Source organism: Jiangella endophytica (assembly GCF_003427025.1).
In the GTDB taxonomy this organism is placed as follows: domain Bacteria; phylum Actinomycetota; class Actinomycetes; order Jiangellales; family Jiangellaceae; genus Jiangella; species Jiangella endophytica.
On record NZ_QVAI01000015.1, the window covers coordinates 115,343 to 216,205 of the forward strand.

82 protein-coding genes, 2 pseudogenes and 3 riboswitches (1 of these 87 running past the window's edge) are annotated in these 100,863 nt (G+C 70.7%); of the genes and pseudogenes, 52 read left to right on the plus strand and 32 right to left on the minus strand.

From position 1 onward, the window contains the following. A protein-coding gene (locus DZA62_RS25895; RefSeq protein ID WP_116951837.1) for a sialidase family protein crosses the window boundary here: on the plus strand, positions 1-1,392 show its 3' portion. It extends 537 nt beyond the left edge of the window; the window shows 1,392 of its 1,929 coding nt (coding positions 538-1,929); its start codon lies off the left edge, out of view; the stop codon is at positions 1,390-1,392. A gap of 62 nt (positions 1,393-1,454) precedes the next feature. Here the strand turns inward: DZA62_RS25895 and DZA62_RS25900 are convergent, their stop codons facing one another. Further along, positions 1,455-3,749 carry a beta-galactosidase gene (locus DZA62_RS25900; RefSeq protein WP_116951838.1) on the minus strand — a complete coding sequence of 765 codons (2,295 nt, stop codon included), beginning with the start codon at positions 3,747-3,749 and terminating at the stop codon, positions 1,455-1,457. Positions 3,750-4,207: 458 nt separating this feature from the next. Here DZA62_RS25900 and DZA62_RS25905 point away from each other — a divergent pair, with 458 nt between their 5' ends. After that, positions 4,208-7,861 (plus strand): glycosyl hydrolase, encoded by a 3,654-nt coding sequence (locus DZA62_RS25905; protein ID WP_198664195.1) that lies wholly within the window; start codon positions 4,208-4,210, stop codon positions 7,859-7,861. Between the two features lie 76 nt (positions 7,862-7,937). Here the strand turns inward: DZA62_RS25905 and DZA62_RS25910 are convergent, their stop codons facing one another. Further along, positions 7,938-8,993: a sialidase family protein gene (locus DZA62_RS25910; RefSeq protein WP_116951840.1), complete on the minus strand. Its 1,056-nt coding sequence runs from the start codon at positions 8,991-8,993 to the stop codon at positions 7,938-7,940. Positions 8,994-9,191: 198 nt separating this feature from the next. Here DZA62_RS25910 and DZA62_RS25915 point away from each other — a divergent pair, with 198 nt between their 5' ends. From DZA62_RS25915 to DZA62_RS26010, 20 genes are all read left to right on the plus strand, one after another. Continuing rightward, positions 9,192-9,851: a FadR/GntR family transcriptional regulator gene (locus tag DZA62_RS25915; RefSeq protein ID WP_116951841.1), complete on the plus strand. Its 660-nt coding sequence runs from the start codon at positions 9,192-9,194 to the stop codon at positions 9,849-9,851. 74 nt (positions 9,852-9,925) lie between these two features. After that, the gene (locus DZA62_RS25920; RefSeq protein WP_157987915.1) at positions 9,926-11,161 is read left to right on the plus strand and encodes an ABC transporter substrate-binding protein; all 1,236 of its coding nucleotides are present in this window, start codon (positions 9,926-9,928) and stop codon (positions 11,159-11,161) included. Further along, entirely contained in the window at positions 11,158-12,051 is an 894-nt protein-coding gene (locus tag DZA62_RS25925) for a carbohydrate ABC transporter permease (protein ID WP_116951843.1), read from the plus strand. The genes DZA62_RS25920 and DZA62_RS25925 overlap by 4 nt, the downstream gene beginning before the upstream one ends. Continuing rightward, on the plus strand, positions 12,044-12,922 hold the full coding sequence (locus tag DZA62_RS25930) for a carbohydrate ABC transporter permease (protein ID WP_157987916.1): 879 nt from the start codon (positions 12,044-12,046) through the stop codon (positions 12,920-12,922). Before DZA62_RS25925 ends, DZA62_RS25930 begins: the two co-directional genes overlap by 8 nt. 19 nt (positions 12,923-12,941) lie before the next feature. Further along, complete coding sequence (locus DZA62_RS25935) at positions 12,942-13,844, plus strand: dihydrodipicolinate synthase family protein (protein ID WP_116951845.1); 903 nt, start codon at positions 12,942-12,944, stop codon at positions 13,842-13,844. Further along, the gene (locus DZA62_RS25940; RefSeq protein WP_116951846.1) at positions 13,841-15,478 is read left to right on the plus strand and encodes an FAD-dependent oxidoreductase; all 1,638 of its coding nucleotides are present in this window, start codon (positions 13,841-13,843) and stop codon (positions 15,476-15,478) included. The genes DZA62_RS25935 and DZA62_RS25940 overlap by 4 nt, the downstream gene beginning before the upstream one ends. A 14-nt stretch (positions 15,479-15,492) precedes the next feature. Further along, on the plus strand, positions 15,493-16,965 hold the full coding sequence (locus DZA62_RS25945) for an FAD-dependent oxidoreductase (RefSeq protein ID WP_116951847.1): 1,473 nt from the start codon (positions 15,493-15,495) through the stop codon (positions 16,963-16,965). 466 nt (positions 16,966-17,431) lie between these two features. Continuing rightward, positions 17,432-18,475, plus strand: coding sequence for a LacI family DNA-binding transcriptional regulator (locus tag DZA62_RS25950; RefSeq protein ID WP_198664196.1), 1,044 nt, complete (start codon positions 17,432-17,434; stop codon positions 18,473-18,475). Further along, on the plus strand, positions 18,472-20,106 hold the full coding sequence (locus DZA62_RS25955) for a sialidase family protein (RefSeq protein ID WP_116951849.1): 1,635 nt from the start codon (positions 18,472-18,474) through the stop codon (positions 20,104-20,106). Before DZA62_RS25950 ends, DZA62_RS25955 begins: the two co-directional genes overlap by 4 nt. A gap of 52 nt (positions 20,107-20,158) precedes the next feature. Further along, positions 20,159-21,091 (plus strand): DUF6772 family protein, encoded by a 933-nt coding sequence (locus DZA62_RS25960; protein ID WP_116951850.1) that lies wholly within the window; start codon positions 20,159-20,161, stop codon positions 21,089-21,091. Between the two features lie 36 nt (positions 21,092-21,127). After that, positions 21,128-21,454, plus strand: coding sequence for a DUF6385 domain-containing protein (locus tag DZA62_RS25965; protein WP_116951851.1), 327 nt, complete (start codon positions 21,128-21,130; stop codon positions 21,452-21,454). Between the two features lie 48 nt (positions 21,455-21,502). Continuing rightward, entirely contained in the window at positions 21,503-22,435 is a 933-nt protein-coding gene (locus DZA62_RS25970) for an ABC transporter permease (protein WP_116951852.1), read from the plus strand. 8 nt (positions 22,436-22,443) lie between these two features. Continuing rightward, entirely contained in the window at positions 22,444-23,319 is an 876-nt protein-coding gene (locus DZA62_RS25975) for an ABC transporter permease (RefSeq protein ID WP_408619654.1), read from the plus strand. Positions 23,320-23,380: 61 nt separating this feature from the next. After that, a complete protein-coding gene (locus DZA62_RS25980) occupies positions 23,381-24,892 on the plus strand; it encodes an ABC transporter substrate-binding protein (protein ID WP_116951854.1) in 1,512 nt (503 codons plus the stop codon). Next, positions 24,885-25,961, plus strand: coding sequence for an ABC transporter ATP-binding protein (locus DZA62_RS25985; protein WP_198664198.1), 1,077 nt, complete (start codon positions 24,885-24,887; stop codon positions 25,959-25,961). The genes DZA62_RS25980 and DZA62_RS25985 overlap by 8 nt, the downstream gene beginning before the upstream one ends. Continuing rightward, entirely contained in the window at positions 25,958-26,779 is an 822-nt protein-coding gene (locus tag DZA62_RS25990) for an ATP-binding cassette domain-containing protein (RefSeq protein WP_116951856.1), read from the plus strand. Before DZA62_RS25985 ends, DZA62_RS25990 begins: the two co-directional genes overlap by 4 nt. 53 nt (positions 26,780-26,832) lie before the next feature. Further along, the gene (locus DZA62_RS25995) at positions 26,833-28,683 is read left to right on the plus strand and encodes a right-handed parallel beta-helix repeat-containing protein (protein WP_116951857.1); all 1,851 of its coding nucleotides are present in this window, start codon (positions 26,833-26,835) and stop codon (positions 28,681-28,683) included. An 80-nt stretch (positions 28,684-28,763) separates the two neighbouring features. After that, on the plus strand, positions 28,764-30,614 hold the full coding sequence (locus DZA62_RS26000) for a glycosyl hydrolase family 28-related protein (RefSeq protein ID WP_116951858.1): 1,851 nt from the start codon (positions 28,764-28,766) through the stop codon (positions 30,612-30,614). Positions 30,615-30,705: 91 nt separating this feature from the next. Next, positions 30,706-32,373 carry a glycoside hydrolase family 13 protein gene (locus tag DZA62_RS26005; RefSeq protein WP_116951922.1) on the plus strand — a complete coding sequence of 556 codons (1,668 nt, stop codon included), beginning with the start codon at positions 30,706-30,708 and terminating at the stop codon, positions 32,371-32,373. After that, entirely contained in the window at positions 32,370-33,683 is a 1,314-nt protein-coding gene (locus tag DZA62_RS26010) for a sulfatase family protein (protein WP_116951859.1), read from the plus strand. The genes DZA62_RS26005 and DZA62_RS26010 overlap by 4 nt, the downstream gene beginning before the upstream one ends. 52 nt (positions 33,684-33,735) lie before the next feature. On the opposite strand, the gene DZA62_RS26015 is transcribed toward DZA62_RS26010, so the two are convergent. The 4 genes from DZA62_RS26015 to DZA62_RS26040 all read right to left on the minus strand — a co-directional run bounded on the left by DZA62_RS26015 (position 33,736) and on the right by DZA62_RS26040 (position 37,911). Then, positions 33,736-34,635 (minus strand): hypothetical protein, encoded by a 900-nt coding sequence (locus DZA62_RS26015; protein WP_198664199.1) that lies wholly within the window; start codon positions 34,633-34,635, stop codon positions 33,736-33,738. 426 nt (positions 34,636-35,061) lie between these two features. After that, a complete protein-coding gene (locus DZA62_RS35950) occupies positions 35,062-36,894 on the minus strand; it encodes a M91 family zinc metallopeptidase (protein ID WP_157987917.1) in 1,833 nt (610 codons plus the stop codon). Positions 36,895-36,910: 16 nt separating this feature from the next. Then, the gene (locus DZA62_RS26035) at positions 36,911-37,573 is read right to left on the minus strand and encodes a hypothetical protein (protein WP_157987918.1); all 663 of its coding nucleotides are present in this window, start codon (positions 37,571-37,573) and stop codon (positions 36,911-36,913) included. Positions 37,574-37,617: 44 nt separating this feature from the next. After that, positions 37,618-37,911 (minus strand): hypothetical protein, encoded by a 294-nt coding sequence (locus tag DZA62_RS26040; RefSeq protein WP_116951861.1) that lies wholly within the window; start codon positions 37,909-37,911, stop codon positions 37,618-37,620. Positions 37,912-38,115: 204 nt separating this feature from the next. Between DZA62_RS26040 and DZA62_RS26045 the strand changes: the two genes are divergently transcribed. Then, positions 38,116-39,000 carry an aldo/keto reductase gene (locus tag DZA62_RS26045; RefSeq protein WP_116951862.1) on the plus strand — a complete coding sequence of 295 codons (885 nt, stop codon included), beginning with the start codon at positions 38,116-38,118 and terminating at the stop codon, positions 38,998-39,000. Between the two features lie 10 nt (positions 39,001-39,010). Then, positions 39,011-39,409, plus strand: a complete 399-nt coding sequence (locus DZA62_RS26050; protein ID WP_116951924.1) for a (R)-mandelonitrile lyase — start codon at positions 39,011-39,013, stop codon at positions 39,407-39,409. 25 nt (positions 39,410-39,434) lie between these two features. Here the strand turns inward: DZA62_RS26050 and DZA62_RS26055 are convergent, their stop codons facing one another. Further along, complete coding sequence (locus tag DZA62_RS26055; protein WP_116951863.1) at positions 39,435-40,445, minus strand: LacI family DNA-binding transcriptional regulator; 1,011 nt, start codon at positions 40,443-40,445, stop codon at positions 39,435-39,437. A 162-nt stretch (positions 40,446-40,607) separates the two neighbouring features. On the opposite strand from DZA62_RS26055, the gene DZA62_RS26060 reads away from it, so the two are divergent. The 8 genes and pseudogenes from DZA62_RS26060 to DZA62_RS37690 all read left to right on the plus strand — a co-directional run. Continuing rightward, complete coding sequence (locus DZA62_RS26060) at positions 40,608-42,137, plus strand: sugar ABC transporter ATP-binding protein (protein WP_232827605.1); 1,530 nt, start codon at positions 40,608-40,610, stop codon at positions 42,135-42,137. After that, on the plus strand, positions 42,134-43,168 hold the full coding sequence (locus DZA62_RS26065; RefSeq protein WP_116951865.1) for an ABC transporter permease: 1,035 nt from the start codon (positions 42,134-42,136) through the stop codon (positions 43,166-43,168). Before DZA62_RS26060 ends, DZA62_RS26065 begins: the two co-directional genes overlap by 4 nt. Continuing rightward, positions 43,165-44,226: an ABC transporter permease gene (locus DZA62_RS26070; RefSeq protein WP_116951866.1), complete on the plus strand. Its 1,062-nt coding sequence runs from the start codon at positions 43,165-43,167 to the stop codon at positions 44,224-44,226. The genes DZA62_RS26065 and DZA62_RS26070 overlap by 4 nt, the downstream gene beginning before the upstream one ends. A gap of 32 nt (positions 44,227-44,258) precedes the next feature. Then, on the plus strand, positions 44,259-45,296 hold the full coding sequence (rhaS, locus tag DZA62_RS26075; protein ID WP_116951867.1) for a rhamnose ABC transporter substrate-binding protein: 1,038 nt from the start codon (positions 44,259-44,261) through the stop codon (positions 45,294-45,296). Between the two features lie 424 nt (positions 45,297-45,720). Then, positions 45,721-47,319, plus strand: a complete 1,599-nt coding sequence (locus DZA62_RS26080) for a BNR repeat-containing protein (RefSeq protein ID WP_116951868.1) — start codon at positions 45,721-45,723, stop codon at positions 47,317-47,319. A gap of 41 nt (positions 47,320-47,360) precedes the next feature. Beyond that, positions 47,361-47,495, plus strand: a complete 135-nt coding sequence (locus tag DZA62_RS37330) for a hypothetical protein (protein WP_269813930.1) — start codon at positions 47,361-47,363, stop codon at positions 47,493-47,495. A 209-nt stretch (positions 47,496-47,704) separates the two neighbouring features. Then, positions 47,705-48,172, plus strand: a complete 468-nt coding sequence (locus DZA62_RS26085) for an alpha-L-rhamnosidase-related protein (protein WP_157987919.1) — start codon at positions 47,705-47,707, stop codon at positions 48,170-48,172. After that, positions 48,099-48,341 (plus strand): annotated as a pseudogene (locus tag DZA62_RS37690) (alpha-L-rhamnosidase C-terminal domain-containing protein); the annotation flags it as partial. The gene DZA62_RS26085 and the pseudogene DZA62_RS37690, both read left to right, overlap by 74 nt. A 218-nt stretch (positions 48,342-48,559) precedes the next feature. Here DZA62_RS37690 and DZA62_RS26090 read toward each other — a convergent pair. From DZA62_RS26090 to DZA62_RS26110, 5 genes are read right to left on the minus strand one after another with little or no spacing between them, the layout of a single operon-like run. After that, positions 48,560-49,903: a glycoside hydrolase family 28 protein gene (locus DZA62_RS26090; protein WP_116951870.1), complete on the minus strand. Its 1,344-nt coding sequence runs from the start codon at positions 49,901-49,903 to the stop codon at positions 48,560-48,562. A 43-nt stretch (positions 49,904-49,946) separates the two neighbouring features. Further along, on the minus strand, positions 49,947-50,843 hold the full coding sequence (locus tag DZA62_RS26095) for a dihydrodipicolinate synthase family protein (RefSeq protein WP_116951871.1): 897 nt from the start codon (positions 50,841-50,843) through the stop codon (positions 49,947-49,949). Next, entirely contained in the window at positions 50,840-51,646 is an 807-nt protein-coding gene (locus DZA62_RS26100) for an SDR family NAD(P)-dependent oxidoreductase (RefSeq protein WP_116951872.1), read from the minus strand. Before DZA62_RS26100 ends, DZA62_RS26095 begins: the two co-directional genes overlap by 4 nt. Next, positions 51,643-52,821: a mandelate racemase/muconate lactonizing enzyme family protein gene (locus DZA62_RS26105; RefSeq protein ID WP_116951873.1), complete on the minus strand. Its 1,179-nt coding sequence runs from the start codon at positions 52,819-52,821 to the stop codon at positions 51,643-51,645. Before DZA62_RS26105 ends, DZA62_RS26100 begins: the two co-directional genes overlap by 4 nt. Before the next feature lie 6 nt (positions 52,822-52,827). Beyond that, positions 52,828-53,535, minus strand: coding sequence for a GntR family transcriptional regulator (locus tag DZA62_RS26110; RefSeq protein WP_116951874.1), 708 nt, complete (start codon positions 53,533-53,535; stop codon positions 52,828-52,830). Between the two features lie 232 nt (positions 53,536-53,767). On the opposite strand from DZA62_RS26110, the gene DZA62_RS26115 reads away from it, so the two are divergent. The 4 genes from DZA62_RS26115 to DZA62_RS26130 all read left to right on the plus strand — a co-directional run bounded on the left by DZA62_RS26115 (position 53,768) and on the right by DZA62_RS26130 (position 58,277). Continuing rightward, the gene (locus DZA62_RS26115) at positions 53,768-54,703 is read left to right on the plus strand and encodes a carbohydrate ABC transporter permease (RefSeq protein ID WP_198664200.1); all 936 of its coding nucleotides are present in this window, start codon (positions 53,768-53,770) and stop codon (positions 54,701-54,703) included. After that, positions 54,693-55,604, plus strand: a complete 912-nt coding sequence (locus DZA62_RS26120; RefSeq protein WP_116951875.1) for a carbohydrate ABC transporter permease — start codon at positions 54,693-54,695, stop codon at positions 55,602-55,604. The genes DZA62_RS26115 and DZA62_RS26120 overlap by 11 nt, the downstream gene beginning before the upstream one ends. 42 nt (positions 55,605-55,646) lie before the next feature. Continuing rightward, entirely contained in the window at positions 55,647-56,936 is a 1,290-nt protein-coding gene (locus DZA62_RS26125) for an ABC transporter substrate-binding protein (RefSeq protein ID WP_116951876.1), read from the plus strand. A gap of 123 nt (positions 56,937-57,059) precedes the next feature. Beyond that, a complete protein-coding gene (locus tag DZA62_RS26130) occupies positions 57,060-58,277 on the plus strand; it encodes an MFS transporter (RefSeq protein ID WP_198664202.1) in 1,218 nt (405 codons plus the stop codon). Here the strand turns inward: DZA62_RS26130 and DZA62_RS37695 are convergent. The 3 genes and pseudogenes from DZA62_RS37695 to DZA62_RS26145 form a co-directional block, all read right to left on the minus strand. Then, positions 58,216-58,804 (minus strand): annotated as a pseudogene (locus tag DZA62_RS37695) (NAD(P)-dependent oxidoreductase). The gene DZA62_RS26130 and the pseudogene DZA62_RS37695 overlap by 62 nt on opposite strands. Positions 58,805-58,835: 31 nt before the next feature. After that, positions 58,836-59,759, minus strand: a complete 924-nt coding sequence (locus tag DZA62_RS26140) for an RNA polymerase sigma-70 factor (RefSeq protein WP_116951878.1) — start codon at positions 59,757-59,759, stop codon at positions 58,836-58,838. Then, complete coding sequence (locus tag DZA62_RS26145; RefSeq protein WP_116951879.1) at positions 59,756-60,688, minus strand: NAD-dependent epimerase/dehydratase family protein; 933 nt, start codon at positions 60,686-60,688, stop codon at positions 59,756-59,758. Before DZA62_RS26145 ends, DZA62_RS26140 begins: the two co-directional genes overlap by 4 nt. Positions 60,689-61,252: 564 nt before the next feature. On the opposite strand from DZA62_RS26145, the gene DZA62_RS26150 reads away from it, so the two are divergent. Together DZA62_RS26150 and DZA62_RS26155 are read left to right on the plus strand one after the other, a co-directional pair. Continuing rightward, positions 61,253-61,546: a GYD domain-containing protein gene (locus DZA62_RS26150; RefSeq protein WP_116951880.1), complete on the plus strand. Its 294-nt coding sequence runs from the start codon at positions 61,253-61,255 to the stop codon at positions 61,544-61,546. A gap of 151 nt (positions 61,547-61,697) precedes the next feature. Further along, entirely contained in the window at positions 61,698-62,438 is a 741-nt protein-coding gene (locus DZA62_RS26155) for a cobalt-precorrin-6A reductase (RefSeq protein WP_116951881.1), read from the plus strand. A 2-nt stretch (positions 62,439-62,440) separates the two neighbouring features. On the opposite strand, the gene cobA is transcribed toward DZA62_RS26155, so the two are convergent. Genes cobA through DZA62_RS26175 form a run of 4 tightly spaced genes read right to left on the minus strand, consistent with a single transcriptional unit; the run spans position 62,441 to position 68,464 of the window. Beyond that, a complete protein-coding gene (gene cobA / locus DZA62_RS26160; RefSeq protein ID WP_116951882.1) occupies positions 62,441-63,418 on the minus strand; it encodes a uroporphyrinogen-III C-methyltransferase in 978 nt (325 codons plus the stop codon). Further along, positions 63,409-65,826 (minus strand): cobyrinate a,c-diamide synthase, encoded by a 2,418-nt coding sequence (locus tag DZA62_RS26165; RefSeq protein ID WP_198664204.1) that lies wholly within the window; start codon positions 65,824-65,826, stop codon positions 63,409-63,411. Before DZA62_RS26165 ends, cobA begins: the two co-directional genes overlap by 10 nt. After that, positions 65,820-66,434, minus strand: a complete 615-nt coding sequence (gene cobO, locus DZA62_RS26170) for a cob(I)yrinic acid a,c-diamide adenosyltransferase (RefSeq protein ID WP_116951883.1) — start codon at positions 66,432-66,434, stop codon at positions 65,820-65,822. Before cobO ends, DZA62_RS26165 begins: the two co-directional genes overlap by 7 nt. Continuing rightward, the gene (locus DZA62_RS26175; RefSeq protein WP_116951927.1) at positions 66,434-68,464 is read right to left on the minus strand and encodes a magnesium chelatase subunit D family protein; all 2,031 of its coding nucleotides are present in this window, start codon (positions 68,462-68,464) and stop codon (positions 66,434-66,436) included. The genes cobO and DZA62_RS26175 overlap by 1 nt, the downstream gene beginning before the upstream one ends. A gap of 46 nt (positions 68,465-68,510) precedes the next feature. Further along, a riboswitch (cobalamin riboswitch) is annotated at positions 68,511-68,642 on the minus strand. Positions 68,643-69,126: 484 nt separating this feature from the next. Between DZA62_RS26175 and cbiE the strand changes: the two genes are divergently transcribed. Both cbiE and DZA62_RS26185 read left to right on the plus strand, forming a co-directional pair. Then, complete coding sequence (gene cbiE / locus DZA62_RS26180; RefSeq protein ID WP_116951884.1) at positions 69,127-70,341, plus strand: precorrin-6y C5,15-methyltransferase (decarboxylating) subunit CbiE; 1,215 nt, start codon at positions 69,127-69,129, stop codon at positions 70,339-70,341. After that, positions 70,338-71,105, plus strand: a complete 768-nt coding sequence (locus DZA62_RS26185; RefSeq protein WP_116951885.1) for a cobalt-precorrin-4/precorrin-4 C(11)-methyltransferase — start codon at positions 70,338-70,340, stop codon at positions 71,103-71,105. Before cbiE ends, DZA62_RS26185 begins: the two co-directional genes overlap by 4 nt. Here DZA62_RS26185 and DZA62_RS26190 read toward each other — a convergent pair. From DZA62_RS26190 to DZA62_RS26200, 3 genes are read right to left on the minus strand one after another with little or no spacing between them, the layout of a single operon-like run. Beyond that, the gene (locus DZA62_RS26190; RefSeq protein ID WP_116951886.1) at positions 71,057-72,565 is read right to left on the minus strand and encodes a precorrin-2 C(20)-methyltransferase; all 1,509 of its coding nucleotides are present in this window, start codon (positions 72,563-72,565) and stop codon (positions 71,057-71,059) included. The two genes, DZA62_RS26185 and DZA62_RS26190, sit on opposite strands and share 49 nt — an antisense overlap. Further along, on the minus strand, positions 72,562-73,212 hold the full coding sequence (locus DZA62_RS26195) for a precorrin-8X methylmutase (RefSeq protein WP_116951887.1): 651 nt from the start codon (positions 73,210-73,212) through the stop codon (positions 72,562-72,564). Before DZA62_RS26195 ends, DZA62_RS26190 begins: the two co-directional genes overlap by 4 nt. Continuing rightward, positions 73,209-74,087 carry a sulfite reductase subunit beta gene (locus tag DZA62_RS26200; protein WP_116951888.1) on the minus strand — a complete coding sequence of 293 codons (879 nt, stop codon included), beginning with the start codon at positions 74,085-74,087 and terminating at the stop codon, positions 73,209-73,211. Before DZA62_RS26200 ends, DZA62_RS26195 begins: the two co-directional genes overlap by 4 nt. A 77-nt stretch (positions 74,088-74,164) precedes the next feature. Next, positions 74,165-74,343, plus strand: a riboswitch (cobalamin riboswitch). A gap of 56 nt (positions 74,344-74,399) precedes the next feature. On the opposite strand from DZA62_RS26200, the gene DZA62_RS26205 reads away from it, so the two are divergent. The 7 genes from DZA62_RS26205 to DZA62_RS26235 all read left to right on the plus strand — a co-directional run bounded on the left by DZA62_RS26205 (position 74,400) and on the right by DZA62_RS26235 (position 83,982). Next, positions 74,400-75,395: an ABC transporter substrate-binding protein gene (locus tag DZA62_RS26205; protein WP_116951889.1), complete on the plus strand. Its 996-nt coding sequence runs from the start codon at positions 74,400-74,402 to the stop codon at positions 75,393-75,395. Between the two features lie 62 nt (positions 75,396-75,457). Beyond that, the gene (locus DZA62_RS26210; protein WP_116951928.1) at positions 75,458-76,456 is read left to right on the plus strand and encodes a FecCD family ABC transporter permease; all 999 of its coding nucleotides are present in this window, start codon (positions 75,458-75,460) and stop codon (positions 76,454-76,456) included. Further along, the gene (locus tag DZA62_RS26215; protein WP_116951890.1) at positions 76,453-77,214 is read left to right on the plus strand and encodes an ABC transporter ATP-binding protein; all 762 of its coding nucleotides are present in this window, start codon (positions 76,453-76,455) and stop codon (positions 77,212-77,214) included. The genes DZA62_RS26210 and DZA62_RS26215 overlap by 4 nt, the downstream gene beginning before the upstream one ends. Continuing rightward, positions 77,211-77,936 carry a (2Fe-2S) ferredoxin domain-containing protein gene (locus tag DZA62_RS26220; protein ID WP_116951891.1) on the plus strand — a complete coding sequence of 242 codons (726 nt, stop codon included), beginning with the start codon at positions 77,211-77,213 and terminating at the stop codon, positions 77,934-77,936. Before DZA62_RS26215 ends, DZA62_RS26220 begins: the two co-directional genes overlap by 4 nt. Beyond that, positions 77,933-81,517, plus strand: coding sequence for a cobaltochelatase subunit CobN (locus DZA62_RS26225; RefSeq protein ID WP_116951892.1), 3,585 nt, complete (start codon positions 77,933-77,935; stop codon positions 81,515-81,517). The genes DZA62_RS26220 and DZA62_RS26225 overlap by 4 nt, the downstream gene beginning before the upstream one ends. Beyond that, positions 81,517-82,284 carry a precorrin-6A synthase (deacetylating) gene (cobF, locus tag DZA62_RS26230; protein ID WP_116951893.1) on the plus strand — a complete coding sequence of 256 codons (768 nt, stop codon included), beginning with the start codon at positions 81,517-81,519 and terminating at the stop codon, positions 82,282-82,284. Before DZA62_RS26225 ends, cobF begins: the two co-directional genes overlap by 1 nt. Positions 82,285-82,370: 86 nt before the next feature. Further along, positions 82,371-82,579: riboswitch (cobalamin riboswitch) on the plus strand. A gap of 431 nt (positions 82,580-83,010) precedes the next feature. Further along, positions 83,011-83,982, plus strand: coding sequence for a GntR family transcriptional regulator (locus tag DZA62_RS26235; RefSeq protein ID WP_116951894.1), 972 nt, complete (start codon positions 83,011-83,013; stop codon positions 83,980-83,982). A 76-nt stretch (positions 83,983-84,058) separates the two neighbouring features. On the opposite strand, the gene DZA62_RS26240 is transcribed toward DZA62_RS26235, so the two are convergent. From DZA62_RS26240 to DZA62_RS26265, 6 genes are all read right to left on the minus strand, one after another. Continuing rightward, complete coding sequence (locus DZA62_RS26240; RefSeq protein ID WP_116951895.1) at positions 84,059-85,069, minus strand: dipeptidase; 1,011 nt, start codon at positions 85,067-85,069, stop codon at positions 84,059-84,061. 40 nt (positions 85,070-85,109) lie between these two features. After that, positions 85,110-86,594: a S10 family peptidase gene (locus DZA62_RS26245; protein ID WP_116951896.1), complete on the minus strand. Its 1,485-nt coding sequence runs from the start codon at positions 86,592-86,594 to the stop codon at positions 85,110-85,112. Next, on the minus strand, positions 86,591-88,513 hold the full coding sequence (locus tag DZA62_RS26250; RefSeq protein WP_116951897.1) for a S9 family peptidase: 1,923 nt from the start codon (positions 88,511-88,513) through the stop codon (positions 86,591-86,593). Before DZA62_RS26250 ends, DZA62_RS26245 begins: the two co-directional genes overlap by 4 nt. Positions 88,514-88,576: 63 nt before the next feature. Continuing rightward, a complete protein-coding gene (locus DZA62_RS26255; RefSeq protein WP_116951898.1) occupies positions 88,577-89,317 on the minus strand; it encodes a helix-turn-helix domain-containing protein in 741 nt (246 codons plus the stop codon). A 26-nt stretch (positions 89,318-89,343) separates the two neighbouring features. Further along, positions 89,344-91,626: a S9 family peptidase gene (locus DZA62_RS26260; RefSeq protein WP_116951899.1), complete on the minus strand. Its 2,283-nt coding sequence runs from the start codon at positions 91,624-91,626 to the stop codon at positions 89,344-89,346. Positions 91,627-91,736: 110 nt separating this feature from the next. Beyond that, positions 91,737-93,047: a metal-dependent hydrolase family protein gene (locus tag DZA62_RS26265; RefSeq protein WP_157987920.1), complete on the minus strand. Its 1,311-nt coding sequence runs from the start codon at positions 93,045-93,047 to the stop codon at positions 91,737-91,739. Between the two features lie 136 nt (positions 93,048-93,183). Between DZA62_RS26265 and DZA62_RS26270 the strand changes: the two genes are divergently transcribed. Next, entirely contained in the window at positions 93,184-94,050 is an 867-nt protein-coding gene (locus DZA62_RS26270; protein ID WP_116951901.1) for a MurR/RpiR family transcriptional regulator, read from the plus strand. Here DZA62_RS26270 and DZA62_RS26275 read toward each other — a convergent pair. After that, complete coding sequence (locus DZA62_RS26275) at positions 94,045-95,172, minus strand: winged helix DNA-binding domain-containing protein (protein ID WP_408619656.1); 1,128 nt, start codon at positions 95,170-95,172, stop codon at positions 94,045-94,047. The genes DZA62_RS26270 and DZA62_RS26275 overlap by 6 nt on opposite strands. Before the next feature lie 235 nt (positions 95,173-95,407). On the opposite strand from DZA62_RS26275, the gene DZA62_RS26280 reads away from it, so the two are divergent. Genes DZA62_RS26280 through DZA62_RS26290 form a run of 3 tightly spaced genes read left to right on the plus strand, consistent with a single transcriptional unit; the run spans position 95,408 to position 97,988 of the window. Further along, positions 95,408-96,064, plus strand: coding sequence for a cytidylate kinase family protein (locus DZA62_RS26280; protein WP_198664207.1), 657 nt, complete (start codon positions 95,408-95,410; stop codon positions 96,062-96,064). Positions 96,065-96,107: 43 nt separating this feature from the next. Then, complete coding sequence (locus DZA62_RS26285) at positions 96,108-97,019, plus strand: sigma-70 family RNA polymerase sigma factor (protein WP_198664208.1); 912 nt, start codon at positions 96,108-96,110, stop codon at positions 97,017-97,019. A 57-nt stretch (positions 97,020-97,076) separates the two neighbouring features. After that, entirely contained in the window at positions 97,077-97,988 is a 912-nt protein-coding gene (locus DZA62_RS26290) for an NADP-dependent oxidoreductase (protein WP_116951904.1), read from the plus strand. Positions 97,989-98,050: 62 nt separating this feature from the next. Here the strand turns inward: DZA62_RS26290 and DZA62_RS26295 are convergent, their stop codons facing one another. Then, positions 98,051-98,554, minus strand: a complete 504-nt coding sequence (locus tag DZA62_RS26295; RefSeq protein WP_157987921.1) for an Lrp/AsnC family transcriptional regulator — start codon at positions 98,552-98,554, stop codon at positions 98,051-98,053. Positions 98,555-98,712: 158 nt separating this feature from the next. Here DZA62_RS26295 and DZA62_RS26300 point away from each other — a divergent pair, with 158 nt between their 5' ends. After that, positions 98,713-98,961, plus strand: coding sequence for a hypothetical protein (locus DZA62_RS26300; RefSeq protein WP_116951906.1), 249 nt, complete (start codon positions 98,713-98,715; stop codon positions 98,959-98,961). A 166-nt stretch (positions 98,962-99,127) separates the two neighbouring features. Here DZA62_RS26300 and DZA62_RS26305 read toward each other — a convergent pair whose 3' ends face one another. Together DZA62_RS26305 and DZA62_RS26310 are read right to left on the minus strand one after the other, a co-directional pair. Further along, on the minus strand, positions 99,128-100,294 hold the full coding sequence (locus tag DZA62_RS26305) for a serine hydrolase domain-containing protein (protein WP_116951907.1): 1,167 nt from the start codon (positions 100,292-100,294) through the stop codon (positions 99,128-99,130). Positions 100,295-100,409: 115 nt separating this feature from the next. Then, a partial coding sequence (locus DZA62_RS26310) for an alpha-L-fucosidase (RefSeq protein ID WP_198664209.1) occupies positions 100,410-100,863 on the minus strand: 454 nt, incomplete at its 5' end.

Sequence of the window (100,863 nt, forward strand, 5' to 3'; positions counted from 1 at the left end):
GAGATCACCGCCGACGTCAAGCCGGCCGACTGGCGGCACTTCGTCGGCGGCCCGGGGCACGGGATCCAGATCACCCAGGGCGAGCACGCCGGCCGGCTCGTCATACCGGGCAACCACTCGGTCGCGCCGCCGCCGGGCTCCAGCCTGTCGTGCACGGACGACCGGCTGTTCGGCGCGCACTCGCTGTACAGCGACGACGGCGGAACCACCTGGCACCTCGGCGGGGTCGACTCCGTCCCCGACGGGGTGGTGAACCCGAACGAGAACACCGTCGTGGAACTGAGCGACGGAACCGTGTACTTCAACGCCCGCGACCAGAACGGGACCAGCGTCGGCGCCCGGGCCGGCACCAGCAGCGTCGATGGCGGGGCCAGCTTCGACGGGCCGTACGAGGAGATCCCGGACCTCGTCGCGCCGGTCGTCCAGGGTTCGATCCTGGGCCTGTCGCGCGAGGCCGACCGGCGCGAGCGGCTCGTGTTCGCCGCGCCCGGGCATCGGACGGCGCGCGAGAACCTGACGCTGTGGTCCAGCTTCGACGACGCCGGCAGCTGGGTCCGCGGCCCGGTCGTCAGTGAGGGGCCGGCGGGCTACTCCGACCTCGTGCAGATCGACGGCCACGGCCGTGCGCGCATGCTCGGCGTGCTCTACGAGACCGGCGACCGGCTGCACGAGCGCCCGGAGCAGACCTATCACCAGCGGATCACCTTCGCCCGGGTGATCGTGCCGACGCTGGACACTCCCGAGCCGCCGCCCGCGACCACCCCGGACGTGTCCGGCAGCGGGCTCGACGCCATGGTCAGCGGCGCACCCCGGCGGGTCGGCGGCGTCGTCGGCTCGGGTCTGGAGCTGGCCGGCGACTACCTCGAGACCCCGGTCGACCCGGCCCTCGAGTTCGGCGACGGCCCGTTCACGGCCGCGGCCTGGTTCCGTACCGGCAGCACCGCCCTGCAGACGATCGCGTGGGCGTACTCCAACCGCGACGTCGACCCGAAGTGGTGGATCCGGCTGGAGCCGGACCTCGGCCGGATCCGGGCCCACGTCAACACGGGCACGGAGAACACGTTCGTGGCCGCGGCGGGCGACTACACCGACGGCCGGTGGCACCATGTCGCCCTCACCCGCAGCGACGAAGCCGTGACGATCTACGTCGACGGCGTGCCGCAGGCGTCGTCCGCGCCGGTCGCCGGGCCGGTGTCGGCCGGCCCGCTCACCGGCATCAGGATCGGTGCCCGCGTCGACGGCATCAACAACCCGCTGGACGGCGCCGTCGACGACGTGTGGATGTTCGACCAGGCACTCGGCGCCGCCGAGATCGCGGCGCTGGCCGCCGGCAACGCGCCGGCCGGCGCCGAGCCCGTGCTCCACCTCCCGCTGGACCGGATCACGCGGTGACACCCGCCGCCGTGGCGGCCCGGCGCCGGTTCACCGGGCCGCCACGGCGGATCGACTGCCGGCTACGACTCGAGACGCAGCAGGTAGGTCTCGTGTTGCCGGCACTGGAGCGTGACCGTGTCGGTGTGGCGTGCGATCGGTTCGTGGCTGCCGCCGAAGGCGTCGGTGACGGTCGTGGCCCTCGTGGGCAGGTGGATGGTGCGCGGACCGTCAGAGATCGCGTGCAGGGCGACGAATCGGCGGTTGGCGTAGACGACGTCGTCGTTGTCGACGTAGACATGCGCGCCGGCCTCCTTCGCCGCATTGCGAAGGAATCGGGCCGGGATCCTGGGCGCCACCGAGTACGTCGAGTGACCGCCGCGCCTGTGCTCGACCCGCACGACGCCCGGTGTCGGCGTTCCCTCGACAGTGGCCAGCAGTTCGCCGTTGCCACCGGTCGGATGGACCAGCGGAGCACCAACGGCGCTCGTCGTGCCGAACGTCGTCCCCGGCGCGATGCCGGCGAGAGCCGCTGACGCACTCTCGACGGTCGTCACCCGCAGGTGTGCCTGCTGCTCGGTGGTCGTCATCTCGACGCCGGTGAGGTCGGTCACGCCCGCGGCACCGGGCGTGTTGCCGTCGCCGAACCAGCCCGCCCCGTGACCCCACACGAAGCTCTTGCCACGATCTCGCAGCCGGCGGATCACCCGGCGCAGCTCGCGGTCGACCTTGATCGCGTTGGGGAGGACGTAGAGCGAGTAGTGGTGCGTTCGCTCGTCGAGCAGATCCCGGAACTGGAAGATGTCGTACGGCGTGCCCATGGCGCCGAGTTCGAGCCGTTGACCGTAGAGGAACTGCTGGTTGTGGTTCCGGCTGTAGCCGAAGTGGGCCATGCTGGCCTCGTCGACGAACACCGCCACGTCGGCCGTCGAGCGACGGTCGCCCCGGAGCGACTCGTCGACGAGCGTGCGGGCGACGGCCATGAACTCCATGACGGCGGGGTCGTCGTACCAGCCGCCCCACATGTCGAACCACCACAACCCGGCGTTGTTGGTGATCGCGCGGGCGAGGTTGTTCCTCAGCAGTGACATCGTGATGCGCGGGTCGTCCGGGCCGAGCCAGAGCGAGGTGTCGTAAGGGCCGGGTTCCGAGCCGGTGGGGTTGATCTCCGGCGCGACGACCGAGAGGCCCTCCGTCAGGTGGGTCCTGGTATCGGCCTCGTTCATCCACAGCTTGCCGTGCAGGGCCACGGAGTCGGTGAGGCCGAAGTAGGGCCAGTCGTGGCCCGCCTGACGGCGCAGGTAGCTGCTCGGGCTGGCGAGGAACTCGACGTGGGGCGACGTGAGGACGTGGTAGAGCGCATGCTGCCCTACATCGACGTGGGTGGTCTCGAGGACGTACCCGTAGAACGCGCCGGCGAGCGCGGAGTCGCCGACCTCCTCCTTGACCGTCCGGCAGAAGTGGACCACCGCGTCGGCGGCCGCGTACGAGTGGAACCGGTAGTAGTCGATGACCTGCTGCTCGGTGTCCGGGTCGCGGAAGAGTCTCGCCGGATCGCCGGTGCGTGCGGCCGCGTCCGGAACGGCGGCGGTGTCGAGCGACACGGCGGCGTCGTTCCAGGCGGCCCGCAACGTCGCGTCTGACGTGTAGGTCCGGCGGAGCCAGGCGCGAAAGGCGCGCTGGTGCGGCTCGCTGTAGTCGGGCAGCCGGTCCCGGTTGCCGTGGTACATCCACTCCTCGGTCTGCCCCGCCCCCAGGTGGTAAGCGATGAGGTTGTCGGCGTACGGCGACGCGGCGATGTGCCGGATGAGCGCCAGGAGGGTCTGCCCGGCCTGGTCCTTCCAGACGTTCGAGCTGAACGACTGCCGCAGTGTGCCGCCGTCCGCGGACACGCTGAGCTCGCCCGGGTGGAGCGATTCCCACCATGCGGGCACATCGAGGTTGACCCTCAGCAGAACGAGTGCGTCCGGCCGCGCCTCGACCACGCGCGCGAGGTCGGCATCCACCGCGGAGAAGTCGTACTCGCCCGGCCCCACCCAGATGCCGGGCCGGAACGGCCTGATCCCGCTGGTGGAGTTGATCCCCCGATCGCCGAGGTAGCAGGCCACGCTGTAGACGCCATATCCGGCGCCGGCGAAGTCGTCGTACCGGCCCCGGTGCGGGAGATAGGTCATGTACGCGATCGCCGGAAGCGGCTGATCACCGAGCATGATCGCCGGGGCGCCATGGTGCACACCGACGCTGACGCGAGTGCGGCGGGCCGGCTGCCCGGGTCGGCCGGCGGACGCGAGGCTCGCGTGACCGAGGAGTGCGGCGGCCGCGGCGGATGCCGCCGTCGCGCCGATGAAGGCCCGTCGGGTCGGGTTCGTGTCGTCCATCGCGGCGGCTGTCCCTTCTCGAACGTCCAGGCGGCCGGATGACCACCGGTCGATGATGCGTCGGCCACGAGTCAAGTCATCAGAGTTCTAGACCAATGGCATCCGAAGTCTTGAAGATTCATCAGATGTCCGAGACAGTAGAAGCCGGTGCCTCAACGGTCAAGACCTGGAGTGAAGCCCGTCCCCGAGCAGGTCACGGGGCATCGCGGTGCCCGGAACGAGGGGCGCTCGTCGATGCACGCGGCACCAGGACGCCGCCCGGCCGAGCTGGACCACTCACCTCGGCGGCCTTCGCCAGAGGGGTGAGTGGTCAGCGCCATGCCCAGTTCCAGCGATGTGATTGGAGCGAACCGATGCCTCCCGCCCACCCGCGCTCGAGACGGCGCCTACGCGCCGTCGCCTGCCTGTTGGCAGTGATCACGGTGATCACCGCGATGCAGGTCTTCGGAGACCGTCGTGTGACCGCCACGCCCGCGGTGTCGCCTGAGGGCTCGCCGGCCGCTGCGCCGCTGCTCACTCAGGACACCTTCGCCGATCCGCCGAACGAGGTCCGGCCGAAGTACCGCTGGTGGCAGCCGCTGGCGTTCACCGACGACCAGCAGCTCATCGCCGAGCTGGAGCAGCTGAAGGAGATCGGCGCGGGCGGGGCAGAGGTCAGTCTGCAGCGCTCGAACGGTCCGGGCCACTACGACAACCCGCACCTCAGCACGTACGGCTGGGGAACGGAACTCTGGGCGGACAAGGTCGAGACGATGCTCTCGGCGGCCCAGGCGAACGGATTGAGCCTCGACCTCTCCATCGGCCCGCGCTGGCCGACGACCGTGCCGACCGTCTCGGACGTGAACGATCCGCGCGCGGCTCAGAAACTGGTCTTCTCGCACGAGTTCCTCGTCGGCGGTGCGTCACGATCCGGGCCGTTGCCCACCAACTACGACACCGCACCGCCGGACGGTGGGCACACGACGCTCGTCGCGGCGCTGGTGGCGAGGTGCGAGGATCCCGACTGCGCGAGTCAGCCGTCGCGCCGGTTGCTCGATCGGTCCAGCGTCGTCGATGTCACCGCGCAGGTGGACGCGGCCGGCAACCTGAGCATCGACGTCGCGGGCGACACCGAGAGCACCTTCGTGCTGATGGCCTTCTACCAGACCCCGAACGGACACCTGCTGTCCGGCTATACCGCCACGGTCGACAACTACTCGCTCGACACGTTGAGCGAGGCGGGCGCCAGGGCGAGTACCGACTTCTACGACGACGCCATCCTGACCCCGGACGTGCGATCGCTGCTGGACGAGATGGGCACCACCGAGCTCTTCGAGGACTCGTTGGAGCTGGGCGGCCAGAAGTGGACCACGGACTTCGTCGAGGAATGGACCACGCGCCGAGGCTATGCGCCGATCGGCCTGCTGCCGGCGCTCGCCGGAGCCGGTGCACAGGGCGGCCTGCCGGGACGATTCCCGGGCGAGCCGTTCTTCGACTTCGCCGGCGGTGTGGGTGACCGCGTGCGCCACGACTACCGGCAGACCTTGAGCGACCTGTACATCGACCACCGGCTCGACGTGCTGCGCGAATGGGCGCACGGGCACCAGATGAAGACCCGCGTCCAGCCCTACGGGGAAGCCATCGACACCTCCGAGGCGGCCGGTCACGTCGACGTTCCCGAAGGGGAGTCGCTGGCCTTCGGCCGGAACGACAGCGCCCACAGCAACGTGCAGAACTACAAGGTCATCGCCTCCGGCGCGCACCTCTCGGGCGCGCCGGTCGTCTCCGACGAGTGCTGCGCGTTCCGGGGGCACATCTGGGGGGCCACCGTGGGCGAGGCGACCGACCAGTCGAACCTGCAGGCCGTGTACCGGGGCTTCGCCGGAGGCGTCAATCAGATCGTCTGGCACGGCTTCCCCTATCTCAGCCGCGGTGTGGCGGGCCATGGCCCGCAAACGCTGTGGCCGGGCATGAGCTACGGCGGCAACGCGTCCTATTCCGCGGCGTTCGGTGCCAAGGGCGATCCGAGCTGGGCCGACTATCGGCAGGTGAACGACCACCTGGCCCGCATGCACCTGGTGCTGCGCCAGGGCAAACCGGCGTTCGACCTGGCCGTCTACCGTCATGACCTGGGCCTCGGCCTGACCGGCATGTCGGGAACCACGCTGATCCCCAGCTCGTCCGCGCTCGCCGCCGCCGGCTACACCTACGAGTACGTGAGCCCGGCGCAGTTGCGGGACGAGGGCGCGAAGGTCCGCAATGGCGTGCTCTTCCCCGACGCCTCGGCCTACCACGCCCTGTTGCTCAACGACCAGACGACCATGCCGCTCGACACCGCCCACGACCTCCTGCGATACGTCCGGCGTGGACTGCCGGTGGTGATCCTGGGCGACCTGCCCAGGACCACGCCCGGCTACCGGCCCGACCAGGACGTCCGCCTGCGCGCCGTCATCGCCGAGCTGGTCCGGCAGCCCGGCGTCATTCGCGTCGACGACGAGAGCGCCGTGCCCGCGGCCCTGGAGCGCGCCGGCGTCTCGGCGGCCGCCGCGCACACGACGCCGTCCGATGCGATCCTCGACGTGCGCCGCCGCGCCGAAGGCGTCGACTACTACTACCTGTTCAACCAGCACTCCACCGCCACGGCGCAGACCGTGACCCTGACCGGCGAGGGCACGCCGTACCGGCTGGACACCTGGACCGGCGAGATCACCCCGATCTCGGACTACCGCAGGGGCCAGGGCACCGTCACCGTCGACGTGCGGCTGGCCGGCCATGACGCCGAGATCATCGCCGTCACGCCGCGTCGCGACGCCACCTTCCGCGGCGTCACGCCGCGCGACGAGGCGCCCGCGGCAGCGTCCGGCCCCGCGCCGCAGCCGTTGCGGCTCACGGACTGGTCGCTCAGTGTCGACAGCTGGACCCCGGGCCCGAGCGGCCTGCCCGGCGACACGGCACACACGGCGATCGGGCCGGTGGACGTCACGGCCGCCGAGGACGGTGCGCTGCCGCCCTGGTCCGACCTCGGCCCGGACCTGGCCGATGTCGCGGGCATCGGCACCTACACCGCCGAGTTCCGGCTCGACCCGGACTGGGAGAGCGTCACCGGCGCCTACCTCGATCTCGGCACCGCCGTCGACACGGTCCGCGTGAGCGTCAACGGCCGGGAGCTGCCGCCGGTCAACCAGATGGACCCGGGCCACGTCGACATCGGCGACCGGCTACGTCCCGGCGACAACACGATCACGGTGCGGGTCGCGTCGACCCTGCTCAACGCGGTCAGAGTCGCGCCCGGCACCGAGACCGGGGACCGGGAACGCATGGACTACGGACTGCTCGGCCCGGTGATCATCACGCCGTACGCCGCCACCGCCCCGGTGCTGACGGTCGAGGCGCAGCAGCGCTCGCTGCCCGTCGCCGACGGCGGCTACAACGAGGCGGAGATGCTGGTGACCAATGCGTCCGGCCGTCCGGTCAGCGCCACGCTCACCGCCACCGGCGCGGACGGTGTCACCGCGACGGCTCCGGGGGTCGCCACGTCCATTCCGGCCGGCGGCTCCGTGACGGTTCCCGTCGCCGTGCGCAACGCCGGCCTCGAGTCCGGCACGAGCACTCTCGCGGTGACCGCGCGTGCCGACGACGGCCTGGAGGCGACGGCGAACCTGACACTGACCCACTCGACGAACCTCGCGCTCAACACCCAGCTGACGCGATACCCGAGGATCATGCCCGAGACCACCACGGCCCAGGACCGCTTCCCGGAGCACCTGGCCGTGGACGGCTCGCCGACGTCGTACTACGCGTCGTGGGGGAAGACCGCGGGACTCGGGCCGACTCCCGAGAGCCCGTCCACCTTCGGGCTCGACTTCGGCGCGCCGGTGACGTTCAGTACGGTGACCGTCGCCGGGCGAGCCGACGGCGCGTCGCAGCTCGGGCCTCGCGACTACACCATCGAGGTCTCGGGCGACGGTGTGTCCTGGCAGTCCGTCGCCGTCGCCGATCACCCCGCCGCCGGTGGCACCACCACGTTCGCTCCGGTCGCCGCCCGGTATCTGCGACTGCGGATCACAGATACCTGGGATCCGGTGCGGCCGGCGCGCAATGTGCAGATCAGCGAGCTCGTGGTCACCGAGTGAGCTGATCGCGGCGAACCGTCCGCGCCACACGGGTGACCCCACGCACGGCGGGGTCACCCGTGCACCGCGGCTGGGGTCAGCCCGTCAGCCAGTCGAGCGTGAAGCGGACGACGTGCAGCGGGGCGGCGTTCGCGACGTCGCGCTTGTTGCTCATGTAGGCGATGACGATGGTGCCGTCGTCGGTCACGGCGATGTCGGAGTAGCGGGCGCTCGGTGCGCTGGCGGTGATGAGCTTCTCGTCGGTCCAGGTCCGGCCCTCGTCGACGCTTCGCCGGACGTAGAGCTGGTTGGACCTGGTGACCGACATCAGCAGGGTGCGGTGGTCGTAGCGGACGAAGCCGAGGTTGGTGTCGGCGCCGAACTCGTGCACGACCGTGCCGCGGTACTTGTACTGATTCGTGACGCGCACCCGCCCCATGCGGCCGACCCGGTCACGTGTTCGCCAGGGGACGAGGGCGGTCATGCCCTCCCTGGCGGGCTGGGCCTTCGTCTCGACGGTCTCGGCGAATTCGGGTGTCGCCGTCCAGCTGTCCCCGCCGTCGTCGCTGTAGAGCAGGCACATCCGTCCGGGGACGACGACCCGGCCGTTCGGCAACGTGAAACCCTTGCCGCCGTTGGTGGGCAGGCCGTTGGCGTGATCGCTCGCGACCGACGGGTACGACACCTCGGACCAGGTCTGCCCGCCGTCGTCGCTCGTGCGGCGGTGCAGGGCGAGGTCGGCCGGCTCCCAGTTCTGCGGGCCGGCCGTGTAGAGAGCGGTGAGGCGGCCGTCGATCATCGTCACGACACTCGCGTACCCGCAGTCTCCCGTGGCCCCGCCGGCCTCGTGGAGGGTCCCCGCCGGGGCCCAGGTGCGGCCGCCGTCCACGCTCCTGAAGGTGACGATGTCGGCGGCGCCCTTGTCGACGTTCACGCCCGGCGTCACCGGGTAGCGGTGCTGCGCCACCATCGTCAGCGCGTTGCCCCCGGTCGCGATGACGGTGGGGAGCTGGTGGTTGCCGGCCGAGATCTGGCCGATGTCCTGGAACGTCCCACCCGTCTGGGCCTGGGCACGCACCGGACGCGTGACGTCCGGGAGGAATGCGGCGCCGAGGCCGGCCGCCGCTCCGGTGAGGAAGATCCGTCGTTTCATGGGGGATCCCTTCTGAGCCCGCCGTGCGCCGGCACGGGTGCCGCGCCTCGGCGCCGCTCGTCGTCGAGTCGTGCGCTCGCAGGATGACAGCACGTCATCATATGAGGGAGAGATTCATCAGAGCAATAACGACTAGATCCTTGAGTCATCTGATTTCTTGTTCTAGTCTTCTGTTGTCCGACGAGATCGAGGGGCCTCATGTCCGCACTGCCCAAGTACCGCGAAGCGCAGGTGAAGCTGCGCGCCTACATCGCCGAGCGCGGGTTGCGCGCCGGCGACCAGTTGCCTCCCGAGGCGGATCTGGCTGAGGTGTTCGGCATCGGCCGCCTGTCGTTGCGGGAGGCGATCAAGGGACTCGAGACGGTCGGCGTCCTGCGCACGCTCCACGGTGGCGGCACCTTCGTCGAACCGTTCTCGTTCGCGCCGATCCTCGAGAACCTGCCGTACGCCTTCCAGCTCGAGGGGCGCGATCTGATGAACCTCCTCGAGCTGCGCGCCGGTCTCGAGGAGGGGCTGATCTCTCGCGCGTCGGAATGGATCCGGCGGCGAGACCTCGAGGAGCTGCGGGGCATCGCGACCGCGATGGCCGCAGCTGACAGCACGCCGGACGACCGCGCGGCACTCGATCGGCAGTTCCATCGCCGGCTGTACGAGCCGCTGGACAATCCGCTGGTCACCCAGATGATCGATCTCTTCTGGGACATCTTCCACCGGCTGCACAGCGCGACGGTCGCCGAGCCTTCGACGCCGGCCGAACTCGCTCAGATGCATCTGGACATCGTCGACGCCCTCACCGCGCAGGACGGCGAGGTCGCGGCGATGACCCGGCACTTCGAGAACATTCGCACGCGCCTCTGACCGCTGGCCTCGACGCGGACACGGCGCCAGCTCAAGGAGGAGCAATGAATCGCGGTTGGACACGCAGGGCTCTGATGTGTGGTGCTGTCGCCGCCGTCGTGGCGGCAGCCGCCTGTGGCTCCGATGACGCCGGATCGACCGGCGACGAGGGGAACGTCGACGACCTGGAGATCTGGGTCTTCTCCAGCTCCGCTCCGCCGGTCATCGAGGACGACTTCGCCACCGCGTTCCCGCAGTACGACGTCGAGATCGTGGAGATCCCGATCGCGGACGTGACCCAGCGCCTCGTCGTCGCCCTCCAAGGCGGGGACGACCTGCCGGACGTCGTCCAGCTCCCGTTGCGCGAGTCCGGCGGACTGTTCTCCACCGGTCAGTTCCTGGACCTCTCCGAGGAACTCGGTCCGATGGAGGACGACTTCGCCGAGGGGATCCTCGTCGGCGGGAACGGCGAGATCAACTCGTTCACCATGGGGCCGGGCAACATGGGCCTCTGGGTGAACCAGGCCGCCCTCGCCGAGCACGGTCTCGCGGTCCCGGAGAACCCGACCTGGGACGACGTCGTCGCGATCGCTCGCGACCTCGACGCGGCGTCCGGCGGGACGCAGTACCTGTTCGTGCAGCCGCCGGGCACCAACGGCGCCAACATGTTCAACGCGTTCTTCAACTCGCGTGGCGGCACCTGGTGGAACGAGGACGGCGAGCTCTCCGTCGACGAGGACCTCGCGACGGAGACGCTGGAGTTCATGGTCGATCTCGACCAGGAGGGCCTCGTTTATCACGGGGTCTGGACCGACGCGACCTATTGGGACGCGATCCGCAGCGAGGAGATCGTCGGCTGGACGATGAACTTCGGGGTCGGGAGCACCAGCCTGCAGGAGAACGTGCCGGAGCAGTCCGGCCAGTGGCGACTGGTGACCTGGCCGACGTGGTCCGAGGGCGACGAGCAGCGCACCGGTGTCTTCGGCGGCAGCCTCTACGCCGGGCTCGACGGCGCCGACAATCCCCAGGGGGCGCGCGACTTCATCATGTGGTGGCTCGAGCCCGAGGGCCTTCAGGCGCAGTCCGACACCCTGGGCCTCGTCTCGTACCAGCCTGCCGCCGAGGAGATCGACCTCGACATCGAGGACCCCTACTTCGGCGGGCAGAACGTTCGCCAGGAGCTGGCGAGCGTGCCCTACCCGGAGTTCCACTTCTTCCACTGGCCGGAGACCGAGGCGGCCATCACGGCCGCGGTCGACCAGGCCTACGCGGGTGACCTCACCCCCGACGAGGCCGTCGCGCAGATCGTCGCGGAGCTCAGCGGGCTGTGACGACGATCGCCCGTCGTGCGAGCCGGAAGTACCCCGCCTCGACGCCCTACCTGTTCATCGCGCCGTTCTTCCTGTTGTTCATCCCGTTCGGCGCCGGGTCGGTACTGCTGGCGCTGGGCATCGCCTTCGTGGACTGGCCGCTCGGGCAGTCGCCCGAGTTCGTCGGGTTCGACAAGTTCGCGACGGTGTTGGGCGACCCGCTGTTCGGCCAGGCGATGGGCAACACGCTCTACATGCTCGTCGGGTTCCTCCTGGCGCTGCTCCCGTTGTGCCTGTTCGTCGCCGTGCTCCTCAAACAACTGCGGCGACGGACGGCCAACGTCGTGCAGGTGGTGATCTTCGTCCCGATCACCATGTCGTTGATCGCCGTCGCGCTCGTCTTCGACCTGCTCTACAACGAACGCGTCGGATTCGTGAACGGCGTCCTCGACCTGATCGGGCTCGGCCCGGTTCCGTTCCTCACCGACGCCGACCTGGCGCCCTGGTCGATCATCGCGTTGCGGATCTGGCGGGTGCTGGGCTACTACGCGGTGATCCTCTTCGCCGGACTCCAATCGATCCCGGACGAGTTCTACGAGGCCGCGCAGCTCGACGGCGCCGGGGCCTGGCAACGCTTCCGGCATGTGACGTTTCCGCTGCTGAAGCCGGTCACCCTGTTCGTGCTCGTCGCGTCGAGCATCGCGGCCTGGGAGTTGTTCGCGGAGGTCCAGGTGCTGACCGACGGCGGGCCGGCCCGGTCGACGCTCACGGCCGTCATGTACATCTTCGGGGCGTCGTTCGAGCAGTTCGACCTCGGCAAGGGCGCGGCCGCCTCCGTGGTCCTGGCGTTCGCGATCATCGTCAGCACCGTCGTCGCTAGCCGCCTGCTGAGGAGTGATGACCGTGCTTAGGCCGGTAGCCGGCCGCGAGGTCACGCGCAGCGGGGGGCAACAGGGGTCGATCGCCGAGCGGCTGGGACGAGGCACCGTCGTCGGGCTGATCGTGGTGGTGGCGGCCTTCCCGCTGTACTGGCTGCTCATCTCCTCGCTCAAGCCGAGCACGCGTCTCGGCGAGGTCGCGCTGATCCCGTCCAGCGTGACCGTGGAGAACTTCGTCGCCGCGTTCGACACGCAGATCCCGCGATGGATGGCCAACACGTTCGGCATCGCGCTGCTCACGACGCTGCTCGGCGTGACCGTCGCCGCGCTGGCCGGGTTCGGGTTCGCCCGCTACCGATTCCGCGGGCGCTCGGTCTTGTTCGCCATGGTCCTGGCGAGCCTGGCGATACCCGAGTACGCCCTGGTGCTGCCGCAGTTCACGATCATGCGGCAGTTCGGCCTGCTCAACACCTGGGCCGCGGTCATCCTGCCGCTCGCGGCGAACGCGCTCGTCCTCTTCCTCCTGCGGCAGTACTTCTCCCAGCTCCCCGAGGAGTTGTTCGACGCGGCACGGCTGGACGGGAGCGGCGAGTTCCGGCTGTTCTGGACGGTCGCCCTGCCCCTGGTCCGCCCGGGCCTCGGCGCGGCCGGGCTGCTGCTGTTCCTGAACGCGTGGAACGCCTACCTGCTGCCACTGGTCATGCTCACGAACTCGGACCAGTTCACCATGCCGATCGGACTCGCGTTCCTGCACTCGCAGCTGAACTTCGGCATCGTCCAGCAGTCGCCGTGGGGCGCCATCACGGCCGGCACCGTCATCTCGATCGTGCCGCTCATCCTCTGCCTCCTCGTCATGCAGCGTCAGTTCATCGGAAGTCTCACCGCCGGTGCGGTGAAGGCGTGATTCGATCAGAAGGGCATTCATGAATCCGCAGCTGTCGGGGATGATCCCCCCGGTCGTCTCGCCGCTCACCCCGGATCGTCGTCCGGACATCGACGCCGTCGAGGGGCTCACCGCTCACGTCCGTGCCGGAGGTGCGTCGGGGCTGTTCGTGCTCGGGTCCTGCGGCGAGGGCCCCACTCTCGCGCCCGACGTCGCCAGGGCGATCACCCAGGCCTACGTCCACGCGGTCGCCGGGTCCGTTCCGGTGCTCGCGGGTGTCGGCGAGACGAGCACCGAGCGAGCCGTTCGCGCCGGCGAGGAGTTCGAAGACCTCGGTGTCGACGCACTGGTCGTGATGGCGCCCATGTACTTCGACGCCGAGACCGACGGCGCCGTGATTCGTCATGTCACCGCGATCGCCGAGGCCACGAGCCTGCCGCTCGTGGTCTACAACATCCCGCACCTGACGCACCACCCGATCACCCCCCGGGCACTTCGCGAGATCGCCGCGATCGATTCGGTCGTGGCGCTGAAGGAGTCGTCCGGAGACTGGGCCACCTACGCCGCCTTGGCCGAGACGGCCCGCGCCGCGGGACTCCGGGTGTTCCAGGGCGCCGAGGCGCTCATCGGCCGCAGCCTCCTCGCGGGGGCCGACGGGGCCGTGCCGGGTATCGCCAACGTCGTCCCGGAGCTGGCCACCCGGCTCGTCCAGGCCGGCGCGAGCGGCGACGCCGAACTCGTGGACGTCCTCCAGGCGCAGCTGGACGAGGTGTGCGCGCTGTATCGGTCGGGGTTCTGGCTGAGCTCGCTCAAGTCGGCCCTGGCCGAGCTCGGCATCGCCGGCGGCACCGCGGGGACGGCTCTTCCTCCGCTGGACACCGACGGGTCGAACGAGGTCCGCCGGGTCCTGACGGCGCTCGGCCTGCTCGCGGAATCGGCATGACGCCGGTCGACGCCGACGTGCTGGTCGTGGGCGCGGGGGTGGGCGGTGTCGCCGCCGCGCTCGCTGCCGCCGACGCCGGGGCGACGGTCGTCCTCACCGAGGCGACCCGATGGATCGGCGGCCAGTTCACCTCGCAGGCGGTGCCGCCGGACGAGCATCCATGGATCGAGCAGTTCGGCGCGACCGCGAGTTACCGGCGCTTTCGCGACGAGGTCCGCAAGCACTACCGCACCTGGTATCCGCTCGCCGAGTCCGCTCGATCGGCGCTGCACCTCAACCCGGGGAACGGCTCGGTGAGCGTGCTCTGCCACGAGCCCCGGGTCGCGCTCGCCGTCCTCCATGCGATGCTCGCGCCGCATCAGCGCTCGAGCAGGCTGGCCATCCGCACCGAACTCACGCCACAGCAGGTCCGCCGCGACGGGAGCAAGGTCACCGCGGTCGGCTTCCGCACCGCCGACGGATCGGAGGAATGGCTCACCGGGCGGTACGTGCTCGACGCGACCGAGACGGGGGAGTTGCTCCCCATGGCGGGGATCGCCTACGTCACCGGCACCGAGTCCGCCGCGCAGACCGGCGAGCCCGATGCGCCGGAGATCGGCGACCCCCAGATGATGCAGGGGTTCACCGTCTGCTTCGCCATGGATCACGTCGCGGGCGAGAACCACGTGATCGACCGACCTCGCCAGTACGACCGGTGGACGGCCGCGGGCGCACCCGTCCGTGCGGCGCCGCAGATCGGCTGGCCGACGCCGTCCGCGGACCCGGCGGAGCGTGCGCGCCGCGTGCTGCGCCCGAACCCCGATCCGGCCACGGATCCAGCGGTCATCGTCTCGGCGAGTCAGCAGGGAAGGTTCGGCGACAACGGTGACTACAGCCCGATCGAGGACATCTGGCGATTCCGGCGGCTCGTGGCCCGCGGGAACTTCGACCCACCGCCACCCAGCGACATCACGTTGATCAACTGTTCGGCGAACGACTACGTCGCCGGCTCGATCGTCGACGTGGAACCCGAGACCGCGGCCGCCCACCTGGACGGAGCGCGACAGCTCAGCCTCAGCTTCCTCTACTGGCTGCAGACCGAGGCGCCGCGGGCGGACGGCGGAACGGGCTTTCCGGGGCTACGCCTGCGCGGCGATGTCATGGGCACGTCGGACGGCCTGGCCATGGCCCCCTACATCCGCGAGGGCCGCCGCCTGCGCGCACTCGTGACCATCACACAGAACGACATCGCGGCATCGGTTCGGGGTGCGGCCGGCGCACGGGAGTACGAGGACAGTGTCGGCGTCGGAAGCTACAAGATCGATCTGCACCCGTCGACGCACGGCGGCGAGCGGAAGTACGACGCGGCCTGGCCGTTCCAGATCCCCTTGGGCGCGCTTCTGTCGCCCGACGCCGACAATCTCATCGCCGCCGCCAAGAACATCGGGACGACGCACATCACGAACGGCTGCTATCGCGTGCACCCGGTGGAGTGGAACATCGGGGAAGCCGCCGGCGCGCTGGCCGCGTTCTGCCTCGCCAGCGGTGCCGAACCGGCCGGCGTCCGGCAGTCCGCGGCACGCCGCACCGATTTCCAGCGAGCACTCGTCGCACGCGGGGTGGACCTTGCCTGGCCCCGTGTCGCCCCCTACTGACGCGAGGTCGACTGATGCGCAGCGATGAATGGGACGTCGTCGTCGTCGGGGGCGGGGCGGCCGGGATCGCCGCCGCACTCGCGGCCGGCCGAACGGGGGCACGGACGCTCCTCGTGGAGCGGTCGGGTTTCGTCGGCGGAGTGTCGGCGACGCTGCCCTGGCTGGGATTCCACGATCAGAGCTACCAGCGGGTCGTCCGGGGCCTGGCCGGCGAGTTCGTCGAGACGCTCGGCCGCTCCGGCCACGCCTCGCCGATCACCCTCGACCCGAAATGCGGCTCGCTCGCCGCCGTGCACTCGCACTACTGGAAGATCCTCGCACTCCGGCTGCTGCGCGAGGCCGGCGTCATGGTCCTCATGCACGCGGTGTTCGTCGACACCGTCAGATCCCATGACCAGATCACCGGCGTCGTCGTCGAGTCCAAGTCCGGACGGGAGACGATCACGGGACGGGTGGTGATCGACTGCTCGGGCGACGGCGACGTCGCGGCGTGCGGCGGAGTCGCGTGGGAGAAGGGCCGGACGGGCGACGGGCTCGTCCAGTCGCCGACTCTGGTGTTCCGGCTCGGCGGCATCGACGACGACGCCTTCCGCAAGGCCTGCCAGGACCCCGCCTTCAACTATCGCGAGTGGCTCGCCCCCTACCCGCACCTGTTCGCCCAGATGGCGGAGAAGCTCGAGACGGTCGACACGTACGTTCTCGGTGGCTTCGCCGGCCTGGTGGAGCAGGCTCGTCGGGCCGGCGACCTGAACGTGCCCCAGACCCGGATCGTCGGCGTCAAGCTCCACACGCGCGAGACACCGAACGAACTGAGCGTGGTGATGACACGAGTCCTCGGCCTCGATCCCACCGACGTCGACTCGCTCAGCGAAGCGTACGCGCGGGTCTACGAGCAGGTTCCCGAACTCATCCGGTTCTTCCGGACCTACGTCCCCGGGTGCGCGAGCGCGCATCTCGTCGAGATCGCGCCGATGCTCGGGATACGTGAGTCGCGTCGGATCATGGGCGACTACGTCCTCACGGCCGACGACCTCATCGCCGGCGCACGACACGACGACGACGTCGCCATGGGCGGCTACCACATCGACATCCACCGGCCGAGCGGAAGCTGGGTCAGCTCGACGAACGTCCGGGCGTACGGCATCCCGCTGGGGTCGCTCATCGCGCGTGACGTCGACGGACTCCTGATGGCCGGCAAGTGCATCTCGGCCACGCACGAGGCGATCGCGTCGGCCCGGGTCATCCCGATCTGCATCGCCGAGGGGCAGGCCGCGGGCACGGTCGCTGCCATGGCGTCGCTGTCCGGCCGCGATGTCCGTTCCGTCCCGGTGGCCGAGCTCCAGGCGGTCCTCGTCGATGCCGGTGCAGAACTCGGACTGGACCAGCTCGAGCGTCATCCCGACGCCGGTTCCTGGCCCGAGCTGCCGTTCGAGGAGACCAAGGTCGCGCCCGATTCGGTGATCGCGGACTGCGCCTGGCTCACCTGAACGGACTCGGAATATCGATCGGCGTTCGTACTCCCGACTCCGGTCGCGGAAACGTCCCGTATTCTCCGGCCGAATTCGGAGCCGGCATTTTCAGCGCTGCCCATCACCCCGGGAGACACGGCGCCTGCTCTGCGTGGAGACGGTGACGACGGCCTTCTCCGGTGACGACCGGGACATTGAGCCGGGTCCGTCCATCGGCTGGTCCCCAGTGAGTCTCGATCTGAAATGCCTGTTGTCATGCCCGCTCGCGTGCGGGATCGAACGCCTTGTCGCGACACGGTGAACGTCGCCCCGCGTCGCCGGCGAGGTGCGGCTCACCCCCGTGCGTGAGCGTCCCAGATTCGACGTCCCGGACCTCTTGACGGCCCGCGACATGTGTGCGTAACATCCCCATCGAACCTGGTCGATACGTATCGGGAAGTTATCGGGAGGGGCTTTGGCAGCGCAGCGGCGGCGACCGACCCAGATGGACATCGCCCGTCGGGCCGGTGTGTCGCAGTCGACCGTGTCGGTGGTCATCAACGGCGCGCCGGCCATGGCGGAGGTGGCCGAGGAGAAGCAGCGAGCGGTGCTGGAGGCGGCCGCTGAACTCGGGTACTCGGTGAACGCCTCCGCGCGCAATCTCAAGGGCGGGCGCAACCGGCTGCTCGGCGTATTCACGTTCGAGCCGGTCTTCCCCGTGAATCAGCGCGACTTCTACTTCCCTTTCCTGCTCGGCATCGAGGAGTCGACCGCTGAACGCGGCTACAACCTGCTGCTGTTCAGCGCTGTCACCGCGGGTGCCGAGCGTCGTGTCTTCGCCGACGGCGTCAATCAGCTCAAGATGGCCGACGGCTGCGTCCTCCTCGGACGTCACCTGCGTGAGGACGACTTGGCGGCGCTGCTGCGCGAGGACTTTCCGTTCGTGTTCATCGGACGTCGTGATGTGCCCGGCGAGGAGTTCTCCTACGTCGCGGCCGACTACGTGGGTGCCACCCGCGATGTCGTGCTGTCCCTGGCCGCCCTCGGGCATCGCCGCATCGCCTATCTGAAGGCGGCCGACGACAAGGAATGGACCCAGGACCGCGAGACCGGCTTCCGGCGGGGGCTCGAAGAGGCCGGCATCGCGGACGACCAGATCCTCGTCCACGTGATGGGGGAGGGGACCGCACTCACCGGAGCCGAGCTCGATCAGTGGCGGGCCGCGGGAGTCACCGCCGTACTGGTGGAGCCCAGCCAGGACGACAGCGCGATCTCCGCCGTGGAGCACGCTGCCACCGAGGCGGGCATCGAGATCCCGGGCGATCTCTCGGTGGTGCTGCTGGGTGACCCACCGCTGGTGCACGCCACGGAGCGCGACTGGACGCGCTTCACCATCCCGCGCGAGCAGATGGGCCGCGAGGCCGTTCGCCTGCTGCTGGAACTGCTCGACGACGACGCCGGAGTCAAGCGGCACCTGTACCTCGACTGCATTCCGGTCCCCGGCGACTCGGTAGCAGAACCCCGCACCCGTTCGGGAAGGACGACATGACCGGCCACCGACGCACACCGACGCGGATCACCAGGCGCACGGCCATCGGCGCCGGCCTCGGCGCGGCCCTCGCCGTGACGATGACCACCCCGTCCGCCGGTGCTCGCGTTGCCGGCGCCCGCGACGGGCTCGAGCAGACGACCCTGTGGTCTCGCGGTGAGAACGGCTGGGTCGACTTCCGCGTGCACGCCGTGGACGTGACGCCGGCGGGCACGGTGCTGGCCTTCAGCGAGGCACGGGTGGGGACGAGCGCGGACGACGGCCCGAAGGACCTGGTCCTGCGGCGCAGCACCGACGGCGGCCGCACCTGGGGTCCGACGACCTTCCTCGAGGACCACGACGGCGGGGCCTGGGCGAACCCCACGCCCGTGATCGATCTGCGCACCGGCCGGATCACCGTGTTCTACGCCCTGAACGCGCAGGGCAACTCCGCGAAGGTGTTCCGGCGCACGTCGACCGACGACGGCCTCAGCTGGAGTGATCCCGTGGAGCTCACGGAGCTCTTCGCGGGCAACGAACACGGCTGGACGTTCCACCTGCCCGGTCCGGGTCGGGGCATCCAGCTCGCGGACGGCCGCCTTCTCGTGGAGGTCTGGCACCGCCGGCCGATCGACGTGCCCGCTGCTGAGCGCGACTACAGCGTGAGCGTCGTCTACAGCGACGACGGTGGCCGGACCTGGGCCTGGGGCGGCGTCGTACCGGACAGTGCGGGACTCGGGCTGGACGAGGCGCGCATCGCCCAACTCTCCACGGGAGAGGTGATCCTGAACTCCCGGCTCGCCAGCGGCGTGAGCAACACCAGCCGTGGGGTCGCCCGCAGTCGCGACGGTGGCCTGACGTTCACCGGCGCCGTCATCGAGACGAACATCGCTCCGCACGCCGGCATCGCCTCCGGCCTGGCCGCCCGCGTCGACCGCAACGGCGTCGAGCGCGTCGTGTACACCAGTCCGGTCGCGGGCACCGCCAGAGACACGTTGTACGCGCGACTCAGCCACGACGGTGCCGAGTCGTGGTCATGGGGCCGGGTCGTCGACGCCGCCCGGGCCGGCTACTCCGATGTCGTCTGGCTCGACGACAGCACGCTCCTGGTCCTCTACAGCAGACTCGGCGGGTCCGGGGTCGAGACACTCGACGTCGTCGCGGCGCGGTTCGACCTCGCCTGGCTCACGGAAGATCGCGACGACGTCGAACGGGGGCCCCTCGGCCTTATTCATACGTACCAAGTAGAAGGTCTGCGCACCGAGTCCACCGTTCCGCGTGCACCGATGATCATCGATCCGGCTGCCGGAGGCTCGGCGCTGGCACAGGTGGCCGCTGCAGCCCCGAACGACTCCCACGTCGTCACCATCGTCCCGGCGGTCTCGCGCCCGCACCGCCTTCGGTGCCGCTTCCGCGCGCCGGGCGTGACCCCTGGCGGCGCCGACGTCGTGATCAAGGTCGACGGGCGCCCCCGCGGCGGCGTCGTGGCCACCTCGGGCGCCGACCCGTTCCTCGACGTCGACCTCGGGATGCTCCCGGTCCGCGCAGGCAGGCCGGTGCGCGTCGAGTTCGTCGTGGCCGGTGCCGGTCCCAGCGGCTCGCACGCGTTCCTGATCGACGCGATCTCGCTCGTGCCGCGGAGCAGCACCTAGCAGCACCCCGGTCCATGAATCAGCACGTCATCACTACCGCCACGGAGGCACGGTGCAGAAGGTCATTCACTACGAGCGCGGCCTGGAGAAGTTCAGGCCGTTGCGGAACATCGTCACCTACGACGACTTCGATCGTGGCTTCAACGGATGGTTGGACCTGACGCCGAACTTCGTCAATGCCGACTACCGGCACTACCCGTCCGAGGTGGACCTCGCCAGCTGGGCGCCCTCGATGATCAGCGCGGCGCCGATGCGGTTCGCCGCGACCCACGGGTCGATGGAGGGCACCTACTCGCTGAAGCTGAACACCAAGCCGGTCGCCAACCGCTACGAGGAGAAGCCGGCCGACGGGAGCATGGGGGTCGTACTGAAGCGACTCTCGAACTTCGACCCGAACATGCGCTACATCCAGATCGAGGCGTTCTACGCCTACACCCCGCAGCAGGACCGGCTCGGTTTCGGCGAGGAGGACCTGCGGGCGTTCGGGTTCTACTTCGACCTGCAGGACCACGAGTACCGGTGGATGCCCGGCGTCCGCTACGTGAACTCCGTCAACGGCGAGCTCACCAAGAAGTGGCAGTACTGGAAGGTCGCCGACGGAGTGACCAAGAAGGACTGGTGCTACGGCCGCGAGGACGGCTGGCAGCGGCCCGGTGTCGACAACCTCTGGTACGGCCGGCGGCACCCAGACGGCTCGGCCGACGCCTTCCAGTGGGTGCCCGACGGCGAGCAGGACCTGCTCTACAACGAGAGCCCCGACAAGCTCAACTGGCTGTACTTCCGGCTGCTCATCGATTTCCAGCGACGCGAGTACGTCGAGCTGCAGAGCATGGATCGGACGTTCGACCTGCGTGGTCTGTCGCCGACGCTGGTCGATCCCTACAAGAGCATCACGAACCTGATCAACCCGATCTTCTTCGTCGAGACCGACACGAATCGCACCGTGAATCTCTTCCTCGATTCCGTCGTGTACTCCACGGAATGACCCCGTCCCCGTAGAGCGATTCGGAAGGCCTGCTCAGTGCGCACTTTTGCCACCTCTGTCATCGAACGTCGTCTCGAGATCACTGCCACTCACACCACCCACCCGTACGAGGCGGGCTGGGCCGGTGAGGCGGTCTTCTTCGTGCAGGTCGAAGGGGACCACCCGGAGCTGTCGGTCCAGGCGCAGATCTCACCCGACGGGCTGCACTGGGTCGACCGAGGTGGCCCCGCCGTGCTGGCGGCAGCCGACGAGATCGTCGCCATCGACCTGGCGAACTTCGGCGGCTGGCTCCGGCTGGCCTTCACCGGCGCGACGCCGGAGCGGCCGGCCACCGTGCTGGTCCACCTCGCCCTCAAGGGCTGACCGACCAAGCAGCAACGGATCGCTTCGATCGAGAGGAGGACAGCACCGATGCTTCCCCAACTCGTCCGCCGAGTCGGCCTCATGATCTTCACCGTGTGGGGGGCCGTGAGCCTGACGTTCGTGATCCTCCGGCTCGCACCCGGAGACCAGGCCACCGTGCAGCTCGGGCCGGACGCGACCGCCGCGGACGTGTCCGCGTTGCGTGAGGAGCTCGGGCTCAACCGGCCGATGCTGGTGCAGTACCTGGACTATCTGGGCTCGGCGATCACCGGTGACTTCGGCGAGTCGTACCGGTTCCGCGAGTCGGCGATGACGGTCGTCCTCGATCGATTTCCGGCCACCGTCCTGCTCACGGTCACCGCGTCGGCGCTCGCGTTGACGATCGGCCTCCTGCTGGGTGTCCTGGCGGGCCGATCGCCGGGACGCCTCGTCGACCGCGTGATCTCCGGCATCACGCTGGTCATGCAGGCCATCCCGTCGTTCTGGTCCGGCATCATGCTCATCCTCCTCATGGCGTTGACCTTGCGGCTGCTGCCGAGTGCGGGCTCCGGCGACCTGCGGCACCTGGTGCTGCCGGCGATCACCCTCGCGATCCCCTTCACCGCCATCGTCGCGCGCATCACCCGCAGCAGCGTCGCCGAGGTCACCACCGAGCCGTACATCCTGACGGCACGGTCGAAGGGACTCTCCGAGCGGGCCGTGCTGACCCGTCACGCCGTGCGCAACTCGGTGATCCCGGTCGTGACCATCGTGTCGCTGCACATCGGGACCCTGATGGGCGGCGCGGTCATCGTCGAGCAGGTCTTCGCGTGGGAAGGGGTCGGATCACTCCTGGTCGGTGCGGTCGGCAATCGCGACTACGCCATCGTCCAGGCCGCGACGGTGCTGCTGGCGATCGTCGTGGTGACGATGAACCTGCTCGCCGACGTCCTCAATTCGCGGCTGGATCCACGCATCAGGGCGGGGGCGACGACGTCATGACAACGACGATGGGGTTGGTGCAGAGCCCCGCTCCGCCGATGGCGGTGCGGACCGGGCGCACCAGAGTGCGCCGGGTCCTCGGGGCGATCCCGATCATGATCTTCGGCCTGTACGTCGTCGTGGGCCTGCTCGGACCGCTGTTCATCGACTACTCGCCGGTGGGCGGCGACCTCGACGATCGCCTGCTGAGCCCCGGTTCGGTGCTCAGCGACGGCAGCACGGCCGTGTTCGGCACCGACGCGCTCGGCCGGGACCTGTTCGGCCAGGTCATCTACGGAGCTCGAACCTCCCTGATCATCGGCACACTCGTCGTGCTGATCAGTGGCCTGGTCGGCATCCTGGTGGGTACGGCCGCGGGATATCGGCGGGGCACGACCGATCTCGCGGCATCGCGCGTCATCGACGTGCTGCTCGCCTTTCCCGGCATCCTCCTGGCCATCGTCATCGCCGGGGTGTTCGACCGAAGCTTCGCCATCGTCGTCGTCGCCCTGAGCGTGACGAACTGGATCGGCTTCGCCCGCCTCTCGCGGTCGATGGCGATGACGCTACGGGAGCGCGACTGGGTCAAGTCGGCGACGGTGATGGGCGTGCGGCGCCGGCGCATCATCGCGCGGCACATCCTGCCGTTCATCGCCGGGCCGACGCTGGCTCTGGCGACCACCGAGTTCGCCGGCGCCATCCTGGCCGAGGCCTCCCTGAGCTTCCTCGGGCTCGGCCTGCCGTCGGCATCGGTCTCCTGGGGGCAGACCATCGCCTCCGGGAAGGAATACCTCGCCAGTGCGTGGTGGATCTCGGCCATTCCTGGAATCGCCCTCGCGTTGCTCGTCATCTGCGTGGGATTCACCGGAGATCGACTCACCCGCTACTTCAGTCGAAAGCAGTAGCGAACTTCAGCAGGCCGCACTATCTGAATCAGCCGAGCGCAGCTCAGTGAGGAGCAAGGCCATGAGATCCCTACGGAATTCCGCCATCGCGGCAACCACACTTCTGGGCCTGATCGCGGCCACGGCATGTGGCGCCGATGACGATTCCACGGACAGCGGTGGCGACGCGGGCGGCGGCGAGATCGCCGTCGCCGGTCAGTTCCCGACCGAGTCCATCGATCCGAACGGGGCGCTGGCCATCGACGGCGGCACTCGCGTCGCGTCGATCCAGCTGTACAGCCCGTTGCTGCAGACGATCGGGCCGGGCGAGTTCGAGCCCATGGCCGCGGAGAGCTGGGAGATCAACGACACCGCGACGGAGTTCACCTTCACGCTGCGCGACGGCATCACCTTCTCCGACGGCTCGCCGATCACCGGGCAGGATGTCGCCGCATCGTTCGAGCGCACGGTGGCGTCCGACAGTCCGTTCTCCGCGAACTTCGTCAATGTCTCCGTCGCGGCGACCGACACCACGGTGACGTTCACGACGGCTGACCCCGACCCGGCTCTTCCGGCCAAGCTGACCGGGCTCATGATCACCCCGGCCAGCGCCACCGAGGACAGCTATCTGGGGACACCGGTGACCTCCGGCCCGTTCCAGGTCGAGTCGTTCACCCCTGGCGGAGAACTCGTCATGGTCCCGAACGAGAACTACTGGGGAGACCAGCCGCACATCGACCAGCTCACCATCCGGTCCATCCCCGAGGTTGCGGCGAGGGTCACCGCGTTGGAGACGGGCGAGCTCGATGTCATCTGGGGCATCTCCGACGACCAGGTGACTCAACTCGGCGGCAACACCGAGGTCGAGGTCATGTCGGCGGTCGGTTCCAATGTGACCACCATGTGGATGAACGCCTCCACGCCGGCGCTGGCCAGCGCCGAAGTGCGGCGGGCGCTCTGGCAGGCCGTCGACTTCGACAAGAAGATCGATGCGCTCTACCCGCAGAGTGGCGAGCCCGCCGACTCGGTCGTCGCCCCCACGGTGTTCGGCTATGCGCCGCAGGAGCCGGTGGCCTACGACCCGGACGCGGCGAAGCAGGCACTGATCGACGCGGGGTTCGACTTCGACACGACGTTGCGCTTCCACTTCTCCCAGGCGCAGTTCCGGCAGTGGGTGGACTCGGTCGTGGCCGATCTCGCCGCCATCGGTGTGCAGGTCGAGGCACTGGAGAAGGAACAGGCCGTCTACACCGAGGACCTGCTCGCCCTCAACTGGGACATCAACATCCAGCAGGTCGGCACGCTCGGGCTGGACGCCTCGTACAACCTGGGCCGGCTCTACACCTGCGCCGCGGAGCGCACCGGCTACTGCAACCCGGAGCTGGACGAGATGCTGCGGCGGGCCGGCACCTCCGTCGATCCCGCCGAGCGGGAGGCCGCCTACGCCGAAGCCACCGAGCTGATCTGGAACGAGGCGGTGGGCATGTACCCGATGTTCGTCAAGAACCTCTTCGCCACCCGTACCTCCGTGTCCGGTTTCGAGCCCGACGGTGAGGGCCTGCCGCGATTCAACACGGTCTCGGTTGATGAGTGACGGGCACCCCGGGCCGACGAGCACGACCGCCATGATGTCCGGCAGCCAGCGGGAGGAGTCTCGGCGGGTGTCCGCCGGGACCCTCCGGGTCAGGGATCTGACGATCGTGCTGCCTGGTCCGCGTGGCATGGCCGACGTCGTCGACGGCGTCTCCTTCGACATGGTCGAAGGCCGAACGACCGGCCTGATCGGTGAGTCGGGGAGTGGGAAGTCGCTCACGGCGATGGCGTTGGTCGGCCTGATTCCGGACACCGGTGTGGTCCGGGGGCAGGTGCTGCTGGGCGACGAGGACCTGCTGAAGGCCGGCCGCGCGCGCATGCGGCAGGTCCGGGGGGCCGAGATCTCGGTCGTGTTCCAGGACCCGTCGACCGCGCTCAACCCGACCATGACCATCGGCGACCAGGTCGGCGAGATCCTGCGCGAGCGAGGTCTGTCCCGGAGCCAGGCGCGGGAGCGGGCCGCGGACCTGCTCGACCACGTCGGTATTCCGGACGCGGCGGCTCGCGTGGGCGCCTACCCCCACGAGTTCTCCGGCGGGATGCGCCAGCGCGCGATGATCGCCCTGGCGCTGGCGGGCCAGCCGAGGTTCATTCTGGCCGACGAGCCGACGACGGCGCTGGACGTGACCGTGCAGGCCCGGATCCTCGACCTGCTCGGCCGCCTCCGCGACGAGGATCACCTGTCCATGCTGCTGGTCAGCCACGACCTGCGGGTGATGTCGCACGTGGCCGACGACCTCGTCGTCATGTACGCCGGTCGGGTCTGCGAGCGCGGAGGGGCGAAGGCGGTGCTCAACCGGCCACTTCATCCCTACACCGACGCGCTGGTGCGCAGCGTTCCGTCGGTGCACGTCGAGTCGGCGATCGCCGATCCGCTGCCGGGCAGCCCCGCCAATCCGTTCGACCGGCCGGCGGGCTGCCCGTTCCATCCGCGCTGCCCGCTCGCGGAGGACCGCTGCCGTACGGAGGTGCCGGCGTTGCGGGAGATCGTCCCTGGACGTTTCAGCGCCTGCCACTTCGCGGAGCTTGCGGAGCGAACATCGGACTCCGGTGCGGAGGAACTGCGATGACGGCTGCTGCCGGCCTGCGGATCACGGATCTCACGGTGACGTACCCCGGACCGCGCACCAGCGGTTTCGGCCGACGGTCGTCCATCACCGCGGTGGACGCGGTGAGCCTCGACGTCGCGCCGGACGAGACCGTCGCCCTCGTCGGCGAGTCGGGGTCCGGGAAGTCCACGATCGCCCGCGCGGTCGTGGGGCTCGTCGCCGCGTCGGCGGGCTCCATCGACTTCGACGGCGCATCGTTGCTGAACCTGCGCACCCGCGATCAGTGGGCGCGGCGGAACATCGCGATGATCTTCCAGGACCCCCGGTCCGCGCTGAATCCGCGCATGTCGGCGGAGGCGTCGATCAGGGAGGCCTGGGAGGCCCACCCTGATGCCGCACCGGAGGACGTGCGCAACGATCCGCGGCGGCGCCGGGCGGCCGTGGTCGACCTGCTGGCTCAGGTCGGGCTCGATCCCGACGTCGCGGGGAAGCGCCCGACGGCGTTGTCCGGTGGTCAGTGCCAGCGAGTGAGCATCGCTCGCGCGCTGGCACTGAGCCCGCGGCTGCTCATCTGCGACGAGGCGGTGTCCGCGCTCGACGTCTCGGTACAGGCACAGGTGCTGCAGCTGCTGGTGCGGGTGCGAGCGGCCCGCTCGCTCTCGATGCTCTTCATCACTCACGACCTCGGTGTGGTGCGTCAGGTCGCCGACCGCGTCGCGGTCATGCGCCGCGGCGAGCTGGTCGAGAACGCCGACGTCCGGACGCTGTTCACGGCACCGCAGCACGACTACACCAAGCAACTCCTCGCAGCCGCGGTCGACCTCGATGTCCGGGGCTGATCGCGGCACGCACGTCCTCGTCCGAATGTGACCACCGCAAGGGAGAAGGACGCATGACCGATCGAATCAACCGGCGCATGATGATCCGTTCCGCCGCCGCCACCGGTGTCGCAGGCGTCGGTGGGCTCGCGCTGGGCGGGTCCGCTCATGCCGAGACGGCGCCGCCGAGCCTCGTCGAGGCCGACGGCTCCCCGGTCCTGACGCCGCAGCAGTTCGGTGCCGTCGGCGACGGCGTGGCCGACGACACCGCCGCGATCCAGGCCGCGATCAACGCGGCACGTTCGCAGCTGAACAAGATCGTCGTCGTCCCGCCCGGGCAGTACAAGGTCACCTCGACGATCGTGGTCGGTGACCATGAGTACGAGACCCCCGGCGAGCACCTGAACCGGTTCGTGCTGCGCGGGTACGGCATGTTCAGCGAGGAGCCCTCGAAGTTCATCTTCCACCACGACGGTATCGGCATCCGGTGGGAGGCGTCGCTGGGCGGAATCCACGGCATGGCGTTCGACGCCCCGGTGAAGACGGCGAACAACGTCGGCATCCACGTCGCCCGGACCGCGAACACCGACGACACCGACGTGACGATCGTCGAGTGCTCGTTCCTGCGCTTCAATCGTGCGGTCGAGAGCGTCGGCCGCGGCTTCAGCTTCACGAAGAACAAGGTCGCCGTCTGCACGACGGGCATCACCATCTCGTGGCCGACGGAGGGCGTGCAGGGCGACGGTGTCCACGTCCTCCCGTACGGTCTGCGCAAGTGGCTGATCACCGACAACCACTTCCACTCTGACTTCGACGCGATCGTGTTCAACGGCGCCCCGGACGGAAACTTCCGTGGCGCGGTGATCAGCAACAACCTGCTCGACATCGGCCGCCGGCTCTTCAAGGGCAGCCTGACCAACTCGACCATCAGCGGCAACGTGGTCGAGAACGGTACCGGGAACGCGATCATTCAGATCGATGCCGGCGGCCACAACCTCACCATCACGGGCAACGTGATCGGCGGGTTCGACACGACGCCGGGAGCATGGGACCCGCCCCGGTACGCGATCCACTTCACGAGCGGGGTGTCGGCGAAGAACGTCACGATCTCGGCGAACACGTTCAACTGGATCAACGGCTCCGGCATCCGGTTCGATCGGTCCGCCGAGAAGGTCAGCATCACGGACAACTCCTTCGATCACTGGAACCTGAGCAACTCGTCGAGCCACGCCGCCGTACTCGTGGACGCCGACGCCACTCGGTTCGCGATCCTCGGCAACGTCATCTCGGCCAACCCGAAGCCGGACGCGCTGCCGATCCGGGTGACCGGCACGTTGAGCGCATCCAACGCGGTCGGCAACGCGTTCGAGCAGCAGGGGCTGGTCCAAGCCGGGTCGATCAGCGCCGACTCGTTCGTCGAGTCCGAACCCGGCCGGTTCACCAGGCTCCAGCTGGCCGCCGCGAAGGACGCCGCCGTGCGCGTCCTCAGCACGGCCACGACCGGCATAGCGACGAACGACACCTACGGCGGCTATGTGGTCGAGAGCGCGCTGGCGGACGGGGCCGGCCCCGGCGTCAAGGGCGGCGTCGAGGTCGTGGCGGTGAACGCGTCCGGCTCGGCGGCCACGAACCTGCTGTGCTCCACGGACTCCACGAACGAGGTGGTGTCGTTCCAGGCCAGCGTCGCGGGCCTGGTCCCGCCGGCGGACAACTCCCGCGACATCGGCAGCGCGGACGCGAGCATCCGGACGGTGTACACGTACGCCACCCGGATGCATCCCTACACGGTCGCGACCCTGCCGCCGGCCGCGGACGCGCCGGGTGCGCTCATCCAGGTCGCCGACGGTCGCGCCGGCGGACCGTGCCTCGCCATGTCCGACGGCACGGCGTGGCGCACCGTGCCGCTGGGAAACGCCGTCAGGTAGCCGTCGACCTCGACGTGAAGAGCTGACCACCGCACAGGCCGTCCTCGTCGCAGTGTGACCACCTCAAGGGAGAAGGACACATGACCGATCGAATCAACCGACGCATGATGATCCGTTCCGCCGCCGGCGCAGGTGTCGCGGGGGTCGGCGGGCTCGCGCTGGGCGGGACCGCCCATGCCGAGACGGCACCGCCGAGCCTCGTCGAGGCCGACGGTTCCCCCGTCCTGACCCCCCAGCAGTTCGGCGCGGTCGGCGACGGCGTGGCCGATGACACCGCCGCGATCCAGGCCGCGATCAACGCGGCCCGTTCGCAGCTGAACAAGATCGTGGTTCTTCCGCCCGGGTTGTACAAGGTCACGTCGACGATCGTCGTGGGTGACCACGAGTACGAGACCCCCGGCGAGCACCTGAACCGGTTCGTGCTGCGCGGCTACGGCATGTTCGGCGAGGAGTCGTCGAAGATCACCTTCCACCACGACGGCGTCGGCATCCGGTGGGAGGCGTCGCTCGGCGGCATCCACGGCATCGCGTTCGACGCCCCGGTGAAGACCGCGAACAACGTCGGCATCCACGTCGCCCGCAACTCGGCGAACACCGACGACACCGACGTGACCATCGTCGAGTGCTCGTTCCTCCGCTTCCAGCGCGCCATCGAGAGCGTCGGCCGCGGCTTCCTCTTCACGAAGAACAAGGTCGCCGTCTGCACCACGGGCATCACCATCTCGTGGCCGGCGGGTGAGATCCCGGGCGGCGAGGTCCACAAGCTGCCGTACGGCCTGCGCAAGTGGCTGATCACGGACAACCACTTCCACACGAACTTCGACGCGATCGTGTTCAACGGCGCCCCGGACGGCGACTTCCGTGGCGCGGTGATCAGCAACAACCTGCTCGACATCGGCCGCCGACTCTTCAAGGGCAGTCTGACCAACTCGACCATCAGCGGCAACGTGGTCGAGAACGGCAACGGCAACGCGATCATCGAGATCGACTCCGGTGGCCACAACCTCACCATCACGGGCAACGTGATCGGCGGCTTCGACACCACACCGGGGGCACACGAACCGCCCATCTACGCGATCAGCTTCGTCGCGGGCGTGACCGCGACGAACGTCACGATCTCGGCGAACACGTTCAACTGGCTCCGTGGCTCGCCCATCGGGTTCGCGGGGTCCGCCGACAAGATCAGCATCACCGACAACTCGTTCGATCACTACAACCTGGCCAACACCGCCGTTCACGGCGCCGTGCGCGTGCAGGGCGACGCCACCCGGTTCGCGATCGTCGGCAACGTGATCTCGGCCAACCGGAACGCCGGCCTTCCGATCCGGGTCGACGGCACGATGAGCCAGTCCAACGTCGTGGGCAACGTGTCCGAGCAGGACGCGCTGGTCCAAGCCGGGTCGATCAGCGCCGACTCCTTCGTCGAGTCCGCACCGGGCCGGTTCACCAGGCTCGAGGTGGCGGCCGCGAAGGACGCCGCCGCGCGTGTCGTCAGCACCGCCACGGCCGGCATCGCCGCGGGCGACGGTTACGGCGGCTATGTGGTCGAGAGCGCGCTGACGGCGGGGGCGGGCCCCGGCGTCAAGGGCGGCGTCGAGGTGGTCGCGGTGAACGCGTCCGGCTCGGCGGCCACCAACCTGCTGTGCTCCACGAACTCCACGAACGAGGTGGTGGCCTTCCAGGCCAGCGTCGCGGGCCTGGTCCCGCCCACGGACAACTCCCGCGACATCGGCAGCGCGGACGCGAGCATCCGGACGGTGTACGCCCACGCCGCCCGGCTGCACCCCTACACCGTTGCCACCGTGCCGCCGGCCGCGGACGCGCCGGGTGCGCTCATCCAGATCGTCGACGGTCGCGCCGGCGGGCCCTGCCTGGCCATGTCCGACGGCAAGTCGTGGCGCACCGTGCCGCTGGGAACCGCGGTCAGATAGGCCGGGATACTTGCAGTGCGGTCGGGGCGCGGGGCCGCCGGGCGTCCGCGCCCCGATCGTGACGTGACGACACGAGATGGATCTGACGAACATGAGCGACGATGTGACCTCGGCACCGTGGTGGCAAGACGCGGTGATCTATCAGCTCTACATCCAGTCCTTCGCCGACGGCAACGCCGACGGCATCGGCGACATCGCCGGGCTGCGAAGCCGGGTCGGCTACCTGGCGGGTCTCGGGATCGACGCCATCTGGATCACGCCGTGGTACCGCTCGCCGCTGCGCGATGCCGGCTACGACGTCGCCGACTATCGCGCCATCCACCCGCGGTACGGGTCCGTGGACGAGGGCCGGGAGCTGATCGACGCATGCCACGCGGCCGGGATCCGGGTCATCCTCGACCTCGTCCCCAACCACACCTCGTCCGACCACCAGTGGTTCGTCGAGGCCCTGGGCGCACGGCCCGGGTCCCCGGAACGTTCTCGCTACCATTTCCGCGCCGGGCGCGACGACGGGCAGAGTCCACCCAACGACTGGTTGAGCGTGTTCGGCGGACCGGCCTGGACGCAGGTCACGGACGCTCATGGTCACCCAGGTGAGTGGTACCTGCACCTGTTCGACTCCTCGCAGCCCGATCTCAACTGGGACAGCGACGACGTCCGGTCGGAGTTCGAGGACGTCCTGCGCTTCTGGTTCGACCTCGGTGTCGACGGTTTCCGGATCGACGTCGCCACCGCGCTGGTCAAGGCGCCCGGACTCCCTGACCTCGGGTATCCCGACGGCGCGTTCCTCGCCGACCTGACCCGTGCGGACCACCCGCACCGCGATCGCGACGAGGTCCACGAGATCTATCGCAGCTGGCGGAAGCTGGCCGACTCCTACGATCCACCGCGGATGTTCGCGGCGGAGGCGTGGCTGGACGACCCGGACCGGCTGTCGCGCTACGTCCGGCCCGACGAGCTGCACACCACCCTGAACCTGTACTACCTGAAGTCGGCGTGGACGGCGGACAGCATGCGCCGCGCCATCGACGCCTCGATCGCGGCCACGTCGGGGGTGGGCGCACCCACCACCTGGGGCCTGTCCAACCACGACGTCGAACGAGTCGTCACCCGATACGGCCGCGCCGACACCAGCCGGCGTCCGGGCGTGTCCGGGCCGGAGCTGGGGCCGGTCGACGAGCGGCTCGGCCGCCGCCGGGCCCGGGCCGCGGCCCTGCTGACGCTCGCGCTGCCCGGCAGCGTGTACCTCTACCAGGGCGATGAGCTCGGGTTGGCCGATGCGCACGTGCCGGAGCAGGCGCGGCAGGACCCCATCTGGATCCGGTCCGAGGGCCGGCGCTGGGGCCGCGACGGCGCCCGGGTGCCCTTGCCCTGGACACCGGACGGCAGCTCGCACGGGTTCGGCGACGACGGGGCCTGGCTACCGCAGCCCCCGGGGTGGGGAGCCCATGCGGTGTCGGCCCAGGAGGGCGACGACGCGTCGTTCCTCGAGCTGTACCGGACCGCACTGCACCTCCGGCGCACCCACCCGGCACTCGGCGGAACGAGTGAGTTCCAGTGGCGCGACGCACCACGCGACGACGTCCTGGTCTTCACCCGCGAGCCCGGCTTCGCCTGCGTCGTCAACTTCGGCTCCACGCCGGCGCCGATCCCGCTCGACGGACGCGTGCTCGTGTCCAGCGACTCCGGCGACACCGCGGGCGACGTCCCTCCCCACGGCGCGGTCTGGCTGGAGCTCCACCCGGCGGGCCGCGCATGACCGCGACCGAGCGACCCAACGTCGTCCTGATCCACTGGCACGACGTCGGCACCCACCTGGGCACGTACGGTCACCGCGACGTGACCAGCCCCGCCCTCGACCGGCTGGCCGCCGAGGGCCTGCGATTCGACCAGGCGTTCTGCACGACACCGCTGTGCAGTCCGGCCCGGGGCTCGTTGTTCACCGGCCGCTACCCCCACACGAACGGCTTGATGGGCCTGGTGAACCGGGGGTGGGGGTACCGCCCGGGCGAGCGAACGGCCCCGTCGCTGCTGTCCGAGCTCGGTTACCGGACCGCTCTCATCGGCCAGCAGCACGAGAGCCACGACCCGTTCCGGCTCGGCTTCGACGAGGTGCATGCGTGGCCCCCGGGCAGGGCACGATGCGGTCCGGTGTCGGCGACTTCGGTGGAATGGCTCGACGCGGCACCCGCGGAGCCGTTCTTCCTCACCGTCGGCTTCTTCGAGACGCATCGCCCGTATCCGGCGGAGGAGTACCCGCCGGTCGACCCGGCGACGGTCGAGGTCCCGCCGTTCCTGCCGGACAACCACCACACGCGCGAGGACCTGGCCGCGTTCCTCGGCTCGATTCGCGTGGCCGACGCCGCCACCGGCCGCATACTCGACGCGATCGACCGGTCCGGCCTCGCCGACTCGACCCTGGTCCTGTTCACGACCGACCACGGGATCGCGTACCCGCGGGCGAAGGGAACGCTGTACGACCCCGGCATACGGGTCGCGTTCCTCGCCCGGCCGCCGCGCTCGTGGAACGTCGCGCCGGCAGCCCCTGACGGGCTGCTCAGTCACGTCGACGTGCTGCCCACTCTGCTCGAGCTGGCCGGCGGGGAGGTCCCGCCGTTCGTCCAGGGGCAGAGCTTCGCCGGCGTCCTGCGCGGTGAACCCGGCCCCCGGCGCACCGAGATCTTCGCCGAGAAGAACTTCCACGACGAGTACGACCCGATTCGCGGCATCCGCACCGACCGGTACGCGTACATCCGCAACCTCGAACCGGGCACGCCGCTACGGCTCTCCGGGGACATCGAAGGCAGCCGGTCGCGAGCCGGCCTGGGTGACGATCACCTGCGGCCCCGGCCCGCCGAGGAGCTCTACGACCTCGACGACGATCCGTGGCAGCTCCGCGACCTCGCCGACGACGCGTCCCGTGCACAGGTGAAGGCCGCCCTCGCCGCACGTCTCGACGCGTGGATGATCGAGACGAGCGATCCGGCGCTGGCCGGACCCATCGACACCATGGATCACGCCGGCTTCGCCGGGACGACACCCCCAATTCCCGAACCGGGAGGCCGATGACCCGGACAGCCGCCCACCCCGAGCCGGCCGGACGTCGCCCCGCCCCGCCCCGTCATCGGGCCGCGGCGTCGCCGTCGATGGGCGCCGTCACCGGCTCGGCGGTCTCGTGGGTGCGTTCGGGCAGCAGCAGCACGGCGCCGATGAGGAAGCACACCGCGCCGATGAAGGTCTGCATGTCGGCCCGCGACGCGTCGTTCACCTGGCCGGTGAGCGGGTCGATGTAGCCCGCGACGGCGGAGACGCCGAAGGCGATCGAGCCGATCAGGTTGGTCAGCGTGATCCACCAGGACCACGAGCGCGGACGCCAGGCAGCCCAGCCGTGGCACGCCTCGTACCAGGCCAGGAGGCTCGAGACCAGGAAGCAGACCGAGCCGACCGCGTCGGGCCGCCAGATGTGCTGGTGCGCGGTCTCGGCGGACAGGTTGTTCGCCATGGCGACCCCGGTGCTGACGTTGAAGTACAGCGTCCCGGCCAGCTGAACGGCGGTCGCCCACCAGTCGATCCGCCCGGGCTGGTAGACGAAGAAGCGTCGGTGTGCCGGGCTCGGTGCCTCCCGCCCGGCGTCGACCGCCTCCCGGTAGGACAGGAACGAGGCCGAGGTGAAGAACAGGGAGCCGACGAAGTAGGTGGCGGTGTCCCACCGGGCCCCGACGGCGCCGACGTACCCGGGCACCGACCCGACCGCGAACAGCACCGACCCGATGGCGAACAACACGGCGATCCACCAGCCGCGAGCCCCGGGCGCCCACCACGTGGACCCGGCGGCCGCCCCCTGGTGCTTGCGGTGGAAGCGCGATTCCAGCCGGACCACCACGCCGTCGGCGCGCACGCGGTCGACGAAGGTGGCGGGTGTGCCGGTGCTCGAGCCACGGCTGCCGCGTCGCCTGGGCCGCCCGGTGCCCGCGTCGCCTGCCCGGCTGCTCGCCCGACGGTGCCCGTCCGGTGCCTGCATGCGCATCCTCCACGCGCGCGTGTGTGGCCATGACACTCCCGAATCGTTGTCCGCTCCCGCCCCGGGGGCGAGGGCCGAAAGGCCCATCTCACTGCCGCGCGGGTGGTCCGCCGACCTTGTCGGGTCCCGCCGCGATACTCGGGGACATGACGGAGCAGCTCGGCCCCGTCAGGGAGTACTGAAACGAGGCGGCGGGTGCCTTCGACGACGAGCCCGACCACGGGCCGCGCGCCGAGCGCCGAGCGCCGAGCGCCGAGCGCCGAGCGCACCAGGGCCGCATGGCGCGAACGGCTGCGGGCATGGCTGCCGGCAGGCCCGGCCGACGTCCTGGACGTCGGGTGCGGACGGGTGTCGATCTGTCGCCGCGCGTCAGCCGTCGATTCCTGGAGTGGTCGTCGGGCTCGGCCGGCCGATCACCGCGACCCGTCAGTACTTGTTGCGGTTGGGCAGGCCGAGCTCCTCGCGGAAGCCGTTCTCGGTGTAGTCGAAGTCGTAGTCGGGGTCGATCTGCTCGTCGGTGTCGCCGTCGTCGTCGTGGTCCCAGGGCAGGCCGACGTTCTGGCGCTCGATCAGCGGGGTGCCGTCGGAGTAGTCGGCGCCGTCGAACTGGTCGCTCTCTCCGCTGCGGTACTGGTTGATGTGGCCCAGCTCGTGGAAGAAGAACACCGACGGCGGGGTGATGTCGTAGTCCTCGGTGTAGCCCATGTCGTAGCCGGGGGAGGTGTGGTTGACGTCGAGTTCGACCCGGAAGTCGTCGCCGGAGTAGGAGGCGCTGTTGTTGCCGCCAGGGTGCTCGGCGATGGTGACCTTGTCCTTGCCGAAGCCGAGGAAGCCGGAGTCGTCGTAGTGCTCGCCCATGCGGTCGAGCATCTTCCGGCCGGTCGGGCTGGACGCCATCATGTGCAGGTCGGCGAGCACGCGGTCCTTGAACTCCTGCGAACCGCCCACCTCGAACTGCATCCAGCGCAGGTACTCCTCCTCGGACGGGATCTCGACGATGACGACGGTCTCGCCGCCCGGCGAGACGTCGCCCTCCTCCATGTAGACGGTGTCGTCGCCGAACTCGCCGTCGATGGTGTCGTCGCCGCCGCCGGCGTAGACGGTGTCGTTGGCGTTGCCGCCGAAGATGCGGTCGTCGCCGTAGCCGCCGGAGATGGTGTCGTGGTGGTCGCCGCCGAAGATGCGGTCGTCGCCGGTGGCGCCCTCGAGGTAGTCGCGTCCGTCGCCGCCGAGGATGACGTCGTTGCCGTCCATGCCGTAGACGACGTCGTCGCCGAGCCGGCCGGCCAGGACGTCGTTGCCGGCGCCGCCGTCGACGTAGTCGTCGTCGCGGCCGCCGCTGACGAAGTCGTCGCCGGTGCCGGTCTCGATGGTGTCGATGCCGTCGCCGCCGAACGCCTCGATGTCGCCGCCGGAGCCCTGGGCCGAGACGGAGTCGTCGCCGCCGCCGGTGGCGAACCGCACGTGCACCTCCGTGCCGCGCGGCACCAGGATCTCGTCGTTGCCCTCTCCGGTGTTGATGACGACCTCTTCGCCGGCCGCGATGCGCTGGGTGGTGAGGTTGCCGGCCGCGTCGGTGATGTTCACGATCGTCTCGCCCGTGTTGGGGTCGACGGTCACCACGACGCGGTCGTTGCCGTCGCCGGTGGTGATGACGGTGGTGCCGTCGAGCGAGGTGGTCTGGACGCCGTAGGTGGTGCCGGTCGGGACGTTCCAGCCCGGGTCGGTGCCCTCCGCGGCGTCGGACCACGCCTCCGCCAGCGCGTAGAGATCGCGGCCCAGTTCGAGCAGCGTCGCGTCGCGGGTCCGCATCAGCGCGATGGCGTCGTCGACGACGCCCTGTGCGGTCGTGAACTCCGTCTGGACGTGGCTCAGGTCGTCGTCGTCCTTCCACGGGGTGAACGTGACCATGCCGTCGGCGCGCACGGCCGACTTCGTACCGGCCGCCGCCCGCGCGAAGCTGGCGTCGAGATCGTCCTGAGCGTCGTGGACGTCGGTCTTGAGTTGGCCGAGCAGGTCGGCGATGCCGCCGTAGGCGTCGGAGGCGTCGCCGAGCACGGTCGCGACCTTCGTGCCGTGCGCGAAGTAGCTGTCGGCCATCGAGCACTCCCAGTTGAGGCGCAGTTCGGCCTCGCGGTTGCGCTGGTGGGTGGCCTCGGTGCCGACGTCGGTCGCGAGGGTTCGCCAGGCCTGCTGGGCGGTGTCGAGGTACCCGGTGTCGGCCTGGAGGTCCCAGACGTCGGGGAGTGTGACGGTCATCGTTCGCCTCCGGTGGTCAGCTTCCGGCGCCGAGGGCGTCCGGCGGGAGGTCGGCGGGCGCGGAGCAGACGAGCCGGCGGTCGGGGGTGTGGTCGGCCATGGTGGGTTCGCCGCTCTCACCGGGGTCCGGCGCGACCTGGACGCAGAACGACCAGGACGTGGCGTCGTCGGGCAGGGTGCTCGGGCCGGGCACCTCGAAGGTGCCGGCGTCGGGGGCGATGCGCCGCAGCGGGGTGAGGGCGAAGGCGCGGCCGGTGACGGTCTCGCCGGGTTCGACGCGCACCGCGGGGGCCCGGTACGCGGTGCCGGTGTCGCCGCCGGTGGTTGCGAACACCTCTTTGGTGACGAGGATCTGCCCGGCGTCGTCGGCGTAGACCCAGCTGGACTCGTCGGTGTCGGGCAGCGGGACGTCGACCTCCGGCGTGATGTCGGCCGGCCGCCGCTGCACCACGAGCACGGCGACGTCCGCGTTGTTGGTGACGGTGTAGTCGGCGACCAGGCCGGACGTGCCCGGCGGGTAGTCGGGTCCGGTGGGTGCGCCGACGCCGAGCCGCGCGTCGAGGGCGACGTCGAGTTCGGTGGACGGCGCCGTCGTCTCGTCTCCGGCGGGGTCGTCGCCGCCGCAGCCGGCCAGGGCCGTCACGGCGACCGCCGCCGCGAGCACTCGCCCCAGGCGCATCGCGGGCCCTCTCGTCGTCGCATGGTCGTCGCCACTTCGACGCGTCACGGCTTCCTGCGGTTCAGGACCTCGTCGATGTCGCGAGAGGCGCGCTGGATGTTCTCGCCGTCGGACTCGAGGACGGCGCAGAGGTTCTCGATCAGCCGCGCGGAGGAGTAGACGGCGGTGCTGTAGCTCTCGTGGATCATCACCCCGACGGTCGCCTGCCCGAGGGACCCACGATCGAACGTGCTCTGCTCGCCCACGGCGGCACCGGACTCGGTGAGATCGCGCGACGAGGTCAGCATGCGGTTGCCGACGTCGTTGAGAGTCTCCGGATTGGCCCTGACCTTGCTCATGACATCGTCTCCCGAGTCGAATGTTCGGCTCGTGCCCGTGTCAGCGCGATCTTAGCCGACCGGCCGTCCGGGCGGCTTCCGTCCGGCGGACCCCGCCCCGGTCCGCGCTCCATCGAGCGGCTGCTCGGCGCCGAGGGAGGCACCGCCAGTGCCTGGTACGGCAGGCACTCCCACGGCGCGCCTCTGACGCCTAGCGTGGCCGGTATGAACGTTCCGCTCCTCGAGTTGAACAACGGTGTCGAGATCCCGGCTCTCGGCTTCGGTGTGTTCCAGACGCCGCCGGACGAGACGGTCGCGGCGGTGGAGACGGCGCTGGCCGCCGGCTATCGCCACATCGACACGGCGGCGGCCTACCTGAACGAGCGCGAGGTCGGCGTGGCGATCCGCCGCTCCGGGCTCGACCGATCGGAGCTCTTCGTCGAGACGAAGGTGTGGATCACCGACTACGGCTACGACGAGACCCTGCACGCGTTCGACAAGAGCGCCGGCAAGCTCGGCGTCGACCGGATCGACCTCCTGATCCTGCACCAGGCCCTGCCCGGCGAGTTCGAGCTCACGATCGGCGCCTACCAGGCGCTGGAGACGCTCCTCGCCGACGGCAGGGTTCGCGCGATCGGGGTCAGCAACTTCATGCCCGGCCACCTCGACCGGCTCATGGCGGCGACGTCGGTGGTGCCGGCGGTCAACCAGATCGAGGTGCACCCCTACTTCCGCCAGCCCGAACTGCTCTGCGTCGATGCCGAGAACGGGATCCTCTCCCAGGCGTGGTCGCCGATCGGCGGCATCACCTTCTACCGCGACGGCGCCCGCGGCAGCACGCTCGAGGACCCCGTCATCACCGAGATCGCAGGAGCGCACGGCAGGACGCCGGCCCAGGTGATGCTGCGCTGGCACCTGCAGCAAGGCCGCCAGGTCATCCCGAAGTCGGTCACCCCCTCGCGGATCGCCGAGAACATCGACGTCTTCGACTTCGACCTCACCGCCGATCAGCTGGCGGCGATCGACGCCCTCGACACCGGCGTCCGCGGTGGACCCGAGCCGGAGCAGATCACCCGCGAGACGTTCGGCCGCCGGATTCCCGAGGCCTGAGGTGCACGGCATGCAGATCGATCCCCGGGTGGCGACCACCAGGAACCCGCCCGAATACTTCACCGGCGACGTATGGCTGGACCCGATAGCGTCGCCGCGCGACGACGGTCAGCGGATGGTCGTGGCGAAGGTGCGCTTCGCCCCGGGTGCCCGCACGGCCTGGCACTCCCATGCCCGCGGGCAGACGTTGCACGTGACACAGGGCGTCGTCTGGGTGCAGTCACGCGGGGGAGAGAAGGCCGAACTCCACGCAGGCCAGACCGTCTACTGCCCGCCCGGCGAGGAGCACTGGCACGGCGCCGCGCCCGACTCGTTCATGGAGCATCTGGCGATGCTCGACAACGCCGACGATCCGGCGGCCACGACGACGTGGCTCGAGCACGTCACCTCCGACGAGTACCTCGGCTGAGCGGACGGCGATCGGCCTCCGGCGCCTACCTGGCCACGGTGGAGGCGCGGACCACGAGCTCAGGGGGGAACACCGTCTGGCGGGGGATGCTCTCGGGGTCGGCCGCCTCTTCGAGGAGGATCCGCAGCGCCGTGCGCCCCATCATGCGGCTGGGTTGGCGGACGGACGACAGCGGGACGGCGGCCGCGGCGGCGAACGGGATGTCGTCGAAGCCGATGATGGCGATGTCCTGGGGGACCCGCGCGCGCCCATCGGTCACGAGCGATTGCAGCAGACCGAGAGCGATCAGGTCGTTGGCGGCGAACAGCGCGTCCGGCCAGTCGCCGCGCGTGCGCATCAGGATGCGGTCGCCGGACACGACGCCGTCCTCGACGGCCATCCCTTCCGTGGCGACGACCTCGAGGGTCACCGTGACGTTCGCGTTCTCCGCGGCCGCGCGGGCTCCGGCGAGGCGATCATTGACCTGCCGGAGGTCGAACGGGCCGCCGACGAAGGCGATGCGGCGGCGTCCGGTCTCGATCAGGTGCTCCATCGCGAGTCGCCCCCCGGCGACGCTGTCGACCGAGACCGACGAGTATCGGCCGTCGCCGCTGAAGCGATCGACCAGGACCACGGCGATGCCGGCCTCGGCGAGGCGGTCGAGGTGCGCCGTCACGTCGCCGTAGGGAGCGATGAGCAGGCCCCGCACCTGCTGTTCATGGAACAGGTCGATGTAGAGGCGCTCCCGGCGAACGTCCTGGTCGGTGTTGCCGTGGAGAACGGCGATGCTGTGGCGGCTCGCCTCGTCCTCGGCTCCCCGGACGACGTCGTTGTAGAAGGGGTTCTGGCCGTCCAGGACGACGAACCCCACCGTGGCACTGACACCCGCGCGTAGCCGCCGCGCCGCGTCGTTCCGGACGTAGCCGAGCTCCTCGATGGCGCGCGTCACCCGCGCGACGGAGTCGGCCGACACCTCGCTCGGCCGGTTGAGCACGTTCGAGACGGTTCCGACCGACACCCCGGCGCGATGCGCCACGTCGCGCATGCTCACTGCCACGGAGCCTCCCGTTGCTTGGACCGATCACGATCGAATCACCGGTGCCTGGTGGCTTGACCGCGTCGGTCCGGGTCCCTAAGGTAATTTGAACTTACCATGAATCGATTCAGCTTCGATTCAGGTACAGCGGCACGGCGATCCCTCAGCGAGGAGGAGGCCCGAGTGGCCATCGAAGTCGAGACGCCCGAAGGGCCGCGTCCTGTGCTCGAGCTGCGTCGAGTGGTGAAGTCGTTCGGCCCGGTGGTCGCGTTGCGATCCGGTTCGCTGGCCCTCGAGCGCGGCTCGATCCACGCGCTGATCGGTGAGAACGGCGCGGGGAAGTCCACGCTCGTCAAGATCGTCGCGGGCCTCTACCGCCGCGACGCGGGCGAGTTCCTCCTGGACGGCCGCTCCGTCGACTTCTCCAGCACCGCGCAGTCCAAGGCCGCCGGCATCGCGGTCATCTACCAGGAGCCGACGTTGTTCCCCGACCTCTCGGTCACGGAGAACATCTTCATGGGCCGGCAGGCGGTGAAGCGCCTGGGACGAATCGATCGTCGCGCCATGCGTGCGGAGGCACTGGAGATCTTCGGCCGCCTGGGCGTGTCGCTGGACCCGGATCGCGTGACCGACGGGTTGTCCATCGCCGATCAGCAGATCATCGAGATCGCCAAGGCGATCTCGCTCGACGCCCGCGTGCTCATCATGGACGAGCCGACGGCCGCCCTCTCCGGCGTCGAGGTCGAGCGGCTGTTCGCCGTGGCCCGGAGCCTGCGCGACGAGGGCCGGGCGCTGCTGTTCATCTCGCACCGCTTCGACGAGGTCTTCGCGCTCTGCGACACCGTCACGGTCATGCGCGACGGCTCCTACGTCGATACGACCCCCATCGGCGACACCACCGTCGACGAGCTCGTCAGACAGATGGTCGGACGCGACGTGACCGAGCTGTACCCGAAGCTCGACGCGCGGATCGGCGACGTCGTGCTCGAGGTCGACGGGCTCACGCGCGCCGGTGTGTTCCGCGACATCTCGTTCGAGGTGCGAGCGGGCGAGATCGTCGGCCTCGCGGGTCTCGTCGGCGCGGGACGCAGCGAGGTGGCACGCGCCATCTTCGGCGTCGACCCGTACGAGAGCGGCAGCGTCCGGCTCGAGGGAGCCCTGCTGCCGAAGCGCGACCCACGCGCGGCGACGAGCCGCGGGATCGCCCTCGTCCCGGAGGACCGGCGCAAGCAGGGGCTCGTGCTCGACGACGGCGTCTCGCGCAACCTCACGCTGGCCATCCGCTCGAAGCTCGCCACGTGGGGGCTGCTGTGGGGCGGCAGCGAGAACCAGGCGGCGCAGGTGTGGGCGAGCCGGCTGGACGTGAAGGCGGCGGCCCTGGATGCCGAGACCGGCACGCTGTCGGGCGGCAACCAGCAGAAGGTGGTGCTCGGCAAGTGGCTCGCCACCGAGCCGAAGGTGCTCATCGTCGATGAGCCGACCCGCGGCATCGACGTCGGCACCAAGGCCGAGGTGCACCGGCTGCTGAGCCAACTCGCTCAGCAGGGGCTCGCGATCCTCATGATCTCATCCGAACTCCCGGAGGTGCTGGGCATGGCAGACCGCGTGCTCGTCATGAGGGAAGGGCGTCTGACCGGCGGATTCACGCGGGAACAGGCGACGCCGGAGGCCATCATGCACGCCGCGACGGCGCTCACGGAGGCCGTCCGATGAGCAGTGTCGCACCGGTCACCCCCGGCGCCAGCAGTGCGTCCCGGCTGATGCGCCATGCCGCCTCGGCGCGTGAGACCGGCATCCTGGTCGCCCTGGTGCTGGTGATCGTGGCGGCGACCCTCAGCAATCCGAACTTCCTGTTCTCCAGCGACGGCTTCCGCGACCTGCTCCTCACGCCGTCGTTGCTGCTGCTGGTCGCCGTCGGGCAGGCGATCGTGATCATCACCCGCAACGTGGACCTCTCCGTGGGGTCGGTCGTGGGCCTGACCGCCTACCTCACCGGCACGCTGTTCGTCGACGTCCCCGGCATCCCCGTCATCGTGGTGTTCCTCGCGGGCATCCTCCTCGGCGGGCTGCTCGGCCTGATCAACGGAGCTCTCGTCGCCTTCGCGCGGGTGCCTGCGCTCGTGATCACGCTCGGGACCATGTACGTCTACCGCGGCATCAACGTCGCCTGGACCGGAAGCGACCGCGTCAACGCCTCGGACATGCCCAGCGGCTTCCGCGCACTCGGGACCGACCAGGTGCTCGGCATCCCCATTCTCACCATCATCGCCCTGGTCGTCCTCGTCGCCGCCGGCTGGTATCTGCGCAACCTGCGCAGCGGGCGCGAGCTCTACGCGATCGGCTCCGATCCCGCCGCGGCCCACCTCTACGGCCTGCGGGTGACCCGCCGGCTCGTCGCGGCCTTCGTCGTCAGCGGCGCCCTGGCCGGACTCGCCGGCGTCCTGTTCGCCGCCCGCTACGGCACCGTCAGCTCCGGCGCCGGCTTCGGCTGGGAGCTGCAGGCGATCGGCGCCGCGGTCATCGGCGGCGTCGCGATCTCGGGTGGTGTCGGCACCGTGCGCGGCGCCGCCATCGGCGCGTTCCTGCTGCTCACCATCAACCGCGCCTTGCCCATCCTCGGCATCGACGACTTCTGGCAGCGCGCCGTCGTGGGCGTGCTCATCCTCGGCGCAATCGTCCTCGACCGGGTGCTCGCCGTCAGGCAGCACCGACGACTCATCGCACAACGGGAGGAGACGAGATGACCACGACGCAGGCGCCCGTCCGGACGTACAAGGCGCACGCGCAGCCGGCCTGGCGGCGGATGGTGCTGACTCGCGAGTCCGCGATCATCGTGATGCTCGTCCTCGTGGTGCTCGTCTCCCTCGTCACCGTACGCAACTTCGACAGCCCGCTGACGGTGACGTACCTGCTGCGCGACGTCGCCCCGATCCTGCTGATCGCCCTGCCGATGACGCTCATCATCGTGACCGAGGAGATCGACCTCTCGGTCGCGAGCATCGTCGGGCTCGCGAGCGTGGTGACCGGCCTGCTTGCCCAGGCGGGGCTCCCGTTCCCGCTCGCCGCGCTTGCCGCGGTGCTGGTGGGAACGCTGGCGGGAGGATTCAACGGCTTCCTCGTGACCGTGGTCGGGCTTCCTTCGCTCGCCGTCACCATCGGCACGCTGGCGCTCTTCCGCGGCATCGCGGTGGGACTGCTCGGCACCACCGCCATCACGGACTTCCCCGAGTACTGGACCGATCTCGCCAAGGCGAACATCCCGGGCACGCCGATCCCGGTGATCATGGTGCTCTTCGCCGTCCTCGCGCTCGTCTTCGCCGTGGTGCTGCACTTCACGCCGTTCGGACGCTCCCTCTTCGCGATCGGCCTGAACAAGGAGGCGGCGGCGTTCTCCGGCATCGACGTCGCGCGTACCAAGTTCCGGCTGTTCGTCCTGAGCGGTGCGGTGTCGGGCTTCGCGGGCGTCTACTTCACGCTGCTGTACTCCAACGCCCGCGGCGACAACGCCATGGGGATGGAGCTGCAGATCATCGCCGCGGTCCTGCTCGGCGGTGTGTCGATCTTCGGAGGCAGGGGAGCGTTGCACGGCGTCATCGCCGGTGTGCTCCTCATCGGGACGCTCGGCAGCGCTCTGCGGCTGGCCGGGATCTCCAGCGACATCATCAACGTCATCACGGGTCTGCTGCTCATCGCGTCCGTGGTGTCGACCAGCCTCCTCGCGTGGCTCCAGGCCCGACGGAGCGCCGCGATCGGGAGGAGACGAGGACGGGACCACCGCCGATCAGAGCCGGCGCCCCATTAGGTATGCGTTCGCATCAAGGAAGGAAGACAACGATGTTCGGACTGAAGCGACGCGCGGGAACATTTGCAGCGCTCACGCTGGGCGTCGCCCTGGTGGCGGCCGGGTGCGGCGGTGACGACACGAACACCTCGGGCGGGGGCGACGGGGGAGACGACGCCAACCTGGCGGTCACCTTCCTGCCGAAGAATCTCGGCAACCCCTACTTCGACACCTCGAACGCGGGCGGCGCCGAGGCGGTCGAGGAGTTCGGCGGCACGTACGAGGAGGTCGGACCGACGGAGGCGAGTCCGACCTCGCAGGTCAGCTACATCCAGACCGCGGCACAGCAGGGCGTCGGCGCCCTCGTCGTCTCCGCCAACGACCCCGAGGCGATCTGCGACGCCCTCGAGGAGGCCCGTTCGGCGAGCGTCAAGATCGTCACGTTCGACTCCGACACCAACCCCGACTGCCGCGACCTGTTCATCAACCAGGCGTCCGCCGAGGGGATCGCGAAGGTGCAGATCGACCTCATCGCCGAGCAGATCGGCGGCTCCGGGCAGATCGCCATCCTGTCCGCGTCGGCCAACGCGACGAACCAGAACGCGTGGATCGAGCTGATGGAGGAGGAACTGGCCGCGAGCCACCCCGACATCGAACTCGTCGAGGTCGTCTACGGCGACGACGACGACCAGACGTCGTTCGACAAGACGGCGGCGCTGCTGCAGACCCACCCTGAGCTCAAGGGCATCATCTCGCCCACCACGGTGGGTATCGCCGCCGCGGCGCGCTACCTCTCCACCTCCGAGCACAAGGGCTCGGTCGCGCTGACCGGCCTCGGCACCCCGAACCAGATGCGCGAGTACGTCAAGGACGGCACCGTCACCGCGTTCGCGCTGTGGAACCCGGCCGACCTCGGCTACCTCGCCGCATTCGCCGCCCAGGCGCTCGCCACCGGCGAGATCACCGGCGAGGAAGGCGACACCTTCGAGGCCGGCCGGCTCGGCTCGTACGAGGTCGGTCCTGACGCGAGCGTGCTCCTCGGCGACCCGTTCGTCTTCGACGCCGCGAACATCGACGACTTCGACTTCTGATGGCGGCCGTCGCGCCTTTAGGCACCAAAGCCTGCCGGAGTGCCAACGCCCCAACGAGGAGGAGCATCGATGATGCTGGTCGTATCGAACCAGGTCGGAGCGGCTGCGGCGGGCCAGAACGGGAACACCTCCCATCCATTCGGAGAGACGCCTGCGTCCGCGCGGCCGCACACATGGTGGCACTGGATGAATGGCAGCGTCAGGGCCGGAGGCGACCCAGGGCACGCCGGGGCGGTCACCGCGAACGACCCGGTGTACTTGTACAGCGTGGCGTCGGCGTACGCGCGCGGCATCACGTCGACCGACGGGGAGAACCGCATCCGCGGCCAGGCCGGCACAGGGAACCGTGACGAGTGTGACGACCGGAGGATCGCCCCACGCGGATCGCGAGCCGATGCACGGAACCGATCGTAAGGAGCAGACGATGCAGAAACGTGTCTCGGCCCTGCTGGCGGGGATCATCACGGCCGCGGTCGTGACGACGGGCGCGGCTCTGACGCCACCGGGCGGCGGCGCGGTCGCCGCCGCGGCCGTCGCGAGTCCCGGACCGCTGGAATGCGGCGTTCCGGACGAGAGCGGTGACCTGGACCAGCGGCGCGATGCCGTCCTGGACACCGTCGAGGTCGGCTCCACCTGGGCCGGGCACTATGTCGGCCAGGCCCTGCTCACCGCCGGCGACGATCAGTACGTCGGGTACTACGACGAGAACCGGCAGCTGACCGTGGCCCATCGCCGGCTCGGCACCGAGGACTGGACCCGCCAGCGTGTGGACACGAATATCGGGTGGGACAGCCACAACTACATCACCATCGCCACCGACCGGGCCGGGAACCTGCACGTGACCGGCAACATGCACAATCACCGGCTGCGGTACTGGCGGACGACCATCCCGGGCGATGTCACCTCGCTGGAGCGCGTGGACACCATGGCCAATCCGGAGTTGGAGAGCTCGGTCACCTATCCGGTCTTCCTGGAACTCGCGGACGGAACCCTGGTGTTCCGGTACCGGGAAGGCTCCAGCGGCGACGGCGTCGACGTCTACAACGAGTACGACGAGCAGAGCCGGACCTGGAACGCGCTCCTGGAATCGCCGTTGCTCAGCGGCGAGGGCGAACGCAACGCGTACGCCGCCAAGCCGCGCCTCGGACCCGACGGGTTTTACCACATGGTGTGGGTGTGGCGGGAGACCTACATCGCCTCCACAACGAACAACGTCTCGTACGCGCGCAGCGCCGACCTGGTGAACTGGGAGACCAGCGCGGGCGAGGCGCTGGAGCTGCCGATCACCCGCGCGACCGGCGACGTCGTCGACCCGATTCCACCCGAGGGCGGCGTCATCAACAACAACGTCCAGGTCGGCTTCGACGCCGACGGGGCACCGGTCGTCGCGTACCACAAGTACGACGAGGCGGGGAACACCCAGATCTACGTCGCCACCCCGGACGATTCCGCGGATGGGTGGCACAACGTCCAGGTCAGCGATTGGACCGGGGCATGGGAGTTCTCCCAGGGCGGCACCCTGGTCTTCGAGGTGGAGCTCTACTGGGCGCCGCAGGTGACGGCCGACGACACCCTCCGGCTGGACGTCACCTGCCACGGTGAGGGACGGACCTTCGTCCTCGACGGGCAGACGCTCGAACCGATCCAGGAGGTCGCCACCCCACCCACGGAGCCGGCGTCGGTGTCCGAGGTCCGGTCGGACTACCAGCATCCGTATCCCGGCGAGGGCGGCGCGCAGGTGCAGGTGAACCTCAACGACGACTCGGGCGCGTCCGGATCCTTCCACGCTCCGCCGCTGACGCTCGGGCCGGACGAGGTCCGGCGCAACCTGATCCGCTGGGAGAGCCTGGGCGAGAACCAGGACCGGCCCCGCCAGGCGTGGCCACCGGCGCAGCCGCTCGAGGTGACCGTGCTCGGCACCGCGGACGCCTGCAAGGACGAGGGTTGGCGCACCTTCACCAACCCCGGCTTCCGAGGCCAGGGAGACTGCGTGCGGCACGTCTACCGTCAACTCCGCCCGTAGGCCGTCGACGCTTCGGGCCGCCGGATGGCTACCGCGGCCACGTGGCCGCCGAACCGGACACCCGGCTGACCACCGACTGCGAGATGACCAAGGCCGCTGGAGACGATGGCAGCGACGTGGCGGGCGAGCAGATGATCTCCCGCGACCGTTCCATCACGCCGAAACTGATGTGTTAGCCGCCGTGGTCGATGACGACGTCGGCGCCATTGTGGTGACGACGAACTCTGCGGCACCGTCCTGGCGGCCGGTCGGCTCGTCGGCGACGTCATCGTGACGACGCCGACCCGGACCATTCGGTGTTTCGTCCAGGATCGACCACCGCATCAGGTGGTCGATCCTGGACATTCCCCCCGGGACAGCACGCACGAGCCCGTCCATCCAGCTGGTGAACCGGACCGGCTGCGTCCAGTACGGCAACACGCAGGTCATCAGGGAGAACTTCCCGACCATCAAGCGTTGGCTCGAGGGCTACCACTCCGGTGTGCTGCACGCGGACTACCCCGGGCTCACGAGCCGCACGTCGGGCAACGCCGACCACGTCAGCATGGACGACAACACCGGGCCGCACATGGTCGGGCAGGCGATGTATCTGTACTACCTGCAGATCTCCGCCGAGATGGCCGACATCGTCGGCGACGGTGAGTACGCCGACACCCTGCGGCAGCGCTTCGCGCAGGGCAAGGACAGCTTCAACAGGCTGTACGTCGATCCGCAGACCGGCTTCACGCTGAACGCCACTCCGGGCGACACCCTGATCAGCGGCAGGACCCTGCAGGACCCTGCAGGACCCTGCAGGACTCGCAGGCCTCCTACGCGACGCCGCTCAGCCTCGATCTGTTCAGCGACGAGCTGACGGTCCAGGTGGGGCCGAACGCCGGCCTGACCTACAAGGAGTTCGCCGTCCAGCGCCTCGCCGAGCTGGTTGCGGACCCGTCGTTCTCCAGCCCGTCCCCGGCGGCGACTCAATCTCCGTCGAGGGCAGCTTCCCGTCCAGCTACGGAGACATCCACTCCAGCTGGACGGCCGAGGACGGCAGACGGCCTGCTCACCAGGCGGGAACAGCAGGCGATTCTGCTGGCCGCATCCCGGTCGGACATCGGCCGAGGAGGTGCCGCCCGAGACCGATGAGAAGCGCGACGGGGGCGACGCGTTCCGCTACGCGTCGTCCCCGTCCCGCCGGCCAGGGCGAAGAGGCGAAGGCCACGAGCGGGGTGACGACAACCCAGCGGGGAGGGGTCGCCTACCGGCCCCGCGGCCGCCACTGGTGGTGGACGCGGTGGACATCGAGGTCGTTGCGGGGATCGGCGCCCTGGTCGATGGAGACGGCGACGTCGTCGAGCCGGAGGCCGGACACGCCGACGATCCGGCCCAGCTCACGGGCGGTGACGGAGACACGCTGGAACCGGATGCCGCGCATCGGGCTCTCCGGGTAGCCGTCGAGGTCGAAGGCGAGGGACGGGCCGTCGTAGCCGGGGTCGAGGCCGGCCCGGACGTCGGCGAGGGTGAGCCCGTCGACATCGGTGAGCGGTGTCCCGGCCGGGGGTGGTGTCGCCAGCACGTGCCACCACGGCGGGATCTCGCCGGTGAAGTCCGCGGGGATCTCGATGGCGTTGAACCACGGGTACCAGTTGAGCGCCAGGCTGAACGGGAACGCGACGTTGCGCATGGTCGAGTCGCGGAACTCGACGCCACGGACGAACCCGCTGCGCGACCGCGACGACTTGATCCGGAATCCGTAGTCGGTGCCGGTGAACTCCAGGCCGTGGAAGCGGACGTCCTCGATGCCGCCGGACAGGTCGCTGCCGAGCGCGACGCCGAGCCCTTCGCCGATGCGGCAGTTGCGCACCTCGACGTCGCGGCAGATCCGGCCCACGCGCAGACCGTCGGCGTCACGCCCCGACTTCAGCACGATGTTGTCGTCGCCGCAGTCGATCGAGCAGTTCTCGACCAGCACCCCGATGCAGGAGTCGATGTCGATGCCGTCGGTCGACGGGCCGAAGCTGTCCTCGATGGTGATGCCGTCGACGTGGACGTCGCGCGAGTAGCACAGGTGCACCGTCCAGAAGGGGGACCGGCGGATGGTGATGCCCTCGATGGTGACGTCGCGGCACTCGTGCACGAGCAGCACCCGCGGCCGCCGGACGTCGTAGTCGGCGGCCCACCGCAGGCCGCGGCCGTCGTACTCCGATCGCAGGCCGCCGGTGCCGTCGGGGCCCCAGTAGCGGTCCCACCAGAACTGCCCGCGTCCGTCGATGCCGCCGGTCCCCGTGATGCGCAGGTCGTGCCGGCCGAACGCGTTGAGGATGGCGGCGGGTCCGTCCATCTCGATGCCCGCGACCCGGGAGAACACCGTCGGGTAGTGCTCGTCGCCGGTCGCGGCCACCAGCTCCGCGCCGTCGCCGAGGTGGAACTCGATGCCGGAGGCGAGGAACAGGGCGCCGACCAGGTAGCGGCCCGCGGTGACGGTGACCCGGCCGCCGGTCTTCGCCGCGGCGTCGATGGCGTCCTGGACGGCGGCGGTGTCGAGCGTGACGCCGTCGCCGGCCGCGCCGTGGTCGCGCGGGTCGAAGTCGATGTGGTCCACGATGCTCCTCGGGATCGATGGGCAGGCCGGATCGGGGTCGGCGTCAGGCCGGCGCCGCCTCGGGCCAGGACGCGACGGCGTCGCGCAACCGGGCCCGAGCGGCGTCGGTGAGCGGCGAGTGCGGGGCGCGGACGTCGCCGGCCTCGACACCGTGCCAGCGCAGCAGCTCCTTCAGCACGGCCACGTTGAAGCGGCCGCTGCCCTCGGCGCGGATCGCCTCGATCGTGCCGATGCCGTCGCGCAGCAGCTCGCCCAGCCCGGCGAGGTCGCCCCGGCGGGCGGCGGCGTGCACGGCGAGCGCCGCCTCGGGGCGCACGTTGGCGATGCCCGACGTGAAGCCGAGGACGCCCAGTGCGGCGAACGCGGGCACCCGTGACTCCGCCAGCCCGTTGATCCACACGCAGTCGGCCGGTGCGTCGTTCAGCAGCGCGGCCAGCGTGAACAGGTCCTCGCGGGCGTACTTCACGGCCACGATGCGGGGGTGCGCCACGAGCCCGGCGAGGTCGCGCCCCGTCATACGGGTGGAGCGCAGATAGAGGACGACGGGGAGGGGGGAGCGGTCGGCGACCTGCTCGTAGTACGCGACCAGCCCGGTCCCGTCGCCGAACGGGTCGGCCGGCTCGTGCACCATGACCGCGTCGTAGCCGAGCCCGCCGGCGAACTCGGCTTCGTCGAGCAGCGTCCCGACGCCGCCGGCGACGCCGGCGATCAGCACTGCCCGCGTCCGGCCGGCCGCGACGGCGCGCAGCAGGCCGCGCCGCTCGCCGGTGTCGAGCTGCTGCATCTCCGCGGTGTTGCCCAGGGCGGTGAGGGCGTGGATGCCGGCGTGGTCGGCGCGGGCGGCGATCTCGGCCGCGACGTCCTCGTTCACGCCGGTCGTGCGGTCGCGGTACGGCGTGACCAGGACGACGGTGACGCCGTCGAAACCTGGGCGGCTCATGCGACCGGTCCCGGCGCCAGGAGCTCGATCTCTGCCGTCGCCTGCCGTGCCTGGGCCGTCAGGCCGCCGTCGATGGTCAACACCTGACCGGTCACGTAGGCCGCCTCGTCCGAGGCGAGGAACGCGACGGCGGCGGCGACCTCGGCGCCGGTCCCCGCCCGACCGAGCGGGATCGGCGAGGCCTCGCGCCGTCGCACCTCATCGGTGAGCGTGTCGTGCCGGTCGTTCACGATGGCGCCGGGCGCCACCGCGTTGACCCGGATGCCCGACGGCGCCAGCTCGAGGGCGGCGGCGCGGGTGAACGCCTCGACCGCACCCTTGGTGGCGTCGTAGGCGACGGCGTTGCGATGCGCCTTGGTCGCGCCGACGGAGGAGATGTTCACGACCGACGAGCCCGGCGGCATCACCCGGGCGGCGGCCGCCGTGCACAGGTAGACGCCGCGGGCGTTGACGGCGAAGCTGCGGTCCCATGCGTCGATGCCGAGGTCGGCGAACGGCACGCGGCCCACCATGGGCACCGCCGCATTGTTCACCAGCACGTCGACCCCGCCGAGCGCCGCGACGACGGCGTCGGTCAGCTCGGCCACGGCGGCCGGGTCGGAGACGTCGGCCTCGACGTCGAGCGCGGTGTGCCCGTCGGCGCGGAACCGTTCGGCGACGGACCGCGCCTCGCCGGCGACGATGCCGTTGACGGCCACGCTCGCCCCCTCCGCCGCGAACCGCGCGGCGATGGCCAGCCCGATGTTGCGCGTGCCGCCGGTCACGATCACCCGCTTCCCAGCAAAACGTCCCGGCCAGATCACGAGGTCCTGCTCCTCACTCGGTCGATGACGGCGTCCACCGTCACGGCGTCGGTTCCTGCGGTGTCCCAGCGCAGCGGTCCTGCCACCGCCGCCAGCCGCTCCGGGTCGATCGCCAGGCCGAGCCCCGGCCCGTGCGGCACGACCAGCCCGCCGTCGCGGTACTCGACCGGCCGCTCGACCACGTCGCCGGCGTACAGCAGCGGGCCGACGGGGTCGCACGCCACGGACGCGGACTCCGTCGCGGCGCCGAAATGCGCCGCCGCGGCAGTGCCGATGGACAGCTCCTGGGTGGTTCCGACCAGGCAGCGCAGCCCGGCGGCCTCCGCGATGGCCGCCACGCGTCGCGCCGGTGTGATGCCGCCGAGCGCGAACAGCCCGACGTTGAGCACGTCGACCGCCCGGGCCGCCACCAGCTCCAGCGCCCAGGCGCCGTCGTAGACGTGCTCGCTCACCGCCACGAGGGTGCGCCGCCGGACGAAGGCCAGGCCCTCGGCGTCACGTTCGCGGGCAGGCGCCTCGACCAGCTCGTAGTCCAGTTCACGGGTCCGCTCGACGAAGCGGGCGGCGTCGACCGCGTCGAGCAGGTTGGAGAAGTCGAGGGACTTGATGCGCAGCCGGTCGCCGAAGCGAGCCCGGGCCGAGCGCAGGAATGCCTCGTCGAGCTCCGGGTGGCGCCCGACGTAGACCCGGAACAGCGAGAAGCCCTGATCGAGTCGGGTCGCCACCAGCTCCAGGTTGGCCTCGACGTCGGAGGCACGCTGCTGACGGAAGATGGGGTACGCGACGGCGAGCGAGGACCGCACCGGGCCGCCGAGGAGGTCGCTGACGCTGCGGCCCTGTCGTTTCCCGCGCAGGTCCCACAGTGCGATGTCGACGCCGCACTTGATGACCGCGCCCTTGTCGTAGAGATGACCGGCGGACGGGAAGGCGGCCTCCAGCCGGCGGGTCGCCTCGTTCGCGGCCTCCACCTCGAGGTTCTGGAGCAGCGCGCCGAGGGTCCGTTCCAACTCGGCGACGTCGACGTGGAACCGCGGCAGGTGCTGGAAGTCGGACATCTCGCCGATGCCCGTCAGTCCGTCGTCGGTGTGCAGCTCGACGATGACGTGTCCGCAGATCAGACCGGTCGTCCTGGGGACGTTGACCGGGGTGAGGCGGACCTCGCTGATCCGGCTCATCGCTGGCTACTCACCGGCGTCGGGGGTGCGGTCGAGGTTGCGCAGCAGCGCGGTCGCGTACCGGGTGATGTGCTCGCGCAGCAGCCGCTCGGCGCGGCCCGCGTCGCCCTGCTCGAAGGCGTCGAGGATGGCGGCGTGCTCCAGGCCCTCGGTGTCGAAGGTCGCCTGGGCCCGCCAGCCGGCGGTGGCGATGAACGTGTTCAGTACCTGGATCTTGTCGAGGAAGTCGATCAGCAGCGGGTTCTCGCAGGCCGCGTAGAGCTCGCGGTGGAACCGCCGGTTCGTCAGCCCGAGCTTGGCCGGCTGGTCGGTGCGGAGCAGAGCCTGGGCCTCGGTCAGTGCCTGTCGCGCGGCCGGGTGCGTGCCCGGCTGGCGCTGCTCGACGGCCATGCGGACCGCCGTCGGCTCGACGGCGGCGCGTGCGGCGGTGACGTCGCGGACGGTGGTCGCGTCGAGTGTGCGGACGCTCATGCCCTGGTAGGAGTTGACGACGACCAGGCCGCTGGACTGCAGCTGCTTCAGCGCCTCGCGGATCGGCGTCTTGGACACGCCCAGCATGGCCGAGAGCTCGCGCTCCACCAGTGCGGTGCCCTGCGGCAGCGTGCCGTTCAGGATCGCCTCCAGCACGGCGTCGCGGACTCGGTCGCCACGGGAGATTGGCCGCTCGAGTGGCAGCGACCGGGCCTGTCCCTCGGAGGGCGCGGTGAACGTCATGGCGAGATCTTACGGTCTTGCGATACCAGAGTTCAACTCGTCGACAGGGCTCGCACTCGCTGTACTTGCGACTCTGAACAGCATGTCTGTGGATCGCGATCACGCGCGTGCGCCATTGCGACTGCTGAATTTCGGTCGTGGTATCGCACGATCCTAGAGTCGTGCCATACTGCCGCCTACACACGGACCGCTGGCTTCAAGGAGGAAGCGTGCGCGATCGGGAGACACCGCGGTGAGCGCGCTCGGCGAGCTGCGGGCGCTGAGCAGACGTTCCCGCAGGGACGGCCCACGGGTCAGGCACCGCGACAACCGAGCGGCGTATCTCTTCCTGCTGCCCTGGTTCGCCGGCCTGCTGTTCGTCACCGCGGTGCCCATGCTGGCGTCGCTCTACTTCTCCTTCACGAAGTTCAACCTGCTGCAGCCGCCCCGGTTCATCGGGCTGGACAACTTCACGCGGATGTTCCATGACGAGCGGTTGTGGGCGGCGCTGCGGGTGACGTTCACCTACGTCCTGGTCTCCGTGCCGCTCCAGCTGGTACTCGCGCTGCTGCTCGCCGTCGTGCTCGACCGGGGCGTGCGCGGGCTGGCGATCTACAGGTCGGTGTTCTACCTGCCGTCGCTGATCGGCGGCAGCGCCGCGATCGCCGTCCTGTGGAAGCAGATCTTCGGAGCCGAAGGCCTCGTCAACCACGTGCTCGCGTTCTTCGGCGTGCCGGGCGAGAGCTGGGTCGCGAACCCCAGCACGGCCCTCTCCACGCTCATCACCCTCGGGGTCTGGACGTTCGGTGCGCCGATGGTGATCTTCCTGGCGGCGCTGCGGCAGATCCCGGTCGAGTACCTCGAGGCGGCCGAGATGGACGGGGCCGGCCGGGTGCGGCGGTTCTGGAGCATCGTGGTCCCGCTGCTCACGCCGATCATCTTCTTCAACGTCGTGCTGCAGATCATCGGGGCGTTCCAGTCGTTCACCCAGGCCTACATCGTGTCCGGCGGCACCGGCGGACCGGCCGACTCGACGCTGTTCTACACGCTGTACCTCTACACCAGCGGCTTCGCGAACCTCGACATGGGCTACGCCTCGGCGCTCGCCTGGCTGCTGGTCGTCATCATCGGCGCCTTCACCGCGGTCAACTTCTGGGCCGCGAAGTCGTGGGTGTTCTATGACGACTGAGCTGCGGACCCCGCCGAGGGTGAGCGAGGGCCCATCCCGCCGTTCGGACCGAGCGCTGCGGCGCGCCTCCGGCGAGGCGCGTGGCCGCCGGCTGCTGCGTCACGTCCTGCTGATCCTCGCGGCGATGGTCATGTTGTACCCCGTCCTCTGGATGGTCGCGGCCTCGCTGCGGCCGACCGACGAGATCTTCCGCGATCCCAGCCTGCTGCTCGACGACATCGACCTGTCGAACTACGCCGATGGCTGGTCGGCGCTGTCGCACCCGTTCAGCGTCTACCTGCTGAACTCGATGATCGTCGTCATCGGGAGCATCCTGGGCAACCTGGTCTCCTGCTCGCTCGCGGCCTACGCCTTCGCGCGGCTGGACTTCCGCGGCAAGCGGGTGTGGTTCGCCATCATGCTCGTCTCGATCATGCTGCCGGTCCACGTGGTGATCGTGCCGCAGTACTTCATCTACTCCGAGCTGCACTGGGTCAACACGTTCATTCCGCTGATCCTGCCCAAGCTGCTGGCCACGGATGCGTTCTTCATCTTCCTCATGGTCCAGTTCATCCGCGGCATCCCGCGCCAGCTCGACGAGGCTGCGCGCATCGACGGCTGCGGCCACCTGCGGATCTTCGCGCAGGTGCTGCTACCGCTCATGGTTCCCGCGCTCGCCACCACCGCGATCTTCACGTTCATCTGGGTCTGGAGCGACTTCTTCACCCAGCTGATCTTCCTGACGAAGCCGGAGAAGTACACGGTGCCACTGGCGATCCGCGCCTTCATGGACGTCTCGTCCGGCACCAACTGGGGCCCGATGTTCGCCATGAGCGTCGTGTCGCTGATCCCGGTCTTCCTCGTGTTCCTCCTCGGACAGCGCTTCCTGGTCCGGGGCATCGCCACCACCGGCGGCAAGTAGCCGCGCCGCCGTCCCACGGGCTCGATGAAAGGACGTCACACCATGACCGCAAGGTTCCGCCGCACCGTCGCGGCGAGCGCGCTCGCTGCCGTCGCGGTGATGCTCACCGCCTGTTCCGACACGACCGACAGCACGTCCGGCGAGGACGGCGCGATCACGCTGACGATGACCTGGTGGGGCAACGACACCCGGCTCGAGAACACGCTCGCGATCATCGACGCGTTCGAGCAGGCCCACCCGGACATCACCATCGAGCCGACCTACTCCGACTACTCCGGGTACTGGGACAAGCTCGCGACGCAGACCGCGGCCGACGACACCCCGGACATCGTGCAGATGGACGAGATCTACCTGAGCACGTACGCGCGGCAGGGCGTGCTCCTGGACCTGTCCGCGCTGGAGGACCAGTTCGACCTGTCCGGCTACCCGCAGTCGGCGATCGACTCCGGCAGCGTCGACGGGACGCTGTATGCGCTGGCCTCCGGCGCGGCCTCCTACGCGTTCGTCGCCAACACCGGGCTCTTCCAGCAGGCCGGGGTCGAGATCCCGGACGACACCACGTGGACCTGGGACGACTTCCTCGCCCTGACCAAGCAGCTCAGCGAGAAGGGCGGCGGCGACTACTACGGCTTCGCCAGCTCGTTCGGGTACGACGAGGGCTCCCTGCGGCTGTGGTTGCGCGAGCAGGGCGAGACCCTGTTCGACGCCGACGGCCAGGTCGCGGCGTCCGAGGACGCCGTCGCCGGCTTCTTCGACTACTTGACGCAGCTCGTCGAGAACGGGTCCACGCCGCCGGCGTCGACGCTGCAGGAGGGTCAAGGCGTCGGGCTCTCGGAGACCTTCCTCGCCACGAACCGGGTGGCGATCGGCTCGTTCTGGAACAGTCAGCTCAGCGCTCTGAGCGACGCCAGTGGCTCGCCGCTGCAACTGCTGAGGTTCCCGGAGTCGCAAGGCAGCGACTACCTGAAGCCGTCGTCGTTCTGGGTCGGGTCCGGCCGCACCGACCATCCGGAGGCCGTCGCGCAGTTCATCGACTTCATGGTGAACAGCGAGGAGGCCGCCGACCTCCAGCTCACCGAGCGCGGCATCCCGCTCAACGAGAACGTGCGCGCCCACATCGCGCCGAAGCTGTCCGAGGTCGACCAGGCCGCGGTGGAGTACATGGACGGGCTCGAGCTGGGCGACGCCGAGCCGGTCACGCCGCCCAACGGCAGCCAGCTGGTCCCGATTCTGAGCCGCTACGCCGAGCAGGTCGTCTTCGGCCAGACCTCACCGCAGGACGCCGCCGCGGGCTTCCTCGGCGAGCTGGGGGACGCCATCGCGAACGGCTGAACCGGCCCGCGCTCCGGGTGGCGCTGGGAGCCGCCGCGCGGAGGTATCGCCCCGTTCGTGATCGAATGGCGGCTGTGGCGGTGAGCGGTGGCTGACCCGGACATGGCGCGTGACCCGCGCGCCATGTCCGAGTCAGCCGATCCGCCCTTGTGGACGGCGGACTTCCGCCTGTTCTTCGCCGCCCGCACCAGCTCTCTGCTGGGCGACGTGATGCTTCCTGTCGCGATCACCGCCGCCGTGCTCCGAGCGGGGTACGGGGCGAGTGGCGTGGGCTATGCACTTGCCGCGCTGATCGCGCCGTTCGCCGCGCTGATCATCTTCGGCGGGGTGTTGTCCGATCGCTTCGGCGCGCGGCGGTTGATGGTTCTCTCGGACGCGGCGCGACTGTGCTTCCAGTCGGTGCTCGCGCTGCTGTTCCTGGTGGGCACGCCGGAGCTGTGGCAGATCCTGGTACTGCTGGCCCTGGTCGGGGCGGGCAGCGCGATCTTCCAGCCGGGAGTCGCCAGCATCACCCCCCTCATCGCTCACGACGTGCAGAAGGCGAACGCCACCCTGCGCATCTCCGAGTCCGTGACCGCGGTGATCGGCCCGTCGCTGGCCGGCCTGCTGCTGGTGGTCTCCTCACCGGCGGCCGTGGTCGCGCTCGATGCGTTGACCTTCGCGGTGAGCGGGGCCTGCCTGCTCCGGCTCCGCTCGGTCCCGATGGGCCCGGCCGGGCGCGGCGACGTGTCGTCGTCGTTCCGAGCCGATCTCGTCGAGGGATGGCGGGAGTTCCGAGCCAGGACCTGGCTGTGGAGCGTCATCGTCGTCTACATGCTCTGGCAGCTCGCCGGGGCCGGCCCCACCATGACCCTCGGCTACAGCACGCTCGTCACCGAGCACGGATCGGCGACGTTCGGCCTGGTCATGTCGGCGCTCGGGGCGGGCAGCGTGCTGGGCGGGCTCGTCGCGATCAGGCTCCGCCCGCAGTATCCGCTCCGGGCCGGCGCCCTCGCCATCATCCTCTGGACGCTCATGCCGCTGAGCGTCGCGCTCGGCCTTCCGGCACCCCTCGTCGCCGCGTGCTATGCGGTGAGCGGTGCGGGTCAGGCGTTCTGGATCGTCATGTTCCACACCAGCGTGCAGACGCACATCCCGCAGGACGTACTCGGCCGCGTGCACGCGTACGACGCGGCCGGCTCGCTGGTGATGAAACCGGTCGGCCAGGCGGTGGCGGGGCCGCTCGCGGTCATCGCCGGCACGGTGCCGCTGCTGTTCGTGTCCGCGACCATGGCGCTCGTCACCTGCGCCTTGCTGCTCGCGATCCCGGCCGTGCGCGACCTGCGGCGGGCGGAGCGCTGAGCCGTGCTTCGCGGCGGATCCACTGGAGCAGGGTGGGGTTGCCGACCGTGGTGATGACGCCGACGGTGCTGCGGAGGCGGCGGTCGTCGTCCAGGAGAGCCAGCATGCTGGCGGCCAGGTCCACGCGGGCGGTGAACCTGCCGTCGGCGTGACCCTCGACCACGGTGTAGTCGGTGGCCGACGGCAGGTGGTAGAGCCCGCTCGGGCGCACGATCGTCCAGCCCAGGTCGCTCTCGCGGACCAGCGCCTCCACGCGCCGCATGTCGTCGTACAGCGTCCTGCCCAGCACCCGCGTCACGTAGGGCAGCAACACCCGGTTGAACAGGAATCCGCCGTCGGAGTAGGGGCGCGGGTCGACCCGCCTCCGGATCGAGCACGTCGGCGCCGACCACCTCGAGCCGATCGCGACGCAGCGGAAACGAGTCCGGCCGCCGGGTGACCGCGGTGACCTCGTGGCCGGCGGCGAGTGCCCGGCCGGTGAGCAGGCGGCCGGTGGGACCGTTGGCACCGAAGACGGTGATGCGCACGACGGCTGTCCTTTCGGTTCGCTGTTTGCGGTCAGACCGATCCGCGGCGGGCCTGCTGGGTCTCGCGCAGGACCGCCCAGCCATTCGCCACGGGTCCCACATGCCCGAGCTTGTCGGGGTTGCTCACCGTGCGGATCGTCTGGATCTGCCCGTCGACGATGTCGAGCGTCCAGGTGTTGACGACCTTGCCGTCGCGGTCGCGGAAGATCGCGCCCGGCTGGCCGTTCACCTGGTGCGGTTCCACGACACCACCGATCTGGACGAACGGCGGGAGCAGGGCGGCCAGCACCCGGGTCACCTGTTCGGCGCCGAAGAAGCCTCCGGCCCACTGCGGGCCCTTGCCGCCGCTGTCCGCGATCAACCGCACGTCAGCGGCCAGCAGCTCCCGCAACCGATCGACGTCCCCTTCGGTGAAGGCGTCGAAGAGCTGCGTCGCCAGTGCCTCACGCTCGCGCCGGTCGGCCTCGAACCGGGGCCGGCCCTCGTTCATGTGACGGCGCGACCGCACCACCAGCTGACGGCAGGCCGCCTCCGAGCGGCCCACCGCCGAGGCGATCTCGCCGAAGCCGAACCCGAACACCTCCCGCAGCACGAACACGGCGCGCTCCAGCGGGGACAGGCGCTCCAGCAGCAGCAGGGCCGCCGTCGAGACCGAGTCGGCCAACTCGGCCGAGCGCTCGGGGTCGGAGTAGGGGTCGGTCAGCAGCGGCTCGGGGAACCAGTGCCCGACGTACTCCTCGCGCCGGACGCGGGCCGAGCGCAGGACGTTGATCGAGATGCGGGTCACCACGGCGGACAGGAACGCCTTGGCCGACGCGGGTTGTGCGGCGGAGGCGTCCCACCGCAGCCAGGTCTCCTGAACCGCGTCCTCGGCCTCGGTCACGCTGCCGGTGATCCGGTAGGCGATCGAGAACAGCAGCGGCCGCAGTTGTTCGAATTCCTCGGCCCGGGTCACGCCAACTCTTCCTGGAAGCCCTGCCGCCACGAAGGATGGCGCAGCTGCCAGCCGAGCTCCCGCTTGGCCTTCGCGTTGGCGAACCCGCGCCCCTCGGTCATCATCACGACCGCCTGATCCCCGGCCAGCATCCGGGCCAGCCACACGGGGATCCGCCGCGGCCGCTTCGCCCCCGCGCACGCCGCCAAGTGGGGCAGCCACTCACTGGCCGGGGCCGGTTCGTCGTCGACGATGTTGAACACGCCGCGGACCTTCTGTTCCACGGCCAGGACGGTGGCGCTCGCCGCGTCGTCGAGATGCACCCACGAGCTGTAGCCGCTGCCGCGCCCCACCAACGGGTACTGCCGCTTGCGCACCAGCTCGACCTGGTCGTCGACGGCGCCCGGCCCGTAGAACGCGCCGTAGCGCAGAACCGCACCGCCGGCCTCGAGGACCACGTTCTCGACGTGTCGCAACGCCTTCAGCCCGACGTGCGCCGCCGTCCCCTCGAGCAGGTCCAGCGGGTCCTGCTCGGTCTTCACCCACCCGCCCTCGCGGATGCCGTTCCACGAGGCGTACCCCTGCGCGACGACCTGGGAGACGCCGATCGCCTCGGCCGCGGCCAGCAGGTGATCGGTCCCCTCGGTGCGCAGCCGGTTGGTGATGGCGAACCAGCGGTCGGGGTGCTTGATATCGGGTTTGCCGGCATGCGTCGTGGAGATCGCGGTCATCTGGTGCACGATCGCGTCCGGCCGGGCGTCGGCCACCGCCTCGCCGACCGACGCCGCATCCAGCCCGTCCATCACCACGCCGTCCGCGCCGAGCCGGGCCAGCTGGTCCAGCTTGGCCGCGCTCGTCGTCGTGGCCGTCACCTGGTGGCCGCGGGTCACCAGCTGTGGCACCAGCCGCCGCCCCAACACCCCGGTCCCGCCTGCCACGAACACCCGCATGACCCTCACCATCCCGTCGCGACCTTCTGCCTTCGCTACCCGAGACAAGACAGCCCCGTCGCCTGTGACATGGCGGGAAGAACGATCGGGAGAACACCGCCGTACCAGGCCCAGGAGTCCCGGGTCAGACACCGGCCGCAAAGGAGCGGGGTGATCACCTGCTCGCCGCCGTGCCTGCCCGCGCGACGTGCTCCCGCGGCATCCCCAGGACGGAGGCGGGTGAGGGGCGCTGACCTTCGCCCGTGGTGACGGCGAGGCGCTCCCGGCTGGCGCTCGGTCCGGCTCGATCACCAGGGCACGTCCTCGCCCGCTCACGTCGTGAAGGTGCCGCGCGGGCCCTCCGGCCCGCGCTGCTCGCCTCGCACGCCGCCGCGCAGGTGCGCATCCTGCCGGCAGGACGGGCGCGGCGACCCGAGAGGTGAGGGCATGGACCCCAGCACGGGCGTGATGAGTTGATCGAGTGCCGGGTATGTCCAAGGTCGTGCCGCCGTCGTAGCGTGAGAATCGTCGTGCCCTCGTACGACGACGCTTGTCAGTACACCAAACTCAGGGGGGTGAGCTGCGATGCCCACATTCGTCAGCTTGATCAATTGGACTGATCAGGGTGTCCGTCAGTCCAGGGAGTCGCTCGACCGAGCGAAGGCCGCCGGTGAGCTGGCCCAGCGCATGGGTGGCAACCTCAAGGAGGTCTACTGGACCGTCGGCCCGTACGACATCGTCTCGATCGCCGAATTCCCCGACGACGAGTCCGGAACCGCCTTCGCGCTGGCGATCGCCGCGCAGGGCAACATCCGGACAACGACCCTCCGCGCTTTCGACGCCGACGAGATGAGGGGCATCGTCGGAAAGCTCGGCTGAGCGTGTCGTCGCCGTCAACCGCAACGGCAACACCACAGCGCTCGCCCGGCGGACTCGCCAACCAGCCTCCCTGCCGACCAACAACGGTCAGCGCAGAAACGCCGGTCGATCCTCATTAGGGTGTGGCCATGGTCCCTGATGGCGACGGCGCATGACGGTCCTGGTGCTCGGGGGCACGGCCGAGGCACGTGAGCTGGCCGTCCTGCTCCGGGACGGCGGCGTCGATTTCGTGTCGTCGCTGGCGGGTCGCGTCGCCCGCCCGCGGCTGCCGGTCGGCGCCGTGCGGATCGGCGGGTTCGGTGGAGTGCCCGGGTTGCGCTCGTACCTCGGGGAGGCGCGCATCTCGGCCGTCGTGGACGCGACCCACCCGTTCGCGACGGGCATGAGCGCCAACGCGCTGGCCGCGTGCTCCGCCGGCTCCGTGCCGCTGCTGCGACTGGAGCGACCCGGCTGGTCCGGGGCTCCAGATGCCGAGCGCTGGCACTGGGTCGACGACCACGACGAGGCGGCCGCGCTCACCGCGGAGCTGGGCCGGCGTCCCTTCCTGACGGTCGGACGTCAGTCGCTCGACCGGTTCGCCGGGCCCCTGGCCGGCGTCGCCGCGCTGGTCAGGGTGGTCGACGCGCCGGACATCGAGGTGCCGCGTGCCTGGACGGTCCTGCGGAGCCGGGGGCCGTACCCGCTCGACGCGGAGCGTGCGCTGATGGCCGAGGTGGACGTGCTGGTGACCAAGGACTCGGGCGGGTCCTACACCTGGTCCAAGATGCGGGTCGCCGGCGAGCGGGGGATCCCGGTCGTGATCGTGCGGAGGGCGGCGGCTCCTCCCGCACTGGAGGTCGTCCATGATTCCGCGGCCGCGGCCGCGTGGGTCGCCGCGCGGCCGCCGCGCTGAGGTCAGGTGAGACCGGGGACGTCCGCGACGGCGCCGATGACCGCCACCGCGGGTGGCGCGATGCCGGCGGCGGCCTCGTCGATCGTGGCGAGCGTGGCGCGCACGACACGCTGACTGGGCATGGCGCCGTCGGCGACGACGGCGGCGGGCGTGTCCGCAGCGAGCCCGCCGTCGGCGAGGGCGGCGCAGATCGCGCTCAACGTGCGCACGCCCATGAGCACCACGATCGTCGTGCCGGACGCGGCGAGCGCGGCGTAGTCGATCGTCGAGCCGGGGTGGCCGGGTGGCACGTGACCGGAGATGACGGCGAAGCCCTGTGCCAGGCCCCGGTGGGTCACCGGGATGCCCGCGAGGGCCGGCACCGCGGTCGCCGACGTGACGCCGGGGACGACCCGCGTCTCGATGCCCGCGCGGTGGCAGGCGAGCAGTTCCTCGCCCCCGCGGCCGAACACGTGGTTGTCGCCGCCCTTGAGGCGCACGACGTGCCGGCCGGACGCGGCCCGCTCGACCAGGAGCTGGTTGATCGCTTCCTGGCTGGTCGAGCGGCCGCCCGGGATCTTGGCGACATCGATGATCTCGGAGCCGGGGCGGGCCCACGCGAGCGCGGCCAGCGGGGCCAGGCGGTCGGCGACGATGACGTCGGCGGCCTCGATCGCCGCACGGCCGGCCACGGTCAGCAGCCCGGGGTCGCCGGGACCTCCTCCGACCAGGGTCACCGATCCGGTGCGGTGGAGGTGGTCGGCCGGTGCCCCGTCGGCGGGTTCGCGCAGCACGACGCTCGTGCCCATGAGGTCGTCGATGTCCGGGTCGCGGGCCTGCCAGCTGATCAGGCCGCGGCCGGCGAGGTCCTCGATGGCCGGAGTCACCGACGGCGCGATCACCGTGACCTCGGCGCCGTCGGCGAGCAGCCGGGCGATCTGGCCGGCGGCACGGACGTCGCCGCCGATGACCAGCGCGCGCGTCCCAGGGGTCAGGTCCACGGGCCCTCGATCCGTAGCGTCGCCAGCAACTTGCGAGTGGTCTCGGGGCGGCGGACCGCGATGCGCACCCACGTGTCGTCGAGGCCCGGAAAGGTCCCGGCGCGGCGCACGGCGTATCCCGCGGACCGGAGCCGGTCGCGGGCACCGGCGCCGAGCTGGGCGAGCACGAACGGAGCCGCCGCCGGGACGTGCCGGACGCCCAGCTCGGTCAGGCCGTCGGTCAGGACGCGGCGGTGCCGCCCGATCGTGGTCGTCCGCCGCTCGGCCTCGGCGAGCGCGTCGTCGGCCGAGGTCGCGATCATCGCCGCGATGGCGCCACTCGACACCGACCATGGCGCCTGGTGACGGCGCAGCTCGGCCAGGAGCGGCGGGGACCCCAGGACGTACCCGGCGCGGACGCCGGGGATCGACCACAGCTTGGTGAGGCTCCGGACGACGAGGAGGCCCGGGTCGGGGATCGCGGCGAGGGAGTGCTGCTCGTCGGGGACCGAGTCCATGAACGCCTCGTCGACCAGGACCACCCGGCCCGGGCGGAGCAGGCGGCGCAGGGTCTGGCCGGGGTGCAGCACGCTCGTCGGGTTGGTGGGGTTGCCGATCACGACGAGGTCGGCGTCCTCGGGGACCGCCGCGGAGTCGAGCGCGAAGCCGCCGCCCGGGTCGAGCAGCACGTGTTCGGGGTGGTGTCCCGCGGCTGCGAGGGCGACATCGGGCTCGGTGAACTGCGGATGGACCACGACGGGCCGGCGCCACGCACGTGCCCGGGCGACGAGACCGAAGGCCTCGGCGGCTCCGGCGGTGGGGAGCACCTCCTCGCCGGGACGGCCGTGCCGCCGGGCGATCGCCGTGGCCGCGGTGGCGGGGTCGGGGTAGGCGCCGACGTCGTCCAGGCTGCGGGCCAGCGCGTCGGTCAGCCACGCCGGCCGGGCGGCGTCGTGGACGTTGACCGCGAAGTCGACCAGCCCGTCGGTGAGCTCCTGGTCGCCGTGCCACCTCAGCGCGTCCGGGGACGGCGCCGTCGTCGTGGCCGTCGCCGGAGGGAGGCTCACCTCGGGCCGGGCCGCCCTGGGCACATGGGCGTGGACGGCGTCGGCGAAGCGCTGCGCCACCCGCGGGTGGCCGGCCCAGTGCGTGTGGAGGTACGACGCGTGCAGCGTGGCGGAGCCGAATCCGGACGGCCGTCCGTCGACCAGCCAGGCGGGGTTCGCGTACGCCGGCGTCACCGTCGTGCGGTGGAACTCGTGGCCGGTGACCCGGGTGCCCGCGACACCGGTCAGCTGGTCGGCGGGGACGACGGCGGTCCGGTACGACAGGGTGAGCCTCGGCGTCATGGCCGCGTCGGCGTCGAGGACCCCGACCATCGGCCGGCCGTCGATCGAGCGGCAGAGGTAGAGCAGCCCGGCGCACTCGGCGACGGCCGGCACGCCCGACTCGACGGCGGCGCGCAGGGCGCCGCGCAACGGCTCGTTGGCGGCGAGGCCCGCGGCGTGCACCTCGGGGAACCCGCCGCCGAGGTAGAGCCCGGCCGTGCCCTCGGGCAGCCGTTCGTCGGCGAGCGGGTCGAACGTCACGATGTCGCAGCCCGCGGCGCGCAGCAGCTCCTCGGTCTCGGCGTAGCGGAAGGTGAACGCGCGCCCGCCCGCCATGGCCACGACCGGCCGCCGGGCGGACGCGGCGCTGATCTGGGCCGCCGGTTCCCACGGTGCGCCGTCGAGATCGGGTGCCGAGCGGGCCAGCCCGAGCAGCAGCGGAAGGTCGACCTTCTCGGCGATCTGCCCGGCCAGCCGGTCCAGCGCACGGGCCGCGTCGGCACGCTCGCCGGCGGGCACGAGGCCGAGGTGACGTGACGGCGCCACGATGCCGTCGTCGCGGTGCAGTACGCCGAGCACCGGCAGACCGGTCGACTCCAGCGCGCCGGCCACTTCCTCGGCGTGCCGGGACGATCCGGCCTTGTTGAGGACGACGCCGACGATGCGGACCGACGGGTCGAAGGCGACCATGCCGTGCACGACGGCGGCGATCGACCGCGAGGCGTGCGAGACGTCGACCACCAGGACGACGGGTGTCCGGGTGACTGTGGCGACGTGCGCCGTCGACGCGAAGCCCTCGCCGCCGAGCTGCCCGTCGTACAGGCCCATGACCCCCTCGATGATCGCGAGGTCGGCGGCGCGGGCACCGTGCAGGAGCAACGGGATGAGGCGTTCCTCGCCCACGAGATGCGGGTCGAGGTTGCGGCCGGGCCGGGTGGTCGCGAGGGCGTGGTAGCCCGGGTCGATGTAGTCGGGCCCGACCTTGTGGCCCGAGACCCGGTGGCCCGCCCGGGACAGCGCGGCCATCAGGCCGGTGGCGATCGTGGTCTTGCCATGGCCGGACGCGGGCGCCGCGACGACCAGCCGGGGCAGCGTCACCATTCGATGCCTCGCTGCCCCTTCTGACCGTTGTCGAACGGGTGCTTGACGTGCTGCATCTCGGTGACGAGGTCGGCGATGCCGATCAGGCGCGGATCGGCGCGCCGCCCGGTGACGACGACGTACTGGCGGCCGGGACGGTTGACCAGCGTGTCGACGACGTCGTCGACGTCGACCCAGCCCCAAGCCATCGGATAGGTGAACTCGTCGAGGACGTAGAGGTCGTGGGTCTCGGCGGCGATGCGGCGCTTGACCTCGGCCCAGCCCTCGGCGGCGTCGGCGGCGTGGTCCTCCTCGGCGCCCTTCTTGCGCGACCAGGACCAGCCCGAGCCCATCTTGTGCCATTCGACCGGTCCGCCGGCGCCGGTGTCGGCGTGCAACTCGCCGAGTCGTTCGAGCACGGTCTGTTCGCCGATGCGCCACTTGGCCGACTTGACGAACTGGAACACGCCGATGTTCCAGCCCTGGTTCCACGCGCGCATGGCCAGACCGAAGGCGGCCGTGGACTTGCCCTTGCCGTTGCCGGTGTGGACCATGACGAGCGGCCGGTTGCGGCGCTGCCTGGTGGTGAGGCCGTCCTCGGGCGTGGCGAGTGGCTGACCCTGGGGCATCAGGCGGCCCTCTTCACGACGTCGGTGAGGTCCGCGGCGCTGACCTCTCCCAGCGCGACGTACTCCGCCATCAGGTGGGCGGCGAGGTCGTGGGCCAGGCCCATGCGGAACCTCCCGGTCTCGCAGTCGACGACCAGGCCGGCGACGCCGGACTCCGCGAGGTGGGCGGCGACCTGGTGCGCCCGGCCCAGCGCGTCGGGCCCGTACGTCGCGCGTCCGTCGGTGACGACCACCAGCAGGGGACGCCGGCGAGGGTCGCGCACGCGCTCGCGCCGCAGGACGTCCGCGGCCTGCAGCAGCCCTTCGGCCAGCGGCGTGCGGCCGCCGGCGGGCAGCTCACCAAGCCGTGTGGCGGCGATGTCGACCGAGCCGGTCGGGGGGAGCGCGAGCTCGGCGCCGTCCTGGCGGAACGTGATGAGCCCGACCTTGTCGCGCCGCTGGTAGGCGTCCATCAGCAGCGACAGGATCGCGGTCTTGACCTGCTCCATGCGGCGGCGCGCGGCCATCGAGCCCGACGCGTCGACGCAGAACAGGATGAGGTTGGACTCGTGGCCCTCTCTTACCGCGAGCCGCAGGTCGTCGGCGCGGAACGCCAGGCCCGGACCCTGGCGGCCTCGGACCCGCTGATGCGGAGCCGCGGCCCGGATGGTCTCCAGCAGATGGATCGACCCGCCCTGGCCGGTACGGCGTTCGGCACCGACGCGGCGGCCGGTGTCGGTGATGGCCCTGGACCGCCGGCCCGACTCACCCGCGCCGGTGCCGGCGACCGTGAACAGCTTGGGGCGGTACGGCTGCTGCGGTGCCGCGACCGTGACCCCCGACGAGTCGCCGGCCCGCGGCTCGGCGTCGCGGTCGTCGGGGGAGTGCCGGTCGGACGGGCGGGGTGGGCTGCCGCCGTCGGCGGAACCAGGTCCGCCGGGGTCGGAGCCCTGCCCAGGTGGCGTGGCCGCCGGCTCGTCCGCGGACGCCGGGTCGTGGTCGCCGTCCGGCGCCGGCTCGGGCTCCGGGTCCGGGGGCCGCTCGTCGGCGGCCAGGATCTGGTCGAGGAGGTCCTCGTCGATGCCGGGCGCGTCGAACGGCTTGCGGCGACGTCGGTGGGGCAGGGCGAGCCGGGCGGCCGCCCGGATGTCGTCGCGCAGCACGCCGGTGCGGCCGTTCCACGCGGCGTGGGCGGCGGCGGCACGGGCCGTGACGATGTCGGCGCGCATGCCGTCGACCTCGAACGCGGTGCAGACCTCGGCGATCTTGAGCAGCGCCCAGTCGCTGAGATCGACCTGGTCGACGAGCTTCTGCGCGGCCTCGATGCGATCGGTCAGCCGCGCCTCGTCGTCGGCGTGACGCGCGGCGAAGGCGTCGGGGTCCGCCTCGAACGCGAGCCGCCGGCGGACGACCTCGACGCGGGCCGCCGGGTCGCGTGGCGCGGTGACCTCGACCGTCAGCCCGAACCGGTCGAGCAGCTGCGGCCGCAACTCACCCTCCTCGGGGTTCATCGTGCCGATGAGGACGAACCGCGCGGCGTGCTCGACCGAGACGCCGTCGCGCTCGACCGTCGAGCGCCCCATCGCCGCGGCGTCGAGCAGCAGGTCGACCAGGTGGTCGTGCAGCAGGTTGACCTCGTCGACGTAGAGGATGCCGCGGTGGGCGCGGGCGAGCAGCCCCGGCTCGTACTCGGTGACGCCGTCGGCGAGGGCCTTCTCCAGGTGCAGCGAGCCCAGCACGCGGTCCTCGGTGGCGCCGACGGGCAGCTCGACCAGGCGCACCGGGCGCGTCTCGACGTCGGCCCCGGCGTCGAACGGGCCGTCGGGCGACAACGGGTTCGATTCGCGCGGATCCGTCGAGAACCGGTCGCCGCTGACGACGTCGATGGGCGGCAGCACCGACGCGAGCGCGCGCACCATGGTCGACTTGGCGGTGCCCTTCTCGCCGCGCACGAGCACACCGCCGATGGACGGTGAGATCGCCGAGAGGGTGAGGGCCAGCGCCATGTCGTCGGAGCCGACGACCGCGCTGAACGGATAGTGCTGTGGCATCTGGGGCTCCCGCTCGGTCTGCCATCGGTGGCCGACACGGTCGCGTCCGCCAGTCAGACTCGAGGCCGGTCTTCGGACTTCCCGGGACGATCCCGGGTCACCGCAGCGGGCCCTGTGCCGGATTCTCACCGGCTTCCCGATTCTCCCCGCGAGGGGCACCTCGAGTCTGTGTGCGGCTCAGAATAGCGCCCATCCGGTTAGGCCGATGAGCCCGGTCAGCCTCCGCCCTTGCTGCTTGTGGAAACCAGGGGAGGCGGGAGGCCGGCCGGCGCCGGTCGTTCGCGGCGACACCCCCGGGGTCCGGTTGACACTCCGGAAACCGGCGCTTACGGCCCCGAAACGGGTCCTATCCGCCGGTTTCCGGGGCGTCGCCGAACGATCAGCGGTGATCGTCGTTGACTTTGGAGAAGTCGGGGTTCCCGGTGCGGCGAACCCCACGAACCACCCAGACGACGCCGCCACCGTGACGGCGCACGCCTCGGCTCCACCACCCCGATCACATCCGCGCCCTCAGCGGCGCGCACGGGGGCTCGTCGCCGCTTCGATGGCGGGTGCTCTGGTGGGGCCAGGGCACCTCCGAACCACCCGCCATCGCCGGCATGGTGGGACTGGACGAGCGTCGCGGTCGGCGGGCGGCGGACCGGCGGTTATCGTCTCGACCCATGGGCACACGGGTCACGGTGGTCGGGATCGGCGCGGACGGGTGGGCCGGCCTCGCGCCGGGTGCCCGCGCGCTGATGGAGGGCGCCGAGGTGGTCCTCGGTGGCCGCCGGCACCTCGCGATGCTCCCGGACGTGCCTGGTCAGCGGCGCGAGACCTGGCCGTCGCCGCTGCGCGACGGCCTGCCGGAGCTGCTGGAACGCTGCGCCGGACGGCGGGTCGTCGCGCTCGCCTCCGGGGACCCGCTCGTCTCGGGCATCGCGACGACGCTCGTGGACCTGCTGGGCGCGGACGCGGTCGAGGTCGTGCCCGCGCTGTCCTCCGTCGCGCTGGCCCGCGCCCGCCTGCGGTGGCCGGCGGAGTCGGCGGAGGTCCTCACGCTCGTCGGGCGCGACCCGCGGATCGTGACGCGATCGCTCGCTCCCGGCTCGCGGCTGATCGTGCTGTCGTCGGACGGCTCGACGCCGGCCGAGGTGGCCGCGCTGCTGACCGCGGCCGGCTACGGAGCGAGCCGGCTCACCGTCCTCGGCGACCTCGGCGCCGCGGCCGAGTCGCGCATCGACGGCAGGGCGGACTCGTGGGGCGACCGGGCGGCGCCCGACCTGAACGTCGTCGCGGTCGAGCTGGCCGGTCCGGGCGCCCCGAGCCGCGGGTTCACCGCCGGGTTGCCGGAGGACGCCTTCGAGCACGACGGCCAGATCACCAAGCGGGACGTGCGCGCGTCGGCCCTGGCCCGGCTGGCCCCGCTGCCGCGCCAGCTGCTCTGGGACGTCGGCGCGGGCTCCGGCTCGGTGGCCATCGAGTGGATGCGTGCGCACGCGGCCTGCCGCGCGGTCGCGATCGAGTCGCGGGCGGACCGCGCCGCCCGCATCGCCCGCAACGCCGCGTCGCTGGGCGTCCCCGGCCTGGAGGTGGTGACCGGACACGCGCCCGCGGCGCTGAAGGGCCTGGAGCGCCCGCACGCGATCTTCGTCGGCGGCGGGGCGACCGAGGACGGCCTGCTCGAGGCCTGCTGGACGGCGCTGCGTCCGGGCGGGCGGCTGGTCGCCCACGGCGTCACCCTCGAGACGGAGACCGTGCTGGCCGGGCGGTACGCCCGGCACGGCGGCGAGCTCGCCCGGATCCACGTCGAGCACGCCGCGCCGATCGGGTCCTTCACCGGCTGGACCCCGTCCCGCGGCATCACCCAGTGGGCCGCGACGAAGGAGGACTCGTGACCGTCCACTACGTCGGAGCCGGCCCCGGCGCGGCCGACCTGCTGACGCTGCGCGCCGTCGCTCTGCTCAACGCCGCGCAGGTCTGCCTGTACCCCGGCACCTACATCGACGACGCCGTCCTCGGGCACTGCCCTGACGGCGCGGAGCTGGTCGATACCCAGGACCTCGACCTCGACCGGATCACCGCCCGGATCGTCGCCGCTCACGACGCCGGACTGGAGGTGGTCCGGCTCTGCTCCGGCGACCCGTCGATCTACTCCGCTCTGCATGAGCAGACCAGGCGCCTCGACGCTCATGGCGTGCCGTGGGACGTCACGCCCGGGGTCCCCGCGTACGCCGCGGCGGCGGCCCTGCTCGGTGTCGAGCTGACCGTGCCGGAAGTCGTCCAGTCGGTCGTGCTCACCCGCACACGGGCCCGGTCGACGGCGATGCCGGCGGGGGAGCGGCTGGAGCGGTTCGCCGCCACCGGCGCGTCCCTCGTGCTGCACCTGGCGATCACCCGCACACGCGAGCTCGCCGCCGAGCTCGCACTCTCGTACGGATCGGACTGTCCCGTCGCGGTGGTCGCCAACGCCAGCCAGCCGGGCCAGGTCGTGCTGCGCGGCACGCTTCACGACATCGCGGACCAGGTCGAGGCGGCGGGCCTGCGCAAGGCCGCGGTCATCCTCGTCGGCGCGGCACTGGCCGAGGAGGTCCGGGGCGCGGAGTCGTTCCTCTACGACCCGGCGCGGGACCGTTCGGTGAAGCGCGGCGTCCAGACCTGACCCGCGGCCGTGGCCCGGGTGCCGCTCGCGCCGATCAGCAGCAGGCACTTCATGTCGATCGCGTCGGTGTCGAGCTTGGCCAGGGTCGTGATGGTCAGCGACTCCTTCGCCCGGCCGACGTCGCGGCCCACGACGACCAGGGTGTCGGGGTCGCGGTGCTCGAGCAGGACGGTCTTCGCCTGCGCGACCTGAGTCGTGCGCGACCGCGACGCCGGGTTGTAGATCGCGAGCACCAGGTCGGCCTCCGCGATGGCGCGCAGCCGCCGCTCGATCAGCTCCCACGGTTTGAGGCGGTCCGACAGGCTCATGACCGCGAAGTCGCCACCGATCGGCGCGCCCGCCCTGGCCGCCACGGCCTGGACCGCCGAGAGGCCGGGGAGCACCCGGATCGGCACGTCGGCGTAGGCCTCGTCCTCGGCCGCCTCGAAGACCGCGGCGGCCATGCCGAAGATCCCGGCGTCGCCGCCGGAGACCACCGCGACCCGCTCGCCGTCCCTGGCCAGATCGAGGGCCAGCCGTGCCCGGTCGACCTCGACGGTGTTGCCCGACGCGTGGCGGGTCAGGCCCTCGCGCTGCGGGACCCGGTTGACGTACGGCGCGTACCCCACGACGTGCTGGACGCCGGCCAGCGCCTCGGTGACCTCCGGCGTGATCCAGTGGTCGGGTCCGGGACCGAGGCCGACGACCAGGAGCTCGGCGGCGGCGCGCGGCGGGCCGGCCGGCGGCGTCGTGCTGCCGGACCGGGCGGTGTCCCCGGGGACCACGATCAGGGAGAAGTACGGCACCGTCGACGGGTCGACGTCGGCGACCGGCAGCCAGCGCTCCTCGGCCATCGAGGCCCGCTCGACGTAGAGCGCGCCGTCGAGCCGTCCGGCCTGACGCAGCGCCGAGACGACGGCGGGGAAGGTGCGGCCGAGCTTCATGACGATCGCGCCGTCGGTGTCGGCGAGGCGGCGCGCGAGTTCGGCCTCGGGCAGCGTGCCGGGCAGGATCGTCAGGACGTCGGTCTGTCTGACCAGGGGCGACGCCACCGTCGCGGTCGCGGCGGCGACCGAGGTGACGCCGGGGACGACCTCGGTCTCGAAGCGGCCGGAGAGCCGGTCGTGCATGTACATGTACGAGCCGTAGAACAACGGGTCGCCCTCCGCGAGGACGACGACGGTGCGGCCGGCCTCGAGGTGCGCCGCGAGACGTGCCGCGGACTCCTCGTAGAAGTCCGCCATCGCGCCGGCGTACCCGCCGGGATGGGACGTCGCGCCCGTCGTGACGGGGTAGCGCAGCTCCTCCTCGATCGCGTCGGCCGGGATGAGCTCGGCGGCGATACGGCGCGCGTTGGACTGCTTGCCGACACCGGCGTGGTAGGCGACGACGTCGGCCTCGGCGATGAGGCGGGCCGCCTTGCGGGTGATCAGCTCGGGGTCGCCGGGCCCGAGGCCGACGCCGTACAGGCGGCCGGTCACTCCTGCTCCTGGGCCAGCGCGTTGAGAGCCGAGGCCGCCATCGCCGACCCGCCGCGTCGGCCGTGTGCCGTGAGGTAGGGGATGTCGAGCTCGAACGAGGCGAGCGCCTGCTTGGACTCGGCCGCCCCGACGAAGCCGACCGGGATGCCGATGATCGCGGCCGGCCGCGGCGCTCCGTCGAGCAACATCTCGAGCAGGTGGAACAGGGCGGTGGGCGCGTTGCCGAACGCCACGACGGCCCCGTCGAGCCGGTCCGCCCACAGCGACACGGCGGCGGCCGACCGGGTCGTCGACCACGCCTCGGCCAGGCCCGCCACCCGCTCGTCCTGGAGCAGGCACAGGACGTCGTTGTCCCGGGGCAGCCGGGCCCGGGTGACGCCCGCGGCGACCATCGTCGCGTCGGTCAGGATCGGGGCGCCCGCCCGCAGCGCGTCGCGCGCGGCCCCGACCAGGCGCGGGTGGATGTCCAGATCCTTCGTCAGGTCGACCTGCCCGCAGGCGTGCACCATGCGGACGGCGACCTTCTCGGCGTCGGCCGGCAGGCGCGACAGGTCGGACTCGGCCCGGATCGTGGCGAAGGACTCGGCATAGATCGCGGCGCCGTCGTCGGCGTAGTCGAAACGGCGGGTCGGTCGGGTGACGCTCACGGGATCTCCAGGTCGGGGATGACGATGCTGCGCCACGGCGTGACGATGACCTCGGCGCCGGCGCGCTCGAGGAGTGTCGCGGCGTGCTCGGGGACGAGCAGGCCGTCGGGCACCGCGAGATGCTCGGCGCCACGGCCGTCGTCCTGCGTCAGGATGCCGTACGGCGGCGGCTGCGCGCTGACGCGGGCGCGGGGATCTCGCCCGGGCGGCCGGCCGAGCAGTTCCGCTCCGCCCTCGGGCAGCTCGTCCACGTGCCACCTCGCCGTCTCGCCCTCGCCGCGGCGGTCGAGGAACCCGCGGGCGTGCTCGAGCAGCGCCTGGGGTGCGTGGCCGAGCGGGACCAGCGGACCCCAGTGGTGGGAGCCGATCCGCACCTGTGCGGTGCGGGCGTCGACGGCCGTCAGCCCGAGGTCGAGCGGCCGGTCGGCGACGTCGCCCCGGCCGTCGTCGAGGACGAACAGGAAGCGGCCGGCCAGCGCCGTGAACGCGCGGTCGGCGCAGAGCAGACGGTCCAGATCACGGGCCGTTCGCCGCAGGTCGGCACGGCCGCCCAGCCGGCCGGTCAGGGGCGAGACCACGATGTTGCGCACGAGCTCGTGACTGCGCGACGGCACCAACCCGGCGGCGTCCAGCGCGTCGACGAGGGACGGCGCGATGCAGCCGCCGGAGTGCTCGATGCCGCGCAACTGGAGGTTGCCGCGCTTGGTCAGCTGTACCGTCCCGTCGGCGTGCTCCTCGGCGATGACCAGCAGCGATCTCAGCGCGGCCGTCGGCAGTAGCCCGCCCACGAGGCGCAGGCGCACGAGTGCGCCGTCGCCGGCGATCCACGGCCGCAGCACCCCGGGGCAGCGGTCGGGGCGGGAACGGGTCGTCACGCGACGATGGTGCCACGCGCGTCGCGGACCGCTGAGTGGGAAGGGTCACACAGCCCTGTTGTGTTCGTGGCCCACCCTGCTAGGTTCATCTCGCCAGTCAACTCAGCAATGAGCCAGGGAACCCGGTGTGAATCCGGGACTGACGCGCAGCGGTGAGGGTGACGGGCGGAGCACGATGCCACTGGACGCGAGTCCGGGAAGGCGCTCCGTCCGGTCGAACCCGAGTCCGAAGACCTGCTGGCCGTGGACCTCGTGTCCACGACACCCGATCACCAGGCATCGCGACAAATGCCTCCGGACGAGAGAGCTGCCATGACGTCGTTGCGTCCTGCCCGGAGGGCTGCCGGCCTGCTGGCCGGCCTGGCGCTGCTGGGTGCCTGTACCGGGGCACCCGAGATGGACGACGCCGTCGCCGAAGGCGGCAACTTCCCGGCCAGCGTCACCAGTTGCGAGTTCACGACCACGGTCGACGCCGCGCCGACGCAGGTCGTCACCGTCTACCAGGGAGCGACCGAGGTGATGCTCGCCCTCGGCCTGCAGGACCACCTGCTGGCGACCTACGGCCTCGACGACGCCGTCGCCGACCGGTGGGCCGACGCCTACGAGGCGATCCCGGTCATCGAGGGCGACAGCGCGCCGTCGCGTGAGGACCTGCTGAGCCGCGGAGCGGACTTCGTCTACGGCTCCTACATCAGTGCCTTCGAGGACAAGACCGCCGGCTCGCGGGAGGAGCTCGCCGACCTGGGCGTGGCGGCCTACGTCTCGCCGTTCAGCTGCGGTACGCCCGAGACCAGCGAGCCGGCCAGTTTCGAGAACGTCTGGGCGGAGGTCCACGACATCGCGACGCTGTTCGACGTCGAGGACCGCGCCGAGGACTTCATCGAGCAACAGCAGAGCGAGCTGGTGCGGATCGAGGCCGAGCAGGCCGGCGAGGGACTGTCGATCTTCTGGTACGACTCCGGCGACAAGGTGCCCTACACCGGGGTCGGGACCGGCGCGCCGCAGATCATCATCGACACGGTCGGCGCCACCAACCCGTTCGCCTCGGTCAAGGGCAACTGGGCCGACGTGAGCTGGGAGAAGGTCATCGCCGCCGACCCCGACGTGATCGTGCTCGCGGACGCCTCGTGGTCGACCGCGCAGGAGAAGATCGACTATCTCGAGAACGACCCGGTGCTGAGCCGGCTGCGGGCGGTCCAGGCCGGGAGCTACGTCACGCTCCCGTTCTCCGAGACCACGCCGGGTGTCCGTGTCCTCGACGGCGCCGCCCACGTCTCCGAACAGCTCGCCGACCTGCCGATCGGCTGAGGGTGCACGTCGCCGCACCGCCGGTCGTCGCCCGGACCCGGCGACCCGGCGTGATCATCGCGATGGCGGTCGTGCTGCTGTCGTCGATGGTGGCCGCGCTCGCGCTCGGCGCGGTGTCGATGCCCGTGGGGTCGGTCCTGGAGGTCGTCGGCCGGCGCCTGGGCGTGGCCGACGCCGACGTCTCGCTGCTCGACGACCAGATCGTCTGGCAACTGCGCCTGCCCCGGGTCCTCGGCGCCGCCGCGACCGGGGCGGGCCTGGCCCTGGTCGGCGCCGTCCTGCAGTCGCTGACCCGCAACGACCTGGCCGACCCCTATCTGCTGGGCATCTCCGGCGGCGCCTCGGTCGGCGCCGTCATGGTGATCGTCCTCGGTGTGTCGGTGGCCGGGATCACCGGCTCGGCCATGCTGACCGCCGGTGCCTTCGCCGGAGCGCTGGCAGCTCTGCTCGTGGTGCTGCTGCTCGCGAGCGATCGCACGGGTGCGCTGCCGCCGGCCCGCACGATCCTGGCCGGCGTCGCGGTCGGCCAGATCTGCGCGGCCTACACGGCCTTCGTCGTGATCATGAGCGGTGACAGCGACGCGGCGCGCCGCGTGCTGAGCTGGACACTGGGATCGCTGGCGGGCGTGCGCTGGGGCTCGGCGATCTTCCTGGTGGTCGTGACCCTGGTGGTCGCGGTGGTGGTCATGGCCTTCGCCTCTGATCTCGACGCCTTCGCCTTCGGCGAGTCCGCGGCCGGGTCCCTCGGGGTGAACGTCAGCCGGCTGCGCTGGCTGCTCATGGTCGTGACCGCGCTGCTGACGGCGTGTCTGGTGTCGTACACGGGCGCGATCGGCTTCGTCGGTCTCGTGGTGCCGCACATCGCCCGCATGCTGATCGGCGTCCGGCACCATCGGCTGCTGCCGGCCAGTGCGCTCGGTGGAGCGACGCTCCTCGTCTGGGCCGACACCGCGGCCCGGTCGCTGGTGAGCAGCCAGGAGATCCCGGTGGGCGTGGTCACGGCCGCGGTCGGCGCGCCGGTGTTCGCCGTCCTGCTGAGGAAGGCGAGGAAGCGCGCATGAGAGTGGACGTGCGTGCGGTGAGCTGGGGCGTCGGCGGGCGCCGCATCGTCGACGGCGTGAGCCTGACCTGCGAGCCGGGCACAGTCACCGGCCTGCTCGGCCCCAACGGCTCGGGCAAGACCTCGTTGCTGCACGTCCTGTCCGGACTGCGCGCCCCCGCGGAGGGCGCCGTGCTCGTCGACGGCCGGGACCTGCACGCCATGGACGCGCGGACGCGGGCACGTCGGGTGGCACTGGTGGAGCAGCACGCCTCGACCGACCTGGACCTGAGTGTCCGCGAGGTCGTCGAACTGGGCCGGATCCCGCATCGTGGGCGCTGGCCGGCCGGGGCCGCCGAGGGCGGCGAGGCGATCGAGGCGGCGATGCGCATCGGTCGCGTCGCGGAGCTGGCGGGCCGCCGCTGGCAGACATTGTCCGGCGGTGAACGTCAGCGCGCCCAGCTCGCGCGGGCGCTCGCCCAGGAACCGGCGACGCTGATCCTGGACGAGCCGACCAACCATCTCGACCTCGGGCACCAGCTCGACTTCATGCGGACCGTCCGCGGCCTGGGCCTCACCACCATCGCGGCGCTGCACGATCTGGACCTCGCCGCCGCCTTCTGCGACCGGCTCGTGGTGTTGAACGCCGGGCGCGTCGTGGCGCAGGGGCCGGCCGCCGACGTCCTGACGTCGCAGCTGGTGGCCGACGTCTACGGGGTCACCGCCCATGTCGAGCGTCACCACCGCGCCGACCGTCTGCACGTGGTGTGGGAACGATGAGCGCCGTCGTGCTGGTCGGGATGTCGGTCCGGGAGGACGCGACCCGCGACGAGCTGGCCGCCCTGGCCGCGACACGCGACGACTGCACCCTCGCCTTCCTCCAGTTGGGCGAGCCGTCGCTGCCGGCGGAGCTCACCCGGCTGGCCGGCCAGGGCTGCCCCCGGATCGTCCTCGTCGGGGTCTGCCTGGCGCCCCGGGCGATCGCACGGTCCTGGCTGCGCCGGGTCGCCGCCCACTGGAAGCGTGAGCGGACCGGGCCGGTGCCCGAGCTGGTCGTCGCACCCGGCATCCTGCGGGCGATCGACCCCGGACGTCTCGACGCTCTCGTCGTCGCGGCCGCTGCCTCGCCGTCCGGGCGGGTCAGCGGCACGGAGGCGTCGCTGGAGTCGCCGGGCTGGGAGGACGTGCCAGGACATCGCCATCACGTGCTGGTCTGCCGCGGCCCTCGGTGCACCGCACGGGGATCCGACGAGACCGCGGCCGCGCTCGGCAGCGCGCTGGGCGAGGCGGGCCTCGGCGACGACGACGTCCTGGTCGCGCAGACCGGCTGCCTCTTCCCGTGTAACCACGCGCCGCTGGTCGTGGTCCATCCCGACGACGTCTGGTACGGGCGGGTGGGCCCCGAGGCCTGCCGCGACATCGTCGAGCACCACCTGCTGGGCGGCCGTCCGGTCCAGGACCGGCGGCTGGCCAGATCCGTGAGATCCGAGGAGGAACCATGACGCGCATCGCGCTGCTGTCCACGTCCGACACCGATCTGCTGTCGGCCCGTGCGAGCGGTGCCGCCTACACGTTGGCCAACCCCGCGCGCCTCGACGTCAGCGCCGATCTCCCGGCCGTGATCGAGAGCGCCGATCTGGTGGTGGTCCGCATCCTCGGCACGGCGGACTCCTGGCGCCACGGTCTCGACGCCGTGCTGGCGGCCGGTGTGCCGGTGGTCGTCCTCGGCGGGGAGCAGACCCCAGACGCGGAGCTGATGAGTCACTCGACCGTGCCGGTCGGGGTCGCGGCCGACGCGCACCGCTATCTCGCGGAGGGCGGGCCGGCGAACCTCGCGCAGCTGCACGCGTTCCTCTCCGACACCGTGCTCCTGACGGGGACCGGCTTCGAGTCGCCCGCGGTCGTCCCCGAGTGGGGAGTGGCGGCGCGGGCCGAAGCGGCGACCGGCCGGCCGCGCATCGGCATCCTCTACTACCGCGCCCATGAGGCGAGCGGGAACAACGACTTCGCACATGCTCTCGCCGACGCCGTCGACGCCACCGGCGAGGCGGTGGGGGTGCCGATCTTCAGCTCGTCGCTGCGCGCCGCTCCCGACGACCTGTTCGCCGAGCTCGGCACCCTCGACGCGCTGATCGTCACGGTCCTGGCGGCCGGCGGCACCCGGCCCGGCACCGTCAGCGCCGGCGGCGACGACGAGTCGTGGGACGTCGAGCGCTTGAAGGCGCTGGACATCCCGATCCTCCAGGGGCTGTGCCTCACCTCCAGCCGGGCCGACTGGGCGGCGTCCGACGACGGCGTCACCCCGCTGGACTCGGCCAACCAGATCGCGATCCCGGAGTTCGACGGCCGGATCATCACCGCGCCGTTCTCGTTCAAGGAGATCGACCCGGACGGGCTGCCGCGCTACGTCGCCGATGACGAGCGCTGTGCCCGGGTCGCCGGCATCGCCGTCGCCCACGCCCGTTTGCGCCACGTTCCGCCGGCCGGCCGCAGGATCGCGGTGATGCTCTCCGCCTACCCGACGAAGCACTCCCGCGTCGGCAACGCCGTGGGCCTGGACACCCCGGTCTCGGCCGTGCGCCTGCTGCGCGCGATGCGCGAGCGAGGATATGACCTCGGCGCTCCCGGGGACATCCCCGGGCTCGACCTCGCGGACGACACCGAGGCCGGCAACGCGCTGATCCACGCGCTGATCGCCGCCGGCGGCCAGGACGAGGAGTGGCTCACCAACGCCCAGCTCAGCGAGAGCCACGTCCGCATCGGCGCCGATCAGTACGCCGAGTGGTTCGCCGCACTCCATCCCGACCTCCGCGAGGCCGTGACCGAGACGTGGGGCGCGCCGCCCGGCGAGCTCTTCGTCAACGACGCGCGCGAACTCGTGCTGGCCACGATCCAGGCCGGCAACGTCGTCATCCTGATCCAGCCGCCGCGCGGTTTCGGTGAGAACCCGGTCGCGATCTACCACGATCCCGACCTGGCGCCATCGCACCACTACCTCGCGGCGTATCGCTGGCTGGCGAACGGGTTCGGCGCCCACGCCGTCATCCATCTCGGGAAGCACGGCTCGATGGAGTGGCTGCCGGGCAAGAACGCCGCGCTGTCCGCGGCGTGCGCGACCGACGCCGCGATCGGCGACCTGCCGTTGATCTACCCGTTCCTCGTCAACGATCCGGGTGAAGGGGCCCAGGCCAAGCGCCGTGCCCATGCGACCATCGTCGACCACCTGATCCCGCCGATGGCCCGGGCGGAGTCGTACGGCGACATCGCCAAGCTCGAGCAGCTGCTCGACGAGTACGCGAACATCGCCGCGATGGACCCGGCCAAGCTGCCGGCCATCAGAGCACAGATCTGGACGCTGATGCACGCTGCCCAGCTGCACCAGGACCTCGGCCTCGAGGAGCGTCCCGGCGACGAGGAGTTCGACGACTTCATCCTGCACGTCGACGGCTGGCTCTGCGAGGTCAAGGACGCGCAGATCCGCGACGGCCTGCACATCCTCGGCCAGGCGCCGCAGGGCGAGGCGCGGGTCGGCCTCGTGCTCGCGATCCTGCGCGCGACGCAGATCTGGGGCGGCGACGCCGGCGCGCTGCCGGGCCTTCGAGCGGCGCTGGGACTGAAGGACGGCGCCGAGCTCGGTGCCGTCGACGCGATCGAGGCGCAGGCCACGGCGCTCGTCCAGGCCATGGAGGACGCCGGGTGGGACGCCGCTACGGCCCGGACGGTTCACGACGACCCCGTGGTCGTCCGCATCCTCGAGTTCGCCGCCACCGAGGTCGTCCCGAGGCTGGCGAGGACGACCGATGAGATCGGTGCCGTGCTGCACGCTCTCGACGGCGGGTTCGTCTCCGCCGGACCGTCCGGTTCACCGTTGCGCGGACTGGTCAACGTGCTGCCCACCGGCCGCAACTTCTACACCGTCGACCCCAAGGCCGTGCCGTCCAGGCTGGCGTGGGAGACCGGCCGGGCGATGGCCGACTCGCTGATCGAGCGCCACCTGGCCGACACGGGGGAGTACCCGCGATCGGTCGGGCTCTCGGTGTGGGGCACCTCGGCGATGCGCACGTCCGGTGACGACATCGCCGAGGTCCTGGCGCTGATCGGCGTCGAGCCGGAGTGGGACGAGGCCTCACGCCGGGTCAACGGCCTGCGGGTCGTGCCGCTCGACGAGCTCGGCCGCCCTCGGATCGATGTCACGGTGCGCATCTCCGGCTTCTTCCGCGACGCGTTCCCGCATGTCATCGGCATCCTCGACGACGCGATCCGGCAGGTCGCCGAGCTGGACGAGCCCGACGACCACAACTATCTCCGCGCCCACGCGCAGCGCGATCTGGCCGGCCACGGCGACCCGCGCCGCGCCACGACCCGCATCTTCGGCTCGAAGCCCGGCTCGTACGGCGCCGGCATCCTGCAGGTCGTCGAGGCCGGGAACTGGCGCGACGACAAGGATCTCGCCGAGGTCTACACCGCTTGGGGTGGCTTCGCCTACGGCCGCGACCTCGACGGCGTCCCGGCCGGCGACGACATGCGCGCCAACTACCGGCGCATCGCCGTCGCCGCCAAGAACATCGACACCCGTGAGCACGACATCGCCGACTCCGACGACTACTTCCAGTACCACGGCGGCATGGTCGCGACGGTGCGGGCGCTGAGCGGCGCGGACCCCAAGGCGTACGTCGGCGACTCCACCACGCCCGACGCGGTGCGCACGAGGACGCTGCAGGAGGAGACCACGCGCGTGTTCCGCGCCCGCGTCGTCAACCCGCGGTGGATCGGTGCGATGCGGCGGCACGGTTACAAGGGCGCGTTCGAGCTCGCCGCGACGGTCGACTACCTCTACGGCTTCGACGCCACGGCCGGTGTCGTCCACGACTGGATGTACGAGTCCCTCGCCAAGGAGTACGTGCTCGACGAGGAGAACCAGGCGTTCCTGAAGGACGCCAACCCGTGGGCGCTGCGCGGCATCATCGAGCGGCTCGACGAGGCCGCCGAGCGTGAGCTGTGGGCCGACCCGGATCCCGCGGTGCTCGCCGCGATGCGGCAGGTCTACCTCGACGTCGAGGGTGACCTGGAGGACAGGGGCTGATGAGGCGGGTCCGCATCATCGGCGTCGGGCCCGGCGATCCCGAGCAGGTGACGCTCGAGGCGGTCGCGGCGATGCGCTCGGTGGCGTACTTCGTCGTCGCCGACAAGGGCCGGGACGACCCGTTGCTCGCCGCCCGGGAAGCGCTGCTCGCCCGGCATGTCGGTTCGGCTCGGGTGATCGCGGTGCCCGACCCGGAACGCGACCGCTCGGCCGCGACCACCGGCGCCGACGCGTCCTACCTCGGGGCCGTCGCCGACTGGCACGACGCCCGCGCCGCGGCGTACGAGCGGGCGATCCTCGGCCACGACGGCGACGTCGGGTTCCTCGTCTGGGGCGACCCGGCCTTCTACGACTCCACCATCCGCATCGTCGAGAAGGTGCTCGCGCGTGGCAACGCCGACTTCAGCTGGGACGTCATCCCGGGCGTCTCGAGCCTGCAGCTGCTGGCCGCCCGGCACCGGATCGTGCTCCACGAGATCGGCCAGCCGATCACCGTCACGACCGCGCGCCGGCTGCGTGCGGCGGTCGAGTCGGGCGCGGACAACATCGTGGTCATGCTCAACGCCCACATCGACCTGGACGGCCTCGACCACTGGGACGTCTGGTGGGGTGCCAACCTCGGCACACCGCACGAGCGGCTCGTCGGCGGGCAGGTCGGTGACGTCCTCGCCGAGCTCCACGAAGCACGGGCCGCGGTGAAGTCTGCTGCCGGCTGGATCATGGACGTCTACCTGCTGCGCCGTGCCGCGCACCGCCGCGACCGCTGAACGACGGCGGAAGGCGGCGAGGCGCGCTCGCCTGGCCGTGAACGGACCGGCGTTGGCTAGACTGTCAGGTACAGCTGGTTCGGTGCCGGTCGATGTTCGTGGCCGGTGCCGAGGCAAGAGGGAACCCGGTGTGAATCCGGGGCTGCCCCGCAGCGGTGAGTGGGAACGACAGCCGTCTGCCTCGTGTGAGGCAGCACTGGGCGTGTGAGCGTCTGGGAAGCGACGGCCGGTAGGTGATCGGCGCGAGCCGGTCGTGCCCGCGAGTCCGAAGACCTGCCGGCTGTGCGGCCCGCCCGACCTGGCGGTCCGTTCGCCGTTTGACCTCGCGGGAGGGTCATCGCCGAGCACGCCGTCGTGGCGTGGGCGTGGCTGTCCGCGGGGTCCTCGGGACTCGCGGAGGAGAGCCCAGTGACCGAACCCGCCAGCAGTTCCACGGAATCCGGCTGCCCGCACCCGGGCGGGGTCCGGCACCTGACGAAGGCCGCCGGCGTCGTGCGGGGTCCGGCCGGATCCGGACCGACGCGCGCCTTGCTACTGCCTGGACGCCGCGGCCCGGGGCACGCCCGTGCGGCAGCGGCCGCCTGCTGAGGGCGTTGACGGCGCGCTGCTGCCGGACGCCGTGGCCGTTCCCAGCTGCCACGGCCTCCTGCATGCCGTTCGCGTCCAGTCGTCCTGAACGACCTTCACCGGGTTCTACCGAGAGCGCCCTGCGCTTTCACAGGGGAGATGCGCACAGTGGTCGACAAGGTCCAGGTGAGCCTGCACTCCGACGTGCCTGTTTACCGGCAGATCATCAGCCAGCTGTCGTTCCTGGTCGAGATCGGTGACCTCGAACCCGGTCATGCCCTGCCCAGCGCCCGTCAGTTGGCCGACGACATCCGCGTCAACCGCAACACCGTGGCTCGTGCCTACGCGAAGCTCGGCGAGATCGGCCTCATCGAAGGGCGTGGCCGGACGGGAACCTTCGTCGTGGGGCCTCGGCCCGCGAGCGGTGATTCCTCGGCCCGTCATCAGGCACGCCGGGTCCTGGAATCGGGCATCCGCGAGTGCGTCGAGCTCGGCCTGTCCGCCGTCGAGATCCAGTCGCTCGTGATGAGCCTTGCCGTGCGGGCCGAGAACGACCTGCTCAAGGTGTCGTGCGTGGAGTGCAACGCCGACCGGGCCGCCTACATCGCGCACGAAGTGGAAGCCCAGATCGGCATCAAGGTGAAGCCGCTCGTCCTGGGCGGGTTCGAGCCCGAGGAGGAGCGCGCCGACCTCGTCCTGACGACGTTCTCCCATCTCGCGGAAGCACGCGCCCTGATGAGCCGGCCGACGACTGAGGTCGTCGGCATCGTTCTCGGGCTTCGCATCCAGACCCTCCTGCAGATCGCATCCGCGGCGAAGGGCCGGACCGTGGGCGTCTGGAGCGGAACCGATGAGCAGGCGACCACCGTGCTGGACGCGCTGCGGGACTCCGGCATCGAGAACATCGAGCTGCTCGACGGCATCGAGGACCAGGACCTCCAGGGCATCGACCTCGTCGTGATCCCCGAGGAGGGGACGGAGCTGACGGCGCTGCGGGAGCGGAACGTCGAGGTGATCCAGTGCGGCGAAGTGCTCGACGCCGCCTCCATCCGCATGGTGAGCGACGTCGTCCGGGACATGCAGGCCCTCAAGAGGAACCGCCCGACGCCTGACGCCGATCACGCTGCCTAGCCGCCGTCGCGCGGCGGCACCTCCTCCAGGCTCGGTGTCGGAGGCGCGTTCGTCTGCTGGTACCAGTGGGCCGCGCTCATGCGTTCACCGACGGCCGGGCCCGCTCCACCATCGCGAGATAGGAGCCCCCGGCGATGAGATCGAGTTCGCGGTGATCGAGGCCTCGTTCGGCGAGTCCGACGAGCAGCTTGTTCAGCCGGCTGGCGTCCTCGATGCCCTTCGGTCCTCGCGTGTAGAGGTCCGGCCCGACCTCGCCGAGCCCGTAGGTGTTCTCCGGGTCGGCGCCCTCCATCGCTGTCCTCAGCATGGGCGGCACCTCGTCGGTGGCAGGCCCGGAGTAGTCGGCCCCGATCGAGAGGTGCTCGGCGCCGACCAGGTCGTACATGTGCATGGCGTGGTCCAGCAGGTCCGACAGCGTCGCGGCGTAAGGATCCGCTGAGACGTAGCCGCGGTAGGTGGTCAAGCCGATGACCCCGTTGCGCTCGGCGACGGCCTTGATCTGGTCGTCGGTCAGGTTGCGGGTGTGGGGACAGATCGCGTCGCTGTTGGCGTGCGAGACGAAGACGTCGCCGTCATAGAGGTCGAGCGCGTCCCAGAAGGAGGCGCGCGACATGTGCACGAGGTCGACCATCATCGGCGACGACTCGAGCTCCTTGAGCGTCGCCTTGCCGAGGTGGGTGAAGCCACCCTCGCCTGCGCGGTCGTTGCATCCCGTGCAGAGCACGTTCTGGACGTTGTGCGAGAAGGTGAACGCGATGACGCCGAGCTCGGCGAGCACGTGCAGGGCGTCGAAGTCTCCCGCGAAGGAGGTGTACCCCTCGACCGAGAGGAACAGGCCGAAGGAGCCGGGCGGGCGGTTCTCGAACTCCGAGCGGTTCCTGACGAAGACGATCTCGCCCTCGGAGCGGTGGATCTCGGACATCAGCATGCCGAGGGTGTTCCAGTCGCTGACCTGCATGACCGCGCCCGTCAGTCCGCCGGCACGCCACGCCGGCAGGTGGTCACGACGGAGCACCTGCGCCGTCGGGTCGAGGCGATGACCGTCCATCACCAGCCCGACGGTGGGTCCCACGTAGTTGTTGATCATCCTCGTCTTCCTCTCATCGATGAACGGTTGCTGCGGACGGTCACGACGTGGTGGCGTCCGCGACGAACGCCGCGATGGCGGCGGTGAAGTCGCGACGGCTCTGCTGCCAGGCGTAGAACATGTGGCCGCCGTCGAAGTGGCGCACGGTCAACCGGCCCGCGACCTGGGGATCGAGGCGCATCAGGTTGCGGATCCGATCACTCAGGTAGTACGGAGTGATCAGGTCGTACCGGCCGTGCGTGATGAACGCCCGCAGGTGCGGGTTCAGGGACATACCGGTGCGGAAGTCGTCGGCCGCGCCCTGGGTGGCCTGCACGTAGTGGAAGGCCTCGTCGTTCTTCCAGGCCAGGGTCACCTCGGTGTTGAGGAGCTTGTACTCACGGTCGGTCTCGAGACCGATCTCCGTCCGCAGCAGGCGGTTGACGGCCGTCAGGTACACGGGACCGATGGCGGTCAGGGTCGGATCGGCGCCGGCGTACAGGTCGCGGTCCGGGAACGGGTCGGACGCGGTGACGGACGCGTCGTAGTAGCCGACCACTCGCTGTTCGTCGCGCAGCAGCTCCCGGGCGAACTGGCTGACCCGGACGCGACCCTCCGCCCGGGCGACGAAGGCCGGGTCCAGGCCGGTGAAGTCGGCGAAGCGGGCGATCACACGCTCGCGCTCCTCAGGGGCCATGGCGATGCCGCGGGCCAGGAAGGACGCGTAGTCACCGGTCGCGAACTCTTCAGCGGCCCGCTGGACCTGCTCCACCGGTGTGCCGGGCTCGAAGACGCGGGAGCGGCCGTGGTGCGCGGCCGCGGCGGCCATCGTCGGAAACACGTCGATCCACGGGACGATCTCGTAGTCGCCCCAGCCGAAGACGGTCGAGAGATGGGCCGGTTCGAGCGCCGGTGAGATGAGGATCGCCCCGTTCAGGATCACGCCCGATTCCTGCAGCAGCCGGGTCAGCCGCCCGGCGCGGTAGCCGCCGTAACTCTCGCCGGCGATGAAGACCGGCGATCCCCAGCGGCCGTGGTCCGACAGCCAACGCCCGATGAATTCGCACATCGCCGCGAGATCGCGGGCGGTGCTGAAGTACTCGTGGGGATCGTGCGCATCGCCCGCTGTCTTGTCGGCGGCGGTCTTCGGATCGATCACACGGCTGAACCCGGTGCCGATCGGGTCGATGAAGACGAGATCGGTGAATGCCAGCCACGACTCGTCGTTGTGCACGAGTCGAGGCGGGGGCGCGGGCATCGTCCCGTCGGCGGCGAACTCGACGCGGTGCGGGCCGACCGCGCCGATGTGGAGGTAGGCCGAGGCGGCGCCGGGACCTCCGTTGAAGACGAAGGTCACGGGTCGGGTGAGGTCGCCCGACGGCGCGACGTAGGAGGTCGAGAACAACTCCGCCGTCGGCTTGTCGTGCTTGCGAAGCACGGTCCACCCTGCGGTGGCCACGTACTCCAGGCCGTTCCAGGTGGCCGTCGTCGAGGCGCCGGGCGGCGGCTCGTGGTCCGGGCCCGCCGTCTGCTGCTCGTCACTCATGCCGTGTGCTCCTTCGTCGAGGAAAGCCCGCCCAGGTGCCGGGCGAGGAAGCGCTCGAGCGTGCTGTACAGCTCGATGTTGCTTTCCGGGTTGATGAACCAGTGCCCCTCGGTCTCGTTCACCAGGTACTCGACCTCGACGCCGCGGGCGCGGAGCGCCTCGACGACGCGGTCGGAGTTGCCGCGCGAGACGCGAACATCGTTGGCGCCGTGGATCAGCAGCATCGGCGCGGTGATGTCGTCCACCCGGGTGATGGGCGAGCGGGCGAGCATGTCGGCCTTCTGACGAGGGTCGTCGGGGTCGCCGATGTAGCGGATGTAGCTGTTCTCGACGGCGCGGCGGGCGAACGGGACGACCGACTGCACGAGGTCGACGAGGTCGGACATGCCGGTGTAGCTGACCGCGGCGGCGAACCGGTCCGGGGTGAACGCGGCCCCGACGAGCGCGGCGTAACCGCCGTAGGAGCATCCGTAGATCGCGACCCGGTCCGGATCGGTGTGGCCCTGCTCGATCGCCCAGTCGAGGGCGTCGATCAGGTCGTCGTGCATCCGCCCGGCGAACTGGCCGATCGCGGCCCGGGTGTGCGCCTTGCCGTAGCCGGTCGACCCCCGGAAGTCGACCTGCAGCACCGCGTAGCCGCGGTTGGCCAGCAGTTGCACCTCCGGGTCGTAGCACCAGCTGTCGCGATACCACGGCCCGCCGTGCACCAGGAGCACGGTCGGCAGCTCGCGAGGCTCGACCCCGACCGGGAAGGTGAGGTGGCAGGGGAGTGTCAGTCCGTCGCGGGCGGTGAGCGTGATCGGCGTGACCTCGGCCAGCTGCGTCGGGTCGAGGTGGGGGAACGGCCGGAACAGGCGGCGTGCCTGACCCGTGGCGTGATCGTAGAACCAGGTGACGCCGGGATCGCGGTCGTGGGTGAAGTCCACCACCCAACGCTGCGCGGTGGCGTCGCAGGACACGTGGGCCAGATCGCCGTCGGACAGTTCGGACAGCCGCGGCAGCACCGTGGCGAAGTGCGGATCGAGCGCGTGGATCACCTGACGGGCGCCGAGGTAGCGGGCGCCGAGCAGGTCACCGGTCGCTGGGTGCAGGATCAGCGAGGAGGGAAAACGCGGGTCGGCCTCCGGGCGAGGGGTGTCCAGGTCGAACACGGGATGACTGTCGACGCCGACCTGCTCGCCGGTCGTCAGGTCGACCCGGACCAGGCGGGTGCGGTCCGAACCGCGCGACGAGCCGATCCACAGTCCGTTCCCGTCCGGCGTGGGTGCGGCCGGGAGGACGGCGAAGAGGACATCGGTGCCGGAGAAGCGCGCGATCGGACGGCGCCGGGCCTCGGTCAGCTCCGACAGCACGTGCACACCTCCGTCCTCGATCGTGAAGATCAGCAATCGGTCGGGGGTGCGCAGCCAGGTGACGACGTCGCCGGGATTCTCCGCGGTCGTGACCAGTTCACCGGTCGACAGGTCGAGCTCGAACAGGTCGATCAGGTCCGGACGCCGCTTGTTGAGCTGCACGAATGCCGTCCCCGGCCGGTCCGGCGGAAGCTGCGCGCCCAGCAGCCGGACGCCCTCGAACGGAGTCAGGTCGACGGCGGGCTCGTCGGGCCGGGTCGGGTCGACGCGATGCAGGTGCCAGTTCTCGTCGCCGTCGGTGTCCTGCTGGAACAGGAGGTAGCGGCCGTCGATGGTCCAGAAGAAGGAGTCGATGTTGCGCCGGCTATCGGACGTGATGCGCTGGGCGCCGTCGGCGTGGTCGGAGGTGGACCAGTCCGAGTCCAGATCTCGGATGAACACGTTGAGCCGGCCTCGCCACGGCGCGAGGTACGCGACCGTCCTGCCGTCCGGGGACAGCAGGGCCCGGCTACGGCTGGGAGGGCCGAAGAACGCCTCGACGGCGATCGGGTCCGACGGGAGGGTCATGACGCGTCCTCATGGTCGATGGTCTCGGGCACTCCGAGTACAGACCCTGACGTCGCGTCGGAATCAAGCCTGACCGCCAGGCCGGACCAGACGCTGTTTGACCTGGCGCAGAACGCGGTGCTGCGTGGGCCGCAGACTCTGCGCGTCCAGCTCGTCCAGCAGCGCGGCGACCCGCGGGTCGAGCGAGGACGCACCGGTCATCCGCGCCACCACCGAGGTGAGGTGCGCGACCAGATCGTCGATCAGCGATGCGATCTCTTCCTCGGGGGTGTCGGGCTGGAGGGCGTAGAAGCGCACCGTCAGCGGGGCGGACGCGGCCAGGTACTCCGTATCGCCGAACAGGGCGGTGAGCCTCGACGAGCCATCCTTGCCGAGCAGGTGTCCGAGCAGGATCAGCTGGGCGTGTTCATAGCGGGCCATGTCCACCGGCAGCCCAGCCCCGGGGGTGGTGCGCCATTCCGAGAGCTCCGGAGGCAGGTCGGGCGGGGCGCCGCTGTGACGGAGCGCGGCGATGCTGGCCCGGCGGGACGTGAGCCGGTCGATGTCGGCGGCGGCCTGCTGATCGAGCTCCTCGAGCAGTTCGGCCGCGGCCGCGGCGTCGTCCAGCACAGCGGGCACGACGTGCAGCGGTACGCCCAGTGCGGTCAGCCTGGTGATGCGCAGCAGCCGGACGAGGTGGCTGACGTCGTAGCGTCGATGGCCCCCGGCCGAGCGTGGTGGCTCGGGCAACAGGCCGATCTGGTGGTAGTGGCGCACCGTGCGGACGGTGACGCCGGCCAACTCGGCCAGCTCACTGCTGAGCATCGGCAGTCCCTCGTTTCGTCCCCGGGTCAGCACCGGAGGAATGCGGGCGCATCCATCAACAGGGGTGGTTCGGTCAGCTCGACACCCTCGGGCGGGTCCATCTCCAGCAGGTGACGCACCAGGAAGTCCCAGGTCCGGCGGTAGAGGTACGCCCGCCGACCGGCGAAACCGTGCTCGGTGCCCGGCAGGAGGACGAGCTCGTAGTCCTTGTTCGCATCGGTCAGAGCACTGATCAGCCTGATCGTCTGCGAGAGGAGCACGTTGTCGTCGAGTTCGCCGTGGGCCAGGAAGAGCGAACCCTGCAGTCGTCCGGCCAGCGCCGGGTTGCTCACCTCGGCCCAGTCATCTTCGTCGCGAGGACCTTGATAGCCCTCCAGCCAGTACGACTGGTAGAAGCGTTCGTCCTGGGTGCCTCCCCATGCGGCCCCGACGCGATACAGCTCGGGAGCGGTCAGCATCGATCGCACGGTGGCGCGGCCGCCGCCCGAGTGTCCCTTCGCGCCCACGCGACCGAGGTCGATCCATGGATGGCGTTCGGCGAGCTGGTGGATGGCGCTGACGTGGTCGGCGACGCAGCCGGCATCGGCGAGGTTGCCGTACGAGAACCGGTGGAAGGCACGGGACCGGCCCGGCGTGCCGCGGCCGTCGAGGGTCATGGTCGCGATCCCCAGCGACGCCAGGGAGTCCATGTCCTGGATGTGGAACGGGGCACGCCAGGCCGGCGAGCTGCGGTTCTGCTGGGGCCCCGGGTAGAGATCGTCGATCAGCGGGTACGAGCGGGTCTCGTCCAGCCCGTGCGGCACCGTGAGCGTGCCCCAGAGCGGGGTCCGGCCGTCGGCGGCGAGGACTGAGAACCGGATCGGGGGTGACCAGCCCAGGGCGATCAGCGGCGACGGATCGACCCGGTGCACCTCGTGGGCCGCGCCGGTGCGGACCTCGATCACCGTCGTCACCGGCGCGACGTCGGTCCGGGAGGCCCGGTCCACCACGTACCTGCCGGAGGGTGAGGCGCTGAACTCGTGGTCGAGGTCGTCCTCGACCACGGTCCGGATGGAGCCGTTCGAGAGATCGATCTCGAGCAGCTGCCTGACGTAAGGATCGTCGGGAGTGCGGCCGGCCGTGACGACCAGCGCCATCGACTCGTCGGCGTCCACGTGCAGGATCTGACGGACGACCCAGTCCCCGCTCGTGAGCCGGCCGAGCAGGTGGCCGTCCTCGTCGTACCGGTAGAGATGCCCGTGCCCGTCCCGCTGGGACCACCAGAGGACTTCTCCGCGTCCGGGGAGGACACGGACGATGGGCAGCTCGGCGCTCGTCGGGTTGAGCTCCACGCGCAGCGGGTCGGTCTCGGTCAGCACCGTGCGTACCCGACCCGTGCCGAGGTCGAACCGGCACAGGCTGATCTCGCGGACATCACGGCTTCGCGAGAGGAAGTACGCCACGTCGTCGCCGGCGAACCACAGCTCCCCACGGAACGTCGGCGCCGAGTACTGCAGGAGCTGCAGGAGGACCGGCTCGTGTGCCGCCCACGTGATCGCTCCGCTCTCGACCTCGATGCTCAGCAGCTGCCCCGTCGGCACGATGTCGTCGCCCGGCAGCGGATAGCGATAGTGGTCGTACCGGGGCGGGCCGTCGGGGGAGGGGGAGGCGTGCACCAACGTGGTCATCCTGACTCCGCGCTGGTCCAGGCGATGCGTGAGGACGCGCCGGGAGTCGCTGGACCACAGCAGGGCGGGTGCCATGCGCGAGCCCAGGATCTCGTGCAGCGGCCGGCGCTGGCCGGTGTCGGGGCATTCGGCGTAGCACTGGTCCGGTGTGCCGTCCGACGTCAGTGCCCGTTCCTCGCCGTCGGCCCGGGAGCGGACCCACACGTCGTGGTCGCGGACGAAGGCGACCCATCGTCCATCCGGTGACGGTCGTTCCCACGGGGTCCGGGTCGGGCCGGGCCGGGGGAGGACGGTGTAGTCGGCGAGGCTGAGCTGCCAGCCGCGCAGTTCGTGCTCGTCGTTCTCGTGAGTGAACGACACGACGTCGTCGACCGGATCGACGTCGGACACCGTGAGTTCGGACAGCTCGAGGCCGGTGGCCTCGCGGAGCGGAAGGGCCGCTCGCTCGCGGTCGTATGCCGCCCGGGTCGTGCTGGCGACCGGATCGACCAGCAACGTCTCGGGGCCGACGTCGAACCACAGGGTCTCCCCATGCCAGTTCGGGGTCAGGAGCTCGCCCGGCACCAGCGTCGGACGACGGTGCCGCATGAGCTTCTCGGCGTGCTCGTACCGCTCCTTGCTGAGGCGTTCACGACTCGACATGCTGGCTCCTTCTGCTCAGTGGGTGCGTGTCACACGGCTCTCGGCAGTGAGGACGTCCTTGACATGAGTAAGGGGTGCACGCGCTGCACCGGCCCCGAGGCCGCGGCGTCCTACGCACCGAGCACGCGACCCGCATCGGAGTCGGTGAACACACCCCCTGCCATGACGACGTAGGGCTGCTTCCGGAGGCCGTCCAGGTACTCGGTCGTGGGATCCAGGTCGCTCACGATCAGATCTGCCCGTGCACCCGGCCGTATGACGCCGAGTCGTCCTTCGTGCCGCAGCAACCGTGCGCCCGTTGTCGTGGCGGACTGCAGCAGTGACAGCGGGGACTGCACATCGCGCCGTAGCGTGAACTCGTCGAGCTGTCGCGCGTGCCCCGGGCCGAGCAGGTCGGTGCCGAACGCGACCGGGACGCCTGCCTCCACCGCGAGCTCGATGGCTCGCACGCCGGACTCGCGGACGATCGCGAGCTTCTCCGCGTAGTGCCGCGGCGCATCTCCCGAGGAGACGTAGTCGGCGATGTCCTCGTAGGTGACCAGGGTCGGCACGAGGAAGACGCCTTGTGCCGCCATCAGCGCGGCGGTCCGCGCATCGAGCAGATTGCCGTGCTCGATGCAGGCGACACCCAGACGGACGGCCCGCGAGATCGACTCCGGGGTGTACGCGTGTCCCGTGACGTAGATCCCGCCGGCGTCGGCCTCGTCCACGGCGAGGCGCACCTCGTCCTCCGCGAACTGGTCGCCGTCCAGCCGATCGAGCTCCGACGACAGGCCACCTCCGAGCATGAGCTTGATGTGGCCCGCGCCGGAAGCGATGCGTTGTCGCACCGCACGGCGGACCTCGTCCGGGCCGTCGCACACCTGGCCGATACTGCAGCAGGGGTCGGCGCCTCCCTCCCGTCCCCGCAGGTCGCCGTGTCCGCCGGTCTGGGAGAGCGCCCGGCCGCCGAACACCAGGCGGGACGCCGGCCCGAGCAGTCCGTCGGCCGCGGCCTGCGCCAGGCCCCAGTCCGCGCCCCCGGCATCCCTGACGGTCGTGAATCCTCGGCCGGCCATGGTCCGCAGCTGCGCGCCGGCGGCCGCGGCGACGTACGACTTGGGCAGCGCGGCCGATTCCCGCAGGTCGCGCCTGACGGCGGTCACGTGGACGTGGGCGTCGATCAGTCCGGGGAACAGAGAGCGGCCATGCGCGTCCAGCTCGACGAGGCCGGGAAGGCTCGATCTCAGGCCGCGTCCCACCTCTTGGATCAGCCCGCCGGCGACGAGGACATCGGCATCTTCGCGGAGCGAACCGGTGGCGGCGTCGACGACCTGTGCGTGGCGGATCAGGGTCGGAGGGGTGCTCGAGGGGGATGTCATATGACTTCCTTCGGGACAGCCGATTGCTGCACAATATGCTGCACTAGAGCGATTCTGCAACGATCTGTGCACAACGGCGCGGAATCGGCGTGGTGGAGGAGCGACCCGATGGCCCGAAGAACCGCCACGAGCCTGTGCGCTCGCGACAGGCACAGGCGGCGCCGGATGCGTCTCGTCGTCGACGAAGTGAGGGCTCATGACGAATCTGCCGTTCGAGGACTGGCTTGCGTCGCTGAGCGACCGGGCGCCCAGCAAGGGAGCCGCCCGCGGCGTCGTGACCGTGATGACGCACCAGCCCGAGTACGCGTCCTACGCCTCGGCGAGTGAGATCGCGAGGATCGCGAACATCAGCGTCGGCGGGGTGACGCGTGGTGCACAGAGACTCGGCTATCCCGGCTGGCCGGCGCTGCGTGAGGAGTTCCGGGCCCGCTATCTCTCGTCCCTGAGCCGGTCCGAGATCGCGGCGCAGCACGCGCAGGGCAGCTCGCACAGCGGCGTCGAGGAGTCCCTCGACGCCGACCAGCGAGCCCTCGCGCTCACGGCGAGTCGTGACCAGCGAGCCGTCCTCTCGTCCGCCGTCGCCGAGTTCGCCCAAGCGCACACGCGACTGGCGATCGGCGGCGGCAGCTTCGGTTGCGTCGCGCAGATCCTGTCCATGAACGCCTCGCTCGGCGGCTATCCGACGAGCTCACCCGGCGAAGGGGCGAGCGTCGTCAACGCCGTCGCCCGCCTCGGCCCGTCGGACTTCGTCGTGGCGCTGGGATTCTGGCGGGTCTACGAGAGCACGATCAGTGCCGTCACCACGGCGCGTGGCCGCGGCGCGCGCGTCCTGGTGATCACCGACCACCACGGGTCGGCCCTCGCCCAGGTGGCGAACCACGTGGTGACGGCGTCGGCCGAAGGCGGAGCGTTCTTCCCGTCCATGACGTCGGCCGTGGCGGTGGTCAACGCCTTCTGCTCCGAACTCGGACGGGTCGATGTGTCGTACACCCGGACGGCGGTGGCCGAAGCGGAGGCCGAGTGGACGCGAGCCGGGCTCCTTCGCCACCCTGCGAGATCATGAGGAGCGGACCGCACGGCTCGTCGCCGGGTCGACAGCGGAGGGGGCGGCGTCGGCTTGCATGGCTGGTGAGGGGTAGACGGTGAAGACCCGCTGGCGGTCCAGCCAGTCGGTGAGTTTCCGTGCTTCCCTTCGGAGCGCGTCATGCGCCGTCCGGGTGATGTTCTCCAGCAGTCTCAGTTCCACGACGCCCTGGGTGTCTTGTACCCAGGCTCCGACGACGCGGCCGTCGACCAGCGCGGTCGTTCCGGCGTTGCCCGCGCTGTCGAACACCTGGGGTGCGTGCGGGCCGAGAAGGAAGTCCCGCTCTTTCCAGCCCATCACGGTGGGGTCGAGCAGCGGCAGGAGCGCAACCCAGGGTTCGGGGGCCGACACCGGTTCGAGGTCGTCCTGTCGCAGCCAGCCGATCGAGCCGTCCTCCAGCGAGACGTTCCGTGCTCCGAGGTCGTCGAGGGCGGTTCGGACCGCGGCCTTGGTGCCGCCGATCCACCAGGCGATGTCCTCGACGGTGCCGGGTCCGTACGACCAGAGCCACCGACGCACGAGTTCGGCGTAGCCCGGTCGAGTCTCTGGCACGTCGGGTACGTCGTGACCCCACCATTCCGCGGTCGTCGTCCAGGTGGGACGGCTCGTGTACCAGGGGCCGGCGTTGGCGGCCCGCGCGACCGATCCGGCCATGCTGAGCTGGGCGAGTACTCGTGGGGCGATGGCCACCTTGCCGCCCCACGACCTGTCGGGGGCCAGCACGATGGACCCGCCGACTTCTGGGACTTCCTCCCGCAGCCGGGCCGAGGATCTCGGCACGCCGTCGGCGAGGTGGTCCAGCACGGCGAACTCCGCGGCCTGCAACCAGGCTGCGCCGTCCCCGTCCGGTACGGAGCCCCAGCGTTCCAGGTCCCTGATGAAGCGTCTGCGGTTGGCCGCGGCGAAGCGCGCGGAGACGCTGCCCCAGGCGGCTGGGATCAGATCGCGGGGGAACACGAAGAGCGTTTCGCGCATGGCTTGTTGCCTGACCAGGGAGCGCGTGACGTAGAGCGCCTGTTCGACGTCCTCGACGCTGACCTGCTCGGTACGTGCCCAGCAGGAGAGATGCACACTCGGTGGATCGGTCGCGTGCAAGCACACGACCGCACGAGCAGCGTCTTCGGGCGACCGCACCCGAACGGACTGTGCCAGGGCATGCCTGACGCCCAGCCGCGCACGACGCTCTTCGTCCGTGACCGACCGCACGATGGGAACGGCACCCTTCCGCATCAGGACGCTTCAGGGCTGAGTGGTGGCCAGTGCCGTCGTGCCTGGAGCAGACCGAGCAGTGCGAGTGCTCGGGTGCTGGTGGACATGCCGGCAAGCCTAGATTCCCTTGCGGTCATATAGTGGCCACCAGGGATCTGAGCATGGAGAACGTCGCCACCGGCAGGAACGCAAGACCACGCTGGCCGACGAGCTCGCCGTCGTCCTGCGCGCACAGGACCGTGACGTCATCCGCGCGACGATCGACGACTTCCTCGTTCCCCGTGCACAGCGTTACCGGCGCGGCCGGTACTCGGCCGAAGGGTGCTACTTCGACGCCCACGACCACGCCACGCTGTGCCGGGTCCTGCTCGATCCGCTGGGCCCGGGCGGAGACCGAAGGTTCCGGCATGCGGTCTACGACCGCGACACCGACACCGCGTCGTCGCCGCCGGCGACGACCGCCCCCGCAGACGCCGTGCTGCTCTTCGACGGGGTCTTCCTGCTGCGCCCGGAGCTCGCCGACCGGTGGGACCTGCGCATCTTCGTGTCCGTCCCGTTCGAGCAGACGGTGGATCGCGCCCGGGAGCGAGGCGCGGCGCTGGGCGGGTCCGCCGTCGACGCTGCCGACATCGAACGGTCCTGGCGCGACCGCTATATCCCGTCCCAGCGGCTCTACTTCGCCACGGCCCGCCCGGCCGACCACGCCGACGTCATCGTGTACAACGATCAGCTCCAGCGGCCGGCCTGGGACGTCCTGCCGCACCCGTCGACCCACAGGAGTTGACGGTCGCTCATCGTCGTCTGCGCTATACGGCCATGATGGGGTGGTGTCCGGATCGCTGGCTGTCGCGGGTGTCGAGCGGGATCGTCTGGTGGGTATGGCCTACCGGATGCTCGGGACCGTTGCCGACGCTGAGGATGCCGTGCAGGAAGCGTTCGTGCGCTGGTACCGGCTCGATGACCACGCCCGGGCGGACGTGACGAACCCGGTGGGGTGGTTCGCCAAGACGACGAGCCGGGTCTGCCTGGACGTGTTGAAGAGCGCTTCTCGACGCCACGAGCTCTACGTCGGTCCGTGGCTGCCCGAGCCGATCCCGGACGACCGGTTCCGCGTCACGGCGCCACTCAGGGCGCGCGACCCTGCGGAGCACGCGGTCACGGCGGAGTCGGTGAGCATGGCGCTGCTGGTGGTGATGGAGTCGATGACGCCCGCTGAGCGCGTGGCCTTCGTGCTCCGAGACGTGTTCGACTACCCCGTCGCGGACATCGCGGACGTGCTCGACCGGTCGCCCGGCGCCGTGCGGCAGCTGGCGTCGTCCGCCCGCGCACGGGTCGGCGCGAGCGATGCCGAGCCGAGCACCACCGGAGCGAGCGCGCGTCTCACGGAGGCGTTCCGGCACGCCGCGAACACCGGCGACATAGCGGCTCTGCTGCGCCTGCTCGACCCTGGTGTGACGCTGCGCTCCGACGGCGGCGGCGTCGCCAGAGCCGCGCTGAACCCCGTGCACGGTCCGGACAAGGTCGCCCGCTTCATCGTCGGCGTCCTCGCCCGGCAGGCGCCGATCACCCTCGCACTCCGCGAGGCCGGAGGCGGCGTCGTGCTGACGTTCGAGCGTGTCGACGGAACGGTCACCGGCGTCATCGAACTGGTGGCGACGGCCGGAATCGTGCGGGACGTGCTGATTCAGTGGAACCCGCGCAAGCTGACTCTGTGGCGCACGGACGACGCATCGACCTGACGCGGCCCGGGGGTGTGTCGTCTACATGGTGAACCCGTCGACCAGGAGGACATCACCGTGAAGGCCATCACCGTCACCGATCCGGACGCCGGCACCGCTGGCATGACGCTGACCGAGCAGCCCGAACCCCGTGCGTCGGAGAACGACGTCATCGTCCGCGTCCACGCGTCCGGATTCACGCCGGGCGAACTGACCTGGCCGGCCACGTGGACCGACCGCGCCGGGCGAGACCGCACCCCGAGCATCCCCGGACACGAACTCTCCGGCGTCGTCGCCGAACTCGGATACGGCACCACCGGCCTCGCCGTCGGACAGCGCGTGTTCGGCCTCGCCGACTGGACCCGCAACGGCACCCTCGCCGAGCTCGTGGCCGTCGAAGCTCGCAACCTCGCCCCGCTCCCGGCTGACATCGACTTCGTCACCGCCGCCAGCCTGCCGATCTCGGGCCTCACCGCCTGGCAGGGTCTCTTCGAACACGGCCACCTTCGCTCCGGGGAGAGCGTGCTCGTGCACGGTGCGGCCGGCGGGGTCGGCTCCGTCGCGACGCAGCTCGCGCGCGACGCCGGCGCCTACGTCATCGGCACCGGCCGTACCGCGGACAGGGACGTCGCACTCGGGTTCGGGGCGAACGAGTTCGTCGACCTGGGTACCGACGAACTCACCTCGGCCGGGCCGGTGAATCTCGTGTTCGACGTCATCGGTGGCGACATCGGGGACCGCTCCGTCGACCTCGTCCGGGCCGGCGGCACGTTCGTCAGCATCGCCGGACCCACGCGGCAGCCCGCAGGCGGCCGCTCCGTGTTCTTCGTCGTGGAAGCCGTCCGCGACCAGCTCACGCAGATCGCCGCGCGCGTCCGCGACGGCCGGCTGCGTACCGGCATCGGCACGGTTCGACCGCTCGACGACGCCGTCGCGGCACTCAACCCCACCGAACGCTCCACGGGCAAGACCATCATCAGCGTCGGCTAGCCGCGCCGGCCACGGCGGATCGCCACGCGCCCGGACTCGGCAGCCGGCTGCGTCGCCGAGGGTCAACGCGCCGCTGGCGTCGAGCGACCCCAGCCGGTGCCCTTGGTGACCCGGTTCAGCAGCGGCAGCACGCGGTAGGGAAGCGGCGTCGCGACGGTGAACGTGGAGGTCGTCTTGCGGACGCCGTCGATCGCCACGATGGCGGCGGTGAGGGCCTGGAGTTCTTCGAGTGAGCCGATCGCCACGTGCACCAGGAGATCCTCCCGGCCGGCCTGGATCCGGACCTCGAGAACCTCCGGCAGTCGTCGGAGGCCCGCGATGATCGGCGACATGACACGCTGGTCGATCTCCAGGTTCACCAGCGCCTGCACAGGCATGCCGACGGCGGTGAGGTTGATGACCGGCTGGAAGCCGACGAGGACCTGTTCATCCTCGAGGCGCCGGAGGCGCTGCTGGACCGTGGCCCGGCTGACGCCCATGGCGCTGGCGAGTTCGGCGATGCCGGCCCGGGCGTTCTCGGTGAGCCGGCCCAGGATCTCGACATCGAGCTCGTCGATGCTTGCCATCACGCCTACCTCTCGCTCGCTGCCGACGTCCTTGCTGAGCACATTGCAAGGTTCGTCGAGACATCGTTGACGATCTGAGCTGCAGTATCGAGGATAGGGCTTCAGATGGCGGCCTTAGCCGGGAAGGACGGCTCATGACCAGCTCTGGGGTGTATGCGGTGTCGGTCGTTCTCGTGGGATCGGATCGCGCGGCGCTGCTGGCGCTCGTCTCGACCCTGCACCGACGGGGAGTCGACGTGCTGGAGGCCGATCTGTCGCGGCCGGCCGGAGGGCGGCGCGTTTTCAACGCGACCATCGCCGCCACCCCGCGCCAGGCGTCCTCCGTCGAGGCATCGCTCGGTCAGCTGATCGATGTCGTCGAGGTCGTCGCATGCAAGGCGATCGACGCCCGTCGGCGGGCCGCGTAGGGCGCCCCATCGGCCTCGTCGCCCCGGGCCGGCACACGAGCGAACGCGAGGAGGCGGCCGCCTCCTGAAGCGCTGTTCCAGGACCGCGAACTCGACGCCTGCTCGAGGGCGGAGCGCCTTGGACGACGAGCGGTCGAGGAGCGCCGTCTGTGCACGCACCGCCTGATCAGCCGATGACCCGGCGGAGCGCAGCAACCAGGTGGTCGGCCCGTGAGCCGTCTGCCATCCGATTGGTCAGGTAGGCGAAACCTACCTTCGCGTCGGGGTCGGCGAAGGCCAGCTGTCCACCCGCGCCGTCGTGGCCGAAGGAACGCGGCGAGAGGAGGGGTTGGGATGGGGTGGGGATCCTCATGCCGGAGCCCCACGAGGGGTAGGGCGGGGGGTTCGTCGCGAAGTGCGGCTTCCCTGTGCTTCGTGGGGCCGCCAGCTTCTTGCTGGTCTCATCGCTGATGAGACGTAGCCCTCGTGTGTCGGTGACGGTTGCCGACCAGATACGAGCGATGGCGCCCGCCGTGGCGATGACGCCGGCACCGGCAAGCTCCGCGCGGTGCACCAACGGATCGTTGAAGCCGCCCGTCGGTGAGATGAGCGTCAGCGGGAAGGCTCCACCGAGTGTGGTCGCCTGGGTCACCCAGCGCACGGCATCGGCGTCTCCGGCGAGGTCTGCCGCGGTCGACGGGTCCTGAACCAGGAGGCTCACGCGGTGCTCGTACTCCGGCGGCAGACCCATCCAGGCGTCCGCGTCGAGGGGTCCCGCTACCTGGTCGGCGAAGAACCGGCCGGCCGTTCGCCCGGCAGCTCGAAGGATGAGCTGCTCGACGATGAAGCCGTACGTCAGGGTGTGGTAGCTGTGCGTCGTGCCGGGTGCCCACAGCGGTTCCTGATCGGCGAGAGCTGCTGCCACGCTGTGCCCGTCCAGTGCTTCCGCCAACGTGAAGTTCTGTCGTGGTGCGGAGACTCCCGCGCGGTGCGCCAGGGCGTCCGCGATGGTGATCTTCTCTTTACCCTGGGCGCCGAACTCGGGCCAGATCGTCGCGACCGGTGTCTCCAGCGAGGGTATGTCCCCTCGTTCGAGGAGCATCCCGACGAGGACGGCGGCGATGCCTTTGGTGCAGGAGAAGGTCACGGACAGCGTGTCCCGTGACCACTCACGCCGGCGTCGTTCGTCTGCTGTTCCGCCCCAGACCTCGACGGTCGGCTGTCCGTCGATCCACACGGCGAGAGTGGCTCCGGTTCGGCCGTCGTCATCGAGAGTGCGGCGAAAAGCGTCGGCTACCGCGCCGAAGCCCGGTTGAACGATGCTCTCGTGTCGATCGGGGTCAGTCACGGGCACGGTTCCTCCTGGTGGCCGACGTCGAGGCTGCGGAGTGCATCGTCCGCGTGGTCGTCCGTGGGGGAGTCACGGACGACCACGCGGGTGCCTGGTGGCCGGCGCCGGCGGCTGACCGTCAGTGGTTCAGGAACAGTTCGATGACGGGGACGGCGACGTCGGGTCGTTGGACCGGCAGCTCGAGTGTGAGGTCGTCGGGCGAGGTGCCCAGTTCGGGGTGGGTGTCGGTGTTCTCGTGGTGGGGGACCAGCCGGATTTCGGAGGCGTCGTTGAGCAGCTGTGCGTAGCGGACCTTCCCGGCCAGCCCGGGCAGGTGCAGGTGTTTGAACGGCCACGAGAAGATGTGTAGGTAGAGCCGGTTGCCGTGTTGGGTGTAGCGGCAGTCCGGGGGCGGCACGAACGTGCTGGCGCCGGCGTCGTGGATGGAGCGGGCGTGCAGGCGCATCCAGCGTCCGATCTCGGTGAGGGTGTCCAGCGCTCGGGGTTCGAGTTCGCCGCGGCCGTTGGGGCCGACGTTGAGCAGCAGGTTGCCGTCTTTGGAGACGGTGTCGATGAGCAGCTTGATCAGCAGT

What these genes read in the sequence shown, in the direction of transcription:
- DZA62_RS25985 (WP_198664198.1), top strand. Translation starts at nt 24,885, where the DNA reads ATGAGTGACGGGCACCCCGGGCCGACGAGCACGACCGCCATGATGTCC.
- DZA62_RS26215 (WP_116951890.1), top strand. Translation starts at nt 76,453, where the DNA reads ATGAGAGTGGACGTGCGTGCGGTGAGCTGGGGCGTCGGCGGGCGCCGC.
- DZA62_RS25995 (WP_116951857.1), top strand. Translation starts at nt 26,833, where the DNA reads ATGACCGATCGAATCAACCGGCGCATGATGATCCGTTCCGCCGCCGCC.
- DZA62_RS26005 (WP_116951922.1), top strand. Translation starts at nt 30,706, where the DNA reads ATGAGCGACGATGTGACCTCGGCACCGTGGTGGCAAGACGCGGTGATC.
- DZA62_RS26015 (WP_198664199.1), bottom strand. Translation starts at nt 34,635, where the DNA reads ATGCAGGCACCGGACGGGCACCGTCGGGCGAGCAGCCGGGCAGGCGAC.
- DZA62_RS25975 (WP_408619654.1), top strand. Translation starts at nt 22,444, where the DNA reads ATGGGGTTGGTGCAGAGCCCCGCTCCGCCGATGGCGGTGCGGACCGGG.
- DZA62_RS26260 (WP_116951899.1), bottom strand. Translation starts at nt 91,626, where the DNA reads ATGTCGAGTCGTGAACGCCTCAGCAAGGAGCGGTACGAGCACGCCGAG.
- DZA62_RS26245 (WP_116951896.1), bottom strand. Translation starts at nt 86,594, where the DNA reads ATGAGTGACGAGCAGCAGACGGCGGGCCCGGACCACGAGCCGCCGCCC.
- DZA62_RS26130 (WP_198664202.1), top strand. Translation starts at nt 57,060, where the DNA reads ATGTCCGAGTCAGCCGATCCGCCCTTGTGGACGGCGGACTTCCGCCTG.
- DZA62_RS26010 (WP_116951859.1), top strand. Translation starts at nt 32,370, where the DNA reads ATGACCGCGACCGAGCGACCCAACGTCGTCCTGATCCACTGGCACGAC.
- DZA62_RS25900 (WP_116951838.1), bottom strand. Translation starts at nt 3,749, where the DNA reads ATGGACGACACGAACCCGACCCGACGGGCCTTCATCGGCGCGACGGCG.
- DZA62_RS25950 (WP_198664196.1), top strand. Translation starts at nt 17,432, where the DNA reads ATGGACATCGCCCGTCGGGCCGGTGTGTCGCAGTCGACCGTGTCGGTG.
- DZA62_RS26065 (WP_116951865.1), top strand. Translation starts at nt 42,134, where the DNA reads ATGAGCAGTGTCGCACCGGTCACCCCCGGCGCCAGCAGTGCGTCCCGG.
- DZA62_RS26040 (WP_116951861.1), bottom strand. Translation starts at nt 37,911, where the DNA reads ATGAGCAAGGTCAGGGCCAATCCGGAGACTCTCAACGACGTCGGCAAC.
- DZA62_RS26035 (WP_157987918.1), bottom strand. Translation starts at nt 37,573, where the DNA reads ATGCGCCTGGGGCGAGTGCTCGCGGCGGCGGTCGCCGTGACGGCCCTG.
- DZA62_RS25945 (WP_116951847.1), top strand. Translation starts at nt 15,493, where the DNA reads ATGCGCAGCGATGAATGGGACGTCGTCGTCGTCGGGGGCGGGGCGGCC.
- DZA62_RS26120 (WP_116951875.1), top strand. Translation starts at nt 54,693, where the DNA reads ATGACGACTGAGCTGCGGACCCCGCCGAGGGTGAGCGAGGGCCCATCC.
- DZA62_RS25940 (WP_116951846.1), top strand. Translation starts at nt 13,841, where the DNA reads ATGACGCCGGTCGACGCCGACGTGCTGGTCGTGGGCGCGGGGGTGGGC.
- DZA62_RS26105 (WP_116951873.1), bottom strand. Translation starts at nt 52,821, where the DNA reads ATGAGCCGGATCAGCGAGGTCCGCCTCACCCCGGTCAACGTCCCCAGG.
- DZA62_RS26270 (WP_116951901.1), top strand. Translation starts at nt 93,184, where the DNA reads ATGACGAATCTGCCGTTCGAGGACTGGCTTGCGTCGCTGAGCGACCGG.
- cbiE (WP_116951884.1), top strand. Translation starts at nt 69,127, where the DNA reads ATGGGCACACGGGTCACGGTGGTCGGGATCGGCGCGGACGGGTGGGCC.
- DZA62_RS26125 (WP_116951876.1), top strand. Translation starts at nt 55,647, where the DNA reads ATGACCGCAAGGTTCCGCCGCACCGTCGCGGCGAGCGCGCTCGCTGCC.
- DZA62_RS26095 (WP_116951871.1), bottom strand. Translation starts at nt 50,843, where the DNA reads ATGAGCCGCCCAGGTTTCGACGGCGTCACCGTCGTCCTGGTCACGCCG.
- DZA62_RS26210 (WP_116951928.1), top strand. Translation starts at nt 75,458, where the DNA reads ATGGCGGTCGTGCTGCTGTCGTCGATGGTGGCCGCGCTCGCGCTCGGC.
- DZA62_RS26220 (WP_116951891.1), top strand. Translation starts at nt 77,211, where the DNA reads ATGAGCGCCGTCGTGCTGGTCGGGATGTCGGTCCGGGAGGACGCGACC.
- DZA62_RS26155 (WP_116951881.1), top strand. Translation starts at nt 61,698, where the DNA reads ATGACGGTCCTGGTGCTCGGGGGCACGGCCGAGGCACGTGAGCTGGCC.
- DZA62_RS25955 (WP_116951849.1), top strand. Translation starts at nt 18,472, where the DNA reads ATGACCGGCCACCGACGCACACCGACGCGGATCACCAGGCGCACGGCC.
- DZA62_RS26070 (WP_116951866.1), top strand. Translation starts at nt 43,165, where the DNA reads ATGACCACGACGCAGGCGCCCGTCCGGACGTACAAGGCGCACGCGCAG.
- DZA62_RS26110 (WP_116951874.1), bottom strand. Translation starts at nt 53,535, where the DNA reads ATGACGTTCACCGCGCCCTCCGAGGGACAGGCCCGGTCGCTGCCACTC.
- DZA62_RS25970 (WP_116951852.1), top strand. Translation starts at nt 21,503, where the DNA reads ATGCTTCCCCAACTCGTCCGCCGAGTCGGCCTCATGATCTTCACCGTG.
- DZA62_RS26045 (WP_116951862.1), top strand. Translation starts at nt 38,116, where the DNA reads ATGAACGTTCCGCTCCTCGAGTTGAACAACGGTGTCGAGATCCCGGCT.
- DZA62_RS26240 (WP_116951895.1), bottom strand. Translation starts at nt 85,069, where the DNA reads ATGATCAACAACTACGTGGGACCCACCGTCGGGCTGGTGATGGACGGT.
- DZA62_RS26150 (WP_116951880.1), top strand. Translation starts at nt 61,253, where the DNA reads ATGCCCACATTCGTCAGCTTGATCAATTGGACTGATCAGGGTGTCCGT.
- DZA62_RS26255 (WP_116951898.1), bottom strand. Translation starts at nt 89,317, where the DNA reads ATGCTCAGCAGTGAGCTGGCCGAGTTGGCCGGCGTCACCGTCCGCACG.
- DZA62_RS25980 (WP_116951854.1), top strand. Translation starts at nt 23,381, where the DNA reads ATGAGATCCCTACGGAATTCCGCCATCGCGGCAACCACACTTCTGGGC.
- DZA62_RS26145 (WP_116951879.1), bottom strand. Translation starts at nt 60,688, where the DNA reads ATGCGGGTGTTCGTGGCAGGCGGGACCGGGGTGTTGGGGCGGCGGCTG.
- DZA62_RS26000 (WP_116951858.1), top strand. Translation starts at nt 28,764, where the DNA reads ATGACCGATCGAATCAACCGACGCATGATGATCCGTTCCGCCGCCGGC.
- DZA62_RS26050 (WP_116951924.1), top strand. Translation starts at nt 39,011, where the DNA reads ATGCAGATCGATCCCCGGGTGGCGACCACCAGGAACCCGCCCGAATAC.
- DZA62_RS25990 (WP_116951856.1), top strand. Translation starts at nt 25,958, where the DNA reads ATGACGGCTGCTGCCGGCCTGCGGATCACGGATCTCACGGTGACGTAC.
- rhaS (WP_116951867.1), top strand. Translation starts at nt 44,259, where the DNA reads ATGTTCGGACTGAAGCGACGCGCGGGAACATTTGCAGCGCTCACGCTG.
- DZA62_RS26165 (WP_198664204.1), bottom strand. Translation starts at nt 65,826, where the DNA reads ATGGTGACGCTGCCCCGGCTGGTCGTCGCGGCGCCCGCGTCCGGCCAT.
- DZA62_RS26295 (WP_157987921.1), bottom strand. Translation starts at nt 98,554, where the DNA reads ATGGCAAGCATCGACGAGCTCGATGTCGAGATCCTGGGCCGGCTCACC.
- DZA62_RS25935 (WP_116951845.1), top strand. Translation starts at nt 12,942, where the DNA reads ATGAATCCGCAGCTGTCGGGGATGATCCCCCCGGTCGTCTCGCCGCTC.
- DZA62_RS26250 (WP_116951897.1), bottom strand. Translation starts at nt 88,513, where the DNA reads ATGACCCTCCCGTCGGACCCGATCGCCGTCGAGGCGTTCTTCGGCCCT.
- DZA62_RS35950 (WP_157987917.1), bottom strand. Translation starts at nt 36,894, where the DNA reads ATGACCGTCACACTCCCCGACGTCTGGGACCTCCAGGCCGACACCGGG.
- DZA62_RS25920 (WP_157987915.1), top strand. Translation starts at nt 9,926, where the DNA reads ATGTGTGGTGCTGTCGCCGCCGTCGTGGCGGCAGCCGCCTGTGGCTCC.
- DZA62_RS25915 (WP_116951841.1), top strand. Translation starts at nt 9,192, where the DNA reads ATGTCCGCACTGCCCAAGTACCGCGAAGCGCAGGTGAAGCTGCGCGCC.
- DZA62_RS26080 (WP_116951868.1), top strand. Translation starts at nt 45,721, where the DNA reads ATGCAGAAACGTGTCTCGGCCCTGCTGGCGGGGATCATCACGGCCGCG.
- DZA62_RS26225 (WP_116951892.1), top strand. Translation starts at nt 77,933, where the DNA reads ATGACGCGCATCGCGCTGCTGTCCACGTCCGACACCGATCTGCTGTCG.
- DZA62_RS26205 (WP_116951889.1), top strand. Translation starts at nt 74,400, where the DNA reads ATGACGTCGTTGCGTCCTGCCCGGAGGGCTGCCGGCCTGCTGGCCGGC.
- DZA62_RS25910 (WP_116951840.1), bottom strand. Translation starts at nt 8,993, where the DNA reads ATGAAACGACGGATCTTCCTCACCGGAGCGGCGGCCGGCCTCGGCGCC.
- cobO (WP_116951883.1), bottom strand. Translation starts at nt 66,434, where the DNA reads ATGCCCCAGGGTCAGCCACTCGCCACGCCCGAGGACGGCCTCACCACC.
- cobF (WP_116951893.1), top strand. Translation starts at nt 81,517, where the DNA reads ATGAGGCGGGTCCGCATCATCGGCGTCGGGCCCGGCGATCCCGAGCAG.
- DZA62_RS26175 (WP_116951927.1), bottom strand. Translation starts at nt 68,464, where the DNA reads ATGCCACAGCACTATCCGTTCAGCGCGGTCGTCGGCTCCGACGACATG.
- DZA62_RS26235 (WP_116951894.1), top strand. Translation starts at nt 83,011, where the DNA reads ATGCGCACAGTGGTCGACAAGGTCCAGGTGAGCCTGCACTCCGACGTG.